Genomic DNA, 115,343 nt, shown 5'->3' on the forward strand with positions numbered 1-115,343 from the left:
AATCACCGACTTGTCGATGGAAGGGAGAATGACGGTGTGCAACATGGCAATCGAATTAGGCGCCAAAGCTGGCCTGATCGCCCCGGATGACACCACCTTTGCCTATTTAAAAGACAAGAAATTTGCCCCGAAAGGCGAGCAATGGCAGCAGGCAATCGCCTATTGGCAAACCTTGCATTCGGACGCCAATGCGCAGTTTGATCGCGTGGTCACCCTCGATGGCAGTCAAATTCACCATCAAGTGACCTGGGGCACCAACCCCGGCCAAGTGGTCAGTGTGCATGATACCGTGCCTGCCCCAGAGACAATGAACGATCCGATTGAACGTCACTCGGCAGAACGCGCATTAAAATATATGGGGCTGACACCCGGTCAAGCCATCAACCAAATCCGTATCGATAAAGTCTTTATTGGCTCTTGCACCAACTCACGGATTGAAGACATGCGTGCGGCCGCTGCGGTTGCCAAAGGGCGACGTGTGGCAGAGGGCGTGCATGCCATGGTGGTGCCAGGCTCAGAGCAAGTGCGGGCACAGGCGGAGCAAGAAGGGCTGGATGTGATTTTCCGCGAAGCGGGCTTTGAATGGCGCTTGCCCGGCTGCTCAATGTGTTTGGCGATGAATAACGATCGCTTGGGCCCCAAAGAGCGCTGCGCCTCCACCAGTAACCGCAACTTTGAAGGGCGTCAAGGCCGTGAAGGCCGCACCCACTTGGTCAGCCCAGCCATGGCCGCAGCGGCGGCGATTGCGGGCCATTTTGTCGACGTTAATCAATTATAAGGAGGCCTTATGTCAGGCATACACACTCATACCGGCATTGTTGCCCCGTTGGATGCGGCGAACGTCGATACCGATGCGATCATTCCCAAGCAGTTTTTGCAAAAGGTCACCCGCACCGGCTTTGGGCAGCACCTGTTTCACGATTGGCGCTTTTTAGACGATGCGGGCCAGCAACCGAACCCCGAGTTCGTGCTTAACCAAGCACGTTACCAAGGCGCGAGCGTCTTGCTCACCCGCGAGAATTTTGGCTGTGGCTCATCCCGCGAGCATGCGCCTTGGGCGCTGGATGATTACGGGTTTAAAGTGATTATCGCCCCCAGTTTTGCCGATATTTTCTATGGCAACTGCATTAATAACCAAATGGTGCCGGTGACCCTTGAAGAAGGCCAAATCGATGCTTTATTTACGTATGTGGCAGAAAATGAAGGCGCGACTGTAACGCTAGATTTGCCCGCCCAAACCATCCGTGCCGGTGAACACTGCTTTGCCTTCCAGATGGATGATTTTCGCCGTCATTGCCTGTTGGAAGGGTTAGATAGCATCGGTCTGACGTTGCAGCACGAAGCCGATATCTCACGCTTTGAAAAACAAATACCAGACTTTTTGGTGTAATACGCCCTCCAAGAACGCCAATAAGCGCGGTGTTACCCGTACTTATTGGCGCTTCAACCCATTTTTCCATCCTCAATGAAACCAACCGCTGACTCGCTTGGTCTAGTCTCAAAGAAGGTTTGATCGCATTAAGGACTGGCAATGCAAAAACATTTTATACTTCTGCTCTGGTTAGTGTTTCCGCTCATCAGCCAAGCCGCGCCCAAAGCGGATTACTGGGCAATGTGGGATGCCCATAACCCTGACAGCCAAGCCACGTTTACCCATCACAGCTGGCAAGTGTTACTCGATAAGTATTTGCAATCTCAGGGGCAGCACACCTTATTTAACTATGCCGCGGTCACGGATAACGACAAAGCAACCCTCGACCATTACATTGACATGCTCACCGCGCGCGACCCACGTACCCTGACCAAAGACGAGCAATACGCGTATTGGGTTAACCTCTATAATGCGGTCACGGTAAAACTGATTATCGCCGAGTACCCGGTCCGTTCCATCACCAAACTCGGTGGGCTATTTAGCTTTGGCCCTTGGGATGATGAAGTGGTTACCGTCGCTGGCGAGCCGCTCACTTTAAACGATATCGAACACCGGATTTTACGCCCGCTTTGGCAAGATCCGCGTACCCACTATGCGGTCAACTGTGCCAGCCTTGGCTGCCCTAATCTTCAGCCACAAGCCTTTCAAGCCAGTGCACTTGATGCACAGCTCGAGCACGCCGCCTATACCTTCATTAACAGTGATAAAGGCGTGAGTCAGCAAGGGGAAAAATGGCAACTTTCCTCAATTTATGAATGGTTTGAAGCTGACTTTGGTGGCGATAAGCAAGGCGTGATCGCTCACATAAACCAGTATCGCGATATTCCATTGCCACAAGAGGCAACATTGGAATACGACTACAACTGGGACCTTAACCAACTCGGCAACTAAAAGGCTTGGTTAACCCTAAGCCAATCAGTACAATACCACCGTACTCATTGGGGAGCCTCACGGCTGAGATTGCGCACTGCGCTAGACCCATCGAACCTGATCCAGCTAACACTGGCGTAGGGATTGAGACTTGATGTTGCCATCAACTTGCCTCAACACCCACGCCCAACTTAGGAGCGTGCTGTGAAAGTTTTTACCTCTGTTCTCACTCTGGTTTCTTTATCGCTATTATCACTCGGCGCCCGCGCCGCGGACCCGCTTACTGTCTATACCTATGACTCCTTTATTGCTGAATGGGGGGCGGGGCCTAAAATTAAAGCGAAATTTGAACAGCAATGCGATTGCCAGCTTGAGTTTGTGTCTCTCGACGATGGGGCCGCCTTACTTAATCGCCTGCGCATTGAAGGAGAAACCACCCAAGCCGATATCGTACTCGGTATGGATACCAACTTAATGAAAGAAGCCGAGCGCAGTGGGATTGTTGCCGAGCACGCGGTCAATACCGAGCGCCTGCAAGTGCCTGGCGGGTGGGATAACAAATACTTTATCCCTTACGATTACGGCTATTTTGCCTTTGTGTATGACACTACTCGTTTGCTCGACCCACCCAAAAGCCTCAAAGCCTTGATTGAGGAGCGCGATGACATCAGTGTGATTTACCAAGATCCGCGCGTATCAACGGTCGGCCAGGGGCTAATGCTTTGGATCCAAAAAGTGTACGGCGATAATAATCAACAAGCATGGCGCGATCTTGCCGATAACACGATCACTGTGACCAAAGGCTGGACCGAAGCTTACAACATGTTCCTCAATAAAGAAGCGGACATGGTGCTCTCTTACACCACCTCGCCGGCTTACCACTTAGTGGCCGATGAAGACGATCGCTTTGCCGCCGCCATGTTTGAAGAGGGGCACTATATGCAAATCGAAGTCGCCGCTAAATCAGCCTATACCGATCAGCCGGAACGTGCGGATGCGTTTTTACAATTTATGCTCAGTGATGCGGCACAGTCGGTGATCCCAACCACTCAGTGGATGTATCCGGTCACCGATGTCAACTTGCCTGATGCCTTCTACACCTTGGACAAACCGCAAGAGAGCTTGCTGTATCAGCCTGATGAAGTGATGGGCAATCGCCAGCAATGGGTGCGTGACTGGCAAACCGCGCTGGTTGAATAGCCAAGATGCTCAACCCTTCTCGAACCTGGCCGGGCAGTATTGCGGCCAGCTTGGTCGTGGCTTTGATTGGCAGCGCACTCTGGGCGTTATTCTCTCACAGCCACGATTTGTCACTTGCCTCCTTATGGCAAGATACCTACTTGCGTCATGTCACCTACTTTAGTTTTAAACAGGCCACGTTATCCGTTGTACTTAGCGTTGGGCTAGCAGTGCCAGTCGCTCATGCGCTGTCTCGCCGACAATTTCCAGCAAAGGCATGGCTGCTGAAGTTATTCGCCATGACCTTGGTGCTGCCGGTCTTGGTAGGAGTATTTGGACTGGTTGCTATCTATGGCCGTAGTGGCTGGATTGCACAAGCTTTCGCGCACTTCGATGCGGCTATGCCGTTTTCTATTTATGGCTTAAGTGGCATTTTACTCGCCCATGTGTTTTTTAATCTCCCTTTTTCCGCCCAATTAATGGTGCAAGCCTTAGAGGGGATCCCAGCCGATCAACGCCGTCTTGCTACCCAGCTAGGGCTCAAAGGCTGGCAACGTTTTAAGCACCTAGAATGGCCGTATCTACGCCAAAGTTTGCCTCATATCGTGGGGCTAGTATTTATGTTGTGCTTTACCAGCTTCGCGACTGTCATGGCACTGGGCGGCGGGCCGAAAGCGACGACCATCGAGCTGGCCATTTACCAAGCCATTCATTTTGATTTCGATTTACAAACGGGTGCTGTCCTCGCGCTGTGGCAAATGCTGCTATGCGGGGCCATCGCATTTACCGTGCAAACCTTGACGCGCCCGCTGCCGAGCACACCCAGTGAAGTGCTGCCGCTGCCTGCGTCTTTGGATAGCCGTGCGGCCAAGTGTTGGGATGGCCTTTGGATTGGCCTCGTTTTGCTACTGGTGTTACCGCCTCTCGGCGTGGTGATTGCACGCGGGCTGAACCCTAGCGCATTAGCGGTGCTCGGCGATAGCGCACTGTGGCAAGCGACTCTGCACTCGCTGTTCATTGCCACGGGCGCAACCACCTTTGCTTTTGTGTTAGCCGTGGCGGTGATCTTAGCCAGTCGGCACTGGCGCTTACATGGACGAAAAAAACAGGCGGACGGCATAGAAACGCTCGGTGCCATCATCCTGGTAGTGCCAAGTATCGTGCTCAGTACCGGGCTTTTTTTGCTGTTTCGCCAGTTTAGTAACGTATTCAGCTTAGCGCTGTGGCTGGTAATGACAGTGAACGCCCTGATGGCGCTGCCTTATCTTATCAAGGTCTTGAGTGCCCCCGCCTTCCAGCTCGCTCAGTCATACCATAACTTGTGCGCCACCTTAGGCGTCAGAGGCATCACGCGTTTACGTCTGATTGAGTGGGACTGTTTACGTGCACCTATTGCGCGCGGTGTCGCGGTGAGTTTTGTGTTATCCATGGGCGATCTCAGTGCCATCTCCTTATTTGGTAGTCAAAACTTTCAAACCCTGCCCCTGTATTTGTTTCGCTTAATGGGCAGTTACCAAATGGAAGCGGGCGCCGCCGCGGCGATGCTGTTACTGCTCACCAGCTTGGGGTGTTATGCCCTACTGACGCGCCTTATCCAATGGAGACACGCATGTTAACGATTTCCGATGTTCAGTATAGTTACCAACAAGATTGGATGACCTTTGATGCCCATATCGCCCCTGGAGAGATTGTGGCCGTGCTCGGGCCCAGCGGGGCAGGCAAAAGCACCTTACTATCACTGATTGCCGGGTTGATTGCCCCTGATAGTGGCGAGATTGCTATTGATGGTAAGCCAGTGACAACAACCCCCGCCCACCAGCGGCCACTGTCTATCTTGTTCCAAGAGCATAATGTCTTTACCCATTTGTCGGTGTTCGACAATATGGCGATTGGCTTATCACCATCACTGAAACTCACCGCTACCCAACGGGAAAACATTGAACAGGCAGCGCAATCGGTCGGCTTAAGCGACTATCTCTCTCGCCTGCCCGGCCAATTGTCAGGCGGGCAACGACAACGTATCGCACTGGGTAGAAGCATCGCACGCAACCAACCTTTATTGCTGCTCGATGAGCCCTTCTCCGCACTCGATCCCGCGCTAAAAAAAGACATGCTGATGCTAGTTAAGCGTACCGCCGAAGCGCAAGGCACTACCGTGGTGATGGTCACCCACCACCCTGAAGATGCTCAAGCCATTGCCTCTCAGTTTCTTTATCTCGATGAGGGAAAAGTATGTCTTCACCGTCCGGTTGAGGCGCTCAACCATCCACCCGCGATGATGCAAAGTTACATGGGCACCGCTGACGATTCGTTCCGGGTGGCATCCCCCTGATAGGCTTCTATACTAAGGAAAACACGGAAGAATCCAAGGAGGCGCCTTGTGGCCGCCAGCAGCATCCAGATCCTCGACTCGATTGTCGACTTTACCGCTAAAACGGAAGTCGATGCGATTACTAAAAGCTTGCTGACCTCAATTACCGAGCTTACCCCAGTGAGTGAAGTGGTGCTGCTTGATTACTGCGCCGATATGCAGCCTGCCTTCACGGTATTAGGCACCAATGACAACAGCGCTTTTCAGCAAGAGAACATCCATCAAATTGACGCGCTGCTTGCAGAATGCCTAGCGACACAAGCGGTGACTCAACACCATACCAATGATCATGTATTGATTGCTGTCCCCATTTATTACGAAAAAGAAGAAGGTGTGAACGGTGTTTTATGCGGCCGGGCCACAGATCTCAGCCAGGAACAACGTGCTCTAGTGGCAGGATTGACGCGTATTTACGAGAACTATCAGCAGATTATCATGGCCAGCGAGCGTGATAGTTTCACCAGCTTATTTAATCGCAAAGTCCTCTCTAAAAAGCTGGATCTTATTTGTGATCGCTTAGCACAAAGCGAGGCGACGTCCGACATTGACCCCGACAGCTCGCTCTCACCTTGGGTGTGTATTTTCGATGTTGATCACTTTAAGCAAATCAATGATAACTTTGGTCATGTATTTGGTGACGAGGTCATCTTGTTATTGGCTTCATTGATGCGCCAGACCTTCTCGTCACAAGACACCTTGTTCCGGTATGGCGGCGATGAATTTGTGGTGCTGTTTCAACCCTGCTCGCGGGCGATGGCAGAGCAAAAAGCCAACACCTTTATTGCTAATGTCAACGCTCGAGATTTTGGTGCCGCTCAGACCGTGACTATTTCCATGGGCGCGACACGGATTGAACGTGGACAACTCAGTACCAGCACCATCTTAGGCAATGCGGATCAAGCGCTCTATCACGCCAAACAAAACGGTCGTAACCAGGTCGCTTTTTATGATGACTTACTGCAATCTGGGGTGATAAAAACCTTTGTCGCCGAGGACGATGTTGAATTGTTTTAGCTCATGGAGAAAGGTGGCGGCCTGATGACCACCACCTGATACCCACTACAAATTTTCTTCGGCAAATTCAGCCAACCGACTACGCACCACGCCATTGAGGTATACGCACGCACTGCCTTCAAAGTTTTTAAACCGCTCGACAATGTAAGTCAGCCCTGATGTCACTGGGGTTAAATACGAAGAATCAATTTGCGCTAAGTTCCCCGAGCACACCAGCTTGGTACCTTCCCCACATCGGGTGATAATGGTTTTAAGCTGAGAGGCAGTCAGGTTTTGGCACTCATCCAAAATGACAAACGCGTTTTGAATCGAACGACCACGCATAAAGTTAATCGATTTAAACTGTAGATTGGCTTTCTCCATGATGTACCGCATCGAGCCATCAGTGCACTCGTCATGCATGTGCAACGCTTCTAGCGTGTCGGTGACGGCCCCAAGCCAAGGCAACATTTTCTCTTCTTCAGTGCCCGGTAAAAAGCCGATCGACTCGCCAATATCTGGTGTATTGCGGGTCACGATAATCTTGTCATACATCCCTTTTTCGACCACTTGTTCAAGGGCCGCTGCCATCGCCAGAATGGTTTTACCACAGCCCGCCGGACCGGTGAGGATCGCCAAGTCAATGCTCGGATCCAGCAACGCATCCATTGCCATGCCTTGGTAGATATTTTTCGGTTTTACATCCCACGCGGCGCGATGCATCAATCGCTCTCGGCTCAGATCTTTAATCACCGCTTTATCGCCATCAATGGCTTGCACTCGCGCAGCAAAATCGTCACTGTCATCCAACAGGTATTGATTAACAAACGGGGTATCGAGGAGCTCTGACGGCAACGTATGTAAGGTCTCTGTGCCATAGGCTTGACTATTGCACTCCCCCACTTTATCCCAAAAGCTACCTTCAAATTGGTGGAAACCCTTGGTCAACAATCGTACATCATCAATCAACTGGTCGGTGCGATAATCCTCCACATGCATCACCCCCGCCCCTTTAGCGCGCAGACGCATATTGATGTCTTTGGTCACCAACACCACTTTACGTGGCGAGCGTTTGGTTTGTAGATATAACACCGCATTGAGTATTCGGTTATCACCCGCTTTATCCGCGAAGGCATGGACCGTTTCTTTGATCTCAAAATCAGCGAGAATCGATACCGTGCCAGTAGCATCCCCTTTGCCAACGGCAATACCCTCGCCAATTTCGTCAGGAGTAGCCTCTTTAAAAATATCTTCCAAGGCGCGGATCGCCACACGCGCATCCCGTGAGACATCACGCTTGCTGTCTTTGATGCGGTCAAGTTCTTCGAGGACAGTCATGGGGATCACGACATCGTGTTCTTGGAAAGAGTAAATCGAGAAAGGCTCGTGGAGGAGAATATTAGTATCAAGTACAAACAGCTTCCGGTCGGCGTCGCCCATAGGCACCTCCTGTGTCGGCAGTTCACTGTCGGTGACAGCGCTTAAAATAAGCGTAGACCTGGCCGTTGGGATGCGCCCAACTTGTTTTACTGCGCCAGCTCACGCTTTTATCTTTGCCGCCCATTAATGACGTTTGTATGTCAGCGTGACCTTTGATGCGATTCGTTGAGTTTCATCGTGACCCTCCTCACAAGTTCGAGTACTATTGGCGGCCAATTTTTTCAGTGCCACACTGAATAGCAGAGTATTTAAACGACGCTGTATTGAATGGCGTCGCGTCTTTCGACAATCGAGTTAATTCAGAGGTTTTCCCCTATGTCATTTGCGCTTGGACAACGTTGGATCAGTGATACGGAACATGATCTTGGACTCGGCACTGTGGTGTCCGTTGATGGCCGTACCGTGACCCTAATGTTTCCTGCTAGTGATGAAACACGGCTGTATGCCAGCCATGATGCGCCCGTGACTCGGGTGATGTTCAATCCCGGCGATGAGGTGGAAAGTCACGAAGGCTGGACCATGACCGTCTCACGCGTTGAGGAAAACGATGGGGTATTAACCTATTACGGCCAGCGTTCCGACACAGGGGAAGATGAGGTCGCACTGCGTGAGATCTTACTCAGCCACCAAATTCGCTTTAACAAGCCGCAAGACAAACTGTTTGCAGGCCAACTCGATCGTATGGACCGTTTTGCCCTGCGTTATCGCGCCCTGACCAACCAATATCAGCAATTGCGCAGCCCGCTACGCGGCTTGACTGGTATGCGTGCTGGCCTGATCCCCCATCAGCTTTATATTGCCCATGAAGTCGGTCGTCGTCATGCACCACGCGTGCTGCTCGCCGACGAAGTGGGGTTGGGGAAAACCATTGAGGCAGGAATGATTATCCACCAGCAGGTGCTGGCTGGCCGTGCGGAACGTGTGCTGATTGTGGTACCCGAAACCCTGCAGCACCAGTGGCTGGTGGAGATGATGCGCCGCTTTAATCTGCATTTCTCCATTTTCGATGAAGAGCGCTGTGTCGAGGCTTTTGCCGACGCCCCCAACCCCTTTGATACCCAACAGTTGGTATTGTGCTCACTCGAGTTTCTGCGCAAAAACCGCCGCCGGGTGGAACAAGTCTGTGATACCCATTGGGATCTACTGGTGGTTGACGAAGCCCATCACTTGACTTGGACGCCGGAGGCACCGAGTCGAGAATATCAAATCGTTGAAAGCATTGCCGAACATACGCCGGGCGTGTTGCTGCTCACCGCCACGCCAGAGCAACTGGGCCAACAAAGCCATTTTGCTCGCTTGCGCCTGCTCGACCCCGACCGTTTCTATGATTACGACGTCTTTGTCGAAGAAGCWCAACAATACGCGCCYGTGGCTGARGCSGTKGAAGCGCTGCTGRRCGATACGCCACTGACCGACGCGGCACAAGCTGGGATACGTCAGCTATTGCAACACGAAGATCTGTCAGCACGTTTAGCCCAAGTGCACAGTGATAACGCAGAAGAGAACGCTCAGGCGCGCCAACAATTGATTGATGATCTTATGGACCGTCACGGCACCGGGCGTGTGTTATTTCGCAATACCCGAGCAGCAATCAGTGGCTTCCCCAGCCGCCACCTGCATATGCACCCACTCGCGCTACCCAGTCAATATCAAACTGCCATGCGAGTCGCTGGCATGATGGGTAGCACCGGCTCAAGCGAACAAAAGGCCGTGCAAAACCTATACCCAGAAGATATCTATCAACAGTTTGAAGGGGATAGCGCGAGCTGGTGGGGCTTTGATCCGCGTATTGACTGGCTGCTGGATTACTTAAAGGCCCATCGCAGCGAGAAGGTGCTGATTATTTGCTCGCGGGCGCAAACCGCACTGACTCTGGAGCAAGCACTGCGTGAGCGCGAAGGCATTCGCGGTACCGTATTCCATGAAGGCATGTCGATTGTCGAGCGTGACAAAGCCGCCGCTTACTTTGCCCAAGAAGAAGGGGGCGCTCAGGTCTTGATCTGCTCGGAAATTGGCTCTGAGGGGCGCAACTTCCAGTTTGCTCATCAGCTGGTAATGTTCGACTTACCGATGAATCCCGACTTACTCGAGCAGCGTATTGGCCGCCTTGACCGTATTGGCCAGACGCAAGATATTGCCATTCATGTCCCGTACCTTGAAGGCACCGCGCAAACCATTTTGGCGCGCTGGTATCACGAAGGCTTGGACGCGTTTGAAGATACTTGCCCCACGGGCCGAGCGGTGTTTGAACAATACGGCGAGACCCTCCTGGCCTTGTTGGCCGCCAACCAACAAGATGATGCGCTGACGACCCTTATTCACGACAGTGCCACCATGAACCAACGGCTAAAAGCGGAAATGGAGCAAGGCCGCGATAAACTGCTAGAAATGCACTCTCACGGTGGGGAAGCCGCCAACCAACTGGCAAACACTATTGCTGAGCAGGATGGTGATACCAACTTAGTCACCTTTACCTTGGGGCTGTTTGATACTATCGGTGTCAATCAAGATGACAAAGGAGAAAATGCCTTGGTGGTCAAACCGTCTGAACACATGATGGTGCCCAGCTACCCAGGGCTGCCTACCGATGGCTGTACCATCACCTTTGACCGCGATACCGCATTGAGTCGCGAAGATGTTCAGTTTGTGTCTTGGGAGCACCCCATTGTTCGCGGCGGCATTGATTTGCTGCTGAGCGAAAACATCGGCACTACCGCGGTATCACTGCTTAAAAACAAGTCACTGCCGGTCGGCACGCTGTTTGTCGAGCTTATCTACACCATTGACGCCCAAGCTCCGAAATCGAGCGGTATCCACCGCTTTTTACCGCAAACACCCGTGCGACTGTTGCTTGATGCCAATGGCAATGATCTGTCCGCCAACGTCGAGTTTGAAAGCTTCCATCGTCAACTGAGCCCTGTTAACCGTCACCTCGGCAGTAAAATGGTCAACTCAGTACAAAGCCAGATCCACAAACTGATTGAGAGCAGTGAGCCACTGGCAGAAAAAGCCCTCGGTGAGATCCAAACCCGGGCGCTCCAAGAAATGGAAACCGAGCTCCAACAAGCCTTAGCGCGTTTAGAGGCGCTGAAAACGGTCAATCCGAATATTCGTGATGATGAGCTAGACGCATTACGCGAGCAGATAAGCACCTTGTCGCACCATATTCAGCACGCACAAATTGAACTCGATGCGCTGCGCCTTGTTGTGGTTAGCCACCAATAAACCAAAGTGAGACGGGGCCCGGCGGCCCCGATAAACCCTATGGCAATGACTGAATACCATCCACCGACAGATCCTTGGTTAGACATCCTCTATCAAGATGCGGATCTGGTGGTGATCAACAAACCCAGTGGTCTGCTGGCCAACCCTGGTCGCAATCCCGAGCATTACGACAGCGCATGGTCGCGCGTGAAAGCCGCGTTTCCCTCCGCCGAGCTGGTTCACCGCTTAGACATGTCCACCTCAGGGGTGATGGCCTTTGCCGCCCATAAAGAAGCAGAGCGCAACCTTAAAGCGCAGTTTCGCGACCGCGTCCCTACCAAACTCTATTATGCGGAAGTGTGGGGACAACCCGACAGCCATGACGGCATCATTGACTTGCCGCTGATTTGTGACTGGCCCAACCGCCCGCGTCAGAAAGTGTGCTTTGAACATGGCAAGCCATCACAAACCCACTACCGTTGCTTGCAAGCCTCACCATCTACCTGCTTGATGGCCCTGTACCCGTTGACGGGACGCTCGCACCAACTGCGCGTGCATATGCAGTCTATAGGGCACAGCATTGTCGGCGATGAATTTTATGCCTGCCCGGATGCGCTCGCCTATACCCATCGACTGCACCTCCATGCTGCCGAACTCAGCCTGCTGCATCCGGCCACCGGTGAAACGCTCCATTTTCAGGCTCCCTGTGATTTTTACTCCACGATGCCCGACAACCGCTTGGCCAATGAGTATCAATTGGCCGTACCACTTGCGAGCACAACGACGGATTCACAGGCCAGCTAGCTGAAACCATTGCACAACATCGCGATATCTCGCACCCTAGAGCCATGGATTGAGACTCGGAGATCAACATGGCTCAGCACGACCCCGTCAATATCGTCTTTCTCGACCGCAACACTATCCCAGCGCATATTGTCCTGCCCACGCCCCAGCATCCACATCACTGGCAAGCCTACGGTGAAACGCAACCCAGCGATGTGATCGCGCGCTTACAAGACGCTGATGTCGCCATTACCAACAAAGTGGTGATCGATGAAACGGTGCTTACCGCCTGCCCGAAACTCAAACTGATTGCAGTGGCCGCAACAGGGGTAAACAATGTCGACTTGGCGGCCTGCCAAGCGCATGGTGTACAAGTATGCAATGTGCAAGGCTATGCCACTCAGTCGGTGCCTGAGCATGTCATTGCCATGATTTTTGCCCTCAAGCGCCAGCTCCTCGGCTATCACCAAGATGTCCAAAATGGCGAATGGCAAAAGCAAGGACAGTTCTGCTTTTTCACCCACCCTATTGGCAGTGTGGCCGGCAGTACATTGGGGATCATTGGAAAAGGTGCATTGGGCGAGGCCGTCGCACAACTTGCGCGCGCAGTAGGAATGAAGGTGGTTTTCGCCGAGCACCGTGGTGCACAGGCATGCCGACCTGGTTATCTGCCTTTCGAACACGTGCTATGCCAAGCAGATGTGCTCTCCTTACATTGCCCACTCACCGATAACACCCATCATCTTATCGACCAAGACACGCTGGCGTTGATGCCAGAGCATGCCATATTGATCAACACCGGACGTGGCGGCTTAGTCAACGAGACCGCGCTGCTACACGCGCTAGAAACGGGTCAAATTGGCGGTGCTGGATTGGATGTACTGAGTGAAGAGCCGGCACCTAACACTCACCCGCTGATCGCCGCATCATTGCCTAACCTGCTGGTCACCCCTCATATCGCATGGGGCGCAGATGAAGCGGTTAACCGTCTCGCCAACCAACTGGTGGATAACATTGATGGCTTTTTAAGCGGATCGCCGCAACATACACTGGTTGACTAACGCACAAGCCCGCTACATATCGCGGGCTTTTTTCACCACATCGTAGGCTTTTTGGATCTCTTGCGCCTTTTCTTTGGCAAGCTCCATCATTTCTGGCGGCAAGCCTTTTGCCATCAATTTATCGGGATGATGCTCATTCATCAGCTTACGGTAGGCTTTTTTCACCTCCTGAGAGGAAGCCGACGCATCAACACCCAGCACATCATAGGCATCATCAATCTCACTTTGCCGTGGTGGTGCGCCCGGCCCATCGGTTTGATGCTGCCAGCCGCCTTGATAACCTTGGCTAAAGCGAAACGCGGCTTCTTGCATCCGTAACCGTTGCTCCAGTTGCTGCGGCGAAAAACCCAGTTTCTCAGCAATCACATAGAGTAGTTCGCGCTCTTTAGGATGTAGCTCGCCGTCAGCAAACGCCGCTTGTATTTGCATTTCCAGAAAGACACGCGACAAATCACGCTGCCCTTGGCTCAAAGCACGAATGCCGTTGAGGGTTTCATCCAGCGGAAAATCACTGTCTTTCCCCTCACGGAATGCCTGCTGAGCCAACTGCCTGGCTTCACCTTGCAGCTGCATTCTGTCCATAAATAAGCTGGCGAGACGAATTTCATCCTGTGTCACCTGCCCTTTGGCTTTGGCGATATGTCCCATCACGGCAAAGGTACCGTGAAAAAAAACACGTTGTGCTTGTGGGCCTTGGGCACCAAAACCGCCGAAACGCGCGCGCTGTTTCGCTTTATCAAACTGATGACCCAAGAAAAGGCCAAGAAGAAAACCGATTGGGCCTCCCAACAATGTGCCGAGAATTGCACCAATTACCTTGCCATTTAGTCGCATGCCATGGTCTCATTGCTAGTTTCACACCCTGAACATTTACAGGTGATGCCGGGCGTAAATTGATTTATGATAATCGCATTTTGCAGCCAAAGCATACTGATGCGTTGCCTTCGTGTACACCACGCAATCAGATAAAACAGGAATGTCTTCTTCAATGTCACCGACTGCACGTAGCTTTTTAGCCACCATGATTAGCCTGGCGCTTTATGGCCCAGCCCTTGTTTTTGCTAATGCGGAATCATCCAACGAACCTTGTCCTGATAGCGAGGCGCGCTGTATTCCAGCAAGTGAGCAAACCCAAGATGTGAACAATGCGCCTATTCGCGTGGTGGCCGATCGCGCGGAAGCGCAAACCAATGAAAAAGCCATCTACAACGGTAATGTCGAGGTGACCCAAGGTCATCGTAAAATGACGGCAGATACCGCGACCTTGCGCGATCCAGAACGGATCGTCACCGCTCAAGGTGATGTGGTGTTCAATGACGGCCAGATGATGGTGACATCGGACTATTTACAAGCCAATTTAGAAAACGAAGACACCACACTCAATAATGCGCAGTACAAGATGCTGTGTACGCCAGGGCGAGGGGAAGCCAAGCGGGTATTTAAAAACGGTACCACCTTCTATGAGCTGGAAGATGGCACCTATACCACCTGTCCGGACGAAGACAAAAGCTGGCGCTTTTCTGCCTCGAAAATAGAAAAAGAAGACAGTAGCTTATTTGCTGACCTTTATCACCCTCGGTTTGAGGTGATGAATGTGCCGATCTTTTATCTGCCATACCTGCGGGTGCCCGTTGAAGATGGCCGGCTAACGGGCTTTTTATACCCATCAGTCTCTTGGAGTGATCGCGATGGTATCGAGATGGAAACGCCATTTTATTGGAACATCCATCCGCAACTTGACGCCACGATCACGCCCAAATACATGTCGGAACGGGGTGTGCAGCTCAATACTAAGGTGCGTTATTTAACCCCACTCGGCTCAGGCGCTTTGTACTCAGAATATCTGCCTGATGATCAGCGTAACCCAGATCTTGACGCACGCTGGGGCTTTAACTGGACGCACAGCGGCGTACAGGGTCACTGGCGCTACCAAGCCGATTACAGCAAGGTCAGTGACATCACCTACTTCCAAAACATTGACTCGGACGTGGGTAAACGGGAAGACAATACCTTGCTGCAAACCGGTGAAATCAGCTACCGCGGCTTAGATTGGAACAGCACCGTGCGCGTGAGAGATTTCCAACCGCTCACAGAAAATACCAGCGTGTATCGTTTGATGCCGCAAGTCGATTTTAACTACTACGCGCCGCAAGTGCTGCCATGGTTGGATATCAGCGTACCGGCACAATTTAGTGTGTTTGCTAACGACGACCCGAATAAACCCGAAGCAACGCGCACACATCTCGCCCCGACCTTGACCATGCCCTTCACACGCCCTTGGTTTAATGCCACGGCCGAAGCCAGCATGCTCTACACCCATTACGATCAGCGCTTTGACAATGCCATGCCAGATGCCGAGTCGACGGCGACCTTGAGTAAGTCGGTGGAGCGTAAAATCCCAACCGTGCGCTTGCATTCCGGCGTGGTTCTAGAGCGTAACTTTTGGGCGATGGGGGGGCACTTTAGCCAAACGATCGAACCTCAAGTGCAATACTTGTACATCAAAGACGTAGAGCAAGGGGATATTTATAACCCCGTCAACTTCAGTGGTGGTGGCTACGATACCGCACGCTTACAAACCGACTACTATGGTTTGTTCCGCGGCAATCAATTTAGCAGCATTGATTATGTTAACCCGGCTAACCAGCTGACTTACGGGGCGACCACTCGTTTTTACGACGGTGGCTATAAAGAGCGACTCAACCTGTCGTTCGGGCAAATTTATTACTTTGATCAGCCGTCAAACCAAGACGCAGAAACCTTTGACTATTCATCTTGGGCGCTCGAAGGGGAAGCGAATATTGATGACTACCTGTTTTTACGGGCATCAATGCAGTACGACAGCAACCTCAGTGAAATGCAATTTGGTAACGTGATTGCCGAGTATCGCCGCCAACAATTCTACGCGCAAACCAGTTATCGCTATGTGGCCCAAGAATACATTGAGTCTACCTTGCCTAACCGCGATATCAGCGCACTCACCGATGACGGCCTATCCCAAGCCGGTGTGGTCACAGGCTTCCCACTGTGGGGAGGCCTCAGTTTTAAAGGCCAATACTGGCGCGATCTGACTCAAGACGTGATGCTAGAAAATCAGTTTAGCCTGACCTATCGCTCGGATTGTTGGGTGGTCGGCCTGAGCTATAACGAGTACTTACTCTCGCGCTCGGATATTAATACAGACCCAGAATACGACAACAACGTGACCCTCTCGTTTAGCCTATTGGGACTGGGAGCTGACAGTGGCTTTAACTTCAGTACAGACTCGGGTAACGCCTTGGGTTATCGTAATCCTTTTGCCCTGAAGAACTAACCCGCCATATTGTGGTCTGGACTGTTGAACCTATGAAAAGAAGTGGACAAAGCATGAACAAATGGAGTCACGCCCTCATCACTGGCGTTTTAGTGTTGCTGACCCCTTTAACACAAGCCGCGCCGAAAGCACTCGATCGCGTGATTGCGGTCGTCAATGACGGCGTGGTGTTAAAAAGTGATATGACGGCGATGCGTCGTACCGTTACCCTTAATGCCGCCAACAGCGATCGCGAATTGCCGCCGCAAGAGGTGCTTGAAGAGCAGATGCGTGAGCGGCTGATTATTGAGGAGCTACAGCTGCAAGAGGCTAAACGTTTAGGGATTCAGATAGACGACAGCCAATTGCAACAAGCAATTGAAAACATTGCTAAGGAGCAATCGGTTAGCGTACAAGCCCTGCGTGAAAAAATGGCTGAGCAAGGTGTCGCGTGGGCACAATACCGTGAACAAGTGCGTCGTGAGCTCACCATTTCCGAAGCACGTAATGCGCAAGTACGTCGCCGTATTAGTATTTTACCGCAAGAAGTCGAGACGCTCGCTAGCCAACTAAACGAGCAAAAAATGCAAAAAGTGAAATACAAACTTTCGCATATTCAGCTCAAGTTAGACGACGATGCTAGCAAGGCTGAGCGTGAAAGCGTGAAACAGCAAGCTCATCGCTTAGTCGATACTCTACGCCATGACGGGAATGTCGCTGAACTGGCGATGGAATATTCCAAAGGGCCCAAAGCGCTCGACGGCGGTGATTGGGGCTGGTTGCGACGAGAAGAAATGCCCACCATTTTCGCCGACCAAATCACCAATCAAGGTAAAGGGGCGATCATCGGCCCCTTTAGAAGCGGCGTTGGCTTCCATATTCTCAAAATTGACGATGTACAAGGGCTAGAAACGGTCGCGGTCACCGAAGTGAAAGCGCGTCATATCCTGATCAAACCATCGATCGTGCTGAGTGATAAAGGCGCGGAGAAAGAGCTCAACCAACTGACGAACCAAATCCGACGTGGTGAGCAAAGTTTTGCCGATCTCGCCAAGCAGTACAGCGATGATCCTGGCTCGGCAGTCAATGGGGGGGATCTAGGTTGGTCAACCACAGATGCCTATGTGCCTGCCTTCAAAGCCAAAGTCGATGCCCTGCCAGAAGGACAAGTCAGCGAGCCGTTTAAAACCGTACATGGCTGGCATATTGTCGAAGTCACCGATCGTCGTGAAGTGGATAAAACCGATGCGGCAGTGAAAAATCGCGCTTACCGCATGCTGTTCAATAGAAAATTCAACGAAGAAGCGCAGGCTTGGCTGCAAGAGCTACGCGCAGGGGCTTACGTCGAGGTGCTCACCGATGACAGCTGAGCGTATCGCGATTACGCCCGGAGAGCCTGCAGGCATCGGGCCTGATCTTGTCTTGGCCATGGCGCTTCATGCCTGGCCTCATCAGCTTGTCGCCGTCGCCAATAAGCAGATGCTGGCTGAGCGCGCCAAGCAGTTAGGGCTAGCCATCAGCTTACGCGACTACGATCCCCGCACTGAGCCGCAAGCACACAAGGCGGGCGAGCTCATTGTCGCAGAGACGCCGATTGGCGCGCCGGTGACGCCCGGGCAACTGGATGAGGCCAACGGCCGCTATGTACTTGATACCCTCACCCGCGCCGCGGAAGGAAACATGAGCGGCGAGTTTGCCGCGATTGTCACCGGTCCGGTTCATAAAGGGATCATCAACCGTGCTGGGGTCTCTTTTAGTGGCCACACCGAGTTTTTCGCCCAGCACGCCAATGTCAATCAAGTCGTGATGATGCTCGCCACTGAGGGGCTACGCGTCGCCTTGGTCACCACCCATATTCCATTGGCCTATGTCTCCAAGGCCATCACCCGTGAGCGCTTGCACGACGTTATCGGCATTTTGCATCAAGACTTACGCGAAAAGTTTGCCATCACACATCCTCGTATTTATGTGTGCGGCCTGAATCCGCATGCTGGTGAAGGGGGCTGTTTAGGAACAGAAGAAATCGACACCATTGAGCCGGCGCTGGATGATCTGCGCCAACAAGGGATGGATTTAGTCGGTCCTTTACCTGCAGACACGCTTTTCCAGGAAAAATACCTGCAAGATGCAGACGCCGTGCTGGCGATGTATCACGACCAGGGCTTACCTGTGTTAAAATTCAAAGGATTTGGCCGCTCAGTGAATATTACCCTGGGTCTGCCTTTTGTCAGAACATCAGTAGATCATGGTACTGCACTGGATTTAGCGGGTACCGGTACGGCGGATACAGGAAGCCTGCGGACGGCCATCTCCCACGCCATTGAATTAGTAGATAGCAAGCATGAGCGATAAAGTCCATCAAGGCCACCGTGCCAGAAAACGTTTCGGACAAAACTTCCTAAACGACCCATATGTCATCGATGGGATAGTGTCAGCCATTAATCCCCAATCCGGCGAGAATCTAGTTGAGATTGGTCCAGGCCTCGGCGCGCTCACCGAGCCCGTCACAGAGCAAGTTGATCACTTAAACGTGGTTGAGCTTGACCGTGATCTTGCCGCACGCCTACGCAGTCATCCATTTATGGGGCGCAAACTCACGGTCCATGAGGCCGATGCCATGGCGTTTGATTTTGCCGAGCTTGCCAAGCAAGGTCCACTGCGGATTTTTGGTAACCTGCCATACAATGTCTCTACACCGTTAATGTTCCATCTGTTCTCGTTTGCCGATCAAGTGCAAGATATGCACTTTATGTTGCAAAAAGAGGTGGTTAACCGTCTGGCTGCAGGCCCGGGCACCAAAGCATATGGGCGTCTCACTGTGATGGCACAATACTACTGCCAAGTCATCCCTGTATTGGAAGTGCCACCGAGTGCCTTTAAACCCGCACCGAAAGTGGACTCTGCCGTTGTCCGTCTGGTGCCACACAAAACCCTGCCACATCCAGTCACCAATTTGTCATGGTTGGAGCGCGTGTGTCGTGAAGGTTTTAATCAGCGTCGCAAAACCATACGTAACTGTTTTAAATCATTAGTCAGCACGGACACCTTGACCGAGCTCGGTATCGACCCCAGCTTACGTCCTGAGCACATGACTTTGGCGCAGTTCTCCCGCTTAGCTAACTGGTTGGACGCCAATCACTCATCATAAACAGGAGCCTTGATTTGCAAGCCACTGAACAATCGCAATTCGAGATTCACGTCGCGACCCAATACGTGGAAGACCAATCAGAGCCTGACAATGAGCGTTTTGTCTTCTCTTATACAGTCACCATTGAAAACCGCGGCGATGCCCCTGCGCAACTTATGCGCAGAAAATGGCTCATTACCGATGCCAATGGTAAAGAGCTAGAAATAGAAGGAGAAGGCGTTGTCGGCGAGCAACCCAAGATTGCCGCGGGGGAAAAATACACCTACACCAGTGGCACCATCATCGAGACCCCTGTGGGTGTGATGCAAGGTTTTTATACCATGCAAGGTCAAGACGATCAGTCATTTAAAGTCGACATCGCACCGTTTCGTCTCGCGCTGCCAAACATTCTCCACTAACCCCAGCAGGGAGGCATATGGCGACCTATCTTGTCGGGGATATCCATGGCTGTGAGCGCACATTAGATGCGCTTCTCACCCAAGTCGGGTTTTCCCCAGATAAAGACACTTTGTATTCAGTTGGGGATTTGGTCGCACGTGGGCCAGATTCCCTTGGCGTATTACGTTACTTTTATCAGCTCGGTGACGCAGCTCAGGTTGTCTTGGGTAACCATGACTTACATTTACTGGCCGTTGCCCATGGCATAAAACCGGTCAAAGCCAAAGACAACACCCAGCCCATTCTCGATGCGCCAGATAGGGAGCAACTCCTCGGCTGGTTGTCTCAGCAACCGCTTCTGATGGATGTCTCCGCGCCAGACGGTGGCTTTTTACTCACCCATGCCGGGGTTAGCCCGCAATGGGATAAAAAGACAGCGGTCGCCTGTGCACGCGAGGTAGAAGCGATATTGCGCAGTGATGATCAGCGCTGGTTGCTAGAAAACATGTATGCCGACAGCCCCGATCAGTGGGATCCAACACTCACCGGGCTTGACCGCTATCGCTATATCATCAATAGCTTTACCCGCATGCGTTTTTGTTTCCCAGATGGCCGCCTTGATATGCAATGCAAATTGCCGCCCAACCAGGCCGAAGACAGTGGTTTGTTACCTTGGTTTGAGGTGCCGGCGCGCCAGCCGCTTGATCAGTCGGTGGTGTTTGGCCATTGGGCGGCGTTAAATGGCACCATCCAGCCCAAGCTTTATGGGCTAGATACTGGGTGCGTATGGGGCGGTAAGCTCACGCTCCTTCGTTGGGAAGATAAAGCCTGCTTTACGTTAGCGGCAGAAAATAGCGCCACTTAGGCACGATCCCAGACAGTAAAAGTGACGGGGTAGGCGTTTTTTTCATCCACAGGATGGGCGCCGACCTCTGTTTTCACCCATCCTTCTCCCCACTGCGGGAAGCGGGTGTCGCCGTCGACGTCGAGATCGATAAAGGTCAGGTACAAACGGTCAGCACGGGGCAAAAACGCCTGATAAATGGTACCGCCACCAATCACCATGACCTCCTCATACTCGACCACGGTTTCAAGCGCTTGCTCTGGCGAGCTCACCACTGTGACGCCCTCTGGCTGAAAATCAGGGTCGCGGCTGATCACAATGTTCGGTCGTTTGGGCAGCGGACGACCAATCGACTCAAAGGTTTTACGCCCCATCACCACAGGGTGACCAAGGGTGGTGCGTTTAAACCACGCTAAATCCGCCGGCAAATGCCACGGCATTTGGTTATTCTTGCCAATCACTCGATCGTTTGCCATCGCAGCAACTAAACTGATGCGCATTCTAGGTGCCTTTTTCCTTAAATCACTGGTCGGCGACGATAAAACAATAACCCGGGCATCGCAAGACCAATGGCCAATGCCGAGAGAATAAAGCCGGCTGTGGTGAGGTTTTCGATAAGGCTCGCCCATAAAGCAGGGCTATAGCCTTGATTGTTGATGGTTACCAACGCAATCATCGCTTTAAACGCGTAAACGCCGGGGATCATCGGGATAATCGCTGCCACGGTAAACACCTTGGGATGCGCCAAAAAGCGCTGCGACCAGTACACACCTAAAAAGCCAATCGTGGTCGCCCCAGCCAGCGTGGCCCATTCAATCGCGACACCAGACTCCATCAGTAAAAAGCGTAAACCATGCCCCACGGCACCGCCATAAGCACAGTATTTGAGCGCCTTAACCGGTACATTGAACACTAATGCAAACCCCACCGCAGGGATCATGGCAAAAAACATATCTTCCAGTAAGGCGAGCAATAAACTCATAACCATCCCCACGCCCCCACGAGACTCATAGCACCGACAATGCCTAATGCTGTTGCCAAGGTGAGCAAGGATGCCATCGTCCAGCGTGCGATACCCATATCGACAAAGCCTTTGACCATGTCTGATACCGCATTTATCAACGGGTAGCCAGGTACCAACATTAAGACTGATGAGGCCATGATGAGGAAGGGTTCATTGCCCCAATGCATTATGGTCCCCACACTGGATATCAAGGTGGTGACCATGGCGGTGACCGCGAAGGTGAGAAGCGGATTAAATTGACGGTGAGCTATCAATTGGCGTACCCGCATACCGGTGGCAGAGGCGATAAACGTGAGTGCAAACACCACCGCATCACCGCCCGCTAAACGACTAAAGGCCGCACAAGAAAGCCCTATCATCCCCACCACCAGCCAAGGTGGGTAACGAAAGGGCTCAATCCGGCTCAAGCGTTTACGTACCGCCAAGGCGTCGAGGATCCCTTTCTCGGCCAAAATGACCGTGCGCTGGATATCGGTCACCACTTTCATATTAATCCCGCGATCGGGACAACGTCTGGCGGTGGTAATGCAGTGACCTTGACTGAGTGTGGTGACCACTAAGGAGCTCGCCGATAACGCCAGTTCAACGCTATCGAGCCCTAGCGCCCGCCCTAAACGGATGCTCACATCACTGACGAGTTTACTTTCCGCACCATGCTGTAATAGCCGCTGGCCGACTTCAATCACTAGACGCGATATGACCCGTTGCTCTGGTTCGGTTAACCGCTTTCCCACCTCAAAAATCCCTCTTCGTTGCGCTTATCTACTCGCAGTATTCACCACCGCGTCATCTCGGTCTTTGATGCAAATAAAGTTGTGCTCAGATTATCGCCACGTCGGAGATAAAAAAAGCCGCTACAACAGTAACGGCTTTATAAGATTAAGGCTTGTAGATGATCTCGACATCGTAGTCGTCTTCGTTCCAGTCGTCCCAATCATCGTCGTCATCACTTTGATTGAGCTGCTGTTCGTGGTGATCATCCCACTTAAACGCCACTGTCTCATCTTCCGGCTCAACTTCAGGTTTCGGCGCGGGTAGCGCTTCAATCGACGCCATCAGATCGTAAATAAGCGGTTGGACGTTCGCTTTATTAATCGCAGATATCGCATAGTATTTGTCATCCCACGCCAATGCCTCAAGCACGCGGTCAATCTGCGCCTGCGCCTCGTCTTCCGGCATCAAATCCACTTTATTAAACACCAACCAACGCGGTTTATCCGCCAGCTTTTCGCTGTATTGGTTCAGCTCATCAATAATGGTGAACGCGTTATCGACCGGATCGGTACCATCCACGGGCAGCAAGTCAATCATGTGCAATAAGACGCGGCAACGCTCTAGGTGCTTCAAGAAGCGGATGCCCAACCCAGCGCCGTCCGCCGCACCTTCAATCAGGCCTGGAATATCGGCCACCACAAAGCTCTTGTCAGCCGCTACACGGACCACCCCAAGGCTAGGTACCAAGGTGGTAAAAGGATAATCAGCCACTTTCGGTTTCGCCGCGGATACCGCACGAATAAAGGTGGATTTACCCGCATTCGGCAAGCCCAACATCCCCACATCAGCCAACAGCAACAACTCCAAACGCAGCTGACGAACTTCGCCTTTGGTTCCCATGGTTTTTTGTCGTGGGGCGCGGTTGATAGACGACTTAAATCGGGTATTGCCTAAGCCGTGAAACCCGCCTTTGGCCACCATTACCTGCATGCCATGCTCGGTTAAATCGGCAATCACTTCACCGGTATCTTCATCGATGGCGCGCGTGCCCACCGGAACATTCAGCACCAAGTCGTCGCCCCGTTTACCGGTACAGTTGCCACCGCGACCGTTTTCGCCACGAGCCGCAGAATGAAAGCGCTCAAACTGGTAATCGATCAGGGTATTCAGGTTTTCGTCGGCCAGCAGATAGACGTCACCACCATCGCCGCCATCACCGCCATCTGGGCCCCCTTTAGGGACATATTTTTCCCGCCGGAAGCTAACGGTGCCATTGCCCCCGTCTCCGGCATCGACGCGAATAATCGCTTCATCTACAAACTTCATGCTAACTTCTCCGCACCAATCGCTAAAACGCACGTTTATTGCAATTAGTTTTATCCCAGATTAGTGAATGGCGATCTTATCGATCTTAGGATCATTTTTCTGTTTTGACCGCTTTTCTGTGCTGCTCTGATCAGACGCTCACTGACCGGTGATCACCAGACACAATAAAAAGCCCCGCCAAAAGGCAGGGCTTCAAAAATTCGCTTGGCGTTGAAGCTTATTCAGCTTCGATAGTAACGAATTTACGGTTATGACGACCTTTGGTCTCAAATTTCACTTTGCCATCAGACAGAGCGAATAGAGTGTGGTCTTTACCGCAACCTACGTTATTGCCTGCGTGGAATTTAGTACCACGTTGACGAACGATGATGTTACCTGCTAGTACAGACTCACCACCGAAGCGTTTAACACCTAGGCGTTTACTTTCTGAATCGCGGCCGTTTTTAGTAGAACCGCCAGCTTTTTTGTGTGCCATCTCTTCTCTCTCCTACTCTTAAGCGCTGATGCCAGTGATTTTGACTTCAGTGAACCACTGACGGTGGCCCATGTGCTTGCGAGAATGTTTACGACGACGGAACTTAACGATATTCACTTTATCGCCGCGACCGTGAGTAACAACTTCTGCTGTTACTTTTGCACCGCTAACAAAAGGCGCGCCAACTTTAACGTCTTCGCCGTTTGCCACTAGCAATACTTTGTCAAGTTCTACACTTGCGCCAGTTTCAACGTCTAGCTTTTCCAAGCGAATAGTCTGGCCTTCGCTTACTCGGTGTTGCTTACCACCACTTTGGAAAACTGCGTACATGTTTTACTCCGCATTTCCGCACGGCCTGCTGCATTATTGAGCAACAAGGGGTGCGCATATAATTCATCAATAGGGCGCGAATTCTACGGCAGAAATTGATTTGAGGCAAGAGGGGAAAGCAAGAAAATTGGTGAAAAGGTGCTCAGCATTAATTCCCGCACATTTTCCCTGTGTGAGCGCTATCTCGTCGCCTGTCATCTGGTGTACTATGCCAAGCTAAATACCCGCTCTGGTGCCGATACTGACGAAGGTTTCACGCCATTCTGAACGTATTAACATGCAATATTTCGCCTCTTGCTGCTAGTGAGTTGTGATTTATTTCGTTAGCTCGGCAGGCAAGTAACTAGGACAACGCCCGGATATATTCATGGATTTCAAATCAATCCAAGCCTTAATTAGTGACGACATGGCGCAGGTCGATCAAAAGATCCTCGCCCAGCTAAACTCTGATGTCGCGCTAATCAATCAGCTCGGCTTTTACATCGTCAATAGCGGTGGTAAACGACTGCGCCCGATGCTCGCTGTATTAGCGGCGCGTGCGCTTGGTTATCACGGTGACAAACATACCACCGCCGCCGCGTTTATTGAGTTTATTCACACCGCCACCTTGCTCCATGATGACGTGGTCGATGAATCCGATTTGCGTCGCGGTAACGCAACGGCCAATGCCTTGTTTGGTAATGCGGCCAGTGTGTTAGTCGGTGACTACATTTATACCCRCTCGTTTCAAATGATGACCAGCCTGCGCTCGTTACGCATTCTGGATTTAATGAGTGAGGCTACCAATGTGATCGCTGAGGGGGAAGTGCTGCAATTGATGAATTGTAACGACCCTGATACCACAGAAACCAGTTACATGCAGGTGATCTACTCTAAAACGGCGCGCTTGTTTGAATCAGCCACCCAGATTGGCGCGATTCTTAACGAGGCGGACGCGGAGACGGAGAAAGCCCTTCAAGACTATGGCCGTTACCTCGGGACGGCGTTCCAGTTAATTGATGATGTGATTGACTACACCAGCGCTGACGATGAAATGGGTAAGCAAACGGGCGATGATCTCGCCGAAGGCAAACCGACATTGCCTTTGTTGCACGCCATGCAACATGGGTCTGAGGCAGAGTCGGCGATGATCCGTACCGCCATCGAAAAAGGCAATGGCCGCGATAAACTCGAGGCGATTCTGGCCTGTATGGACGCCTGCGGCTCTCTCGCCTATACGCGAAAACGTGCCGAGCAGGAATCAGAAAAAGCGATCCGTGCGCTCGATACGCTGCCAGATACCCCGTATAAACACGCCTTAGTGGCGTTGGCGCATTTAGCAGTTGACCGCAACACCTAGCTCAATATAAGCCCCTAGCCAAAATAAAAAGCGGCGCTGTTGCGCCGCTTCTCTCACCAAAAATGTCGAATTGCCCGCTATTTTGCCGCGAACTCTTCGCCCATTTTAATATCTTTGCGCAACGTTTCTAGCATCTTGTCCATCGCTTGTTGCTCATAGGCACTGATCTCACCGATGCTTAGGATCTCGTCGACCCCTTCTTTGCCTAGACGTACGGGTTGAGCAAAGAAACGGGCATGCTCGCCACTGCCTTCAACGTACGCGCATTCCACCACGTTTTGTTCGCCTTGCAGGGCACGGACCAGCGATAGACCAAAACGGCATGCAGCCTGACCCATCGACAAGGTCGCAGAACCACCACCGGCTTTGGCTTCCACCACTTCGGTGCCAGCGTTTTGAATGCGTGGGGTCAAGGCTTCAACCTCTTCTTGGCTAAACGTCACCCCTTTTACTTGCGACAATAGCGGCAGAATGGTCACGCCCGAGTGGCCACCGATAACAGGAATAGACACTTCACGTGGATCCATGCCTTTCAGCTCACCGATAAAGGCTTCAGAGCGGATCACATCCAGCGTGGTCACGCCAAACAGTTTGTTTTTGTCATACACGCCCTTGGCTTTCAGTACATCCGCGGCAATCGCCACCGTGGTGTTCACTGGGTTAGTGATAATGCCTACGCAGGCTTTTGGACAGACATCGGCGATTTTTTCCGCCAATGACTTAACAATCCCGGCATTTACATTGAACAAGTCAGAGCGATCCATACCCGGCTTACGGGCCACCCCCGCAGAGATTAATACCACATCAGCCCCATCAAGTGCTGGCGTTGGGTCTTCGCCGCTGTAGCCTTTGATGGTGACCGGCGTGGGGATATGACTGAGGTCAACCGCCACACCTGGCGTAACAGGAGCGATATCATACAAGGCCAGGTCGGAACCGGCTGGTAAATTGTTTTTTAGCAGTAGGGCTAGAGCCTGACCAATGCCTCCCGCGGCGCCAATCACAGCAACTTTCATGTCGTTCTCCTTTCGATATTTCTTATAGTCCGGATCCGGTCCGGCTTCTGTTCGGGCACAAATCGCCCATCAATGGTGCGAACTGTTGCTTCATCATATGCCCGCCCCTACCCCCACTCAAGCCTCAGGCGGTGATGATCAGCCTAAGCTCTCATTTTTTCGCTCTCCCTTTCCCCCCACCCTTTCGTTGTCGCGGGGTGTCTGGTCAGCAACAGTGATATTGTCGCCATTTTACACCCTCAGTGATTGCCCCTCGTTGCATGTATATGCAAAATAGCCACTCGTTTGTCATTGCGAGTCTGCCGTCATGCGTAACTCAGAAAAACAAGACCAATTGGTTCGAGCGTTTAAAGCGATCCTCAAAGAAGAAAAGTTCAGTTCTCAGGGTGAGATTGTCGAAGCCCTACGTGCTCAAGGATTTGAGGGCATCAACCAGTCGAAGGTATCACGCATGTTGACCAAGTTCGGCGCTGTGCGTACCCGCAACGCCAAAATGGAAATGGTCTATTGCTTACCGATTGAACTCGGTGTCCCAACCACTGGCAGCGCCTTGCGCGAGCTGGTGATGGAAATTGACTATAATGAGGCTGTGGTGGTGATCCATACGGGGCCAGGGGCGGCGCAACTCATCGCTCGCCTACTTGACTCTCTGGGCAAGGCTGAAGGTATCCTAGGAGCAGTGGCTGGAGACGACACCATCTTTATCACACCCACCCGCGGTACCAGCACAGAAGCCTTATTTGAGGCCGTGTGTGATCTCTTTGAATATCATTATTGATTCCTTTATCAGGCAGCGTGAAGCCGCTGCCTACCTGCCCTGTCTTACTTTTGAGTCGCCACAACGAAAGCAAAAGCGATAACATCGTTTTAATTTTTTGATACCCCTCTGTTACTATCTGCTTTTAGCTGCCACACACTGTTCACGCTTTCGTTAAACGTCAATTATACTGCGAACGTAGCAGTGGGCTGCAGACAGGCGAGTCGCTCATGGAGAGTGACGCAGCCGGGTATGCATTTCTCGGGACACTGTAGCCGCATCAGCGGTGCATATGATAATAAGGACAAACTGCATGACGAAGACACATCAATCGTCTCCTGATGTGCAAGACATGGTGGCGCAAGCAGACACAGGCGCACGATCACCGCATGGACTATCAGGACGTATTCTTTGGCTGGTACCACTTTGCTGGTCCCTTTTTCAGCTTTGGTATGCGTCACCGCTACCTTTTGCGCTCGACTTTGGCGTACTCAATAATACCGAAGCACGTTCGCTCCATTTAGCGTTCGCAATGTTTTTGGCTTATACCGCTTATCCCGCGCGTAAAACCTCACCCCGTGATCGCGTTCCCTTGCTCGATTGGGTTTTTGCACTCGTAGGCAGTTTAGCCGCAGGTTATCTCTTCCTTTTTTACAATCAGCTTGCTGATCGCGCTGGTGCTTACACCTCGTTTGATATCACGGTTGCCGCCATCGGCATGATTCTGATGTTGGAAGCAACACGCCGCGCCCTTGGCCCCCCATTGATGGTGGTGGCTGGTGTCTTCTTACTCTATACCTTTGCCGGCCCCTACATGCCGGACGTCATCGCTCACAAAGGGGCAAGCTTGAACAAAGCCATGTCACACTTGTGGCTGACGACTGAAGGCGTCTTTGGCGTAGCACTGGGGGTGTCCACCTCTTTCGTCTTTCTGTTTGTGCTCTTCGGCGCACTCCTCGACCGTGCCGGCGCCGGTGGCTATTTTATTAAAGTGGCCTTCTCACTATTAGGCCATATGCGCGGCGGTCCTGCGAAAGCCGCGGTCGTGGCCTCTGGCCTCTCAGGCTTGGTCTCGGGCTCATCGATTGCCAACGTCGTCACCACCGGGACTTTCACCATTCCACTGATGAAACGCGTGGGTTTCCCGAGCCATAAAGCCGGGGCGGTGGAAGTTGCCGCGTCGACCAATGGCCAGCTGACTCCGCCGATTATGGGCGCTGCCGCATTCTTGATGGTGGAATACGTGGGGATTTCCTACGTCGAGGTGATTAAAGCCGCGCTACTTCCTGCACTGATCTCTTATATTGCGCTGATTTACATCGTGCACCTAGAGGCCTGTAAAGCCGGTATGGAAGGCTTACCACGCCGCCATACCAGCACGGTATTGCAAAAACTGTTCTCATTCATGACGGTATTTGTCGGCTTGCTGGTGCTCAGCGCTGCGGTTTACTACGGCATTGGTTGGACCAAGGATGTATTTGGCGCCATGGCAACCGTAGTCATCGGTACCCTCACCTTGGTGGCTTATGTACTTTTAGTACGCTACTCCGCCCAGTATAAATCGCAAGCAGCGGAAGACCCCGCGGCGGCCGATTTGTCCGAAGTGCCAGAGCCGGGCCCCACCGTGCGTTCAGGCTTGTACTACCTGCTGCCAATCGGCGTATTGGTATGGTGCTTGACCGTCGAGCGCTTCTCGCCAGGCCTGTCTGCGTTTTGGGCGACTGTGTTTATGATTTTTATCATTCTCACCCAGCGCCCGCTGATTGCCTACTTCAACCAGCGTACCAACTTTAAAGAAGAGATCCGTGACGGGGTGACAGACTTAGCCGAGGCCTTTGTTACTGGTGCGCGCAACATGATCGGTATCGGTGTCGCCACCGCAGCGGCCGGGATCGTGGTGGGTACGGTGACACTCACCGGTATCGGCTTGGTAATGACAGACTTCGTCGAGTTCATCTCCGGCGGTAACATCTTCCTGATGCTGCTGTTCACCGCGGTCATCAGCTTGCTATTAGGGATGGGGCTGCCGACTACCGCCAACTATATCGTGGTCTCCACCCTGATGGCGCCGGTCATTGTTACCTTAGGTGCACAACAAGGGCTGATCATTCCACTGATCGCGGTGCACTTATTTGTGTTCTACTTTGGTATCCTTGCCGATGACACGCCCCCGGTGGGGCTGGCTGCCTTTGCGGCGGCAGCGATCGCTAAATCCGACCCCATCCGCACCGGTGTGCAAGGTTTCACCTACGATATTCGCACCGCCATCCTGCCATTTATGTTTATCTTCAACACTCAGTTGTTGTTGCTCGATCTCGATGGCCCCTTCCACCTGATTTTGACCATTGTGTCGGCGACAATAGCCATGCTGGCTTTCTCTGCCGCGACACAAGGTTGGTGGATGACCAAGAACAAATGGTGGGAAACCGCGCTGCTGTTGTTAATCACCTTCTCCCTCTTCCGCCCAGGGTTTTGGTGGGACGAAGTGTATCCACCGACCACCAGCTTCCCAGGCACAGAGATCACCCGTGTAGCGGAGCAGCTACCAGAAGGAAAGCCGCTGCAGCTTGAAGTGGAAGGGGAAAACTTCTTTGGTGAGCAAGTCTCCAAACACGTGGTTCTGCCCGTGGATCATAGCCTTGAAAGCGGTGAAGCCCGCATTAACGACACAGGCTTAATGCTTCGTGAGGAAGATGACAAGTTGTTGGTGGATATGATCCAGTTTGGCAGTGACGCTGACAAAGCGGGCATCGATTTTGACTGGCAAATCAAAACGGTGACGGTTGATAATGTCCGTCCATGGAAAGAGTGGGTGTTTGTCCCCACCCTCTTGCTATTGGCATTGTTGGGGTGGAATCAACGCCGTCGTATTCGCCAAGCCTAATAACAGGGGGACGTGTGTAACACGTGCCCCTTTCTTTTATAAGCGCAAAGGATATCGCTATGTATAAACATATCTTGGTTCCCGTTGATTTGAACGACGAAAGCTTTGCAGATACCGCAGTGGATCACGCCGTTTGGCTCGCCAGCCAGTCAGGGGCCAAAATACACCTGCTCACTGTACTGCCCGGCATTCACAATTCGATGGTCGCCTCTTACTTCCCTGAAGAAGCTGCCAATAAAATGAAACGCGACATGAAGCGCAACTTACAAGGGTTTGCGGATAAATACGTCCCCAAAAGCGTGGCCTGTCAGGTCTCTGTTGAAGAAGGCAAGCCCTACAAGGGGATCATTAAAACGGCAGAGCGCATCGGCTGCGATCTGATTGTGATGCCAAGCCATAAGCGCTCACGCGTCAATAAAATGATGCTGGGCTCAGTCGCCGCCAAAGTGCTCGAGGGTGCGAGTGTCCATGTGATGGTGTTAAAACCTTAACCATACGGTTCAGGCACGCATCGGCGTGCCTGAACATTTATTACCGCTGGCGTTGATCATAGCCCCAGCGCGGCACCAAGGTTTGTTCTGCCCCCAAGTGGTCCAAAATGCGCGCCACCATAAAGTCCACTAAGTCGTCAATTGACTGAGGCTGATGATAAAAGCCTGGCGCGGCGGGCATAATCGTTACCCCCATCTGCGACAGCTTGTGCATATTCTCTAGGTGCAAGGTCGAAAACGGTGTTTCGCGCACCACCAATAGCAACTGTCCGCGCTCTTTAAGCACCACGTCGGCAGCTCTCTCAATCAGGTTATCGGACAACCCATGCGCAATGGACGATAGCGAGCCTGCCGAGCAGGGACACACCACCATTTGCTTCGGCGCCGCAGACCCAGACGCAACAGGCGAAAACCAATCCTCTTTGCCACACACCACCAGCTTATCGGTGTGGCATTGTAAGTGTTCCACTAACACCTTTTTCGCCGCATCCGGCCCGGCGGGCAACTTCAGCCCATGCTCGGTCGCCAACACCACACGTGCGGCCGACGAAATCAATAAGAAAACCTGATAGTCTTGCGCAAGCAGGCACTCGAGCAAACGTAGGCCGTAGGGCGCACCGGATGCGCCTGTCCACGCCAAGGTTATTCGTTTATCCGCCATAAACCGCCTCCTTACTCGCCAGTGCTGTTAGCAGCTTGTCATGAATGCCGCCAAATCCACCGTTGCTCATCACCAGCACGGTATCGCCTGCTTGGGCTTGCTCGCAAAGCGCAGCGACAAGGGCTTCAATATCGGCATGGATGTGCGTCGGCTGGGTGCAACTGTCCGCCACCGCGTCGAGCGACCAATCCAGCCCTTGCGGTTGGTACAAGAACACCGCGTCCGCACGGGCTAATGACGTTGCCAAGGTGTCTTTATGCACCCCTTGCTTCATGGTATTGGAGCGTGGTTCTAACACCGCCAAAATACGGCCACTGCCTACTTTCGCGCGCACCCCTTCAAGGGTTAATCGAATCGCCGTTGGGTGATGGGCAAAATCGTCATATACAGTGACGCCGGCTTGCTCACCGCGCCACTCAAGCCGACGCTTGGTATTGATAAATCGTTCGAGCGATTGACAAGCAAGGTCCGGGGTTACCCCCACATGGCGGGCCGCTGCTATCGCCATCAAGGCGTTACGCACATTGTGGTCACCGACCAAATCCCAGCTCACCGTCCCCACGAGATCACCGGCAAAGTACACATCAAACTGGCTACCAGCCGGGGCTTTTTTCACACTCTGCCACTGACCATCCGGGCCCGCATAAACACACTCGCTCCAGCATCCCATGGCGAGGGTATCCGTGACATTGGCATCGTCTGACGGAGCGATAATCTGCCCAATCCCTGGCACGGTGCGAATCACATGGTGGAATTGCTTCTGGATCGCCGCCAGATCATCAAAAATATCAGCATGATCGAACTCAAGATTGTTGATCACCAAAGTTTTCGGTTGGTAATGAATAAACTTAGAGCGCTTATCGAAAAACGCACTGTCATATTCATCGGCTTCCACCACGAAAAACGGGCTCTCTCCTAATCGCGCCGACGCGTTAAAGTTACTCGCCACCCCACCAATCAAAAAGCCAGGTTGATAACCACAGTCTTCTAAAATCCACGCCAGCATACTCGCGGTGGTGGTTTTTCCGTGAGTGCCAGATACCGCCAGCACCCAGCGGTCTTGCAGTAAAAAGTCGTGCAGCCATTGCGGGCCAGAGGTATAAGGCAACCCTTGATTGAGGACCGCCTCAACACAAGGGTTGCCTCGACTCATGGCATTGCCAATAACCACTAAGTCAGGTGCAGGCGATAGTTGGGCAGGGTCATAGCCTTCGATAATATCGATTCCCTGAGACTCCAGTAGTGTGCTCATCGGTGGGTAAACATGGCTATCAGAGCCCGTCACCGTGTGCCCAAGTTGTTTTGCCAGCATGGCTGCGCCGCCCATAAAAGTCCCGCAGATGCCTAAAATATGAATATGCATAGCCTTCACTGTATTGTTGATTACCTGCCGTTTGGCGCAGGCGTTTATTATGCCTCGGATTAACGCTTGGGTCTTATCGCTTGCGCGCATCTGACATGGTTTTTATGTCGCGATCACACTTCCCTCGCCTGATTCATTTCTTCAGTACGATTAAAAAGTCACGAAAGCTAGAATAGCGGCGATTCCAAGAGGCAGCCCACTGCCCATGTATCCGATTGCACAAGAAAGACAGTTCATCATCATTAAGGATTGAGAATGCCCGACATTAAGACCCTCGGCGAGTACATTGTTGAGAAGCAACACGCGTTTCCGCATGCTAGCGGCGATTTATCTTCTCTTCTCGCCTCGATTCGTCTGGCCGCCAAAATTGTTAACCGTGAAATCAACAAAGCCGGCTTAGTCGACATTGCCGGCGCGATTGGGACGGAAAACGCACAAGGCGAAGAGCAGCAAAAACTCGACGTCTATGCCAACGAAAAATTTAAAGCCGCGATGGAAGCGCGCGACCAAGTGTGTGGCGTGGCCAGCGAAGAAGAAGATGACGCGGTTATTTTTAGTAAACAGCTTAACCGTAATGCCAAATATGTGGTGTTGATTGACCCACTTGATGGCTCCTCTAACATTGATGTTAACGTCTCTGTTGGCACCATTTTCTCCATTTACCACCGCGTCTCGCCTGTGGGGACACCGCCCACCGAAGAAGATTTTCTCCAGCCCGGTCACCGCCAAGTCGCCGCCGGCTATATCATTTACGGCTCATCGACCATGTTGGTTTACACCACCGGTGATGGTGTGCATGGTTTCACTTATGACCCGTCCCTCGGCCTGTTTTGCCTGTCTCACGAAAACATGACCATTCCTAAAGACGGCAATATCTACTCGATTAACGAWGGGAACTACATCAAGTTCCCGCAAGGCGTCAAAAAATATATCAAATACTGTCAAGAAAACGTCCCACAAGAGAAACGTCCTTACACGTCGCGTTATATTGGCTCCTTGGTCGCTGACTTTCACCGTAACCTGCTAAAGGGCGGCATTTACCTCTACCCCAGCACGCTCGCCTACCCCAATGGCAAACTGCGCTTGCTGTATGAGTGCAACCCGATGGCGTTTATTATCGAGCAAGCCGGCGGCAAAGCAACCGATGGCACCCAGCGAATCATGGACATCGCTCCGAATGAGCTCCATCAGCGCGTCCCATTCTTTGTTGGCTCGAGCAATATGGTCGATAAAGTCGAGGAGTATCTCGACGCTTATCCGGATCATGACGACGAATAAGCGCAAAATAGACGCCTAACGACAGTCTTCCATGATAAAGAGGCGGCCGACACGGTCGCCTCTGTTATTTTCACGCTTGGCGGTTATAATTGGCACACACTTTTTCATTAAACAAAAGGACATCCCATGAGCCTGAACCAGGTCCCTGCGGGCAAAGAGCTGCCTGAAGATATTTATGTGGTGATTGAGATCCCAGCTAACGCCGATCCTATCAAGTATGAAGTCGATAAAGACAGCGGCGCCGTTTTCGTTGACCGTTTCATGGCAACGCCTATGTTCTACCCATGTAACTATGGCTATGTGAACCACACCTTGTCGTTGGACGGTGACCCTGTCGACGTGCTGGTACCCACTCCCTTCCCATTGGTACCAGGCTCAGTGATCCGCTGCCGCCCTGTTGGCGTGCTGAAAATGACCGACGAGTCGGGTGAAGATGCGAAAGTGATCGCCGTACCGCACAGCAAGCTAACCAAAGAGTACGATCACGTGAAAGACGTGAACGACCTACCTGAGCTGCTAAAAGCCCAAATCACGCACTTCTTCGAGCGCTATAAAGAGCTAGAAGCAGGCAAGTGGGTGAAAGTGGATGGCTGGGAAGATGCCCAGGCGGCAAAAGACGAAATCCTGTCATCATTTGAGCGCGCAAAGCAGTAATCCTCCGCGTCAATGACACATAAGCCCGCGAGCCTTCGCGGGCTTTTTTCTATTTGATCTCAAACTGATAGAGCAAATCCACCGCTTGATCCACCCCAGAGACCGCTTCGAGATAAAGGTCTTGCATCAATCGGTAGCGCACCGTAAACACCCCTATCGCATCGAAGATCCCCACACCGTATTTCACCTCTAGATCGGGCAGGATATAACCCGATACTTCTACTTTCTGCTCATCACCCGCGCCAGCGGTATCAAGAGTGAGATCTTCCACACCGAACGCTTGACCGATTTCGCCCACTAGCTTGCCACTTTGCGCTAAGCCTAAGCCAATCAGCATCGAGGTCATATTGGCATCACCGGCGCCGGCATCAAGCGCGCGGCCACGTAACAAATAAGACAGGGCGTTTGCCTGCGAGCCTGCCGGATCCATAAATACATCAGCAACCGGGTCATCGGCGGGCCCCGTTAAACGGATCCCTGCTGTGACATCCCCTTCGATGCGTTCAGGATTTCGAATCGCTTCCACCTGCAAATACGGCTGATCAGCGGGGCCATTGAATAAGATCTCGCCCTTTTTAATCAGCAAGTCTTGACCAAAGGAGCGGTAAGTACCATCAAGCAAGCTCACATTCCCCACAATCAAGGCGCCTTGCTGATTGTTTTTAATATTAAGCTCACCTGCCAAACGCGATTTCAGTCCGAACGCCGCTAATTGCACATCTTGCCCCAGCTCCAGTCGCACATCAGTCTGTAAATTAAAGGGCACAGATTCACTTTGCTCAATATCCTCTGGCACATAGTTCTCTTTCAGCAGGACCGTATCATCCGAGACCGTGATCGCAGACTCGGGCAGATTCTCGACTTCAATCCGCCCCCAAGGCACACGAATATCGCCCCGAATAGTCATATCATGCGGCGTTGCCGATACCGTGAGGTCAGGTGCCACATCCAGCCGCACCATGGGCGGCACGTTGACGCGTAAGGTATCCCCCGCCACGTTTAAGCCAAAGCGCCAGTCGTCCATGCTGGGCCATTGCCCATCGCCGTTAAGTGCCAGCACACCATCCGGCGTCACCAGCTCGCCTTCTACCTTGCCTTGCTTACCATCCACCGTGAGTGCTAACCGCCCATCGTTCACATCGACAGGTGAAGCCAAGCCTTTGACTCGTAACGCGTCAATCGTCAGCCCGCCGTACACATTCGGCAAGGTCAGCGGCCCCTCCATCCGCAAGTTAGCGTTCACTTCACCATTAATATCTGCTTGCTGATCGCTACCCAGCAAAGGTTCGAGTGTCGCGAGTTGAACGTCATTGACCGTCACCTCCCCCAATAAGGCGCGACTTGGCGCCAACAGATCGGTCAAGGTAAAGGCCGAGGCTAGGGTGCCTCCTTCGGACAATGTCAGCGCCATCGCGCCTTGCAATTTATCCTGATGCCAACGCGCATTGAGATTGGCATGCTGCCAGCCAATCACCAGTGGTGTGTCGGCCTGCTGGCGCACATCACCATCCGCGATATCAATCGAGGCTTGCACATCCGGCGAGGCGTCAGGCTGCCAGCGTGCATGAATCGCGGCATTGGCACGTGTATCAAGTTGCCATTCCGGCGGTAAGAAGGCAGCGATTTGCGCGGCTTCAAAGCCTTCAATCTTGGCAACCACCTCCCCTTGCGCGCCGATTGTCGCCGGTTGCGATAAGCACAAAGAGGTCGCTTGCCACTGCCAACAATGCTCGCCAACCTCAGTTTGCATATCGGCGAAACCGAGCGTAATCGGTGCTGCACTTTGCTGCACGATGTCGCCAAGATCTTCCACGCTCACCGATGTATCGAGTAATTTTCCTTGCCAGCCGGTGTCTCGCGACAATGCACCTTCAATGCGCAGCGCGCCAGAAGCTGGAGCACCTTGCCAGCGCAAATCCAGCTGATGGGCGGCTTCATCACCGCGCACGGTTAAATCGAGGTTATCTAAACGCGCGGTTTGATAGCGCCCGCCCAATACCGATACCGTCAGATCACCACCCAAGCGGTCTTTCACGGCAAGATTGCCGTCTACCGTCAGCTGGTTAATGCGCACATCTTGCCAACGCAGCTGCTTAGCATGGAGTGCCAACTTTGCGGTTGGCTGCGCAAACGGCCCGCTCAGTCGTGCATCTCCGCGGATCACACCAGTGAGCATGGGCAAGGATTGCGACAAATCGGCAATATCGACCGAGAGCCCCATTTGCCACTCATCACGCACTTGCCCTTGCGCCGTTACTTGGTTGGGGCCGTGTGACAGCGTCAACCCCGGTGTCGACACGCTCGGCTGACCATCGCCATCACGATCATGCGCATTGAGCGCGCCCGCGACCGCTAGCGGCAGTTTTTGCAACTCGCCATGCACCACCAACGTGGGCACTGACACATCCCAGCCGCCTTGGGCGGTTAAGCGGCCACGGTGGCTGATTGCACCGGTTAAATCTCCCGTCACCTCTGGCCATTGCTGCTGAGGTTGAATGTTGGCAAAGCCTAACTCAGCTTGCCAAAAAGGCACGCTGGACCAATCCACGCTGGCACGGCCAGCCACCTTGCCATCGAGCGTGTTGGCCTCCAGCTGCGAGAGGGTCAGCGCCGTCAGGCTGCCTTGGCCGGTTAAATTCAGCTGGGTGGTCGGAACCTCAGGGCCCTCGATGCCGGTTTGTAAACCGAGCTGATAGTTGGACAAATCCCCATCGGCGTGAAATTGTAGCTCGCGTAATGCCGCGATCGCTTCCCCCGTAAGCGGCCACGTCAATGCCTCGCTATCCAATTGCATCGCAAAAGGTAAGTTCGCCGCCAGCAGGTTTGCCTCTCCTTCCAGCGTCGCTGTCACCGGACCGCGCGCATTCGCGCTTAGCTCAAGCGCGGCCAGGCTTCCTGAAGCCGACAGTGATAAGGCTTGGCCTTGAAGGGGGGCGAGATGAGTGGTCAACTGGGTTTGCAAGGTCAGTGGGTACTCACCTTCGAGTGTAATATCACCCGCAAGGCTTGCCGTGCCTTGGGGGGCGGTCACCGAGAAGCTATCAATGGTTACCGCACTGCCTCGAACGCTGCCCGCCAAGGATAACGCTGAGAGGGTTTGTACTGTGCCCGCTTCAATCCGCGTATCTTGCAGACGAAGCTGCTCCACTTCGATAGCCAGCGGCAGCGCCACCGTGGGTAACTCCAAGCCCGGGTAGTGCCATGGTGTGCTTGCCACCGCGCTATCCGGTTTGCCGACCGCTTGGTCGGTATTTTGTTGAGGCTCGGTGTTGCTCGGCAGACTCACCACCAACTGCTGCCAATCGGCCGGCGATACAGTTAACGTATCACCCACAAAATGCACGCCACCTTGCAGTTGGTGCCAACTCACCGACTGTCCAGCGACCTGAATCGCCACCTCGTTAAAGGCAAAGGCATTGACATGAATAGGCAACGGCGCGTGGATAGCCGACGTGGATACGTCTTCCGACGATGTATCCTCCTCACTCGCGGGCAAATCAATATCGAGCGTGACCCCTTCGACGGCCAATTGGTCAATACAAATCGCAGGCGTCAGTAAGCACTTACCTTCAATAACAAGATTCAGCTGTTTGGCGTTCAGTTGCAGCTGCGCATCCTTATAGCGCACCCCTTGCAGCATAAAGCCGGTCAGCAGGCTGCCTTCGGCCTCATCAACCGACAACGCAGGTAAGGCTTTCTGCGCGCCCCACAGGCCCACTTGCAGACCCACCGGAGTAAAAAGTGCGGCCGCCACCAGCCCCACCAATGAAAAAAGAGCAATTAACGCAATAAACGTTAGCCTGACGAACCAGCGACTCATAACTCAGGCCCCAAGGTAAGGTGTACACGAAAATCATCATCGTCATTATCAAAGCCATGTGCGACATCAAGACGAATCGGGCCGACCGGCGATGACCAGCGAATACCGGTACCGGCCGCACGATTCCACGATAAATGACTGGTCCACGCATCACCGCCATCGGTAAATAACGCCCACCACCAGTTGCCGCCGAGGCGATATTGATACTCTAACGTACCGGTTAACATATAGCGCGCGCCACTGAGCTGACCGCTATCGTCACGCGGGGAAACAGTTTCGTAGGCATAGCCACGAATGCTGTTGTCGCCCCCGGCGAAAAAACGCAACGATGGTGGCGCTTCACTAAATTCTTCAGAAATCAAAGCGCCGCCATCAACGCGTAATAAGCCGCGATGGTTTTTATTGAGACTACGAATCCACGCACTCCGCCCTTGTAATCGCACCAAGCTGATGTCGGACAGCCAAACCGGATCAGCTGCTTCCAATGTAATAGATTGTTTGTCTCCCCAATGCGGCATTAACCCACCGCGAGCGCGGGTGCGAGTGAAATTGATCCCAGGCAGCACCACGCTAACGATGTCTTCATCTTGCCCTTGGGTGTAGTTTTCATATAGCCAGCGCAATGAGACACTGCGTTGCCAGCCGGTATCATACAGCCAATGGCGAGAGACAGAGGTGGACACTTCGAGGCTGGAGGTATCGCGTTGATCGGTATTTTGTAACCCTAACTGCACTTGATAATACTCGCGGGAAACATCCTCCAAGGGGACCTTGTAGGTCGAGGTTAGCGTCTGTTCGGGCTCAGAAATCGCCAGTGATGTGTTGATACTGTGGCCGCGTGAGTTATACCAAGGCTTTCGCCAGTTAAACTTGAACCGCGGACCAATGTCGGTGGAGTACCCAATCCCGGTTTCAAACTTGTTGCGTGCTTCAGGGGTGAGCGTCACCTTGATCGGCACTTCGTTGTCATCGGCTTCTTCCATGTCCGCTTGCACCAAGGCACTGGCGAACCAACCGGTATTCGCGAGAGCTTGGTTAAACTCGCCCAATACCGACACGCGATACGGCTCGCCCGGAGAAAAATCACGTAAAGTGTCGAGACGCTGCAACTGAATTTGCGCACCTTGGTAGCGAATCGCACCAAAGTGATAGCGCTTACCACTGGCAAAGTGAAGCCGAATAAAGGCCTGCTGACGATCAGGGGCAACCTCTAATCGCGTTTGCGTAAAGCGACCATCAAAATATCCTTTTTTCACTGCCAAACTTTGAATCTGGCTTTTTAGCGTCTCGTAATCACTGTGATTGAGCCTCGCGCCCGGCTGAGGCCCTTGGGCGATGAGAGCATGAAAGTCATCATCCATATTAGCTTCGCCATTGAACACCACATCCACTTGTGCCAAGCGAACGGGTTTACCTGGGTCAACCTTGACCTCCAGCGTGGCGTCTTCATCCATTCGCGTGGTGATCTTAGGTTGATAAAAACCCACCGCTTGCAGCGCTTTGCGCACATCTTTTTCGACCCGGGCTATAAATCGGTAGGAGCCATCCCGTTCTTCTGGGGCAATCGCCGCGAGATAGGTCTCGACGTTGTCTTGTGCAATGCCGTCTAGCCCTTCAATATCAATGTCGACATCCGCACGAGCAACGCTAGCCATCAAGCTGATAGCGATCGCGAATAGCGGGAGTAGCCGTATATTCATACAGTGAGATCCATTACCCGGGTGTCGCCCGGCTAAATTGATGATATCTTGCCATATTACGTGTTGAGCGGGGATGGATGCCAGTACCATGTTGATAACAAGGTGCGGGAGCTATGCCTGAACGCCAACCATTAACGCGCAAAGCAGCACGCGTTGCGCTTTTCCATCACAGCAGTCAAAGGATGCCTATGTCGATGCAATCTTCCTTTACCCAACCTGACAATGCGATAGCCGATCGCACCGATCCTATTATTCCAACCGAACCGCACGCGGTATTTAATCAGCCTATCACGGCCACGCCAGCGGCCGGTCAAAAACAGGTTATTTTTGGCATGGGCTGTTTTTGGGGGGCCGAGCGAAAGTGGTGGCAACAGCCAGGGGTAGTCATGACATCAGTCGGATACAGTGGCGGCGTCACCCAGCATCCGCGTTATCAAGACGTGTGCACAGGGCAAACCGGCCATGCCGAAGTCGTTAACGTGATTTTTGACCCGTCAGTGGTGAGTTTAGACACCCTACTTGCAGTGTTCTGGGAAAACCACGATCCGACCCAAGGCATGCGTCAAGGCAATGACGTCGGCCCGCAATATCGTTCCGCAATTTACTATTGCGATCCAGCGGACCAAGCCAGCGTCGAGGCGAGCCTAGCGACCTATCAGGCGGCATTGAGAGAGGCGGGTAAGCCAGATGCGGTGACCACTGAGATCGCACCCGCTGGCGCGTACTATTTCGCGGAAACTGACCACCAGCAGTACTTGCACAAAAATCCGCAAGGCTACTGCGGCTTAGGTGGCACAGGTGTTTGTTTCCCCCCGCAGTAAACCATTGGTGCTCAGCCATTCATCATCAACCATGGCTGAAGGATGAGGCATAAAAAAACACGTCCGGTTGGACGTGTTTTTTCAGTGTGGCGATGTTTATGCGGTAATGGCCATGGCTTTAATTTCTTTATTCACCTCGGTCATTACCGATAACGCTCGTTTGTCACTGTGTCCCGGCGGCAGCAAACGGCCACCATCAAACTCAAACGCGCCTACACCTTCGATATAGAGTCGGCCCTTAAAAAATCGTTTCACATACCGCGCAATCTGGGTTGGTCGATATTGACGAAAGATGCGAAGCATAAGGATCCCTTTCTTTTTTCTCAACAAAGTCTGATTAACAGACCGAAACGGTAACCCGATTCATTCACTGTTCACAGCAAATATGAGCTACCACCATGGAGAGCAGAAGATTATCTAACCATCTCCGCGTACAAAGCTAAGCAAGCAAAGTGCCACCTTGCCAAGGTGACCAACACAGTGTTAGAGGCAACACAACACCAAAAGTTCCCTCGTTTGATCGATGACGAGCCAACGCTTTTTAAGATCACCGGATAAAATTCCGATCTTGCGCACGGATTCACCTTAGATACTTGGCACAAATCACCGTCTGGCGTAACCATAGATAACTTGGCACCTGATGCCAAATAGTGACCACAAACATGGATGATTAATAATGAAAAAAACCACCCTACTTGCTCTCGTCTTTGCGTTATTCTCTGGCACCAGTATGGCGCATACGGTCCAAAATGGTGCACCTTTACCTTCAGCCAAGGTCGCCGAGCATGGCGAATTGACCCTCAATGGCGACGATATCGTCTATCAAGACTGGCAAACCGAGCAATTGCCAGGCAAGGTGCGCGTGATCCAAGCTATCGCCGGACGCAGCAGTGCCAAGGAAATGAACGCGCCGTTAATGGAAGCCATCACAGCCGCGGACTTTGATGACGCTCGCTACCAAACCACCACCATCATTAACCAAGATGATGCCATGTGGGGCACCGGTGGCTTTGTGAAATCATCAGCCGAAGACAGTAAACGCGAGTTTAGTTGGTCTTCTATCGTGCTCGACGAAAACGGCAGTGTTGCCGAAGCGTGGCGCCTAAAAGAAGAAAGCTCGTTAATTGCTGTATTGGATGACAAAGGCTCAGTACGTTTTGTCAAAGAAGGCAAATTAAGTGCCGATGAAGTGAATCAAGTCGTCAGCTTAGTCACCCAACTGGTCAACCAATAACAACCGCGCGCGGGGACAGCCCGCGCTGCCATTCAATACTTGGCGTTGATGATGATAATTGTTATGTTATCACATTACTTATATGGCGCGGAAGTTGGTATGTTTCGGCGATTGATCGTCCATCTGCTGTTTGTTTTGCTGCTCAGCCAAGCTGGGCTGTGGGGGCATCATCACCTCGATACTTTCACTCCAACGCATCACAGTGAGCACTGCAGCGCCTGCCACTTGGTGCCACCCGCCCTCTTAGCTTATGCTGTCACAGCACCTGCGCCCACCTATGTGGTCAACGCAATTATTACCCTTTCTAAGCCACCACGTGCTTACCACATCGCCATCGCCTTTTCGGCGCGCGACCCACCTAGTTGGATAAATACCGCAATCAGTTAACCCATTTATTCACTAGGAGAACCCAATGAAAACCCGTTTTTTACCCAATGTTATCGCCATGGCCATCGCAACCGCGTCCACAGCCACGCTTGCTGACGAAGCCAACTATCAGTCGTTCGATGCCCATGTGCACGGTGAAGTCACCGCAAGCCTTGCCCAAGACGGTGAGCGTGTGCTGATTGAACTGACCGCACCCGGCCATGATGTGGTTGGGTTTGAGCACCACCCGAAAAATGCCGCCGACCAGCAAACACTTGAAGATGCTTATGCACTGCTGCGTGATGGTGGGAAACGCTTCCAGCTAGCCAAAGAGGCAAATTGCCAGCTCGCCGAGGCCAAAGTCACCAGCAGTTTTAGCGACTACGATGAGCATCACGGCCACGATGAGCATCACGGCCACGATGAGCACCATGACCACGACGAGCACCACGGCCACGATGAGCAACATGACCACGACGAGCACCACGGCCACGATGAGCAACATGACCACGACGAGCACCACGGCCACGATGAGCACCACGGCCACGAYGAGCACCACGGCCACGATGAGCACCATGACSACGACGAGCACCACGGCCACGATGAGCACCATGACCACGACGAGCACCACGGCCACGATGAGCATCATGGGCATGATCACGGTAACCACAACACCTTATCAGCAAACTACCAATTCGTTTGCCAAAACCCGCAAGCCTTCACCGAATTGCAAACTGATTGGTTTAGCCTGTTCCCCAACACAGAAACCATCAAAATTCAGGCCTTTACTGATGATAAGGTCTGGGTAGACACCTTGAATCGTGCCAAGTCGCACATCCAGTGGTAGTGAACAAGGAGGCGGGGCGCGTTAAGCGCCCCTGTCAGGCATGATAACCATCGAACAACTGCGTTTTACGTGGCCAGATCAGCCGCAACCGATCTTAGATATCGACACCTTTGCGATCGATGATGGCGAGCATGTATTTTTAAAAGGTCCCAGTGGCAGCGGGAAATCCACCCTGCTGAGCCTGATTGCAGGCATTCATACCCCACAATCGGGAACACTGACGGTCAATCATCAAGCGCTAACCGCACTGAATGATCGTCAACGGGATCAGTTCCGTGCTAACCACATTGGTTATATTTTTCAGCAATTTAATCTGCTGCCCTATTTATCGGTGATTGACAATGTCACCGTCCCGCTGCGCTTTTCTCACACGCGGCGTCAGGCACTCAGCCAGCCTGCACACCAAGAGGCCGCCTATTTACTCGATAAACTTGGTCTTCCCGCGCACTGTTACCATCAGCCAGTCACTGCACTGAGTATCGGCCAGCAACAGCGGGTCGCAGCGGCTCGCGCATTAATTGGGGCACCAGCATTGATTATCGCTGACGAGCCCACCTCTGCGCTCGACGCAGACACCCGAAATACCTTTATTCAATTACTTCAAGACCGATGCCGTGAAGCTAATAGCAGCTTATTGTTTGTCAGCCATGACAGCCAATTGGCGCCCTTGTTTGACCGCGATGTCTCGCTTCCCGCGCTTAATCGCGCCATACACCGCGAGGAGGCCAACCAATGATTTCACTACTAGGATTGGCAGGGCAAAGCCTCAAGAATCGCCGCGCCACCGCCCTGCTCTCTTTGCTGACTGTCACCATCGCCGTGGTGCTCTTACTCGGGGTGGAGAAGGTGCGCACCCAAGCTAAGGCCAGCTTTGCCAACACCATCTCCAATACCGATTTAATTGTCGGTGCCCGCTCCGGTCCCATTAATTTACTGCTCTACTCGGTGTTTCGTATTGGTAACGCCACCAACAATATCGGCTGGGACAGTTACCAGCGCCTTCGTGAGCACTCGGATGTGAATTGGACCATTCCCATTTCACTGGGCGATTCTCATCGCGGCTTTCGCGTGGTCGGCACCACCAATGATTACTTTGCTCATTATCAATATGGTCAAAAACAACCACTCGCCTTTCGCCAAGGCGGCCCGTTTTCCGGCTTATTTGATACCGTGATTGGCGCCCAAGTGGCGAAAGAGCTGGGATACAAGATGGGCGATAGTCTGATCATTGCCCATGGACTGGCCGACAAAGGCTTTAATCAGCATGACAATTTACCCTTTACGGTCACCGGGATCTTAGCGCCCACTGGCACCCCCGTCGACCGCAGTGTGCATGTGTCGCTTGAAGCCATCGAAGCGATTCATGTCGGCTGGGAAAGTGGCGCGCGACTCGGCCAAGGTCTCACCCAAGCGCAAGCGCAGCAACGCGAGCTACAACCGGAGCAGCTGACCGCAGTGATGGTGGGACTAAACAGCAAAATCAAAACCTTTGCCGTCCAGCGCTGGGTTAATACCTATCCACGCGAGCCACTCACCGCGATTATGCCCGGTATTGCCTTGCATGAACTCTGGGGTATGATGCGGGTTGGCGAGCAAGCACTGCTGGTGATCTCCGGATTTGTCGCCGTCGCCGGGCTTTTGGGCATGCTTTCAAGCCTACTTACCAGCCTGAATGAACGTCGGCGAGAAATGGCAATTTTACGTGCGATGGGCGCGCGTCCTTTGCATATTATTTTGCTTCTGGTCAGTGAGGCAGTCGCGATCACCGTCGCAGGGATCGTCTTTGGTGTGCTCCTGCTTTATGGCGGGCTGGCGCTGGCGCAGCCTTATATCCTCAGTGAGTTTGGCTTGTTCTTGCCACTCGACTGGCCGTCTTCTTATGAGCTATCACTGATGGCAGGTGTGTTAATCGCCGGTTTTATCGTGGGCTTGATCCCGGCCTGGCGGGCCTATCGACAGGCGCTCGCCGATGGCATGACAATTAAGGTGTAACAGATGAAAAAACGGATAACGCTCGGTCTTATCGCTTTACTCAGTGGCCTGTTAAGCTCACTGGCGTGGGCAAGCAGTGAGCCACTCACGCTAGATTGGATTGATTTGGTCCCCGAGCACGAACGCGCCCAATTTGATAGCCGCGGGATGCCGGAAATCAGCCACGACAGTGAGAATCCACAAAGTCTTGTTGGCTCAGTTCGCCCGGAGCTCAACAACAGCCAGGTCAAAATCCCTGGCTTTGTGATCCCTCTAGAAGGCGACGATAAAGTGGTGACGGAATTCCTATTGGTGCCCTTTCTTGGTGCCTGTATCCATGTCCCACCACCGCCACCTAATCAGATTGTTTATGTAAAGTTTGCCGGCGGCGCGCCGATTCAACAACTATGGGATGTGGTGTATGTCGAGGGCACGCTGAAAACCGAGCATGTCAGTCATGACTTGGCAGAAGTGGGATATGTGCTACAAGGCACCGAATTAACTGACTACGACGACGGATAAGTCCCTATCAATCAGTGAGCCCGATCGGCGCACCCGATGTTGTCAGACAATATAATGAGACAAGATCGCCAGTGCGCCAATATACACGGCAATCAACAGCAGATTGATGGGGTTGAGTTTTTGCTTGCGCACACGCATCCCTACACTTGATTGTTAACACTCACAATGTTAACAAATTTAATCTTTAATTAACATATTTGCCAGCATTAAATTTTGCTGACAATCAGTGTGAGACTCGCATGGCAGAGCAAGACAAACCCGTGGTCGTCGACGCCCATCCCGACAAACGGCAACATCAAGATCACAGTTACAAAGAAGACGCGGATCTGCGTGGCAGTAAAGGACGACTGAAAGCGATTGCCAGTGAGTACCACGTGGATGCGCGCCTGCAGGAGGTTGAGCAGGAAGATCTCGCTCACCGCAGTGCCAACCGCCAGCGTCATGTGATGCAAAAGCAGCAGGCCAATCTCGAAGCCATCATCGCTCTGACCTACGACCAGTGTCATAGCGAAACCGCTCAGACCCCAGACCCAGATTGGCTAGTGCGTTTTTTCGATTTAGCACGCAATATTCACGGCCATGCGATGCAGCAGTTGTGGGCGAAGATTCTCAAACAAGAAATGCTCCGCCCCGGCAGCACCTCAATTAAAGCACTGACCATTCTCGAGACCATGACCCAGCGCGAAGCGCAAGCACTGCAACGCGCCTGTGCATTGTCCAGCACCTTTGGTCAAGACAGCACCAAAAAGCTAGTCACCGGTTTTCGCCGCCGCCAAGGCTTGGTGCAACTGCTGCGCCCAGAGCCGCCTCATAAACTCTCGCTGGGTCACTATCAATTGTCTTACACCGACTTAATGCTGTTGATGGACTTGGGGCTGATCCTGCGCACTGAGCTCGAATCCGGCGTGATTGAAATGCAGCCAGCGATGCCGTTTAAACTGCAAGACACCCAATACATGCTCACCCCATTACACAAAGGGATGCGTCTTTATTATTACCGCTTTAGCCCTACCGGCCATGAGCTCGCAAAACTGGTCGGTAAACGCGTGCATCCCGATTACCACCACGCCATTTGTGAGTTGCTCGCCGAAGGCTTTGAGATGCATAGCGATGTGGGTGATACGGTCAACACCCACGCTTAATCCGACGTGCGTAGCACCCCGCGCTCACGCAGTACGCGAAGGCAGGTCGCCACATGCTCAGCGACGCTGTGATCGCCGGTCAAATGGACCGCCGGCGTTTGCGGTGGCTCATAGTCTGACGATATGCCAGTAAACGCAGGGATCTCGCCGGCACGCGCTTTTTTGTACAGCCCTTTTGGATCGCGCTGCTCACACACTGCCAGCGGCGTATCGACAAAGACTTCAATAAACCGCCCCTCTGGCAAACGCTCGCGCACCATCTCTCGCTCCGCACGAAACGGTGAGATAAAAGCACTCAAGACAATAAGACCCGCATCGGTCATTAACTTGGCCACTTCACCAATCCGGCGAATATTCTCACGCCTGTCTTGATCGGAAAACCCCAGATCGCGACATAAGCCATGACGAATATTATCGCCATCCAGCAAATAGGTATGGTGCCCTTCGGCCACCAAGGCCGCCTCTAGCGCGCCCGCGATGGTCGATTTGCCCGAGCCAGACAAGCCGGTAAACCAAAGCACCACGGGTTGCTGCTGTTTTTGTTCGCTGCGCTGGGCTTGATCAACATGATGCTGATGCCAAATCACGTTGGGATCGGTTGGCGCAGATACAGTGTCAGTCATGAAAGTCTCCGCAATTTCGTTGGCCACGCCATGATTAAGAGGCCACCGGCGTTAAAGGAAAAACAATCGGTAACAGGGTGAGCACCACCGCGGAATACACCACAGATAATGGCAGTCCCAGACGCAAATAATCACGCAGCTGGTAATTGCCCACGCTGTATACCAATAAATTGGTTTGATACCCGTAAGGGGAAATAAAACTGGCACTGGCGCCAAACAGCACCGCCATCACAAAGGGCATAGGATCCACCCCATACCCTAGCGCCAAGCTATAGCCTAGCGGGAAAGCTAGCGCCGCCGCGGCATTGTTAGTAATAAGCTCGGTCAGCAACAAAGTCAGCAAGTACACCGCCACCAGCGCGCCTATCGCGCCACCTGCGGCAAATGTCGCCATAAACCAATCACTAAAGCGGGCTGAAAGCCCTGACGCCAACATCAGCTGTGCCAACGTGAGCGCCGCGCCAACAATCACCACCACTTCAACCGGAAATCGGCGTTGTAAATCGTGCAAGGAGATAATGCCGGTGACCAGCAACACCACCAAATAAGCGGCTAAGCCATTAAGCAGTGGCATCGGGGTCAGCAAGGCAGCGCCGATCACCGCCACAAATCCCGCCAATACCGCAACGCTTTTACGCTCGGAAAGACGGGTACTGGCTTCCAAGCCATTAAAGAGCACGAATTCACGCCGCAACGCTTGGCTGTCTTGGCGAAAGGTTTTGCCCGGCACCAACACCAGCGTATCGCCGGCATGCAAAGGAATATTGCCCAGTCCCCCGTCGAGTTTTTCATGGCCGCGTCGAATGGCGACCACCACGGCATCAAAGGTCTCGCGAAAACGGGCGGCTTTGAGGGTTTTGCCACAAATACTGGCGCTGTGGCTCACCACCACCTCAATCAAATTTTGCCCATCAATGTGATGCTGGCCGAACAAGGTCAGGCCCGGGATCTCTTGTAACGTCGCGACACTTTCTACATCGCCAGCAAACTGCAACTTGTCACCGGCCAATAACGGCGTATCCGGACACACAGGCGCAATGACGCCGTCTTGACGATGAATTTCGGCCAAGTACAAACGGCGTAGTGCCCGCAAGCCATTGTCTGCCACACTGCGACCGCATAAGGGTGAGTCGGCGGCCAACCGTGCTTCAAGCACATACGGCAAGCTCTCTTCTTGTTCACCATCCTGGCGTGGCAACCGGTAGCTGAACGGAATTAACACCAACAGCCCCGCCACCAGTGCCGCGGCACCGATGAACGTTGGGGTGAAAAAGCCCAAACTGGGTAAACCCGCCCGCTCAACAAAGCTGTTCACAATGAGATTGGTGGACGTGCCAATCAGCGTCAGGGTGCCGCCGAGAATGGCGCTGTATGACAATGGGATCAAAAGCTGCGAGGGCGAGTGACGTCGGTTACGCTTGATCGCGCCAATCATCGACACCACCACCGCTGTGTTATTGACCAGCGCCGATAGCAGCGCGCTCGATATGCCTAATTTGGCAATCACGGTGGGTAGCGCGCCGTGCGACGCCTGTCGGGCGACCCAGCTGGTCAGATGGGTTTTCTCCAACGCACAAGAAACCAAAATCAGCAATACCAAGGTCAGCAGTGATGGCGCGGTAAAGTTCGCCGTCAGCGCTTCAACCGAGGTGAGCCCGGTTTGGAACGCCACAAACGCGGCCCCCGCAAACAAGAGTACAGGCTTTATGCGGGTGAGCACCAAGCCGGCGACAATCGCCACCAGCAAGGTGAGTACCGTGGTTTCCTGCCAACTCATCGTTTATCCCAGTTGACGCAGATCCCGCGCTTGCCAATGCGGAAAGTGCTTGCGGATCAGCTGGTTTAACTCAAGCTCAAACGCTGAGAACGACGAGGTGGTTTGCGGCTGCGTCTCCGCCACATGACGGATCATGCCCGCGCCGACCGTCACATTGGTGAGGCGATCAATCAGGATAAAGCCACCGGTATTCGGGCTATCGTGATAGGTATCCAGCGGCACCGCTTCGCTCAGGGTCAAGGTGCAACGACCAATGCCATTGAGCGGCAAGGTGTCTGCGTCATGGGTGTTAAGCGTATTAACATCGACCCCATAGGACAGCGACTCAACCTGCGCCGAGGTTTTCTTGCTGGCCAACTTAATCTCGTATTCGCGCCCCGGAGCCAGTGGGGTTTGCGTCATCCACACTACGTCGGCGTCAAATCGTTGCCCCACCGCCACGTCATCGTCCGCTCGCACCAAGAGATCGCCACGCGAAATATCAATTTCTCTATCCAAAGTGAGGGTAACCGCCTGACCGCTAAAGGCAAATTCACGATCACCGTCAAAGGTGACGATGCGCGCGACCTTCGCGGTAAGCCCAGAGGGGAGTACCTTAACCTCATCGCCCACATGCAACTCGCCACTGGCAAGGGTGCCCGCGTAACCGCGAAAGTTCAGATCTGGTCGATTGACATACTGCACCGGAAAACGGAATGCGCCCGTCCCGCGCGATTTTTCAATGTCGATGGCTTCTAGCTGGCTGAGCAGCGGCTCGCCTTGATACCACGCCATCGCGTCACTGGCATTGACCACATTGTCGCCTTCCAGTGCCGACAAGGGCACCATAGACACCGACAAGCCGGGGTTGAGCTGATCGGCAAACGCCAAATATTGCTCTTGGATTTCATTAAATCGGGCTTGGCTATATTCCACCAAATCCATCTTGTTCACCGCTACCACAAAATGCTGAATACCCAGTAAGTTAGCGATGTATGAATGGCGGCGGGTCTGATCTAAGATGCCGTGACGCGCGTCGATTAAGATCACCGCCACATCACAGGTCGACGCGCCGGTAGCCATATTACGGGTGTACTGCTCATGGCCGGGGGTATCGGCAATGATAAACTTACGTTTGGAGGTGGAGAAATACCGGTACGCCACATCAATGGTGATCCCCTGCTCACGCTCGGCTTGCAGGCCGTCTACCAGTAGCGCCAGATCGGGTTTCTCGCCCGTTGTGCCGACACGCTGGCTATCGGCATGGACCGCAGCCAGCTGATCTTCATAGATCTGCTGCGAGTCGTGCAGCAAACGGCCAATCAAGGTCGATTTACCGTCATCGACCGAGCCACAGGTCAGAAAGCGCAATAAACTTTTGTGTTGGTGCTGTTGCAAGTAACCCTCAATACCCAGATCGGCCACCTGTTGTTGAATTGCTGGATTCATGACTGCTCCTTAGAAATAACCCTGACGCTTCTTGCGCTCCATGGACCCGGACTGATCGTGGTCGATCGCCCGCCCTTGACGCTCACTCGAGGTAGCGACCAACATCTCTTCGATGATCTCTGGCAAGGTATTGGCGTGTGACTCGACTGCCCCGGTCAATGGGTAGCAGCCCAGGGTGCGAAAACGCACCGATTTATGGGTCACGGTTTCGTCGGGCCCAATCGGCATCCGCGCATCATCCACCATGTACAAGGTGCCATCACGCTCTACCACTGGGCGCTCGGCTGCTAAATAAAGCGGAACAATGTCGATATTTTCTAGATAGATGTATTGCCAGATATCGAGCTCAGTCCAGTTAGAGAGCGGAAACACGCGAATGCTCTCGCCCGGGTTCACTTGACCGTTATAGTTGCGCCACAGCTCTGGCCGTTGGTTCTTCGGATCCCAGCGATGGTTCTTATCACGGAACGAATAGACACGCTCTTTGGCGCGGGATTTTTCTTCGTCCCGACGCGCGCCGCCAAATGCCGCATCAAACTTATGCTGATCCAGCGCCTGCTTTAGCGCTTGGGTTTTCATGATATCGGTGTGCTTGTCGGATCCGTGATCAAAAGGATTGATCCCCTGAGCCATCCCTTCTGGGTTTTTGTGCACAATCAGATCTAGCCCGAGCTCCTTGGCAGTACGATCGCGAAAGGCAATCATGTCGCGAAACTTCCAGTCGGTATCGACATGCAGCAGCGGAAACGGGATCTTCCCGGGGTAAAAAGCTTTGCGCGCCAAATGCAGCATCACTGATGAGTCTTTGCCAATCGAATACAGCATCACGGGGTTATCAAACTCCGCCGCGACTTCCCGCAGTATATGAATGCTCTCGGCTTCTAACTGCTGGAGGTGAGTGAGTGTTTTTGCATCCATCCTAACTATCCTTTAAGCGAAGTTAACCACAGCGGTGGGGGCTTGCGTGGGGTCGGCATCGCTTACCGCGCGCCCCTCGCCAAACCATGTCAGCTGACCGGCGAGTGCCGCCACTTCGCCCACCACGATAAGCGCGGGCGACGCAGCTTGCTCCGCCAGCGACGGTAAGTTGTTGAGTTGACCGGTAAAGACTTTCTGCTCCGGACGCGTGCCGTTTTCAATCACCGCCACAGGGGTGTCCGGCGATCGGCCGTGAGCCATCAGTTGGCTTTGAATATGGGCCGACTTCATCAATCCCATATAAATCACCAAGGTCTGACGCGGGCGCGCTAACGTCGCCCACTCCAAGGTGTCTTGTTCTTTTTTCAAATGACCGGTAATAAACAGTGCGGTCTGGGCATGATCGCGATGGGTGAGCGGAATACCGGCATAGGCCGTCGCCCCCGCCGCTGCAGTGATCCCGGGCACCACTTGAAACGAGACACCGGCGTTGGCAAGGGTTTGTAATTCCTCACCACCACGGCCAAACATGAAAGGATCGCCCCCTTTTAAGCGCACTACCCGCTTTCCGGCTCGAGCATGCTCGACCAACAGGCGATTGATGTCGTCTTGGCTCACACTGTGGTAGCTCGCCCGTTTGCCCACACAGATCAGCTCTGCATCTCGGCGGCACAGCTCCATAATCGGTTCAGCCACCAAGTAGTCGTAAAGCACCACATCGGCTTGCTGCATCAATTGCAACGCGCGCAAGGTCAATAGCCCAGGATCCCCCGGCCCGGCACCAATCAACGCCACTTCGCCTTGGGTGGTGATTTGTCCACTAAGCTGTTCCAGCGCTTGCTCGGCTTGCTGGTGTTTGCCCGCCGCGACTAAATCGGCAAACCGCCCACTAAAAGCGGCCTCCCAGAATTTGCGCCGGCCCGTTAAGGTCGGAATACGCGCTTTCAGTTTGTCGCGAAACGCACCCGCCATTGCCGCCATCTTGCCGATATGTTGCGGCACCAGGGTTTCAATTTTTTCTCGTAACATCCGCGCCAATACTGGCGCTTTGCCGCCCGATGAGATGGCAATAATGATGGGGGAGCGATCAACCAAAGAAGGGACAATAAAGCTGCACTTAGGGGTATCATCAACGACATTGACCAAGATATTGCGGCTGTCAGCAGCGGTGGAGACCAGCTCATTGACGAGGGCGTTGTCAGTCGCCGCAATCGCCAGTATCTTTCCATCCAGATGCTCGGGACGAAACGCCTCGCGCAAGACGGTCAATTTCCCTTGCGCTTGCGCCTCCGCAATTTCACGGTCGACGTCAGGGGCAACCACAGTGACGGCCGCGCCCACCTTAAGCAACATGCGCGTTTTGCGCCATGCGACTTCACCGCCCCCTACCACGAGGCAAGGACGGTTTTTGAGCTGAGCAAAGAGGGGGAGATAATCCATGATCGCGCATTCCCTTGATGACAATACCGCCACTATATCGCCCCACATCTATTACCTGAAATTCTATAAATTCATTTTTTATTCTTTTTTGTGATTAAAAGATCTGAAGTGCCTTTGCCTGAAAGGATTAACGATGACTGAGATCGCAAAGCGTGCAAGATATCGGTGTTGAGCGACAGCCGAAGATAATAAGCCGATCAATCGCACAGCTTTCTAGGTATGAGAAACGGCATAAYTCATCTGCCTGATAACTAACGCACATTTTTCACTGGAGACTTTGTTATGCGTTTGATGCCATCTGCTGTCGCCACTGCTGTAGTAGCCGGCTTATTTGCCGCCTCTGGCAGTGCCTTTGCCGACACCATTAACCTACGTGTGATTGAAACCACCGACATTCACACCAACGTGATGGATTATGACTACTACAAAAACAAACCGTCACAAAAAATCGGCTTGGTTCGCGCCGCCACTGTGGTTAAGCAAGCGCGTGATGAAGCACAAAACGCACTATTGGTGGATAACGGTGACCTGATTCAAGGCAGCCCGATGGGCGACTACATGGCCAGCAAAGGCATTAAACCCGGTGAAGTACATCCGGTATATAAAGCGATGAACTTGCTCAATTATGAAGTGGGTAACATCGGTAACCATGAATTCAACTACGGTCTAGCATTCTTAAAAGAGTCGATTAACGACGCCAACTTCCCGTATATCAACGCCAACGTGTTCGATGCAGAGACTGGCGAGCATTACTTTGACCCGTATTTGATTAAAGAATACCAACTCAAAGATGAAGACGGTGACAGCCATACCATCAAAGTCGGCTACATCGGCTTTGTGCCACCGCAGATCATGACTTGGGATAAAGCCAACCTTGAAGGCAAAGTGATCGCCAAAGACATTAAACAAACCGCTGAAAAGCTCGTCCCAGAGATGAAAGCCAAGGGTGCAGACGTGGTGGTGGCAATCCCACACTCTGGGATCTCCCAAGCGCCGTATAAAGCGATGGCTGAAGATTCCGTGTATTACCTCACCGATGTCGACGGCATTGATGCCATTGCCTTTGGTCACTCACACGCGGTGTTCCCCGGCGAGGACTTTGCCAATATTCCCGGCGCGGATATCGAAAAAGGCACCATCAATGGCGTGGCCAGTGTGATGGCTGGCCGCTGGGGCAGCCACGTCGGGGTGATTGATCTCGCCCTCGAGCAAGTGGACGGTCAATGGCAAGTCACTGATAGCAACGCGCATGCGCGACCCATTTTTGACCGCGCCAACAATAAGGCATTGGTTGAAGCCGATAAGGCTATGCTTGATGCGGTAGAAGCCGATCATAAAGCCACACAAGATTTTGTGAATCAACCAATCGGCAAAGCCAATGATGTGATGTACTCTTATTTGGCATTGCTACAAGATGACCCAACCGTACAAATCGTCAATCTCGCTCAACAAGATTATGTCGAGCGCATGATCCAAGGCGACCCAGATTTGGCCGACCTTCCGGTTGTCTCTGCCGCTGCGCCCTTTAAGGCCGGTGGACGCAAAAACGATCCGAGCAACTTTACCGAAGTGGAAGCCGGTCAACTGACCTTCCGCAACGCCGCCGATCTTTACCTATATCCGAATACCTTGGTGGCGCTGAAAGTCTCTGGCGCCGAACTCACCCAATGGCTGGAGTGCAGCGCCGGCCAGTTTAATCAAATCGATCCAAACGCAGCGCAGCCGCAATCGCTGATCAACTGGGACGGTTTCCGCACCTATAACTTTGACGTGATTGATGGGGTGGAATACCAAATTGATGTCACCCAGCCCGCGCGTTACGACGGCGATTGTAATGAAGTGAACCCAGAGGCATCACGGATCGTCAATCTCACCTATCAAGGCAAGCCGGTTGATCCTGAGCAAACCTTCTTGGTGGCGACCAATAACTACCGTGCGTATGGCGCGAAGTTCCCGGGCACCGGCAGCGATCATATTGCCTTTGCCGCGCCGGATGAAAACCGCACCGTGGTCGCCAACTACATCAGTCGCGTGAGTGAAGAGGAAGGTGAGGTGACCGTTAGCGCTGACAATAACTGGTCGATTGCCCCGATTAAGGGAGATGCCGTGGTGAGCTTTGAAACCTCCCCGAGTGAGCAAGCGGCGCAGTTTATTGAGCAAAAAGGCCGCTGGTCGATGACGCGAGAAGGAAAAGATGAGGTCGGCTTTGCCGTTTATCATGTTGATTTAGGCCAACCTCGCCAGTAATTAACACAGAAAGATAAATAGCCTTTGAATACCGCAGCCTGTCTGCGGTATTTTTTATGTTCAATCAAGAGGAAATGACATGGAATGGCAACAGGCAACCTTTGACGCGCTGGATACGCGCACTTTATTCACACTGATGAAATTGCGTGTCGATGTGTTTGTGGTTGAACAAGCCTGCGCCTATCCAGAGCTGGACACGCACGATACGGCGCCAGACACCGTGCATTTAATGGGCTGGCTGAACGGAGAGCTCGCCGCCTATGCCCGTATTCTCGCCCCCGGGGCAAGTTACCCAGGGAGCAGTATTGGTCGCGTGATCATTGCACCCACTCATCGCAATGGGCAATGGGGCCATCAGCTGATCCGCCAAGCCATTCAAGTATGCCAACAGCAATGGCCCGCGCAAAACATTGAAATAGGCGCTCAAGCACACCTACAGCGCTTTTACCAAAAGCACGATTTTGTCGCGTTTTCCGACGTTTACTTAGAAGACGGTATCCCACATATCGATATGCGCTTATCAGTCAGTGAGACGTCTGCCGTTTAAGCAAAAAAATCCCGCTCAAAGAGCGGGATTCATTGTCATGAAGCGTGCGCGATCGTTTCGCGATTATTTTGTCAGGCGGAAACGCTGCATAGTGCTTTGCAGTGATTGCGCCAATTGGCTCAATTCGCTACAGGCTTGCGCAGTTTGATCGGCGCCACCCGCCACTTCTTGTGCTGAATCATTGATGCGCTCGATATTGCGACTGAGCTCATCCGCCACTGAGTCTTGCTCACCACAGGCACTAGCGATCTGCATGCCCATATCAGCAATGTTCTCAACCGAGGTTTCAATCCCACGCACCAATTGCTGCGCCTGATCGCCCTGCTCCACACATTGCTCAATGCTTTCACAGCTTTGGGTGGTGGCGTTGCGCGCTTGGGTTGCAAACTGCTGCAGTTTCTCAATGATAGTGGTGATTTCACCGGTCGAATCTTGCGTCCGGCCCGCGAGGGTACGCACTTCATCGGCAACCACCGCAAAGCCACGGCCCGACTCTCCGGCACGTGCCGCTTCAATCGCTGCGTTCAAGGCCAACAAGTTGGTTTGCTCAGCGATATCACGAATCACATCCACCACCATGTTGATTTGTTTCGACTGCTGATCCAATTCATTCACAGTATCGCCGGTTTGACGCATGTCCTCGGCAACTTTACGAATCGAGGCCACCATACCGTCAATGTCTTGTGCGCCCATGCGCGACTGTTCACTCGCTTCATTGGCCGCGGTGGATGAGCTCTCGGTGTTCTGCGCCACATCCGCCACGGTGGCTTTCATTTGCGCCATCGCGGTCGCCACTTGCGACACTTCGTGTTGCTGATTTTGCATCCCCGTCGAGGTTTGGCTCGATACCGCACTCACTTCTTCGACCGCACTGCTCAATTGAGTGACCGCGGCAATCACTTCTTCAATCAAGCTACGCAAGCTATCTTGCATGGCGATACTGGAGTCGGCCAATTTACCCATTTCATCATTACCAATCTGGCTACGATCCAACTGGTAAGTCAGGTCGCCCTTGGCAATCGCAGACGATTGCTCCATCACCAAGCGTAGCGGATTGATAATCGCGCGGGTGAAGATAATCGCGACCACAATCATAAAGGCGATCACCGCAAGCAGTACCCCGATAATGGTCATGCTCACCGTCGACACTTGATTCAGCATGGAGGTGCGGTTTTTACCGATAAAGCCCTGCATCAGTTCAGACATTTCCGTTAAAGACTGATCCAACTGCCCGAAGGTGCCGAACGAATTCGACAGGATTTTTTGTGCCGCGGTCAGTTGCCCTGCTTCGACTCTATCAGGAAAGGCACTGAGCTCTTGATTGTATTGGTCCCAATTATTCTGAATACGGCTGAAAATCGCTTTTTCATCATCGTACCAAAGCGTCTCTTCGTAGGCATCAAGCGCGCGGCTATAATCGCGCTTCATGACATCGATTTCACCCAAGATTTCACGTCGTTCTGCCGGATCACTAAAGGTGAGAACCGCATACTGATCCTGACGAATACGTATCATCTCTTCGTTGAGTCGCTCGATCTCAAGCACTGCGGGGAGGGTATCGTCCGTAAAGTTCAGCATATTATCGCGCATGCCGCTGACTTGGGTATAGATATAAAACCCAAAGATCACCACAGCGATACCAATCAGGGAAAAAGCCGCCATAAACTTTTTACCAATAGATAGATTTTTCAACATGGAAAAGCGAGTCCTCAACAAATTAGTGATTAGCGTGTTAATGCCTAGACATCCATGTTGAGGCGGGCTTGCGTGTCTGTCCTACACAGCGGCACGAATACTAGCACAAAAAATAACCAAAGTGTGATGAAAGACTCATTATTTTTGCAAAAAGTCTGTCATACAATGATGGCTGATTGTGTAAGCATTCTTGCCCTGAACAGCAACTTATCCCTTTTCCGCCCCAATGGTGTAGCGTATTCGGCTCTATTGACCGATTTATAAAAAGTAGATCAAAAATCGTCCGGCAGCGACTTTAATCACACATCGAGTAGAAAAAAGACAGAACAAGGCTGAGATAAAGAGAGGTTGACTACCGAAAGCACCCTGTTACCAGTGCTTTCGGTTGGGCTCGTGGCGTCAAAAGACTAGCGTTGGCGAGCAAAACCGCCATCAGACAAACGGAAATAGAGTACCGATTGCCCTTTCTCGGTTTCGATTTGCAGAATATCTAACGCACCACTCTGTGTACGTTTAAAGCGGATCCACTGTCCTGGCTGGATGCGACTAATCGGCTTTCCCTCACCTTCAATATTGGCAATCGCATACAGATCGGTTAACGCTAGATCGTAGCGACGAAAGACTTTGGCCAGCGTGTCACCGCGCTCAATTTGATGGCTCACCCAAGGGCTATTTTCTTTTTTTTCAGCTTGTTGAGTCGCAGGCTCAGCAGTTGACGCCGCGACTGACGAATCACTTTGCGACGCTGACGATACATTCGCCCCTGTATTCAGGGCGACGGGTTGACGAGTTTGGGGCGAGGGGGCTTTGGGCGAGGGACTAGGAAGCACAGCCAACACCAATACAGTCGGGATAAGCACCATCAATAGGCGTCGGTGTAAAGCCGGTAGGCGTTGCCAACCCTGCTTTAGCCCCGTCAAACCATGTAGGCTTTTTACGCTAGGACGGTTTTCCCATCCCGCTGTGAGTTTCTCTCGCCATCCAGCACGCAGTTTGTTCCAGTATGAACGCATTGCTGTTAACTTCATTGCCACTCCGCGCATGTTTTGTTGTTTTGTCCTCATCTTGGACGCCTTATTGGCACAAAAGTTTACCCACGAAACCATCACCTGTTATCCTTTCACACTTTATTGACGCAAAAAAGAGAGACGTTATGTCTGACGTACAACTGGAAACTGTCGAGCAGAAGGCGAGCTATGGCATCGGCCTACAAATGGGCCAACAGCTTGCCGGTAGCGGCCTAGAAGGCTTACATGTTGATGCCATTGCAAAAGGCATCAGCACCGCGCTGGCTGGCGAAATGCCAGAGATTGAAATTGACGACATCAATAACGCATTGCGTGAGCTTCACACAAAAGCGGAAGAAGTTCGTCAAGAGGCTGCAAAAGCACAAGCAGCAGAAGGCGATGCCTTCTTGGCAGACAATGCCAAGCGCGAAGGCGTCACCGTGACAGATTCAGGTTTGCAGTACGAAGTACTGGTACAAGGTGACGGTGAAATTCCAACCAGCGATAAGCAGGTGCGTGTTCACTACCATGGTCAATTGATTGACGGCAGTGTATTTGATAGCTCAGTCACACGTGGTGAGCCGGTTGAATTCCCGGTGACTGGCGTGATTAAAGGTTGGATTGAAGCCCTGCAAATGATGCCAGTTGGCTCTAAGTGGAAGTTGTATGTGCCACAAGATCTCGCCTATGGCGAGCGTGGTGCGGGCGCAGCCATTCCTCCGTTTGCTGCCCTTGTCTTTGAAGTTGAGCTACTCGACATCCTGTAATCGCTGACTGAATACAAGCGCCAAATCAGGAATGAAAAAAGCGATGCCTCGGCATCGCTTTTTGTCTTTTCATCCAGCGTTATTGCACGTATTCACGTGGGTTCACCGCACCCCACCAGCTATAGATTTCTGGGAAAATCACATCCGCATTGGTCTCATACTCTACCGCACCAATGGTTTTATCCCCTTGCTGACCGAATAGCACCACCTCATCGTTGGGGGCCACTTGATCCGCAATATCAGTAATATCAACCATAATAGTGTTCATTGACGCAACGCCGACAACAGGCACGCGATGCCCCTGAATGAGCACATCAGCATCATTACCCATTTTACGGGGGAAACCATCCGAATAGCCGACCGGTAAATTGGCCAGAATAGAATCGCGCTCCAAGGTATAAGTGCTGTCATAACCAACCGTGCTGCCCGCGGGTAAATGATGCACAGAAGCCACCTTGGTCTTAAAGCTCATGATGGGCGGAAACTCTCGGTTGGTTGGCTGATCGCCATACAGCGCCCCACCAGGGCGAACCATATCAAAATGACCCTCTGGCACGTTTAAAGTGACAAACGAGTTCGCGGCATGCAGCAAGACATCTTCACGCTTCAAGTCTGCCTGTTCAATCAACCACTCACTGTTGGTTTTAAATTGTCCTAACTTGCTGCGCACATAATCGGCTTCGTAGTTAGGAAAGTGCGTCATGATACCGACCACGTTAAAACGCGGGTCAGTGGCAATATCCAACGCGACTTGCTTACCCGCTTCCTCGTTCATCTCGATGCCATTGCGGCCCATTCCACCAGCATTAAACGCCATATGGACTGGAATGGTAATATCATGTTTCTCGGCAAGCTGACGCATTTGTTCGGCTTGCTCTGCCGAGCCAATCAGCTCTTGCATATTCAATGCTAATGCGCTCTCCATTTCCTGTAAGGTCGCGGTGCGCACACGCATGATCTCGCCGGTAAAGCCGCCTTCACGCAAGGTCCGCGCTTCTTCATTGCTAGCAATGCCAACACAATCAATGCCACTGGCAATCACAGTGGGTAAAAGACCAGCAATACCATTGCCATAGGCATCGGCTTTCATTACCACACAAATCTTGGTGCCTTCGCTGACTTTCTGTTGCACACGTTGAATATTGTCGCCAAAGGTGGAGGTGCTCACTTCTAGCCAGCCGTTGCCATGCCCCATATAACGATTGCCGGTATCAGGCGTCGACGGCGTAGGCGAGGAGTAATCCATGACGGCGGGCGCCCCAAGGGCAACGACACCGGCGACGGCAAGCGCCACTAAAGAGAATTTTTTGTTCATAAGCTTCACTGTTGGTCACATAAATGGAGCATCCGTGACGTGTTAAATAAAAGCTGACCGCTTTTATTTATGCCTCCTGGCAATGCGCGCTGTTTATATCACAGAACACTTCACGGCTGACGAGTCACTCAATAAAAAAGATAGACAAGTTCCGCGTGTTTGAACAAAAAAAACGCCACCCTAGGGTGACGTTTGAGAGAAGCGTTGTCGCAGACAAGACTCAACACGCTATATGCCAGCGCCATCATTCAAGTCATCTTCGTGCAATCCACATTCGCGTTTTAAGCCAAAAAAGCGTGTTTGTTCATCTCGCATACCTGGCTCCAAGCGCTGGGTGGTATGCACATCCCCTACCGACACATAGCCTTGGTCTCGCAAGGGATGATACGGCAAATCATGCTCGCGCAAGTAGTCGTCCACCGCTTGGTTCGACCAATCAATCACGGGCAAGAACTTAAATACTCCATGCTGGACACTGAGTATCGGCAGATTGGCGCGAGAGTCTGATTGACCCCGGCGCAATCCCGACAACCAGGTGCCGGCGTTTAGCTCTCGCAACGCGCGCTTCATCGGCTCGACTTTGTTGATGTGATTGTATTGGGTGATCCCCTCCACCCCTTGCTCCCACAGTTGGCCATAACGCGCTTCCTGCCAAGCGGGGCTAAGTGCGGCGCGATACACCCGTAAGTCCAAATCCAACCTTGTGGTTAAGATATCGATAAACCTATAGGTCTCTGCAAACAAGTAACCCGTGTCGGTTAAAATCACTGGAATATCCGACTTCACCTGGCTGACCAAATGCAGCATCAATGCCGCTTGCACCCCAAAGCTCGACGAGAGGACAAACTGCCCTTCAAGGTGCTCTAACGCCCAGGCGACACGCTCAGATGCCGAGAGTGCCTCCAAGGTGGCATTCACCTCCGCCAATGCCAAGGCTTGCTGACTTTTATTCATCGCGGCAATGTCAGCCAAGGCTAACGTCGCGTTAGGTTGAACGGTTTCAGGCATAAAAATCCCTCTTAGATACATGCACGGGGGCAATCACCTCGCGGCGGATCAAGAAATCACCAAAGTGCTCACCCGCTTCGCGCTCTGTCGCCCAGCGACCAATCAACTGATCCAATTCTTCAAGGATCTGACGATCGGTGATGTTCTCTTTGTACATTTTGGGGATCCGGGTACCTTCCCAATTCCCACCTAAATGCAAGTTATAACGACCCGGCGCTTTACCCACCAACCCCACTTCTGCCAACATGGCGCGGCCACAGCCGTTCGGGCAACCGGTTACACGCAGTACAATCGGATCATCTTGCACCTGATGTTTTTGCTGAATTTTCTCCACTTCCGTGACAAAGTCCGGCAAGAAGCGTTCGGCTTCAGCCATCGCCAGTGGACACGTTGGGAAGGAGACACACGCCATCGAGTTGGTGCGCTGCACACTGTGTTCGTCATCAATTAAACGGTAACGGCGCGCTAACGCCTCAATCTCGTCTTTTTGCGCTTCCGGGATCCCCGCGATGATCAGGTTTTGATTCGCGGTCATGCGGAAATCGCCCTGATGAACTTTAGCTATCTCCGCCATGCCGGTTTTGAGTGGTTTTTCTGGCGTATCACGCAAACGACCATTTTCGATAAACAGGGCGAGGTGGTATTTACCGTCAATGCCTTTGGTCCAGCCTAAGCGATCGCCGCGTCCGGTAAAGGTATACGGGCGGCTTGGCGCAAAACTCACACCGGCGCGCTTTTCCACCTCCGCTTTGAACACATCCGCACCAACGCGATCAAGTGTGTACTTGGTTTTCGCATTTTTACGGTTTGAGCGGTTTCCCCAATCACGTTGGGTGGTGACCACGGCTTCCGCGATCTTCAGTGTATGCTCAAGCGGAATAAAGCCAAAGTCATCCGCGCGACGCGGGTAGGTGTTGGTATCACCATGGGTCATCGCCAGCCCACCACCAACGAGGACGTTAAAGCCGACAAGCTGTCCTTGCTCGGCGATGGCGACAAAGTTGAGATCGTTGGCGTGCACATCCACGTCGTTTTGTGGCGGGATCACCACCGTGGTTTTGAACTTACGTGGCAGATAACGCTCACCCAAAATCGGCTCTTTGTCTTGGCTGCCTTCGACTTTTTCACCGTCGAGCCAAATCTCTGCGTAAGCGCGGGTTTTAGGCAGCAAGTGCTCGCTTATCCGCTTTGCCCAATCATAAGCTTGCTGATGGAGCTCTGACTCCACCGGGTTGGACGTACACAATACGTTGCGGTTCACATCCCCAGCGGTGGCAATCGAGTCAATGCCATACTCATTCAAGGTCTGGTGCATGAGCTTGATGTTAGGCTTAAGGACACCATGAAATTGAAAGGTTTGTCTGGTGGTCAGGCGAATACTGCCATAGAGCGAGCTTTCACGGGCAAACTTATCAATCGCCAGCCATTGCTGGGGCGTAATGATCCCGCCCGGCATCCGCGCACGCAACATCACATTGTGCAAAGGCTCCAGTTTTTGTTTTTGTCGCTCGGCACGGATATCGCGATCATCTTGCTGATACATACCATGGAAGCGGATCAGCTGGAAATTATCATCCGTGAATCCGCCAGTGATCGGATCATCCAAGTCTTGATCAATGGTGCCACGCAAGTAATCACTTTGCTCTTTCAAACGCTCGTTATCAGCTAGTGGGCCCAGTGTATCGCCCGCAAATTTCTGCTCACTCATTAGTACACATCCCTTTGATAGCGCTTATCTTTGCGCAATTCATTAATAAAGGCTTCCGCTTGCTCACGGCTTTGCTGGCCCTGTGTTTGGGCTATCTCGATTAAGGCTTCATGAACATCTTTCGCCATTTGATTGGCATCACCACACACATAGATGTAAGCGCCGTTCGATAGCCATTGCCATACCGCCTCAGCACGCGCGAGTAACCGGTGCTGGACATAGATTTTCTCAGCCTGATCGCGGCTAAAGGCCACATCCATCCGCGTCAGCAGGCCAGATTTAAGGTATTGCTGCCATTCAACCTGATAAAGAAAGTCGTCGGTAAAGGTGCGATCGCCAAAGAACAGCCAGTTATCACCCTTTGCCTCTCGTTGCTCTCGCTCTTGCAAGAAAGCACGAAATGGCGCAATGCCAGTACCGGGGCCAATCATAATAATGGGGGTGTCATCGCTGGTTGGCAGCTTGAAGTTATCATTGTGCTCAATAAACACTTTGACCGTCTCGGCTGCCTCAGCGCGGTGGGCGAGAAAGCTCGATGCACCACCTTGGCGTGATTCTCCGCTCTCATGCTGATAATCCACCAGCCCGACGGTAAGGTGCACTTCGTCCTCCACTTCCGCTTGGCTAGAGGCGATCGAGTACAAACGCGGCGTGAGCCGACGCAATATCGATTGAAATTGCTCGACATTCAGGTTGATGTCCGCCAGTGCCAGCACATCAATCAGTTGAGTGCGATTAGCAAACTCGCGCAATGCGGCTTTGTCTTCCGTCAATGCGGTAAGTGTATCGCTCTCAGATAACGCTGCCAGCGCACTGACCTGCTGTGGGTTAGAGGCGGTGATCTCATAGTGGGCAATTAGCGCGTCTCGCAACGAGAGGTTATCACCGTCGATATCGACGGTTTCATCGCCACGCAGACCCACCTTGGCGACGATGCTGTCCACCAGTTCGGGATCATTTTGATACCACACCCCCAAAGCATCGCCTGGCTGATATTCAATGCCGGATTCATCCAGATCCAGCTCAACATGATAAACCGCTTTATCTGAGCCTCGTCCGGTAATGCGCTGGCAGGTGAGTAGCTCAGCGGTATAAGGCGACTGTTTGGTGTATTTTGCTTGCGCAGTGGCTTGATGAAGCGGCACTACCTGCGCATCACCACTGGCCTTAAATTGTTGCTTCACCTCGGCTAAGGTTTGCTCTCGCCAAGCACTGGCCGTGGCTTCATAATCCACATCGCAATCAAGGCGGGCGACCATCGGCTTAGCGCCAAGCTTTTGCAAAAAGGCATCAAAGTCTTTCCCCGTCTGGCAGAAGTACTCATAACTCGAGTCTCCCAAGCTCAAGACGGCATAATGAAGATGATCCAGTTTGGGGGCTTTTTTCGATTGCAAAAATTCATGTAACTCAATGGCGTTATCGGGCGGCTCGCCTTCACCATTGGTGGAAGCAACAATCACAAGATGGGTTTCTTTGCCCAGTTGCTTGCCTTTGTAGTTATCTGCTGCAACCAATTTGGCCGGGATCCCAGCCGCTTCCGCTTCCTGATGCAGCGCCTCCGCCACGCCTTTAGCATTGCCGGTTTGTGACGCATACAAAATGGTTAGGGTATGGTTGGGGGCAGAACTGGCTTGTGGCATAGCATTGGGTGCCGCCGCTTCACCAGCAGGTGTTTGGCTTAACCCCCAAAAATAACCACTGATCCAGGCCAGTTGCTGCGGTGACAACTCCGCCACTGCTTGTTGCAACTGGCCTATCTGCTGATCATTGAGCGGGCTGGTTAACCCGGAGAGATCCTTGAGTAACATGGTGACGACATTCCTTGCTAACATTGCGTGAATGCTAGCGTACCCTCACCAATTAATAACAATAAAGAATAGATGTGAATGTTTTATAACTTTTTGTAAGGTAGGTGCGCAGCGGTGTGTCATTGAGCGGGAACATAACGTTAGTCAGCAATACGAACTTGCTGAAAACCAATCTCAAGCGCATTCAACGTCGCTTGGTCAATATCGGTAAAGCATTGTTCAATCCCTTCAGCATTGGTAAGCGCCATTAAACCACCACCGGTGTGGCGGCACTCAACAACCCACCCCTCGCTATCTAACGAAGGCTCAACAACCGCCTCAATCAAAAGCTGCTGACGGTATAAAGCACGTAGCTGTTCGGCTGTCATGATGCTTTGCCCACTGAATTGGATCACTTATTGAGTTTAGTCTCAGATAAGCAAAGCTGCCATGCAGGAGGCTTGATGAGCAGAGGCGATGTTGTCACCGCCTCCGCATTGAGGTGGTCTCTATTAAAAGAAACCCAATGGATCAATGTCGTAGCTAACGAGTAAGTTCTTCGTTTGTTGATAGTGACCCAGCATCATTTTGTGTGTCTCTCGCCCGATCCCTGATTTTTTGTAGCCGCCAAAGGCGGCATGCGCCGGATAAAGGTGATAGCAGTTTGTCCAGACCCGCCCTGCTTCAATCGCACGTCCAACACGATAGGCGCGGTTCATATCACGGGTCCAAAGCCCTGCACCCAACCCGTACTCGGTGTGGTTGGCAATCGCTAAAGCTTCCGCCTCATCTTTAAAGGTGGTCACCCCAATCACCGGCCCAAAGATCTCTTCTTGGAACACCCGCATATTATTATGGCCCTCCAGTAGGGTCGGCTGCACATAATAGCCGCCGCCCAAATCCTGGTGACTACCGCCAATTAATACCTTCGCGCCCTCTTCTTGCCCGACCTTCAAATAGCTCATGATCTTATCAAACTGTTCGTCTGATGCTTGCGCCCCGACCTGGGTCTCGGTGTCGAGCGGGTTACCCTGTTTTATCGTGCCTGCGCGCTCAATCACGCGTGCGATAAAGTCGTCATAGATACTTTCCTGGATCAGCGCGCGCGACGGACAGGTGCACACTTCGCCTTGGTTGAAAAAGCCAAGCAACAGGCCTTCTACCGCTTTATTGATATATGCTTCTTCTTGCTGCATCACATCTTCAAAATAGATGTTGGGGGATTTACCGCCCAGCTCAACGGTTGAAGGAATGAGGTTTTCTGCCGCGCAACGTAGAATGTGATGACCCACTGGCGTAGAGCCTGTGAACGCCAGTTTGGCAATCCGAGACGACGTCGCAAGCGCTTGGCCCGCCTCTGCGCCATAACCATTGACCACGTTAACCACACCAGCAGGCAGCAGATCGCCAATCAACTCCATCAATAGCAAGATGGTCGTCGGGGTTTGCTCGGCCGGCTTGAGTACCACGCAGTTGCCCGCCGCCAAGGCCGGCGCAAGCTTCCATGACGCCATCAGTAAGGGGAAGTTCCACGGAATGATCTGCCCCACAACACCTAAAGGCTCGTAAATATGATACGCCACTGTACCCGCATCCAGCTCCGCCGCAGTACCTTCTTGGGCGCGAATACAACCGGCAAAGTAACGGAAATGATCGGCGCAGAGAGGAATATCCGCCGCCAAGGTTTCACGTACCGCTTTACCGTTTTCCCAGGTTTCCGCCACGGCGAGCATTTCGAGGTTCGCTTCAATCCGATCCGCTATTTTTAACAAAATATTGGCCCGATCAGTGACAGAGGTTTTGCCCCATGCGTCTTTCGCGCGATGCGCCGCATCCAGTGCCAGATCCACATCGTCGCTACTTGAGCGCGGCACTTCAGCAAGGGTTTCGCCAGTGCACGGTGACGTATTGGCAAAATACTGCCCTTTCACCGGCGGCACCCATTCACCACCGATAAAGTTTTGATAACGCGACTTAAAGCTAACCACTGACCCATCTGTTCCTGGTTTTGCGTAGATCATACTCTTTCCTTATTCCGTGTTTGAGTAGATGGCGGAGCACGTACTGCTCTCTCCTTGCCGTTATTGCTCAAAAAGCGTGGCAGAGATTTTATTGGCTGGGTATTAGGCGAAAGTCGCAGTGAGACATGGGCAACAGAAGCGAATAGGCAGAATCTTCAGGTATAAAAAAACCGCGCATGTGCGCGGTTTTTTACTCGTTGCCTTGACGCTCAACCGATTAAAAGTCGAGTTCTGCACCGACAAAGAAGCCAGTCACATCAAGCTCTCCGTCATTATTGTCAAAGTAGTCGAAGTCATGGTCGATCATGCGATAACCGCCTCGCACGTTCAAATCAGCGGCCACTAAACCTAACTGATATTGCAAGCCCGCTTCGGCATCCAAGGTGCTGGTGCCATCAAACTCGCCTTTGCTCACGGTGGCAAATACAAATAAAGGCGTGCCGACTAGACCTACACGTGCATCGGCATAAATGTTCGGTTGCCACTCGTCAAAGCTTTGCCCTTGAAACTTGCCAGATTGGAAACGCTGCATATTAATGCCCGCATCGACCGACACGAGATCGTTATCGAGAAACTCGTAATAGGCAACAAAGTCGATTTGGTCAAAATCAACATCAGGGTTATCCACGCTCACCGAGGTTTGGCGGATTTTCGCATTGGGGATCAATGGTAACGGATGCTCAATCGCCGCGTAATAAGAGCCAGCAGTGCTCGCATCATCGGCTTCTACATTATTGACGTCAGCATCCATAAACCAGGCATCCGCCCCTACTTTACCGCCTGCCAAGGTATCAGCCTGAGCGGGCATGGCCAAAAACGCAGTGAGCGCTGCGGCGGCAAGCGTCATTGAAGTGGTTTTCATGAAACTCTCCACATTGTCGATTAAAAAAGGTCGTCACGCGGAGGCGGCAAAGCCATGCCTTGTCGCCGATTGCTTAGAATGATAGCAAGCTTTGTGCCGAGGTGAAGAGAAAAACCCGCAACGGCGTGTGTTTGCTGTGTCGACGCGCAAATTTTGTGCGCTTAACGGCGACGGAATCGTGCCCAGCGCTTTTCGTTGATAATCACTTCAGGCTCACCTTTGCGGCTGCGACGCTGGCGTTTAACAAGCCACACAACCAAGGCGATCACCAACAGCCATGGTAGTAGCTTAAGCAGCGTACCTATCATCCCGGCCAACATCATCACGGCAAAGCCGGCCAGCATGGCCAGCACCATGCCCATGATGCTTACGCCTGTCATAAACAATACAACAGCAAAGCCAATCAGAAAGAGTATTTCGATCATTGCGATCTCCTTGTCTTGATAGCGAGACAGACTTTGCAGGTTTCAGGCCAATTTGTCACTCTATATTTTCTCATTAATTCAATGGATTACAGCGTTGCCTTCAGGTCTCCATGAAGGTGCGGTTATATTTTCACCAATAATTGGTGCTTTTCACCGGTTCAGGCATCAAGCCATTGCTCAGGGATATGGCTCATTGCGGTGGTCAGTACCTCAACACCCGCACCCGGCTTGTGCGCATTCTCGCTGATATAGCGGCGCCATTGCCGCGCGCCTGGCATATTTTGGAACAGACCTAACATATGGCGGCTAATATGGTTGAGTTGCGCCCCTTGAGTGAGCTGCTGTTCAATGTATGGGAACATCGCCTCGACTGCTTGGCGACGTGTAATGCGAGGGGTTGTCTTGCCAAATAAACGCTGATCGACCTCGGCCAACATAAACGGGCTCTGATAAGCTTGGCGGCCGACCATCACGCCATCAAGATGCGCTAGGTGCTGTTCCGCTTCCTCAAGGCTTTTCACCCCGCCATTGATGGCAAGTGTGAGGTGCGGAAAATCTTTTTTAAGCTGATAAACACGCGGGTAATCCAGCGGCGGGATCTCCCGATTTTCTTTAGGACTCAGCCCTTTTAGCCACGCCTTACGTGCATGCACGGTAAACATATCACAACCACTCTTTTCACTGACGGTACCCACAAAGTCAGTCAAAAATTCGTAGCTGTCTTGCTCATCAATACCAATGCGGGTTTTCACCGTAATAGGCACATCGGTCACTTCGCGCATGGCAGCCACACTCTGCGCCACCAGCTCAGGCTCGGCCATTAAGCACGCCCCAAAACGCCCGTTTTGCACCCGATCCGACGGGCAACCAACGTTGAGGTTAATTTCATCATAACCACGCTCAGCCGCCAGCTTGGCGCATGTTGCCAAGTCCGCCGGATCCGATCCCCCCAGCTGCAACGCCACCGGATGCTCCTGTTCGTTGTAGGCAAGGTAATCGGCCTTACCATGAATGATCGCGCCTGTGGTGACCATCTCAGTAAACAGCAAAGTGTGTTCTGATAGTAAGCGATGAAAATACCGGCAGTGGCGATCGGTCCAATCGAGCATGGGCGCTACAGAGAAACGCTGCATCACCGTTTTAGGCGTCACATCAGGGCTGGCGGCGGTTTTGCTGGGGTTAGTCATGGTCTCGAATCTCTGCAATTACGTTGAACGACGGTCATTTTCGACAGGCGGACGCGGATTATACACATTGCACCGGTAAGATTTAAGCAGAACAGGTGAACGTGAAGGGTTTGAAATAGAAACGGGTGAGAATACGAACGCGGCTATAATGACCTAAAGTAGATGGCGACCCTTTTCTCCTAGCGCTGCTGCGAAAGCCGAAAGTATTTTTCTGCCACTAAGTAGCTGATCACCGCCTCTTTTTGTCGGTCGCGAAATTGGTTTACCCATTGATGAGCATTGTTGATGATCGCTTGTGCTTCATGCGGATGGGTGAGGTAGTAGTCGATGACTGCCTCTAGGTTGGAAAAATCGGCGTTGACCTCGGCATAGTGGACTCCAGGGATTAATTGGCCCTCCATAAACCAAGTTTCATATTCCATTGGGGGTGACAAGCAAAGCGAGTTAGAGGACATGATCCATTTTAAGTTGGTGGCAACGTCTTTCCCTTCCACACTGAGAATAAACTTATGCTGTAGCTGCGCTTGCGGTGTCAGCGGGGCTTTTCGATAGGCTTGGTCAGTATCATTCGCGGGGCGTGTATCCCCGACATCAATAGTTGGATGCGTGTAAAAGCGCTGAAGAAGCTGGCGGCGCTTGTGATTGAAGCAGCGCCCACGCCATACCGCGCTATCGCGTTTTTGCCCAAACGGCACGGGATCATTAATAAATTGGAAGTGACGCACCGCGTTGAGCTTGAGCAGGACGGCATTTTGATTGTCGCCATGAATCGGTCGGCTTTTCACGAATGCTGGCGTGGGCGGCGGTTGTGTCACATCGCCGCCTAAGTAATGCAGAAACCAACCATTTGGGAACCAGCGCATTACCCGCAATATATCGAGAAAATATACCGAGCCTTGATCTTGTCTCACACGGCCCGTCTGATGATCGCAATATTGCTCAGACAAACAAAATGGCGCATTCAAACGGTTATAGTAGCTGACGCGCTGGTCGATATCGGATTGATGTTGCTGATAAGTGGGGAAAAGTTTCCTGCGCATCCAAGTGCGATACCAATCATTAGGGATCGCATTGAGTGCCAAGTTATAACTATAGTAGCGGAGTTTATTCACGGCCTTGCTCCGTCAATCCATATGCAGGAAAGCCTAGTTGAGCAAGATGACGAGGGTATGAAATGGGCGAGAGAGCCGAACGAGGTGCTCTCTCGCGACAAGACTTATTCGATGGTGAATTTGCCTTTCATCACAGTCCAGTGGCCTGGGAATGAGCAGAAATAGGTTAAGTCTTTGCCTTGCAAACCTTCGGTTGAGAAGGTGATGGTGGTGCTTTCACCGCCGCCAATCAGCTTAGTGTGTGCCAAGATGCGATCGTCGCCTTGTGGCAGATAGTCGTTATCTGCGCCGGCACCGGCGCCTTTCATGGCGATATCTTGCAGGTTAGACGTTTCCGACAGCACCCAGTTGTGGCCCATAGAGGTCACAGGCATTGAGCCTTGATGCTCCAGCGTTAACGTGACTTCGCTGCAGCTTGCTGGTACGGACAACGATGACTGGTCGTAGGCCATTTTATCGCCGGTGGTGACAGTTAACTCACACTCATTGGCAGCCGCTTGCGTTGAAACAGACGCGAACGCCAGGGCGGCGAGGGCTAACAGTTTTTTCATCGGTACATACTCCTATTATGGATGTAAAGGTATGTTTTTAATGCCTGTGGCACGCTGTCATCATACTGACATGACAGCGCAAAACAGTTAGCCGATTCAAAAATCGACTGATTGGTTTTTATTTTTACTTCTATCATTACTGTAGGGTAACTGATCGCGATCAAGTGATATTGGACTACCTATTTACACTTGTGGCAAAGCGCATAGGATGACGATAGGTGGGGTGCGATGTTATACAGCTATGGTAATATAACTGACTGACTGTTAGCACTTTGAGGCGCTATGACCAACACCACTGGGTTACTGCACCGCGCACAGCAGCTTTGCGAGCAACGCGGCGTGCGATTAACGCCGCAGCGGACGCGCGTTTACGAGATTATCGCCAACTATTCACGTGCGATCACCGCCTATGAGCTGCTAGACGAGCTGCGTGAAACAGAGCCACAAGCCAAACCACCAACGGTTTATCGTGCGCTAGACTTTCTGTTAGCGCAGGGGTTTGTGCATAAGGTGGAGTCAACCAATAGCTATATCGCTTGTTGTCATCTTGGCCACCAGGGGCACTGCTCCCAACTGCTCATCTGTGATCAATGCGGCACCGTGGAAGAGTGTCACACTGAGGAGCTTTCTGAGGCGTTGCGTGAAAAGGCGCAAACAATGGGGTTTGAGGTCCAACATCACGTGATTGAAACCCATGGTACCTGCGCACAATGCCTAGCTCACTAATACTGAATTGATTAGGACGGACATTCTTTATGGAAGCACAATTCGTCAACCCGTTTCTTACTTCACTGATCAATGTGCTACAGACGATGGCACAGCTGGAAATCCAGCCAGAGAAGCCTCACTTGAAAAAGTCAGAGATCGCCAAAGGGGACGTTTCTGGGTTAATTGGCATGGTCGGCCCACAGACTAAGGGCTCCTTTTCCGTCACCTTTGATGAAGATATGGCGCTTGAAATCATGCAGCGTATGCTTGGAGAGCGGTCCGAGTCGATTGATGAAGAAGTGACGGATATGGTCGGTGAGATCACCAATATGGTGACAGGTGGTGCGAAGCGTATTTTGTCAGAAAAGGGCTTCGAATTTGAGATGGCGACCCCTGTGGTCGTATCCGGCAAAGGCCATACCATCAACCACAAAAGTGATGGGCCTGTGATCATCATGCCATTTAAATCCCCGCACGGCACTGCCTTTATTGAGATCTGCTTCGATCACTAAACGGACATACGTCGCAAGCGATCAAGCGCTGAGCCAAAGGCGATAGCTCACTAGGCGGCCTCCAATGATTGGCCCCAAAAATATAAAAACGCCGCGATAACCATCGCGGCGTTTGACTTTCTCAATCACGGTTCCGCTCAGCTTAGGCTTGGCGCCACTGCTTAAACGCGTTGATCAGGCCATTGGTTGAGCTATCGTGGCTTTCGACCTGCTGCGCATCACCGAGCTCAGGCAGAATGTTACTCGCCAGCTGTTTACCGAGCTCAACACCCCACTGATCAAAGCTGAAGATATTCCAAATCACCCCTTGGGTGAAAATCTTGTGCTCATACATGGCAATCAGCGCGCCGAGTGTATAAGGGGTAATTTTCTCCACCAAAATCGAGTTGGTTGGACGGTTGCCTTCAAACACTTTAAATGGCGCAATCGCAGCCACTTCTTCAGCTGATTTGCCCGCTTGCGTCAACTCAGCTTCGACTTGCTCACGGCTCTTACCAAAGGCTAGCGCTTCCGTCTGGGCGAAGAAGTTCGCCATCAATTTGGCGTGATGGTCGCCAATCGCATTATGACTGTGCACTGGAGCAATGAAGTCGCATGGGATCAACTTGGTGCCTTGGTGGATCAGCTGGTAGAAAGCGTGCTGACCATTCGTGCCTGGCTCGCCCCAGATGATAGGCCCTGTTTGGTAGTCAACCGGGCGACCATTGCGGTCGACATACTTACCGTTTGATTCCATATTGCCTTGCTGGAAGTAAGCCGCAAAACGGTGCATGTATTGGTCATACGGTAAAATAGCTTCTGATTCCGCCCCGTGAAAGTTGTTGTACCAAAGACCAATCAGTGCCAACAAAACCGGCATGTTCTGTGCCATCGGCGCGGTTTTGAAGTGATTGTCCATTTGGTGCGCACCATCAAGCAGCGCGACAAAGTTGTCGTAACCTACACCCAAGCAGATAGACAGACCAATCGCCGACCATAGTGAGTAGCGGCCGCCAACCCAATCCCAGAACTCGAACATGTTGGCGGTATCAATACCAAAATTCGCCACGGCATCGGCATTGGTTGATAGCGCGGCAAAATGCTTCGCCACCTGGGTCTCATCCCCTGCTGCATTCATAAACCAGTCTCGCGCCGTGTGTGCGTTGGTCATGGTTTCTTGGGTGGTAAAGGTTTTTGACGCCACCAAGAACAAGGTGGTTTCCGGGTTAAGATCTTTTAACGTCTCAGCCATATGGGTGCCGTCGACATTAGAGACAAAGTGCAGGTTAAGGTGATTCTTATACGGCGCCAACGCTTCAGTGACCATATAAGGACCCAAGTCTGATCCGCCGATACCAATATTCACCACATCGGTGATCGCTTTACCGGTATAACCTTTCCATTCGCCACTGATCACGCGCTCGGAAAAAGACTGCATCTGCGTCAGTACCGCATTAACCTTAGGCATCACATCTTCGCCGTCAACCATCACAGGCGTGTTGCTACGATTACGTAGTGCTGTGTGGAGAACCGCGCGATCTTCTGTACGGTTGATTTTCTCACCGCTAAACATTGACTCAATCGCTTCAGCTACCCCGGTTTCGTCGGCGAGTGCCAATAACTTGGTCAGCGTTTCTTCGCTGATCAAGTTTTTGGAATAATCCAACAGAATGCTGTCTTCGAATTGCGTTGAGAAGTGGGCAAATCGCTCTGGGTTATCAGCAAACAGATCAGCCAGTGTGTAGTCCTGCGCTTCTTCAAAATGGGCGGTCAGTGATTGCCACGCCACGGTCTGAGTGGGATTCGTTGTCTTTAGCATCATGTCATCCAAATCGCGTTGTGAGTGCTGCTGTGGGTATCACAGCAGGCAAGGATCCTGTATAACGTCAGCACCACCACGCTGTACGCAGCGGTCATTGGTGTAATATTACATAATCATGGCTCGATTCTCACATCTAATCGCTGTGAGTAGGTTGCGATCAATCATAGAATAGTTGGATCGCCTGTGAGCCAACAGCATACGATAAAGATCACAACAAGGATTGCTTATGTGGTATCAAACTGAGATTCGTCTGCGTGCTCGGCCGCGCGGGTTTCACCTGATCACCGACGAGATCGTGCACGCGCTACCCATGTTGGGCGACATGGATGTAGGTATGGTGCAAGTGTTTATCAAGCACACCTCGGCGAGCTTAACCCTCAATGAAAACGCCGACCCGACCGTGCGCCAAGATATGGAGGCGCACTTTAATCACTCAGTACCTGAGCGAGCGCCTTATTATCGCCACACCTACGAAGGGGACGATGACATGCCAGCGCATATCAAAGCGTCATTGTTAGGCGCAAGCGTCACGGTGCCCATCAGCCAAGGTCGGCTGAATTTAGGCACGTGGCAAGGGATTTATCTGGGCGAGCATCGCGATGAGGGCGGCATGCGTACCTTGGTAGTGACCCTGCAAGGCGCACCACAAGCCAACGTCTAGTCTCGCTGGCCAGCATGCGTTTCGATAAGGGGGCGGGGCCTAACCCGCCGCCCGCCGCTCAGAGGTGGTGGTCAGGTATTGGCGCGGCACTCGGCCGGTCACTTGGCACACGAGCTCATAGCCGATGGTATCGACCAAGCGGGCAATGCGCTCGACGGGAAGCTCGGGCCCCCATAACACCGCCTCATCCCCCACTTTGTCAGTGGCATCTGGCCCTAAATCGACCGTGATCATATCCATCGATACCCGCCCAGCAAGTGGCACTTCGCGGCCATTCAACCAAACAGGGGTGCCATCGGGCGCCAGTCGTGGGTAGCCATCGCCATAACCGATGGCTATCACACCAATCAGCGTATCGCGCTCGCTACGCCAGCGCGCGCCATACCCTACCGGCTCACCGGCTTTTAGCTTGCGAACGGCCATCACCCTTGAGGTTAAGCGCATCGCCGGTTTTAAGCCCAGCTGTTCACCCGTCAGTTCAATCCGCGACGAAATACCATATAGGCAAATGCCGGGTCGCACCCAATCAAAGTGACTTTGCGGCCAAAACAAGGTTCCCGACGACGCCGCCAGTGAGCGTTCACCCGGCAGTCCTTCTGTCACCTGTGTGAAGGTGTCTACTTGCGCTTGCGTAATGGGGTTATCCATTTCATCGGCACAACCAAAATGACTGAGAAAGCCGATGTCAGGCGCCACATTGTCACACGCTGTCAGGGCAGAGAGCGCGTCTGGTACTTGGTCCGGCTCGAAACCTAAGCGATGCATCCCTGAGTCGACCTTTAACCACACGGGTAACGGCTCACTCAGTGCCGCGTTAGTCAGCATGGTGACTTGCTCATCACAGTGCACCGTGGCGGTCAGTTGGTGTTCAACCAATAGCGGCAGCTCGTCGGCTTCATAAAAACCTTCCAACAAAACAATAGGCAAGCGTATACCGGCCTGTCGTAACGTCAGTGCTTCTTCAATCCGTGCCACCCCAAAAGCATCGCTATAAGGCGCAAGTGTGGAGGCCACTGAGACCAAACCATGGCCGTAACCATCCGATTTAACCACTGTCATCACTTTGCTATTGGGCGCTTGGCGACGCATCACCTGGATGTTGTGTATCATCGCCTCCGGATCGATAACGGCTTTGGCCGCATTCGTCATGATAAAAGGATTACTCGTCATCAAACGCCGGCCCTGCATAATTATCAAATCGCGAATACTGCCCTTGGAAAGTCAGTCGTACTGAGCCAATCGGGCCGTTACGCTGTTTACCAATCAGGATTTCTGCAATCCCTTTCATCGCACTTTCCGGGTTATAGACTTCGTCGCGGTAAATAAACATGATCAAGTCAGCATCCTGCTCAATGGCACCCGATTCACGCAAATCCGAGTTAACCGGGCGTTTGTCGGCCCGTTGCTCCAACGAACGGTTAAGCTGTGATAGCGCCACCACAGGCACATTCAGCTCTTTCGCGAGCGCTTTGAGGGAGCGGGAGATCTCGGCAATCTCAAGAGTTCGATTCTCTTGCAAGCCAGGAACACGCATTAGCTGCAGATAGTCGACCATGATCATGCTCACCCCACCATGCTCACGGGCAACACGGCGCGCGCGTGAACGCACATCCGTCGGCGTCAGGCCGGAGCTGTCATCGATGTACATGTTCTTTTTCTGCATTAAGATCCCCATCGATGACGAGATACGCGCCCAGTCTTCATCATCAAGCTGACCGGTACGGATCTTGGTTTGGTCAACCCGTGAGAGCGAGGCCAACATACGCATCATCAGCTGTTCAGCTGGCATCTCGAGCGAGAAAATGAGTACCGGCTTTTCTTGATCCATCGCCGCGTTTTCACACAGGTTCATCGCAAAGGTGGTTTTACCCATTGAAGGACGAGCCGCCACGATCACAAGATCAGAAGGCTGCAAACCTGCCGTTTTCTTGTTCAGATCAGTAAAGCCGGTCGATACGCCCGTGACCCCATCTTGTGGGGTTTTGAAAAGCTCTTCGATACGCTCAAGGGTTTTACTGAGCACCGAGTCGATATGTTGCGGCCCTTCGGTCTCACTGGTTCGTGACTCAGCAATCGCAAACACCTTGCTCTCCGCCATATCGAGCAGATCTTCTGACGTGCGTCCTTGGGTGTCATAGCCGGCATCCGCAATTTCATTGGCTACCCCGATCAGGTTACGAACCATGGCTCGTTCGCGGACAATATCCGCATAAGCGACAATATTCGCCGCACTTGGCGTATTTTTAGCCAACTCAGCCAGATAAGCAAAGCCGCCTACATCATCCAAATGACCCGTTTTTTCTAAGTGTTCAGATAAGGTGATTAAGTCAAGCGGCTTGCCTTCATCAAGCAAAGACTTGGTGGACTCATAAATCAATCGGTGCGGACGACTATAAAAGTCATGGCCGACCACTTTTTCCGCAACCGCGTCCCAACGTTCGTTATCCAACATCAAACCACCCAACACAGACTGCTCGGCTTCGATAGAGTGTGGGGGCACTTTGAGGTTAGCGACTTGCTGATCTTTTGCGGGTTTACGATTGTCTGCCATAAAAACTCACCTATTGCTACTGGGGGTCATTATACCCGCTGTCCTCGCAGGACGCTGCCCCATACAGCATTTTTTTCCAAACGCTGAATAAGTCCCCGAGATTTTAACTTAAATTTGACCGCCTAGGAGGCCAGGACACCTAGGATAAGGCGCGATATTGTCAACAGGTGATTCACGATGAAAGTGCCGTCCCTCTTCCTTGTGATGTCCACATTATATATCCCTTTTAGCCACGCCACGGAGACCACGTCATCCCCTTGGCAAAGTGATTTGTCGTTAGGACTGCAACAGTTAAGCGGCAATGCCGATTCACAAACAGTCAACGGGGAAGTGAATGGCCAATATGATGGCGAACAAACACGTTATCAAGCCAGCGCGAGCGTGCTACAAGTGGAAAAAGATGGCGAGGAAGATAAACGTAAAACAGAATTAGAAGCCCAAGCAAACCGTGGTATTAGCGCGCGCAGCTATGTCTTACTGAACGCTACCTATGTCGCTGACCGCTACGGTCCCTATTACGATGACTTTATGTTGGCCACAGGGCTTGGCCACCAATGGTGGCAAAGTGACACCTTCCAACTCAGCACGGAAGTGGGGCCAGGGTATCGCTACCAGCGTCCCAATCTTGATGAAATCGACGATGACGATCTCATCATGCCTTACTCGGTTCGCGAGCCGGTGATTCGTGCACAGGCTAAAGGAGAGTGGCAACTGGTCGACAGTGTCAGCTTAGAGGGGAGAAGCATTGTAATCTCGGGCGCCAGTAATACCAGCGTGGAAGCTGCCGTCACTCTGGCTTCTACCATTACCGAAAAGCTTTCGATAAAAATAACCAGCAAACACAACTATATGACGGATGTGCCACCAGGATTGAAGCACCACGACAGCGTGCTAACCGTCGGCCTCCGCTATCAGTGGCTATAAAAAAACCAGCCCGAGGGCTGGCTTTTTATCAACGTTTTGATGCGCGATTAAGCAGCAACAACGTTTACTTTTACGGTTGCGAACACGTCATAGTGCAGCTGTACGCTGATTTCGTACTCACCAGTGTGACGCAATGCGCCCTCTGGTAGACGCACTTCGTTTTTCGCAATTTCAACGCCTGCTGCAGTCACAGCATCAGCGATGTCACGGGTACCGATAGAACCAAATAGTTTACCTTCATCACCCGCTTTAGACGCGATTTCAACCGCTTCTAGTGCTTCAACTTTTTCTGCACGCGCTTGAGCGGCTGCCAGTTGCTCAGCAACTTTCGCTTCTAGCTCAGCACGACGTGCTTCAAAGTGTTCGATGTTGGCTTTGGTTGCCATAACTGCTTTACCCTGAGGGATAAGGAAATTACGCGCATAACCAGATTTAACAGTTACCTGATCACCTAGGCCACCCAGGTTACCGATTTTATCAAGTAGAATAACTTGCATTCTTCAATCCTCTCTAACTTGGACAGTTCCGATTACTGATGCTTGTCAGTGTACGGCAGCAGGGCCAGGTAACGAGCGCGCTTAATAGCACGAGCCAGTTGACGCTGATACTTAGCACGAGTACCAGTGATACGGCTAGGTACGATTTTACCTGATTCGGTAATGTAATTTTTTAGAGTCGCTACATCTTTGTAGTCGATCTCTGTAACGCCTTCTGCAGTGAAACGGCAGAATTTACGACGACGGAAGAAACGTGCCATGGGCTTATCTCCTGATCTAAATGTCTATGATGTTGTCGGCATGCAATACCCATTTACCCTCGCCTTGTCGGCTGGTTTGGTAGGCGAGAAACCCGCTTACCTTGATATGGCTGCCTAAAACTAAATTTTGCGTTTGTTGTGTTGACACTTGCCCACTGGCTACCACAGATAAGCGACAAAACACTTGTCGAGGTAGGTCAGCTTCAACCTGCGTGGAACGGTGCTCTAACACAAAGTGACAGTGCGGAATTCCTGCAGGACTTTGGCGACGGACCGGACCTTTACTGATAACACCAGCAAGCTCCAACCGATTGGTCATCACAGCAATTACTCAGCTGCGTTTTCGCCTTCAGCTTGCGCTTCAGCTTTTGCTTCTGGTTTCGCTTCTGGGCGCTCTTCACGCTTAGCGGTACGCTCTTCTTTAGCCTTCATCATGACAGATGGCTCAGTGATAGCGTCTTTGGTACGCATGATCATGTTACGGATCACCGCGTCGTTGAAGCGGAACATGCTTTCCAGCTCGTCAATCACAGCCTGCTCAGCTTCTACGTTCATCAGAACATAGTGTGCTTTGTGCAGCTTGTTGATTGGGTAAGCCAGTTGACGACGGCCCCAGTCTTCTAGACGGTGGATTTGACCGCCTGCATCTTTGATAGACGCAGTGTAACGCTCGATCATGCCAGCAACTTGCTCGCTTTGATCAGGGTGCACCATGAATACGATTTCGTAATGACGCATTGAGTTGCTCCTTACGGATTAATCAGCTTCCACAATTGGCTCGGTCGTCCAGCGGAAGCAAGGAACGAAAAGTAAAAGACCGAGAATCAGGCGCGAGATATTACAGAATTGCAGCGGCATAAGCAAACAGATTTTCTCTTTATCCGCTTTTCTTTCTGTCACCGTGTCACCACAACGTCAAAAGGCCCTCGCTGCGTTACTTATCGGAACACGCGCCTTATCCTCCCCCTTTACAACATAGAATGTGCGCACCACTTAATTCGCTCAAAACAACAACCTACTGATAACATTCTCCGTGACATAGACCGAAAAAGCATGACAAATCGCAAAAAAATCAAGAAATCAAGCCTGCAAACTGTCAAGTTTGTTTAATTTTCAACCGACATCACGCTATTAATGCGCTTCTTTTTTATCGATAATTAATTTCTGAACCCGCGCTCAAATTATTACACCTTCGCCTCCATTTCTTGGCATTCATTGCCCAATATAACCACTTTGTTGCCTAGACTTGACCTGAAAGTCGGTTTTTTAGTGCAAAAAGCGTAGGGAAGGACGCATCAATCGCTAACTGTATTGATGAAATTCGCTTCAAAAATTTTGGGAGCAAAATATGAAACTGATGACGCCATCACGTGCCGTCGCGCTAGGTTTGGCGGGGCTCGCGTTAACTAGCCCCAGCGTGCATGCTGCGGTTGATTGCCAGCCTCTGCCCGATTGGCAGAATGGCAATACCTACACCAAAGGGAATCAAGTCAAAGCGGACAATACCGCCTATGAGGCAAGGTGGTGGACGCAAGCCGATCCTGCCACTCAGTCTGGCGAGTGGAAAGCATGGAAAATCCTCGGCCAGTGCGCGGGCAGCGTTAACCAAGCCCCTACCGCAACCTTAACCGTGTCACCGTCTGGACCCGTTGAGGTTGGCGACACACTCACCTTCACCCTCGCCGGGGCCGATACGGATGGCACAGTGACCTCATTCGTACTCTCACAAGGCGACACTGTCTTATATGAAGGTGCAGAAGCGACCACCATTGACTGGCAAGCCGAACAAACGGGGCGCTTTACGTTTAGTCTCACCGTGACCGACGACAAAGGCGCGACCGATACCCAAACATTGCAACAGGTAGTGGGGGATGACCAAACCGGCGGCGATGAGTATGCCTGTCGTCCGGCTGGTTTATACACCACCCCAGATGTCGACGTGCCATATTGTTCGGTGTATGACGAGAACGGCCTTGAAGACATGGGCGCCGATCACCCTCGCCGTGTTATCGGCTATTTCACCAGCTGGCGAAACGGTGCCAACGGCCAGCCCGCTTATTTAGTCAGCGATATTCCTTGGGAAAAGATTACCCACATTAACTACGCCTTTGCTCACGTCAACGCGGACAACCAATTGTCTATCGGCGATCCCAATGCACCCGATAATCCAGCGACCCAGATGACCTGGCCGGGCGTGGCCGGCGCAGAGATGGATCCAACCCTGCCGTACAAAGGCCACTTTAACTTGCTCAACAAGTATAAAAAGCAGCACCCCGACGTGAAAACGCTGATCTCCGTGGGTGGCTGGGCCGAAACTGGGGGCTACTTCGGTGAAAACGGCGAGCGTATCGACAGTGGCGGTTTCTACACCATGACCACCAATGCCGATGGCAGCGTCAACCAAGCAGGCATTAAGGCTTTCACCGACAGTGCCGTCGCCTTCTTGCGCCAGTATGGCTTTGATGGTCTAGACATTGATTATGAATACCCATCGTCAATGAAAGACTCGGGGCATCCGGACGATTTCGAGTACTCTAACCCACGTCGGGCGCACTTGAATAAATCCTACCAAGTGCTGATGAAATCGCTACGTGAAGCGCTCGATAAAGCCAGTGCACAAGATGGCAAGCACTATATGCTGACCATCGCCGCACCGTCATCGGGTTACTTATTGCGCGGGATGGAAACTTTCCAAACCACCCAATACTTAGATTACGTCAACATCATGAGCTATGACCTACATGGGGCATGGAATGATCATGTTGGCCATCAAGCGCCACTGTATGACACCGGCGAAGACTCAGAGCTTAAACAGTGGAATGTCTACCAAACGCCTGAATTTGAGGGGATTGGTTATTTAAATACCGACTGGGCAGCAACCTATTTTATGGGCGGTATGTCACCCGGCCGTATCAATATCGGTATCCCGTATTACACCCGCGGCTTTAAAGACGTACAAGGCGGCGATAAAGGCCTTTGGGGACGCGCACCACTGCCAAACCAAAGCGAGTGCCCAGCCGGCACCGGTGTCGGTGAGAAAAACAAATGCGGCAACGGTGCAGTTGGGATAGATAACCTTTGGCATGATGTGGACGAGCTCGGCAACGAAGTGCCTGCTGGCTCTAATCCTTTGTGGCATGTGAAAAACCTGCTCGACGGCAAACTACCGGCCTATGCCGCGAAGTACGGGCTCGACCCTGAACAAGATCCTAGCGATCGCCTCACCGGTAGCTATCAAGCTTATTACGATGATATCGCCAAAGCGCCATGGGTTTGGAACGAGGAAAAAGGCGTATTCCTGTCGATGGAAGACGAAACCTCGATGGCCGAAAAAGTCGACTACGTGATCAATAAAGGTCTAGGCGGGGTGATGTTCTGGGAGCTGGCGGGGGATTATCGCTATGATGATCAGCGTCAAGCCTACTTTATGGGCGATACCCTGACTTCGCTGGCGTACCAAACCTTTAACCAAGCTGGCAGCGACTACTCACTGCAACGTGGCGATGCCAACTTCCAAGTGCCAAGCGAGCAAGTGGATGTCACCTTTGACGCGCTGAACTTCCCAGTGGGCGATGACAACTATCCTATTCGCCCCACGTTCCGCTTTACCAACCACTCGGATCTGGACTTATCGGGCGCCACCATCAGCTTTGATGTGCCCGTGTCTACCTCGGCCATTTTTAAATCTGACTGGAACGCTCAGAAAAAGCTACGCATGGAAGTGGTCCGTGATAGCAGCAACGCCAGTGGCAACAACATCGGCGGGTTTGATGCCACGCACCATCGCTTTGCCATCACCCTGATTAACGAATGGGGCGGCATTGAGCAAAGCTTTAAGCCCGGTGAAACCTTGGATGCTCAGGTGATGTATTACATGCCGATCACCAACCCGACCAATATCACCATCGAAAAAGATGGCCAGCGTTATGCGGTGAAGCAGGAGTATCCAAGCCTTCCGCCTGCGCTACCCGGTAGCACCAGCCAAAGTGGCGGAGAGTCTCAGTGTCCCGGCGTCGATGTTGCCAGCCTGAGTACCTACCCTAACTGGCCTAACGGGGGCAACCATGCCAGCGGTGGCGACCAACTTATCTACCAAGAGGCGGTATGGGAAGCCAAGTGGTGGACCCAAGCGGCACCCGGTGGTCAAGCTTGGCGCCAAGTCTGCAGCCTCTAATCCATTTCTGGTCTTGAATGCGGGGGCTGCGTGCCCCCGTTAAGGAGTCGTTATGTTCAAGTCTTCGTTCACACAGTTTTCCTGCCGTACCGCCGTGGCCCTTGCGTTGGTCGCAAGCAGTTCACAGGTGATGGCACATGGCTATTTAGACAGCCCCAAAGCGCGCCAAGCGATTTGCCATGAGCAAGGGGGCTACTGGTGGCCTTCAGATGGGTCACGTATTCCCAATGCCGCCTGTCGCGCTGCGTTCTTAGAGTCGGGGCACTACCCGTTTGTACAACACCACGAATCAGCGCAATTGGTGGCGGATTATCGCAATATGGATGCGGTGAAAGCGGCCGTTACCGATGGCAACTTATGTGGTGCCGGCGATCCCAATAAAGCCGGGATCAGTTTGCCCTCACCGGATTGGCAACGCACCGAGGTCACCCCAGATGGCAACGGCCAAATTGATGTACGCTTTCGCGCCACCACGCCTCATAACCCAAGCTTTTGGGAAATTTATCTCACCAAGCCAGATTACAACGGCGCGACCGATGCGCTGACGTGGGATGATCTCGAGAAGATCGACACCTTTGGCGACCTGCCCATTGTGATCGGCGATGACGGAAACCGTTATTACGAGATGACCGTGACCCTGCCCGCCGATCGTCAAGGTGACGCCATTCTCTATAGCCGTTGGCAACGCATTGATCCGGCCGGTGAAGGCTTCTACAACTGTGCCGACATCACCATCACCCCCAGTCAGACAGCGCCAGCCCAATGGCACGAGCTGGGCTACTTTGTCCCACATCCACAAATGGCAGCTTTGGGCGATCGCGTGCGTGCCCGCTTGCACAACCGCCAAGGCCAAGAAGTGGTAGATGTCACACTCACTCTGACGGACCAAAATGTGGCGGATTGGCCACACGCGCTGGCCAGCCTTATCGAACAACAAGCTAACGAGCCCTTACGTATCGGGGTGATGCGCAACGATGAGATCCAGTTTAATGCCGATGACGTGGTGCAAAACCAAGTCTTTAGCCATCACGATAGCTATAGCTTCAACCTGTCGGTGATCCCGGCTACCGACGAACCCACCAGCGACCTGCCCGCGTGGCGCGCTTCTGAGGTCTATGTGGCCAAGGATCGCGTGCGCTACGGCGATAACATCTACCAAGCAAAATGGTGGACACGAAACGAGCAACCCGGCGCTGCCCTTGTTTGGCAACGCGTGACACAATAAGGAGCAAACATGAAGCCAATGACCCTACTCTCTCTGGCGATTGCTGGGGCACTGGGTGCCAGCCACGCCGTGGCGGCCCCCTCAACCCCAAGTTTGGACTGGAAGCCACAAAACTATTCTTTTGTTGAAGTCGACGAATATGGCCGCGGATCGTACAAAGATCTGGTGCAACGCGTGGACGAAGTCCAAATTGAAATTAAATGGAATGCCTGGTCCGGTGATGGCGGTGATAGCTACAAGGTGTACTTTGACGATCAAGTCGTTAATCAAGGCACCTTACCGGCAGGAACCAAATCTGGCGTTGTCACTTTCCCCTATGACAAAGGAGGCCGCCACCAGCTTAAACTCGCCTTGTGTGAAGGTGGCGTGGATGGCCAGTGTGCGACCAGTGCCGCCAAACCCATCGTGATCGCAGACACCGACGGCGTGCACCTTGACCCACTGCCGATGAATGTAGACCCGAACAACAATGACTACCCCAAACAGCCTGATACCGTGGTGGGGGCATACTTTGTCGAATGGGGCATTTATGGTCGTAACTTCGATGTCAGTCAGGTGCCCGCGGGGAATCTCACCCACATCTTATATGGCTTTATCCCCATTTGTGGCCCCAATGAGTCATTGGGCGACATCGAAAATGGCAACAGCTTGCGCGCACTAGAGCTCGCCTGCCAAGGCTCACAAGACTATGAAGTGGTGATCCACGATCCTTGGGCTGCGGTTCAGAAAAAACTGCCCGGCACACCAGCTAAAGATCCGATTGGTGGCACTTATGCGCAAATGATGGCGCTCAAGCAGCGCTACCCGGATCTGAAAATTCTCCCATCTGTGGGCGGCTGGACCCTATCAGACCCCTTCTATGATTTCACCGACAAAGCCAACCGTGACGTCTTTGTTGCCTCGATGAAAGAGTTCCTACAAACCTGGAAGTTCTATGATGGGGTCGACATTGACTGGGAATACCCAGGCGGTGGCGGTGCCAATCCAGATTTAGGCAATCCAGATAAAGACAGCCAAGCCTACGCGGCCTTAATGCGTGAGCTGCGCGCGATGTTGGATGAGCTCGAAGCCGATACCGGCCGTGAGTACCAACTCACCTCGGCCGTCGGTGCTGGTTATGACAAAATCGCCAACGTCGATTACAGCGCCAGCGCGCCGTACATGGATTATATCTTTGCCATGACCTACGACTTTTTCGGCGCATGGAATAATGTCACCGGTCACCAAACCGCCATTTACTGCGGCAGCCATATGAGCGCCGATGAATGTGATGGTACTGGCGTCGATGATAACGGCGAGCCCCGCAAAGGCCCTGCCTACACGCTCGATAATGGCGTGCAATTACTGCTAGAAAGCGGCGTACCACCGGAAAAAATGGTGATTGGCACCGCGATGTACGGCCGTGGCTGGGAAGGCGTTTTCCCTGCCAATGCGACCGATCCTAGCAACCCGATGACCGCACCCGGAAATGGCCCGATCAAAGGCAGCACCGCAGACGGTATTTGGGAAGCCGGTGTGATTGACTACAAAGGCATCGTCAAATCAATGCTCGGCAGTGCTGGGAACGGCATCAATGGTTTTCAACCCGGCTATGATGAGCAAGCCGAAGCGGCTTATGTTTGGAACCCAGACAACGGTAAGCTCGTCACTTATGACAACCAGCGCTCGGTCAAAGCCAAAGGCCAGTATGTACGTAATCATAACTTTGCCGGTTTGTTTGCTTGGGAAATCGATGCCGACAATGGCGATATCCTCAATGCGATGCACGAGGGATTAGCACAGGATGGTCAACCACCCGTCAATAATGCTCCTACCGTCACCCTTGCGCAGCAAAGCTATACGCTGGCGCCCGGAGCGTCGTTAACCATTGCTGCCAATGGGCGCGATCGGGATGGCGATGCCCTGACCTATCGCTGGCAAGGCGATGCGGCGTTGGCTCTGACCAATAGCGACACGGATTCGGTCACAGTGACCGCTCCCGATGTGAGTACCAGCACCGACTATTCCCTGTCGGTGACGGTGTCAGACGGCCAAGCCAATGCCGAGGCCAGCGCCATCATTAAGGTGGTGGTACCGGGTGAAAACCAAGCTCCTACCGTGGCACCTATCGCCCCTGTTAGCCTGAAAAGCGGTGAGCAAACCAGCGTGACGATTGAGGCAAACGACCCAGATGGCGATACACTCAGCTACACCTACCGTGCATCCGGCGATCTGGCCGTTTCTGGCACCGGTGATCAGGTGACGCTGACCGCGCCCACCGTGACAGAAAATCGCGACTATGTGGTCACGGTCGAGGTCAGCGATGGCGACAACACCACGCAAGCGCAATTCACGGTAACCGTGACGCCGGCCAGTGGCTTACCAACGTGGGATGAAAACACTGTGTATGTGGGCGGCGATCGTGTCCTGTATCAAGGGGTTGAGTATCGCGCCAAGTGGTGGACCAAAGACCAGCGCCCAGACCAAGGCGGCCCATGGGAGCGCGTCGGGGATAGCCAAGCCAACCAAAGCAGTGAATGGCAAGCGACCGTCGCTTATTCCGGTGGCACTGAAGTTGAATATAACAACCAACGCTACCAAGCCAAGTGGTGGACGCAAGGCGACAAGCCGGGCAGCGCCGCAGTCTGGCAATTACTGTAACGAGCTGCTTTTCCTACCAAATAAAAAACGCCCCAAGCTGGGGCGTTTTTCTTCAACGGTGGACAAGAGACAAGGCACTTAACGACGCTGACGCACCGCTTCATACAAGCAGACGCCGGTCGCCACGGACACGTTCAAGCTCGACACGCTACCCGCCATCGGGATCCGGATCAGCTCATCACAGGTTTCACGCGTCAAACGGCGCATGCCATCTCCTTCTGCGCCCATCACTAAGGCGAGCGGCCCCACCAATTTGGTGTCGTAAACATCATGATCGGCTTCACCCGCGGTGCCCACAAACCACACGCCCTGCTCTTTGAGCGCACGCATGGTTCGCGCTAAGTTGGTCACGCGCACCAAAGGCACCACTTCAGCGGCGCCACAGGCCACTTTTCGCGCCGTGGCATTGAGCTGAGCGGACTTGTCTTTCGGGACAATCACCGCACTGACTCCCGCCGCATCCGCGGTACGTAAGCACGCCCCCAAATTGTGCGGGTCGGTGACACCATCAAGAACCAGCAACAAAGGGTTCTCGGTATTGGCGAGGATCGCCTCCAAGTCATTTTCGTTGTACTGACGGCCCGCTTTGACACGTGCCACTATCCCTTGGTGCGACGCACCTTGGGTTTTGTCGTCTAAGGCCTTGCGACCCACTTGTTGGATGCTGACCCCCAACATCGCAATCTCATTTAGCACAGGTACCAGACGTTCATCCTGGCGCCCTTTTAACACCATCACTTCGATAAAGCGGGAAGGGTCGGTCGCTAAAATCGCTTTAACGGCATGAATACCGTAAATTACTTCATTACTCATGATTTACTTCTTTTTCTGACCCGCTTTGGCTTTTTGTTTCTTCGCCTTTTTCTTACGCGCTTTTTCCGCAGGCGATTTCACTTTACGCTTTTTGCCGTTTTTATCTGCAGGCGCCTTGTCTTCTTCAACACTTGGCACCGCACCACGTTTAAGCTGTTGGCGAACCGAGGTTCGCTCACGACGGGCTTGCGGGTCTTTATTCGACTCCGCTCGGCCTTTTTTACGTTTGTCACGAGCCGTTTTACCCGGGCGACGAGCTTTGCGTTCAGAGCCTACCAGCTCAAAGTCGATTTGTCGCTCATCCAAGTTCACCGCCAAGACTTTCACGGTTACCTGATCGCCGAGTCGGAACACACGGCCAGACCCTTCGCCCACCAGGCGTTGCCCTACCATATCAAAGCGATAGTAATCATTGTCGAGGTTGGAAATATGGACTAAACCATCGATATGTAGCTCATTAAGGCGGACAAAGAAACCAAAGCCAGTGACATTAGCAATCACGCCTTCCAGCTCATCGCCAACGTGATCTTGCATGTACTCACATTTGAGCCAGTCCGATACATCTCGGGTGGCATCATCGGCACGTCGCTCTGTTTTCGAGCATTGCTCACCCAGCACATCCATATCATCAAACGAGTAGTGATAGCCGCCAGTGGGTGTCCAACGATCTTGGTTTTTACCCGCTTGTTTGGCAATCAGGTATTTAAGCGCTCGGTGGAGAAGCAAATCCGGATAACGACGAATAGGCGAGGTAAAGTGCGCGTATTGCTTGAGCGCCAAACCAAAGTGGCCTTGGTTATCCGCTTGATACACCGCTTGCTTCATCGAGCGGAGCAGCATGGTTTGAATCAGTTCACTGTCAGCACGACCATGCACCACATGCATCAGCGCCGCGTAATCTTTCGGCGTCGGCTCAAGGCCGCCGCTGAGACTCAAGCCTAACTCGCCTAAGAAATCTTTAAAGCCGCTGAGGCGCTCTTCGCCCGGCGCTTCGTGGACACGATAAAGCGCCGGCTCTTTGTGTTTTTCCACAAAACGGGCAGACGCGACGTTGGCCAGGATCATACACTCTTCGATGATCTTGTGTGCATCATTACGCTCCACCGGCACAATGCGGTCGATTTTACGCTGTGCGTTGAAAATAAACTGGGTTTCCACCGTCTCGAATTCAATCGCCCCGCGTTGCTGACGTGCATCGCTCAGCACCTTATACATATCGTGTAAGGTTTCTAAGTGCGGGACCAGAGAACGGTAGCGCTCACGCAGCTCCTCGTCGCCTTCCAAGATATGGGACACCTTGGTATAGGTCAGACGCGCGTGGGAGTTCATCACCGCTTCGTAATGTTTGTAACCAGATAACGCCCCTGATTCTGAAATCGTCATCTCACACACCATACACAGGCGGTCGACTTGCGGATTCAGCGAGCATAAGCCATTAGAAAGCACTTCCGGCAACATCGGCACGACTTGGTTAGGGAAATACACCGAGTTGCCGCGGTTTTGCGCTTCTTTATCCAGCGCCGAGTCAGGACGCACATAGTAACTGACATCGGCAATCGCCACCCACAAGCGCCAGCCGCCAGAGCGTTTACGCTCACAATACACCGCATCATCAAAGTCGCGGGCATCTTCACCATCGATGGTCACCAGTGGTAAATCACGCAGATCGACACGCCCCTCTTTGGCTTTTTCTGGCACCTCTTCACTCAAGTTGTTGACTTGCTTGAGCACGGCATCCGGCCATTGATGGGGAATATCATGGGTGCGCAGTGCAATCTCGATTTCCATGCCCGGCGCCATGTTCTCGCCCAGCACTTCGACAATCTTACCGACAGGATTGGTTTGGCGGGTTGGCCGCTGCATGATCTCGACCACCACCACATTGCCCATACGCGCACCTTGGGTTTGTTCCTTGTCGATCACAATATCTTGACCAAGACGGCTATCATCGGGCACCACAAAGCCCATACCGTCTTCCACAAAGTAACGACCTACAATCTGGCCTTGGCGCGCTTCGAGCACGCGAACCACACGGGCTTCTTTGCGCCCACGCTTATCGGTACCAACACCTTGGGCTAAAATCACATCACCATGCATCACGCTCCGCATTTGATGATGCGGCAGCATCCAATCATCGTGGTTGCCTTTGCCTTCTGGACGCAGAAAGCCAAAACCGTCACGATGACCAATCACGGTCCCTTTGACCAAGTCCAACCGCTCGGGTAAGGCATAGCATTGGCGACGGGTGAACACCAATTGTCCATCACGCTCCATGGCGCGCAGGCGTCGACGTAGCCCTTCATACTGCTCATCACCAGCTAGGCCCAGATGTGAAAACAGATTATCGCGGCTCACTGGTGCCTTGAAGCTGCGGATAACTTCCAGCAAATGCTCGCGGCTGGGGACCGGATTCTCGTATTTCTCCGCTTCGCGTGCCTGATGAGGATCGGCTGCGAGGCTGCTCGGGGTATTATTTGTCGAACCTGTGTCTTGCGACATAGACCTTTTCCTATTGGCGTATGTTGATTTCATTATATCTGTAAACTGTCGCTATTGCGCCGCGATGATCGCAGTTTGACGTTTTGTTTCAGCGCCTTGCTTGCAGGCAACGAGAGGAGCATGGCGCATTGGCCATATCAAATCAGATTGGGAACAGATGTGTATAGAGAGTGTAACGGATTTTGCGCGCAAAGTCGCCTACTGACAAGACCGACGGCTACCAGTAGCTGGTGCGCCGTTTAGCACGGGCGATAATGTTTTGCGGCATCCGCGCCTCAAGTGCTGAACGTAACTGTGCGATACGATTACGGGTGCGAGAATCCGCGGTGATGGTTTGATATAACCAGCGGTAAGCGTCTTCATAATCAAGCGGCGAACCGACATCGTCCACCAGCAACTCTGCCAGCTGGATCCGGGCACGCGTATCCCCCAACGAGGCAGCTTCACGTAAATAAGGGATCGCACGGTGCTGATCTTGCTGCACCAGTGTGCCATTGGCGTAGTAACGGCCAATTTGCTCCAATGCGGCGGGTAGCCCTTGCTGAGCCGCTTGCTTCATGTAGTAAACACCGAGATCCGCGTCTTGCTCAACACACACCCCCCACGCCAGCATATCGCCATATAAAAATTCATAGGCAGGGGAGCCCACACGGGTGGCACGGGCTTCAATATCTTGTACGAGCTGGCATTCGTCTTGTTTGACGCGCTCAAGGTGAGAGTTGGTTTCAAACAGCGTGATAAGCTCACTTTCTTCGTATAAAGGCACAGCCGCCCCGACGTCCGCATGGGCCGTTGCTGTCGTCAGCGTCGCTGTCGTCAAAGAAAGTGAAAAAATCAGCGTTCGAAACTTCATGCCTACTCGCTATTCAACCAAGAAACCCAACAGCAACGCGCACGCTCGCCGTGTGCTTTTTTGTATCGGCACCTTGCATACTGACTTTAGCAAAGGCGGCAAGTTTTTTCCGCTTTCACGCGATTTGGCTTCCAACGCCACGCCAAAATATGAAAAAAGCCAGCGATCAACGCTGGCTTTTGGTATCGAACCGTCTTACGTGCTTAACTATTAAAAGGATGCACTTTGATAATGGTTTCGTTACGGTCTGGACCGGTCGAGACCACATCGATAGGCACACCAGTCAGCTCTTCGATACGCTTGATGTAGTTCAGTGCAGCTTGTGGGAGCTCATCCAGAGACTTCACCCCAAAGGTGTTTTCACTCCACCCCGGCATGCTTTCATAGATAGGCTCGATGTTCTCATACGCGTCAGCTGCTAGTGGAGACACCTCAACGGTTGAACCGTCTGCCATCTTGTAACCGGTACAGATTTTGATTTCTTCCAAGCCGTCCATCACGTCAAGCTTGGTTAAACAGAAGCCTGATACCGAGTTAATCTGTACCGCACGACGCATGGCCACCGCATCAAACCAACCACAACGACGCTTACGGCCAGTGGTGGCACCGAATTCAGCGCCCTTGGTACCAAGGTGCATGCCAATCTCATCATCCAGCTCAGTCGGGAATGGGCCTGCCCCTACACGGGTGCAGTAAGCTTTAGCAATCCCCAATACATAGCCAAGATGACGAGGACCAAAGCCTGAGCCCGCTGCAACACCGCCGGCGGTGGTGTTTGAGGAGGTCACATACGGATAGGTGCCGTGGTCGATATCAAGCAAAGTGCCTTGCGCGCCTTCAAACATGATTTTGTCACCACGCTTGCGGGCATCATCCAGCTCTTGAGTCACGTCCATCACCATGCCGGTGAGGATGTCCGCTTGCTCCATGACTTTCGCCAAGGTCTCTTCGTAGCTTACTGGCTCGGTTTTGTAGAAATGCTCAAGCTGGAAGTTATGGAACTCCATCACTTCTTTAAGCTTTTCAGCAAAGGCTTCTTTGTCGAACAAATCGCCAACGCGTAGGCCACGACGGGCGACCTTGTCTTCGTACGCAGGACCAATACCACGGCCTGTGGTACCGATAGCTTTCTTACCGCGTGCTTGCTCACGTGCTGCGTCAAGCGCAATGTGATAAGGCAGGATCAGTGGACACGCTTCTGACAGGAATAGGCGCTCACGCACAGGCACGCCACGTGCTTCCAGCTCACCCATTTCTTTCAGCAAGGCGTCCGGGGACAGCACCACACCATTGCCGATAATGCATTTAACGTTGTTGCGGAGGATACCAGAAGGAATCAAGTGTAGGACGGTCTTTTCACCGTCAATGACAAGAGTATGACCTGCGTTGTGACCGCCTTGGTAGCGAACCACGTATTTTGCATCTTCAGTCAAAAGATCAACGATCTTTCCCTTACCTTCGTCACCCCATTGGGTGCCGAGAACGACTACGTTATTACCCATCTTCTTCGATATGCAGCTAGTTAAAAATGGATTCTAGCACCTTAAAAACTCGGTTGCAGTCATTTTTTAACCGTATTGACATTTTCACTTGTCTGCTCGGTGCCAGGTGGCTGAATGCTAGGTTAAAAGCTGGTAAGCCAGCACACTCCCAATCACCACTAAGCAGCCACCAATACGCCGCAACTGGGTGTCAGATTGTTCACCTAAAGCCATGACCATTTGTCGCCACTGTTTCGGCAGTAACATCGGCCCTAACCCCTCAACCACTAATACCAGCGCTAGCGCGCCCCACAAGCTAGTCATTCTTACCTCCTACGTCGAAAATAGGGGATGACGACATAAAAAAAGACAAGGCCAGAGCCTTGTCTTTTATGCGTCGCTACCCATCTAACGATTTACTTTTCTATCGCTTCAGGTTGCTTCATGTATTTGAAGAAATCACTCTTCGGATCCACGACGAGCATATCGCTCTTGCTGTTAAAGCTCTTACGATACGCTTGTAGCGAGCGAACAAAGCTATAGAACTCAGGCTCTTTTTTGAAAGCGCTGGCAAATAGCTTCGCCACTTCTGCGTCAGCTTCACCACGAGTGATCCGCGCTTGACGTTCTGCTTTGGACAAAATCGTCGCCACTTCGAGCTCCGCTTGCGCACGAATGATTTCCGCTTGCTCGCGACCCTGTGCGCGATGGCGACGGGCGACAGCCTCACGCTCAGCACGCATACGCGCATAAATCGACTCACTGATTTCACTCGGTAGGTTGATACGCTTGATACGCAAGTCAATCAACTCAATCCCTAAATCACGCGAACCCTCGCTGGCCGCCCGCTCAAGGACACTTTTCATCACTTGATCACGTTTTTCAGACACAATCTCTTTGATGGTCTTGTTACCAATTTCGGCACGCAGGCCATCGGCAACACGACGTTGCAACAGAGATTCAGCCGTCAATTTATTACCGCCCCCTGTGGACAGATAGTACTGGCCAAAGTCTTTAATACGCCATTTGACGTAAGAGTCGATAATAACGTCTTTTTTCTCCGCGGTAACAAAGCGGTCAGCGCGATCATCCATGGTTTGAATACGCGCATCCAAGGTCTTAACGCGATCAAATAACGGCAGTTTGAAGTGCAGACCGGGCTGGTAGATTTTCGCCACGTCGTTATCCGCTTTAAGCACACGTCCAAAACGGATCACAATGCTACGCTCACCTTCACTCACCACGAAGATCGACATCAAAAAGACCACTGCCGCTAGGACGACAACTGGGATCATCATCTTACGCATGCTTAGTATCTCCCTTCTCGTGATGAACCAGAACGCGGCGCCGACTCTTGCTGTTGAGGCTGAGAGCTTTGCTCAAGCTCAATACCATATTGGCTGCTCGACGTTTCTTTACGCTGGTTAGCGCCAACGGCTGCGCCTCCCATTAGCTTATCCAGTGGGAGATACATGAGGTTGCTGTTTCCGCTTTGCGAATCCACCATCACCTTACTCGTATTGCTGTACACTTCTTCCATGGTCTGAATGTATAGCCGGTTACGCGTCACACGAGGTGCATCACGATACTCAGGCAAGAGTTTCTCAAATTGAGAGACTTCACCCTCTGCTTCGTTAACGGTACGCTCTTTGTAACCCAATGCCGCTTTTTTCAGCGTTTCAGCACGACCCGTTGCTTTCGGCAACACATCATTACGATACGCTTCGGCTTCACGGATAAAGCGGGCCTCATCCTCTCGCGCTGCAATCGCATCATCAAAGGCGTCTTTGACCTGCTCCGGTGGGCGCGCATACTGGAAGTTGACATCCACCACCAACAAGCCCATATCGTACTTGTCGATGATTTCGTTCAGCTCAACCTGAGTGCGCTCACGCACTTCTTGACGGCCACGAGTGATGATGTCATCCATCAAAGAGTCACCGACGACCGCACGCAATGCTGAATCGGTTGCTTGACGCAAGCTGTCATCTGCATTGGTCACGCTATAAAGATATTGCTGTGGATCCATCACGCGGTACTGAACGTCCATCTCCACGTTGACGACGTTTTCATCTTTGGTCAGCATCAGGCCAGAGCTATTGAGCGAACGAATCGACTCTACATCCACCGTGCTGACCGTATCCACAAAGGTTGGCTTCCAGTTCAGGCCCGGTTGAACGATACGATCATACTGACCAAACCGCAGCACCACACCACGCTGGGCTTCTCCAATGGTATAGAACCCGGAAATACCCCAGACAATGATACCTATCAGCGCGAGAACGCCTAGCCCTGCCATACCACCGCCGAACGATGGTCCTTTACCTTTTCGGCCACCTAAGCCGCCCAATTTGCGGCTTAGTTTGTTAAACAATTCATCAAGATCCGGTGGCCCTTGATTACGGCCTCCACGATTCCCCCAGGGGTCTTTGTCGGGACCGCCATTGTTTCCTGGCTCATTCCACGCCATTCGCGCACTCCATCAAATTGATCTGACGATAATTTTTTACTCTAGCAGCCTAATCACTGACGATAAAGTCGCCGAGTTGGTTGCCTTCTCTTTTTTCTAACCGATACCAGTCCGTTTGCGGCAGCCTGACATCGACGAGTAGATGCCCATCATCTTGGTACTCTTCACTGATAACGCATCGCATCTGGTGAAATTTACTTTGCATTCGCCCAGCCATACTTGGTGGCAGCCGTAATTGATGCCGCACCATGGTGCCAGATAAACGCTCGGTAAGGGCTTCAAATATGAGCGCGATACCTTGACCAGACAACGCTGACACCCATACTGCTTTCGGAACGCCCTCTTCGTCCCGTTCAATACGAGGCTCAGCCTGATCCAGACTATCTATTTTGTTCATAATGATAAGATGAGGCACATCCGCCGCATCGATTTCATCCAACACACTGTTGACCGCTTCAATGTTGTCACCAAAGCGTTCATCACTGGCATCGACCACGTGTAGTAGCAAGCTCGCTTCTTGCGTTTCTTGAAGCGTTGCTTTAAATGCCGCGACTAAGTCATGCGGTAAGTGACGAATAAAGCCGACGGTATCCGCCAATATCGCGGTACCCACGTCGTCCACTTCAATACGGCGCAATGTCGGATCCAAGGTGGCAAACAGCTGATCGGCCGAATATACCCCCGCTTCGGTGATCCGATTAAACAAGGTCGATTTGCCCGCATTGGTATACCCGACCAATGACACAGTCGGCACTTCCGCCCGCGCGCGCGCACGTCGCCCTTGCTCACGCTGCTTCGCAACCTTATCCAGTCGCTTTAAAATCGCTTTCACCCGATCACGCACTAAGCGACGGTCTGTTTCTAACTGTGTTTCACCCGGGCCACGCAAGCCAATCCCGCCTTTTTGACGCTCAAGGTGAGTCCAGCCTCGCACAAGCCGGGTAGATAAGTGGCGTAACTGAGCCAGCTCAACTTGCAACTTACCCTCATGGGTACGCGCACGCTGGGCAAAAATATCGAGGATCAATCCGGTTCGGTCTAACACTCGGCATTTAAATCGCTGCTCTAGGTTGCGCTCTTGGGCCGCGGATAAAGTGTGATTAAAAATCACAATGTCCGCGCCGACTTGTTGCACAGTATCTGCTATTTCTTGGGCTTTTCCCTCGCCAACAAAATATTTGGGATGAGGGGACTGACGGCTGCCGACAACAACTTGCAAGGCATCGACACCCGAGGATGACACCAGCATTTGAAATTCGCTGAGATCATCCCACTCGCCATCATGGGTAAAGTTTATATGAACGAGTACAGCCTGTTCACCGGCCTCGTAACGGTCAAACAAGCGATAGACTCCTTAGCAATAGAATGCTTTATTCCTCAGGTTTTTCTTGCTGACGTTCGCCCTGTGGACGCTCACCAGCCCCTTGATTATTGTTGTGGTGGCTCACAGCACGTGCCGGCACAACGGTTGAAATCGCGTGCTTGTACACCATTTGATTAACCGTATTTTTTAGCAGGATCACGAACTGATCAAACGATTCGATTTGGCCTTGCAACTTAATACCATTTACTAGGTAAATGGAAACAGGAATGCGCTCACGACGTAACGCGTTCAGGAATGGGTCTTGTAATGATTGCCCCTTAGCCATTATTTCTTTTCCTTATTTGTTTGTAATTGTAGTCAATTGTCGCGGTTAAGCAGCGTCCTTGTCAGTGACAGTATACATCAAGTTTCCGTCCCTGCCGTCAACGCTTTTGTCACCGTTTGTAAAGACAGCGACGGCGTGTCGCTATCAAGCCACGTCACATTATCCCAGCCTCTTAGCCAGGTTATTTGACGCTTGGCTAACTGGCGCGTCGCGCAAATCCCACGGTAAACGGCTTCATCATGGGTGCAACGTCCGGCCAAATAGTCCCACATCTGACGGTACCCGACACAACGAATCGATGGCAGATCGACATGCAGATCATCACGTTCGTATAATGTGCGTACCTCTTTTTCAAACCCCGCGTCGATCATTTTATCGAAACGAAGCTCGATGCGGCGATGCAATTCGCCTCGATCCTGAGGCGCTATTGCAAATTGGTGTACCTGATACGGCAAAGGTTCACCTTTTTTTTCTGTTAATGCTGTTAGGGTCTGCCCACTGATCCGATAGACTTCTAACGCCCGCATGATTCTTTGCGGATCGTTAGGGTGGATCCGAGCGCCCGACACGGGATCAACCTCGCATAACTGAGCATGTAATGCTTCCCAACCATGCTGTTGCGCCTCGTTTTCTAACCCCTCACGGATATCAGGATCCGCACTCGGCAACGGCGATAGCCCTTCTAACAATGCTTTAAAATACAGCATGGTGCCTCCCACCAACAGTGGGATCTTACCATCGGCGACAATCGTCGCCATTTCTGTGAGCGCATCTTCACGAAAATCTGCCGCCGAGTAGGCTTGAGACGGATCACGAATGTCGATCAAACGATGCGGCGCTTGCGCTAATTCCTCCGCTGTCGGCTTGGCGGTGCCAATATCCATCCCGCGATAAATCAGTGCCGAGTCGACACTAATGATTTCTACCGGCAAGGTCTGGCGCAGCGCAATGGCCAGATCCGTTTTCCCGGACGCGGTCGGTCCCATCAAAAAAATCGCTTTAGGCAGCGGATTAGTCATGCTGTAGTGCTTCTATCACTGAGGTCAGGTCGATGCGTTTAAAGTAGCGCTGGCGGCCCTTTTCTAACGCGTCCCCCTGCCAATATTGTTCAACGTCCGATACGGTTTGTACCGCTTGCGCAAGGCTGACTGGATCCGATGCTACTGTCAACTGCTTTGCCAGCCAACAGCACATACTCGCGCTGTGATCCATGTGGGATTGCTCAGGATCTAATTGCGCTAAAAACGCCAATAACGCAGGGATAAAAGCCTGTAAGTTATGCTGTCTTAGTGGCTGACAGACTGACATCACCATTAATTGCTGCCCTTTAGGGCGAATATGAATACCAAACTGCCCAAGTAACGCCTGATACTGGATCACGCGCTGACACTCTTCTGCAGAGGCAGATAACCGTTGTGGGATCAATAGAGGTTGCGTGACTAGCCCCTCACCCAGAGCGGGTTGTAGCGCGCCTTGATGGCGCCAGCATTCTAACCGGTGATGATCGGCCAGCCATAATCTCTCACCCCATGCCATCAGCACATAGTGCTGCTCAACCACCGAAAGCACCTTCCCTAATCCAGGCTGACCCGTGCTCGTGGTTGTTGAGACGGTATCAAGAGCTGCCGGGACGCTGTCGAATGGCGACAAATTCGTCGCACGCGTTAGCGTGGCACCACCTAGGTCAGTCCCGGCATCCGGTTGGGGGGTCATCAATGCTTGATACGCTTGCGTCGCTTGCTTTGAGGGTGAACGAGAAGGAGCATCCGCTCTCCCCGGCCAGTCTGAACCGTGAGAAGGTCGGCCACGCGTTGAGCCGTCATCGGCGTGGTGCTTATACGCTGTATCACGCGACCAGGAAGCCGCTGATGCCCCGTCTTCCTGCCGTTTACCAGGGTAATCAGGGAACGCGTCAACCGCTTGTTGGTAAGGGTTGGGGTTGGCGGTCGCAGAGGCACGCGGCTGATAAGTGACCGCTTCTCTCACTTCGCCCGTCTCAGGGTTCACACTGTGGTCTTCAGGTAACGACGCTTGTTGTAAGCCGTCATAAATGGCTTGATAGATAAAATCATGCACCAAGCGCGCCTGATGAAAACGGACTTCATGTTTCGCTGGGTGCACATTGACATCCACTTGATGCGGATCGACATCAATATACAGTACGAAAGCGGCGTACTGATCCCTTGCAAGGCTTTGTTCATAACCTTGGCGAATCGCGTGATTAATCAGCTTATCTTTCATCATGCGCTGATTAACAAAGCAATGCTGCATATCATTTTGCTGACGAGCACCTTCTGGTGTGCAAATCCAGCCTGTCAGTGCCATGTCGTGATGATGCAGGTCAATCCGCAACGCATGCTCAACAAACTTTTGCCCACAAATCGCCTTCACGCGGCGTAATGGATCGCCGTTTTCTGGCACACGTCGATACTGGCGCACTTGGGTACCGTTATGGCGCAGGTTGATGGTGATATCAAACCGGCTCAATGCAATGCGCCGCAGTAACTCATCAATGTGGCCAAACTCGGTTTTCTCAGTGCGTAAAAATTTGCGCCGCGCTGGGGTGTTAAAGAATAAGTCCACCACCTCAACGGTACAGCCAACCGGGTGGGCGGCGGGCTTTACATTCACCGCCATCTCTCGCCCCTCAGCAAACGCCGACCATGCTTCTTGCTGGTCAGCAGGGCGCGAGGTGATAGTAAGACGTGATACCGAGCTTACACTCGCTAGCGCCTCACCGCGAAATCCGAGGCTCATGATCGCCTCAAGATCATCCAAGCTGTGGATCTTAGACGTGGCGTGTCGACTGAGGGCAAGTTGCAGATCCGCTTTGCTGATCCCACACCCATTATCACGCACGCGGATCAGCTTGCTTCCCCCTTTTTCAATATCCACATCAATACGGGTCGCTCCCGCATCAATGCTGTTTTCGACCAGCTCTTTCACCACCGAGGCGGGACGTTCGACCACCTCCCCAGCAGCAATCTGGTTAGCAAGGCGCGCGGGTAAAATCTCAATCGCCATATCAGCTTCCTGGGATGATCAAGGTTTGCCCAACCGCCAGCGTATCAGAGTGTAATTCATTGGCGCGACGGAGGCTCTCAATGGTCACTCCGTAATTGCTGGCAATTTTGCCAAGGTATTCACCGCGTTTGACTTTGTGTTTGACCGCTGGCGATGTCGCACCCGGCACGCTTAGCTTTTGCCCCACCCAGAGCGTGTCAGACTTCAAGTTATTCGCGCGGCGCAGCGTCGCCACCGAGACCTGATAATGCTCGGCAATTTTGCCAAGAAACTCTCCGCGACTCACGGTGTGCGTCAGCGTACGCGTTGACGTCGTTTTGCTGGTCTTGCCTGCTAATTTAGCGACATCAACATTAGGGATCGATAACACTTGGCCAACCCGCAAGGTATTGGAGGTTAATCCATTCGCCGATTTTATCGCGGCGACGGAACTCTTATATTTTTTGGCAATGACCGACAGTGACTGGCCGGCACTGACTTTGTGTTTTACCCCGTTTTTGCGCGCAGCAAACAAGGTGCCATCCGGCGGGAAGCGCTCAAAATAATTGCGAATACCATGATAGACCGCATCCGCGAGCCGGCGCTGATGATCCCGCTGAAATAGCAGGCGTTCTTCTTGTGGATTAGAGATAAAGCCAACTTCGACGAGCAAAGACGGTATGTCTGGTGACTTTAATACCGCGAGGCTGGCGTGCTCTGGACTCGATTTATGTAATTTGGTGACTTTGCCGAGCTCCTTTAGGACGCGTTTCGCAACATTAAAGCCTTCCTTTTGCGAGTTACTAAACTGCAAGTCCAATACCGCACGACTTAAGTATTCGTCCTCATTATTCTGTGCCAGCAAAGAGCCCCCACCCAACAAGTTAGATTGCTCTTCATGTTTTTCTATCCAACGACCAATTTCACTGTTCGCACGGCGACGAGAAAGGACCCATACCGATGCGCCACGAGGTTGTGGTTTATGGAAACCATCTGCGTGCACCGAGACCAATAAGTGGGCTTTGTGTTGACGCGCAATTTCAGACCGACGGTTCAAATCGACAAAGTAATCCCCCGTCCGCGTTAAAACCGCACGCATGCCAGGAACAGCGTTAATGCGTGCCGCCGTTTGCTTAGCGATAGAGAGCGTGACATATTTTTCAAATTTACGGCTAGGCCCCACCGCACCGGGATCATTACCGCCATGCCCGGCATCGATTGCCACCACGATATCCTCGGTGCCAAAAGGCAATGCAGCCACCGTCTCACGTCGCTTCTTTTCAGCAACAGACAACGCGGGTTTATTTTTATCTACTTTCTTAGGATGGGGTAAATCAACCACCAGCCGGTGGCCATATTCTCCCCCGGGGGCGAGCGAGAAGATATGCGGCTTGGCACCGTCTTTTAACTCAAAAACTAACCGATACGTCGATGCCTCGGGCGGACTGCTCTTACGGATTTTACGCAAGATATCACTGCCTTTGACCGGCTTAGGTAAGCGCGTAGCCAGCTGGCTCTGCTTTAAATCAACCACCAGCCGATCGGGACGTGACAGTGAGAAATAGCTAAAATCCGGTTTATCTTCAAGATCTACCACCACCCGTGTCTCATTGGGGGCGGGCCATACCCGAATATTTTCAATCTTATTGGCCCAACTTGTTGCACTCAACAAACTGGCGATCATCAAGATGCAAAGCCGCTGCCACATCATGCTAGTCTTCCCATTCTAGACGGTCGATAATTGCGATCCCAACGCGGGTATTCGCGTCAATAACCAGCTCACGCTGCTCACCGTCATAGCGCAGAGTAATGTCTAGATCGGCGCGCGGTAACCAGCCTTGGCCTTTTTCCGGCCATTCAATCAAGCAAAGCGCCTGATCATTAAAATAATCACGGATCCCCATAAACTCCAGCTCTTCCGGATCGCCCAACCGATAAAGGTCAAAATGGTATATGTGCCAGGGTGGCAATAGGTAAGGTTCCACGAGCGTATAGGTGGGGCTTTTCACATTCCCGGTATGTCCCATTGCTTGCACAAAACCGCGGCAGAAGGTGGTTTTGCCGGCGCCAAGATCACCGTGCAAGTAACAAGTGGTATTTTGCGTACATGCACGCGCCAACGCGGCACCAAACGCCACAGTGCGATCGGCATCAGTCAATGAGGTGGTAAAAGTCTGGGTCATACTACAAAGGGATCTCATCTTTATATGGGTATTCGTCGCACCTTGCATGGCTACCGCCACCCGTGCGCTAATCTACTAATTGTTGCAAATAGGGGAATAGATCGCTGGCCAATAACCCCCGTTCACCTGCCTCGGCCGCCTTATCACCCGCTTTGCCATGAAGATAGCACCCCAGAGCCGCGGCAGGAAATAAGTCTACGCCTTGCGCCAGAAGACTGCCTATGACACCCGACAGCACATCGCCCATTCCCCCAGACGCCATGCCAGGGTTACCGACATTAGCAACAGCATAATTTGTGCCATCATATACGATTGTTCCCGCTCCTTTAAGTACGGCAACGCCACCATAACGCGTGTGTATCGCTTTGACGGCAGCAAAGCGGTCAAGTTCCACTTCTTTGGTTTCACAACCTAATAAGCGCGCGGCCTCACCGGGATGTGGGGTGAGGATCCAGTCATCGCGATGTTGTGGCTGCCGCGCTAACTTATTGAGGCCATCCGCATCAATCACCTTGGGCGTCCGGGCACTCATGGCGATCGTCCACAACGCATCCGACCACGCACTCTGACCGAGTCCCGGGCCAATGACCAAATGTGTTGCCCATGCCAACGTCTCACTGAGTGATTGGCCGGGCTCCCACCCTTGCGTCATCAGTTCTGGCTGACGTGTTACCAGCATCAGGGTATGCGCTTTTTGCGTCACAACTTTGACAAGCCCGGCACCGGTTCTTAACGCCGCTTGCGCTGACAAGGCCACTGCGCCCGCCATGCCCTGATCGCCCCCTAAACATAGGACGCGACCGAATTGTCCCTTGTGTGCGCTACGCGAGCGTTTAGGTAAATGCGGCTCGACCCAGTCATCACGAACAAGGTAACCCGCAGGGGTGGACTGACGCGAGAATGCTGTCGCGACATTCAGGCCTGCAAACATTAACTCACCGCGATGGGCAACCGCTTGGCCGGTGAGCAATCCTTGCTTTAACGCAATCAAGGTGACGGTCACATCGGCGTCAATAGCCACGCCTTTCACACAGCCACTATTGGCACAAAGCCCAGAGGGAATATCTACCGCAACCACAGGTACCGCCGCGAGGTTGATGGCGCTGATCGCCTGAGCAAACTCCCCCTCCACGGCACGCGATAATCCGGTACCCAAGATAGCATCGACCACCACATCGAACTGGCTGATCGTTGGTGGGTGTTCAACATAGCTACCACCACAATCTTGCCACTCTTGCCAAGCGGTCGCCGCATCACCCTCCAGTTTGCTTGGTGTCACTAGCGACCACACGGTAACGCTTAACCCCGAGGATTTGGCAAGCCGCGCAATCACATAACCATCACCCGCATTATTACCGGCACCACATACGATTAATAGTCGAGCCGCATTGGGATAATGTTGATTGATACAGTCAAACACTGACTGCCCAGCACGTAGCATTAGCTGATACATGGGAATCGACAGTGCACGCGCGACCGCTTGCTCGCCTTCACGAACTTGCTCTGCGCGATAGAAACTCTGTGGTAAACTTGTCGCCATTAAGTGCCTCCATTGATTGTACTGCACCACCCAAGGCCTCAGGATCTACCGCTATGTCGCAACCCAAGCCCGATGCATCCATTGATTTCGACCAACTTGCCCAACGTATCAAGCAATGGGGGCAAGCGCTAGGCTTCCAGCAGGTGGGGATCACGGATGTTGATCTCAAGCAACATGAAGCGCAATTACAGCGCTGGCTCGACAACGGGTATCACGGTGAGATGGCGTGGATGGCCAGACATGGGATGATGCGTGCGCGACCGGACGAACTGGTGCCAGGCACAGTGCGCGTGATCAGTGTGCGGATGAACTACTTGCCGCCTAACGCGGGCTTTGCCCAAACACTGGCCAATCCTGATTTAGGATATGTGAGTCGTTACTCGCTGGGACGTGACTACCATAAACTGATTCGGAATCGACTCAAAAAGCTGGGCCAACAGATTGAGGCTGAAGTGGGCCCATACGGATATCGTCCTTTTGTCGACTCTGCACCTGTTTTAGAGCGCCCGCTCGCGGAGAAAGCCGGCTTAGGTTGGACAGGCAAACACTCCCTGATCCTCAATGATGAAACCGGATCCTGGTTCTTTCTCGGTGAGTTATTGGTGGATCTTCCTTTACCCGTCGACACCCCTGTCGAGAATCAGTGCGGTAAATGTGTTGCCTGCATGACCAGTTGTCCCACTCAAGCAATCGTCGCAGAAGGCGTGGTCGACGCGCGCCGCTGCATTTCCTACCTGACTATCGAATATGATGGCGTGATCCCCTTAGAATTTCGCCATGCCATCGGTAACCGTATCTATGGTTGCGATGACTGCCAGCTGGTTTGTCCGTTTAACCGTGAGGCCGAGATCACCTTAGAGGCTGATTTTCATTGTCGCCCCAGCCTCGAACAACAGCCACTCACCACGCTGTTCAACTGGGATGAGGAAACCTTCTTATCACTCACACAGGGGTCGGCGATACGTCGCATCGGGATCCAAAAATGGCGGCGCAACCTAGCGATTGCCATGGGCAATGCCCCCTTCAATCAAGCGATCATCGATAGTCTCAAGGCGCGGCTCGGTGAGGACAAGCTGGTTGACGAACATATTCACTGGGCACTCAGCGAACAAGAGAAAAAACGACAGCGTATTGATGTCAAACCATTACCCACAGGGACGCGTCGTCTCGTGCGCATTATAGAAAAAGGATTGCCTCGTGACGCTTAATCGGGGCTTACAAGCGGAAAGATGACGCTATTCACATAATGTGGAAAACCGTCACGCAATGCGCATTTATGGTGCGCTTTTTGATAGTTAAACACATTGATGGTGCATTAAGCGAGCAAGATCACGTAAGTGAATAACACTGTGGAAAAGCGTTAGCTAACCTGAAAGAAAACCATGTATTTTTCTTATTTTACAAGCATTTAAGGTATGTTTGCGTTTATTTCACATGTGCAACATAGATACCGTGCCTGATGATAAGATAACCAGCACCGTACACAGCAACAAATCCATTAACTGGTTTATCCACAACGCTTTCTCTGTGGATAAGTCTGTGCAGTATTGGTAAAAACCGCGCCACCGTGCGCTTTCAGAGAAAGCATAAACAGATGGGATTTGTGTAAGAAATGATGCTTCACAGCATTAAAGATGGCGCTATCTTAAACGCCACACTGGTGGTTAACCAAGTGATTGGAGCGACACACGGGGTTCGAACCCGTGACCTCAACCTTGGCAAGGTTGCGCTCTACCAGCTGAGCTAGTGTCGCTTATTCCGAATTGTTGTTTGGAGCGACATACGAGGTTCGAACTCGTGACCTCAACCTTGGCAAGGTTGCGCTCTACCAGCTGAGCTAATGTCGCATTGCTGATGCATTACATCGCATTTTAATTTGGAGCGACACACGAGGTTCGAACTCGTGACCTCAACCTTGGCAAGGTTGCGCTCTACCAGCTGAGCTAGTGTCGCTTAGATCGACCTGATCAACATCAGATCGATATTAATTTGGAGCGACATACGAGGTTCGAACTCGTGACCTCAACCTTGGCAAGGTTGCGCTCTACCAGCTGAGCTAATGTCGCTTTCAACAGACGATTCACGTCGTTAGGGCTGCGAATTATACGAAGAAAAAACCGGGTTGCAAGTGCTGGTGAGCAATTTTTTGGTTTTTTCTTTTAATCGCTCAAAAGAGCATCAGATCGATGACTGACCCATCAGATCGTTAAGATCCTCTCTCGATAGAAGCGTAATTCTGCAATTGATTCTCGGATGTCGTCAAGCGCTAAATGGGTTCCCTGTTTAGAGAAATCATTCAACACCTCAGGTTGCCATCGACGTACCAGCTCTTTTAACGTACTTACATCCACCGTACGGTAATGAAAATAGCGCTCGAGCGCTGGCATGTGGCGATAGAGGAAGCGTCGATCTTGCCCCACACTATTACCGCAAATCGGTGACGCGCCAGACGGCACCCATTGCGATAAGAAAGCGATGGTCTGCTCAATGGCGGTTTGCTCGTCAATATCACTCTGTTGTACGCGCGCCACTAAGCCAGACTGGCTATGGGTACGCGTGCACCAATCATCCATTTTGTCGAGCTCGCTTTGCGGTTGATGTACCGCCAGGACGGGCCCCTCAGCCAGAATATTCAACTGTGCATCGGTGACAATTGTCGCGATCTCAATGATCTTATGTGTATCCGGATCCAGCCCCGTCATTTCCAGATCAATCCAGATTAAATTGTTTTCACTGAACGCCATTGAACTTGCCTTTTTTATCGATAAACCATGTATCATACTGTGCTTGATATGAAAGCCAACTTAACCGATAAGAGTCAACGTGGCAAAAAAGAAAAAACTGACGAAGGGTCAACTGCGACGGGTAAGATCCAACCAACAACGCCGGATCAAAGAGAAAGATACCGATCTGCAATGGGAAGATGCCGCACTGGAATCCGCGCGGGAAGGGCGGGTTATCACGCGGTTTGGACAACATGCTGATATCGAAGATCCCGACACAGGTAAGATACACAGATGCAATATTCGTCGCACTGTCCATAGTCTGGTCACTGGCGACCGTGTAGTATGGCGACCCGGTAAAGAAGCGCTCGATGGCTTTACTGGCGTTGTGGAGGCGGTGCATGAACGTGACTCCGTGCTCACTCGTCCCGATTATTACGATGGGGTCAAGCCCGTCGCGGCGAACATTGATCAGGTGGTGATCGTGGCCGCTATTTTGCCCGAGCTGTCGCTCAACATTATCGACCGCTACCTTATTGCCTGTGAAGCACTGGATATCGCGCCCCTGATTGTGATCAACAAAGTCGATTTGTTGGATGAAGAAGGCCATGAGATGGTCGATGATCTGCTCGATATCTATCGAGATATTGGTTATCCCCTCGTGATGGTCAGTGCGGACTCGGGCGAAGGCATGTCAGCGTTGATGACACACCTAGACCAGCATGTGAGCGTCTTTGTTGGGCAGTCCGGCGTAGGGAAGTCCAGTTTGGTCAATACCCTACTCCCCGATGTGCACGCGCATACGCATCAGGTATCGGAAAATTCAGGGCTTGGTCAACATACCACCACCGCCGCACGCTTGTATCATTTTGATCAAGGCGGCGATCTGATTGACTCCCCCGGCGTCCGTGAGTTTGGCTTATGGCATTTAGAACCGGAACAAATTGCTCATGGCTTTGTCGAATTTCGTGATTATTTAGGTGGCTGTAAGTTCCGCGATTGCAAACATGGCGATGATCCTGGTTGCCTACTGCGACAAGCGGTCGAAGACGGACACATTAGTGTCGAACGTTTTGATAGCTACCATCGCATCATTGAGAGCATGAAAGAAGCCAAAGACAACCGTCAGTTCTCGCGGAATAAGCAACACTGAGCGATTGTCACTTTACTGACAGATTCGCTACACTGCGCGCCAGTAAAAGGCACGTCACTGACATCAACAACCCGATAATTGGTTAGGACTACACTGTGCGAGACGATTTGAAAGTCGGCCTACAATACCTTACGCCGAAACACGCGTTGACCCGATTGATGGGGAAACTTGCTAACTTGAAAGCGGGTTGGTTCACCACCGCTGTGATCAAATGGTTTATCAAGCAATATCACGTGGATATGAGCGAAGCAAAAGTGAGCGATCCCAGCCACTATCGCACCTTTAATGATTTTTTCGTTCGCGAGCTGAAGCCGGCGCTGCGCCCCATCGATGGCGACGAGGCAACGCTGGTCTTTCCGGCTGACGCCTGTGTCAGTCAAGCAGGCGCGATTGAACAGGGCCGCCTGATTCAAGCCAAAGGCCATAGCTTCTCTCTGACCGAGTTAGTGGGCGGAGATGACACGCTTGCGGCGCAATTTGACCAAGGCGAATTCGCCACCTTGTACCTTTCTCCTCGCGACTATCACCGCGTTCACATGCCGTGTGACGGTGTGTTGCGAGAGATGATTTATATTCCTGGCGATTTGTTTTCAGTGAACCCACTGACGGCAGAAAACGTGCCAAACCTCTTTGCGCGGAATGAGCGCGTCGTGTGCGTCTTTGATACCGCGTTTGGCCCCATGGCACAAATATTGGTCGGCGCCACCATTGTTGGCAGTATCGAAACCACGTGGGCCGGGACGGTGACCCCGCCAACCGGTGGCAGTATTCGTCGTTGGCAATATCCAACCGACGGTGAGCAGGCGATGCACTTTGCTCAAGGAGAGGAAATGGGCCGATTCAAACTGGGCTCTACCGTGATTAACCTCTTCCCGAAAGGGGCGGTACGCTTTGATGACGCCGTCTTACCTGGTGAGCCGACACAATTGGGGCAAGCTTACGCACACCGCCAGCACTAACGTCCCGCTAAAAACCTGAGAAAAATGTGAAATATGGGGCATTTATGCCCCTTTTTTGTGTCGAAATTCGGATATTTTTCCCGTTAATCCAAGATAAAGCGCCGTATGATACGGATATTCCATTACTGATAATAAGGCGCACGCGACTCTTCGCGTCTAAGGCGGAACGCGCTCGCCCATCCATGACGAAGGAGCGTATTTGTGGTTAATGCTCGTTTTATCAAATTGCTGGTCGCCCTCGGCTTACCGCTGTTACTACTGTTAGTCCCTACCGATTGGTTACCCATTGCTAACCTCACTATCATTCAGCACCGTTTGTTAGCGATATTTCTGATGGCGGCCTTGCTGTGGGTCCTTGAGCCTGTGCCGGTGTTTTCAACCTCTTTGCTGATCATTACCCTGCAGTTGGTGATGATATCCGATAAAGGCTTACACTGGTTTCGCGGTATCACACTGCATCATCCTCGCGGAGACTTAATTCCTTATACCGACATTCTCAGCGCCTTTTCATCCCCTATCATTATTCTGTTTATGGGCGGGTTTTCACTGGCTATTGCCGCATCAAAATATGAACTCGACATCAATTTGGCACGTGTGCTGTTGAGGCCGTTTGGTCACCACCCTAAATTTATCATGCTTGGCCTGATGCTGATTACCGCAGTATTTTCGATGTTTATGTCAAACACTGCCACCACGGTGATGATGCTGGCCCTATTAACGCCAATTATCGCGGTGTTACCCAAAGGTGATCCTTTGGTCAAGGCACTCGTGCTTTGTATTCCCGTGGCAGCGAATACCGGTGGCATTGCCACACCTATCGGCACACCACCTAACGCTATTGCCTTACAGTATTTAACGGGGGAGTATAAAGTCTCTTTTCTGGGTTGGATGCAGATGGGCCTGCCTTTCGTGATCGTTCAGCTCACCTTCGCCTGGTGGCTATTACAACGGCTCTTTCAGAGTCAACAAACCCGCGTGAACCTCGCTTTAGAAGGCCGTTTTTTACAAAGCTGGCAGGCTTACACTGTCTATATCACCTTCGCCCTCACGATCGTGCTGTGGCTCACCACCAGTTTGCATGGCATGAATACTTATGTGGTGGCGGTGATCCCACTGGCGATTTTTACCCTCACTGGCATTATTGGTAAGCCAGAGCTCAAACAAATCAACTGGGATGTATTGTGGCTGGTCGCTGGCGGGATTGCCATGGGGATCGCGCTCGACCAAACCGGCCTAGCCGCGGCGCTCGCTCATGCGGTCGATTACAGCCTGCTTACCGCCATGACGGTGCTGGTTACCTTGTCGATTATCTGCTGGCTGATGGCGAACTTTATGTCCAACACAGCCACCGCTAACCTCTTAATGCCGATAGCTGCGGCCATCGCGACCTCCATGCCCGCACTGGCAAGCATTGGCGGTATGCAGGGGCTATTGATTGTGGTCGCCTTTTCCGCTTCCTTGGGGATGATACTGCCGGTCTCGACGCCACCCAACTCCCTAGCATATTCAACCGGATTTATCAGCAGTCAAGATTTGGTCAAAGTCGGTATCATCTTAGGCATAAGTGGCTTAGGCCTAGTTTATACCGCTGTCCTCTTACTCACATGACAATCGTTTAACGATTGAGACACAAAACGATAGATTCGCCCCAGAACGAGAAAATTGATATTTTTCATCCGCTAAAAATGGGATAACACTGATGATGTGAGTAAGACAGCCAGCTGAGCTTTGAGGATAAATCCACTTTTTGCAAAATTCTTTATCCCTCATTGACTCAAGCTTTCTACAATTAAGCAGATACTCAATAAGAAAGTGTCATCAAAACGTGGTAGTACGAGGGATCTTTAATGAAATTCACCATCAAGACCAAAATATTGCTTGCTGTTGCTTTGGTCGTTGCCTTAGTCAGTGCAGTACAGGCATGGTTTTCCGTTAACCAACTGGAACAAGAGACGCAGCAAAACGTCACTGAGCAAATGCGCGATGTCGGTCTTTCCACCAGCAACTTTATCGAAGAGTGGCTAGATATCCGCAGTGACATGCTAGTCGCCAATGTGCCACTGATTGCGACCCAGCAGAATGTCGATCGTGAATTATTGCTGACCAAGCGCCAGGGTAACTTTCTCACCGTTTACGCCGGCTTTGCAGACGGCTCGATTGCTTATGGTGACAAAACAGAAAGCTGGCCGGCCAATTATGACCCGCGGACTCGACCTTGGTACAAACAAGCCAACGCCGCCAATGAGCTCATTATCACACCGCCTTATGTCGATGCCAATGGTGCCGGGATGGTGATCAGTTTTGCCAAATCGTTCAATCAACGCTTTGAGGGCGTTATCGCGGCGGATCTCTCCGTTGACGCCATTGTGCAAGAAGTGCTCAACGTGCGGTTACCCAACCAAGGTTTCGCCTTTTTGGTGGACGGGAATAACAATGTCGTCGCTTATCGGGATACCGCGCTCAGTACCAAAGCGCTCACCGAGGTTGACGATGAGCTCACCCCCGCTTTTATCCAAAAGGCCCGTAACAGTGACGCACTCGCGAGTATTACCTTTGACGGTGACGGAAGAGAAAAGCTGCTCGCCGTGACGCCCGTTGAAGGCGCTGACTGGAGCCTTGGCGTGGTACAAGACAAAAAGTTGGCGTTTGCGTCTGTCTCAGAGCAGATTGTGTCCACCTTAGTCACGTCAGTGATTCTCTTTGTGATCATTGCATTGATTGCCGGCGCCCTTATCCACCGGATGTTAGCCCCCCTGACCCAACTGACACAGGCAGTGAGCTCGCTGTCAAAAGGCAGTGGGGATCTGACTCAGCGCCTTGATATTGTCCGTAAAGATGAAATCGGTGAGCTAGCCGGGCACGTCAATGCGTTCCTTGAGCAGTTACAAGCGATGATAGGCCGCAGCGTCACCCAGAGTGTCACCTTATCGGATCGCGCAGACCAATGTCGCAATCTTGCTCACCAGTCCAGTAGCTTGGTGGGGCAGCAACAAGGCGATGTCGATCAAATTGCTACCGCCATCCATGAGATGTCGACCACCGCCAACGAAGTTGCGAGTAACGCTGAACAAACCGCTCGCTCTGCCCAAGAAGCGGAGAGCTCTTGCCGTGATGGATTAGAGGTGGTGGAGAGCAACCGTGATGCCATTACCCAACTGGCGGAGCAAGTGGAGCAAGCGACGGATGTGATTCGAGAGTTGGATACCAATTCACAAAGCATCAACCAAATCATCTCCACCATTCAGGATATTGCTGAACAAACCAACCTGCTCGCGCTTAACGCCGCCATTGAGGCCGCCCGAGCCGGCGAACAAGGTCGTGGCTTTGCTGTCGTCGCCGATGAAGTGCGTGTATTGAGTCAGCGTACTCATGACTCCACGGAAGAGATCCGTAACATGATTGAAACGCTACAAAACACCACTCAACGCGCGGTGGATGGCATGACCCAAAGTAATGATATGGCGACCTCAAGTGTCGAGCGCGCGGCCTCAGCGAGCGAGAAACTCAACGAAATCACCCGTGCAATTGGCGACATTTCTGAGATGGCGGCACAAATTGCCAGCGCAGCTGAAGAGCAACGTGCGGTGACCGAGGATATCAACCGCAATACCCAAGCGGTGCGTGACCTATCGTTAGAGATCCACCAAAAATCCAATGAAACGGGCGAGCAAGGTGAGCAAATGGCGCAAGATGCGCAAGAAATGCACAACGACCTCTCCAAGTTCAAAGTATAACCTGAGCCACTGCAGTCTGCCTGCCTGGGTAGGCAGACTGTCACTGGCAGTAAGATCACAGATTCATCCATCTTCTCGCGCTTTGCCGCTGTTGTGACCGCATTTTGTCTTATCGATCCAACTTTAGTGCAAACGTTGCGTATACACTTGTGACACTTTTCAAGCAGATGGAAATGTGTCTATGCCCAAGCCAACCATTAAGCTAAAAATCATTGTGGCGATTGCCTTTATCGTGGCCTTGGTCAGTGCGGTACTTGCCAGCATTTCTGTGCGTCAACTCCAAAGCGAGACGACCAGCAGTATCACCAAGCAAATGCATGATGTCGGGGATGCCACCGTCCAGTTTATCGATAGCTGGCTGAGTACGCGCGCCGATATGCTATTGGCAAACGAATCACTGATCGCCAATAAGGCTAATGTGGATCGCGAGCTTCTTGTCACCAAGCGAGCGGGGCATTTTCTCTCCGTATATGCCGGCTTTGAAGATGGCCGTATCGCCTACGGTGATAAAAGCGAAGATTGGCCCGCCGACTATGATCCGCGCACTCGCCCTTGGTATCAAAGCGCCAGTGACGCCAATGGCTTAATCATTACCGAGCCCTATCAAGATTTCGACGGCAGTTTGGTGGTCAGTCTCGCCAAGGCCTTCAATGGCCAATATCAAGGCGTGCTGGCTGCCGACGTCACCGTCACCGATATTGTCGAGCAAGTGTTAAATTTGAAACTCAGTAATGGCTTTGCCTTTCTCGTCGATGGTGACAACCGCTTAGTGGCGTATCGCGACACAGATCTCAGTCGCCAACCCCTCACTGAGCTGGATGAAGAGCTCACCCCGACATTTATGGCCAATGCAAGCGCACAACGCCAACTCACCACCTTTGAGCTCAATGGCAAAGAAAAGCTACTCGCGGCTATCGAAGTACCTAATACCGATTGGACCTTGGGTATCGTTGAAGACAAGACGCAAGCCTATGCCTCAGTATCAGAGCAAATTACCTTTGTGCTGATCGCCTCAGTGATTTTGTTTATCGTGATTGCCTTTGTCGCCGGCGCGTTAATCAAACAACTGCTAAAGCCATTAGGCGAGCTGACAGGGGCCGTGCGCACGCTCTCTGCAGGTGAAGGCGATCTGACGCAAAGGATCAACATCGCCCGCCAAGATGAAATTGGCGAATTGGCTGAATACGTCAATGCCTTCCTCGCTCAGCTCCAGCAAATGGTGGGTAAAGCAGTGAACCAAAGCATGACGTTGTCAGAAAGTGCTGAGGAGTGCCGAACCCACGCCCTGCAATCCAGTCAGCTGGTTGATAAGCAGCAAAATGATGTTGATCAGATCGCGACTGCGATCCACGAAATGTCGACCACAGCCAACGAGGTCGCCAGTCACGCCGAAGATACGGCCTCATCGGCGCAACAAGCGGAGCAGTCATGCCAAGAAGGGTTGAGCGTGGTCGGCGATAACCGCAATGCCATCACTCAGTTGGCCGAGCAAGTGGAGCGAGCCACTAATGTGATCCGCGAGCTGGATGAAAATGCACAGAGCATTAACCAAATCATCGCGACGATTCAAGGGGTGGCAGAACAAACCAACTTGCTTGCCCTAAACGCGGCGATTGAGGCAGCGCGGGCAGGCGATCAAGGGCGCGGTTTTGCGGTGGTCGCCGATGAAGTGCGCGTGCTCAGCCAGCGTACCCATGACTCCACCGAAGAAATTCGCAACATGATTGAGACGCTGCAGCACACCACGCAGCGCGCGGTCGATGATATGACTCAGAGTAACGAGATGGCCACCTCCAGTGTGGATCGCGCCGAAGCGGCCAGTGAGCGCCTGAATCAAATCACCAGCGCCATTGGTACTATCTCAGAAATGGCGATTCAAATTGCCAGCGCCGCCGAGGAGCAGCGCGCGGTCACTGACGATATCAATCGCAATACCCAAGCGGTGAAAGATCTATCTTATGAGATCCACCAGCAAGCCAGTGCTACCGGTGATCAGGGAGAAAGCATGGCGCAAGCCGCGCGGGATATGCATCAAGATCTGTCAAAATTTAAAGTCTAGGTGAATGCCCTTTCAGACGCCGCCGCAAGGCGGCGTTTTTCTTATGGCGCTACGCGCGTGAGACAGGAAACGCGGTCACCGCATCAATGTGATCACAACCGAGCGCGAGCATCACA

101 protein-coding genes, 4 tRNA genes, 2 pseudogenes and 1 riboswitch (2 of these 108 cut by a window edge) are annotated in these 115,343 nt (G+C 52.3%); of the genes and pseudogenes, 48 read left to right on the top strand and 59 right to left on the bottom strand.

The features are described from left to right. The 7 genes from leuC to BZG23_RS05490 all read left to right on the top strand — a co-directional run. Nucleotides 1-778, top strand: partial view of a 3-isopropylmalate dehydratase large subunit gene (leuC, locus tag BZG23_RS05460; RefSeq protein ID WP_077606378.1) — the 3' portion only. 644 nt of this gene lie to the left of the window's left edge; 778 of the gene's 1,422 nt are visible here — the last part of the coding sequence; its start codon lies off the left edge, out of view; its stop codon occupies nucleotides 776-778. A 9-nt stretch (nucleotides 779-787) separates the two neighbouring features. Beyond that, on the top strand, nucleotides 788-1,390 hold the full coding sequence (gene leuD / locus BZG23_RS05465) for a 3-isopropylmalate dehydratase small subunit (RefSeq protein ID WP_077606379.1): 603 nt from the start codon (nucleotides 788-790) through the stop codon (nucleotides 1,388-1,390). Nucleotides 1,391-1,531: 141 nt separating this feature from the next. Then, nucleotides 1,532-2,323, top strand: a complete 792-nt coding sequence (locus BZG23_RS05470) for a DUF547 domain-containing protein (RefSeq protein ID WP_077606380.1) — start codon at nucleotides 1,532-1,534, stop codon at nucleotides 2,321-2,323. A 38-nt stretch (nucleotides 2,324-2,361) separates the two neighbouring features. After that, a riboswitch (TPP riboswitch) is annotated at nucleotides 2,362-2,463 on the top strand. A 43-nt stretch (nucleotides 2,464-2,506) separates the two neighbouring features. Then, nucleotides 2,507-3,502: a thiamine ABC transporter substrate binding subunit gene (gene thiB, locus BZG23_RS05475; protein WP_077606381.1), complete on the top strand. Its 996-nt coding sequence runs from the start codon at nucleotides 2,507-2,509 to the stop codon at nucleotides 3,500-3,502. 5 nt (nucleotides 3,503-3,507) lie between these two features. Continuing rightward, the gene (gene thiP, locus BZG23_RS05480; RefSeq protein ID WP_077606382.1) at nucleotides 3,508-5,097 is read left to right on the top strand and encodes a thiamine/thiamine pyrophosphate ABC transporter permease; all 1,590 of its coding nucleotides are present in this window, start codon (nucleotides 3,508-3,510) and stop codon (nucleotides 5,095-5,097) included. Then, entirely contained in the window at nucleotides 5,091-5,813 is a 723-nt protein-coding gene (thiQ, locus tag BZG23_RS05485; RefSeq protein WP_077606383.1) for a thiamine ABC transporter ATP-binding protein, read from the top strand. Before thiP ends, thiQ begins: the two co-directional genes overlap by 7 nt. A 48-nt stretch (nucleotides 5,814-5,861) precedes the next feature. Beyond that, nucleotides 5,862-6,866 (top strand): GGDEF domain-containing protein, encoded by a 1,005-nt coding sequence (locus BZG23_RS05490; protein ID WP_077606384.1) that lies wholly within the window; start codon nucleotides 5,862-5,864, stop codon nucleotides 6,864-6,866. Between the two features lie 45 nt (nucleotides 6,867-6,911). Here the strand turns inward: BZG23_RS05490 and BZG23_RS05495 are convergent, their stop codons facing one another. After that, nucleotides 6,912-8,285: a PhoH family protein gene (locus tag BZG23_RS05495; RefSeq protein ID WP_046074270.1), complete on the bottom strand. Its 1,374-nt coding sequence runs from the start codon at nucleotides 8,283-8,285 to the stop codon at nucleotides 6,912-6,914. A 315-nt stretch (nucleotides 8,286-8,600) separates the two neighbouring features. Here BZG23_RS05495 and rapA point away from each other — a divergent pair, with 315 nt between their 5' ends. The 3 genes from rapA (at nucleotide 8,601) to BZG23_RS05510 (ending at nucleotide 13,333) form a co-directional block, all read left to right on the top strand. After that, nucleotides 8,601-11,510, top strand: a complete 2,910-nt coding sequence (gene rapA, locus BZG23_RS05500) for an RNA polymerase-associated protein RapA (protein WP_077606385.1) — start codon at nucleotides 8,601-8,603, stop codon at nucleotides 11,508-11,510. A gap of 39 nt (nucleotides 11,511-11,549) precedes the next feature. Then, nucleotides 11,550-12,293, top strand: a complete 744-nt coding sequence (rluA, locus tag BZG23_RS05505; protein WP_077606386.1) for a bifunctional tRNA pseudouridine(32) synthase/23S rRNA pseudouridine(746) synthase RluA — start codon at nucleotides 11,550-11,552, stop codon at nucleotides 12,291-12,293. Between the two features lie 68 nt (nucleotides 12,294-12,361). Continuing rightward, on the top strand, nucleotides 12,362-13,333 hold the full coding sequence (locus BZG23_RS05510; protein ID WP_077606387.1) for a D-2-hydroxyacid dehydrogenase: 972 nt from the start codon (nucleotides 12,362-12,364) through the stop codon (nucleotides 13,331-13,333). A 12-nt stretch (nucleotides 13,334-13,345) separates the two neighbouring features. Here BZG23_RS05510 and djlA read toward each other — a convergent pair whose 3' ends face one another. Then, a complete protein-coding gene (gene djlA / locus BZG23_RS05515; RefSeq protein WP_046074274.1) occupies nucleotides 13,346-14,167 on the bottom strand; it encodes a co-chaperone DjlA in 822 nt (273 codons plus the stop codon). Between the two features lie 154 nt (nucleotides 14,168-14,321). Between djlA and lptD the strand changes: the two genes are divergently transcribed. The 6 genes from lptD to apaH are packed head-to-tail and all read left to right on the top strand — an operon-like array spanning nucleotide 14,322 to nucleotide 21,016. Next, on the top strand, nucleotides 14,322-16,646 hold the full coding sequence (gene lptD, locus BZG23_RS05520) for an LPS assembly protein LptD (RefSeq protein ID WP_077606388.1): 2,325 nt from the start codon (nucleotides 14,322-14,324) through the stop codon (nucleotides 16,644-16,646). 53 nt (nucleotides 16,647-16,699) lie between these two features. After that, complete coding sequence (gene surA, locus BZG23_RS05525) at nucleotides 16,700-17,995, top strand: peptidylprolyl isomerase SurA (RefSeq protein WP_046074276.1); 1,296 nt, start codon at nucleotides 16,700-16,702, stop codon at nucleotides 17,993-17,995. Further along, a complete protein-coding gene (pdxA, locus tag BZG23_RS05530) occupies nucleotides 17,985-18,977 on the top strand; it encodes a 4-hydroxythreonine-4-phosphate dehydrogenase PdxA (protein ID WP_046074277.1) in 993 nt (330 codons plus the stop codon). The genes surA and pdxA overlap by 11 nt, the downstream gene beginning before the upstream one ends. Further along, the gene (gene rsmA / locus BZG23_RS05535) at nucleotides 18,967-19,773 is read left to right on the top strand and encodes a 16S rRNA (adenine(1518)-N(6)/adenine(1519)-N(6))-dimethyltransferase RsmA (protein ID WP_077606389.1); all 807 of its coding nucleotides are present in this window, start codon (nucleotides 18,967-18,969) and stop codon (nucleotides 19,771-19,773) included. The genes pdxA and rsmA overlap by 11 nt, the downstream gene beginning before the upstream one ends. Nucleotides 19,774-19,787: 14 nt before the next feature. Then, entirely contained in the window at nucleotides 19,788-20,171 is a 384-nt protein-coding gene (gene apaG / locus BZG23_RS05540; RefSeq protein ID WP_046074279.1) for a Co2+/Mg2+ efflux protein ApaG, read from the top strand. 17 nt (nucleotides 20,172-20,188) lie between these two features. Next, the gene (gene apaH / locus BZG23_RS05545) at nucleotides 20,189-21,016 is read left to right on the top strand and encodes a bis(5'-nucleosyl)-tetraphosphatase (symmetrical) ApaH (protein ID WP_046074280.1); all 828 of its coding nucleotides are present in this window, start codon (nucleotides 20,189-20,191) and stop codon (nucleotides 21,014-21,016) included. On the opposite strand, the gene folA is transcribed toward apaH, so the two are convergent. The 6 genes from folA to rplU all read right to left on the bottom strand — a co-directional run bounded on the left by folA (nucleotide 21,013) and on the right by rplU (nucleotide 24,864). Continuing rightward, entirely contained in the window at nucleotides 21,013-21,495 is a 483-nt protein-coding gene (folA, locus tag BZG23_RS05550; RefSeq protein ID WP_046074281.1) for a type 3 dihydrofolate reductase, read from the bottom strand. The genes apaH and folA overlap by 4 nt on opposite strands. A gap of 17 nt (nucleotides 21,496-21,512) precedes the next feature. After that, the gene (locus BZG23_RS05555) at nucleotides 21,513-21,977 is read right to left on the bottom strand and encodes a threonine/serine exporter family protein (RefSeq protein ID WP_046074282.1); all 465 of its coding nucleotides are present in this window, start codon (nucleotides 21,975-21,977) and stop codon (nucleotides 21,513-21,515) included. Next, a complete protein-coding gene (locus BZG23_RS05560) occupies nucleotides 21,974-22,753 on the bottom strand; it encodes a threonine/serine ThrE exporter family protein (RefSeq protein ID WP_077606390.1) in 780 nt (259 codons plus the stop codon). The genes BZG23_RS05555 and BZG23_RS05560 overlap by 4 nt, the downstream gene beginning before the upstream one ends. Nucleotides 22,754-22,898: 145 nt before the next feature. After that, on the bottom strand, nucleotides 22,899-24,059 hold the full coding sequence (gene cgtA / locus BZG23_RS05565) for an Obg family GTPase CgtA (protein WP_046074284.1): 1,161 nt from the start codon (nucleotides 24,057-24,059) through the stop codon (nucleotides 22,899-22,901). A gap of 217 nt (nucleotides 24,060-24,276) precedes the next feature. After that, the gene (gene rpmA / locus BZG23_RS05570; RefSeq protein ID WP_046074285.1) at nucleotides 24,277-24,534 is read right to left on the bottom strand and encodes a 50S ribosomal protein L27; all 258 of its coding nucleotides are present in this window, start codon (nucleotides 24,532-24,534) and stop codon (nucleotides 24,277-24,279) included. 18 nt (nucleotides 24,535-24,552) lie between these two features. Then, nucleotides 24,553-24,864, bottom strand: coding sequence for a 50S ribosomal protein L21 (rplU, locus tag BZG23_RS05575; RefSeq protein WP_046074286.1), 312 nt, complete (start codon nucleotides 24,862-24,864; stop codon nucleotides 24,553-24,555). Nucleotides 24,865-25,231: 367 nt separating this feature from the next. On the opposite strand from rplU, the gene ispB reads away from it, so the two are divergent. Next, nucleotides 25,232-26,203 (top strand): octaprenyl diphosphate synthase, encoded by a 972-nt coding sequence (gene ispB / locus BZG23_RS05580; protein WP_077606391.1) that lies wholly within the window; start codon nucleotides 25,232-25,234, stop codon nucleotides 26,201-26,203. 77 nt (nucleotides 26,204-26,280) lie between these two features. On the opposite strand, the gene mdh is transcribed toward ispB, so the two are convergent. After that, entirely contained in the window at nucleotides 26,281-27,219 is a 939-nt protein-coding gene (gene mdh / locus BZG23_RS05585) for a malate dehydrogenase (protein WP_077606392.1), read from the bottom strand. Nucleotides 27,220-27,526: 307 nt separating this feature from the next. Between mdh and argR the strand changes: the two genes are divergently transcribed. The 3 genes from argR (at nucleotide 27,527) to BZG23_RS05600 (ending at nucleotide 31,351) form a co-directional block, all read left to right on the top strand. Continuing rightward, the gene (argR, locus tag BZG23_RS05590) at nucleotides 27,527-27,997 is read left to right on the top strand and encodes a transcriptional regulator ArgR (protein WP_046074289.1); all 471 of its coding nucleotides are present in this window, start codon (nucleotides 27,527-27,529) and stop codon (nucleotides 27,995-27,997) included. Between the two features lie 292 nt (nucleotides 27,998-28,289). Beyond that, nucleotides 28,290-30,860, top strand: a complete 2,571-nt coding sequence (locus tag BZG23_RS05595) for a TRAP transporter permease (protein ID WP_077578806.1) — start codon at nucleotides 28,290-28,292, stop codon at nucleotides 30,858-30,860. A 59-nt stretch (nucleotides 30,861-30,919) separates the two neighbouring features. Further along, nucleotides 30,920-31,351: a universal stress protein gene (locus tag BZG23_RS05600; RefSeq protein ID WP_046074291.1), complete on the top strand. Its 432-nt coding sequence runs from the start codon at nucleotides 30,920-30,922 to the stop codon at nucleotides 31,349-31,351. Nucleotides 31,352-31,391: 40 nt separating this feature from the next. On the opposite strand, the gene BZG23_RS05605 is transcribed toward BZG23_RS05600, so the two are convergent. Together BZG23_RS05605 and mpl are read right to left on the bottom strand one after the other, a co-directional pair. Next, a complete protein-coding gene (locus tag BZG23_RS05605) occupies nucleotides 31,392-32,012 on the bottom strand; it encodes a flavin prenyltransferase UbiX (RefSeq protein ID WP_046074292.1) in 621 nt (206 codons plus the stop codon). Beyond that, nucleotides 32,002-33,375 carry a UDP-N-acetylmuramate:L-alanyl-gamma-D-glutamyl-meso-diaminopimelate ligase gene (mpl, locus tag BZG23_RS05610; protein ID WP_077578807.1) on the bottom strand — a complete coding sequence of 458 codons (1,374 nt, stop codon included), beginning with the start codon at nucleotides 33,373-33,375 and terminating at the stop codon, nucleotides 32,002-32,004. Before mpl ends, BZG23_RS05605 begins: the two co-directional genes overlap by 11 nt. Before the next feature lie 255 nt (nucleotides 33,376-33,630). Between mpl and fbp the strand changes: the two genes are divergently transcribed. After that, nucleotides 33,631-34,653 (top strand): class 1 fructose-bisphosphatase, encoded by a 1,023-nt coding sequence (gene fbp, locus BZG23_RS05615; RefSeq protein WP_077606393.1) that lies wholly within the window; start codon nucleotides 33,631-33,633, stop codon nucleotides 34,651-34,653. Between the two features lie 126 nt (nucleotides 34,654-34,779). Continuing rightward, nucleotides 34,780-35,307, top strand: a complete 528-nt coding sequence (ppa, locus tag BZG23_RS05620; RefSeq protein WP_046074295.1) for an inorganic diphosphatase — start codon at nucleotides 34,780-34,782, stop codon at nucleotides 35,305-35,307. 49 nt (nucleotides 35,308-35,356) lie between these two features. Here the strand turns inward: ppa and tamB are convergent, their stop codons facing one another. Together tamB and tamA are read right to left on the bottom strand one after the other, a co-directional pair. Beyond that, on the bottom strand, nucleotides 35,357-39,127 hold the full coding sequence (gene tamB / locus BZG23_RS05625; protein ID WP_077606394.1) for an autotransporter assembly complex protein TamB: 3,771 nt from the start codon (nucleotides 39,125-39,127) through the stop codon (nucleotides 35,357-35,359). Beyond that, nucleotides 39,124-40,827, bottom strand: a complete 1,704-nt coding sequence (gene tamA / locus BZG23_RS05630; RefSeq protein ID WP_241837186.1) for an autotransporter assembly complex protein TamA — start codon at nucleotides 40,825-40,827, stop codon at nucleotides 39,124-39,126. Before tamA ends, tamB begins: the two co-directional genes overlap by 4 nt. A gap of 188 nt (nucleotides 40,828-41,015) precedes the next feature. On the opposite strand from tamA, the gene msrA reads away from it, so the two are divergent. Further along, nucleotides 41,016-41,648: a peptide-methionine (S)-S-oxide reductase MsrA gene (msrA, locus tag BZG23_RS05635; protein ID WP_369795695.1), complete on the top strand. Its 633-nt coding sequence runs from the start codon at nucleotides 41,016-41,018 to the stop codon at nucleotides 41,646-41,648. 96 nt (nucleotides 41,649-41,744) lie between these two features. Here msrA and BZG23_RS05640 read toward each other — a convergent pair whose 3' ends face one another. Further along, the gene (locus BZG23_RS05640) at nucleotides 41,745-41,951 is read right to left on the bottom strand and encodes a DUF1107 domain-containing protein (RefSeq protein WP_025673598.1); all 207 of its coding nucleotides are present in this window, start codon (nucleotides 41,949-41,951) and stop codon (nucleotides 41,745-41,747) included. Nucleotides 41,952-42,324: 373 nt separating this feature from the next. Between BZG23_RS05640 and BZG23_RS05645 the strand changes: the two genes are divergently transcribed. The 7 genes from BZG23_RS05645 to BZG23_RS05675 all read left to right on the top strand — a co-directional run bounded on the left by BZG23_RS05645 (nucleotide 42,325) and on the right by BZG23_RS05675 (nucleotide 47,730). Further along, nucleotides 42,325-42,882 carry a YtfJ family protein gene (locus BZG23_RS05645; RefSeq protein ID WP_077578809.1) on the top strand — a complete coding sequence of 186 codons (558 nt, stop codon included), beginning with the start codon at nucleotides 42,325-42,327 and terminating at the stop codon, nucleotides 42,880-42,882. 63 nt (nucleotides 42,883-42,945) lie between these two features. Further along, nucleotides 42,946-43,269, top strand: coding sequence for a hypothetical protein (locus tag BZG23_RS05650; RefSeq protein WP_046074299.1), 324 nt, complete (start codon nucleotides 42,946-42,948; stop codon nucleotides 43,267-43,269). 25 nt (nucleotides 43,270-43,294) lie between these two features. Then, nucleotides 43,295-44,095, top strand: a complete 801-nt coding sequence (gene zrgA / locus BZG23_RS05655) for a zinc uptake protein ZrgA (protein ID WP_108743704.1) — start codon at nucleotides 43,295-43,297, stop codon at nucleotides 44,093-44,095. A gap of 40 nt (nucleotides 44,096-44,135) precedes the next feature. After that, nucleotides 44,136-44,831 (top strand): ABC transporter ATP-binding protein, encoded by a 696-nt coding sequence (locus tag BZG23_RS05660; RefSeq protein WP_046074301.1) that lies wholly within the window; start codon nucleotides 44,136-44,138, stop codon nucleotides 44,829-44,831. After that, on the top strand, nucleotides 44,828-46,087 hold the full coding sequence (locus tag BZG23_RS05665) for an ABC transporter permease (RefSeq protein ID WP_077606395.1): 1,260 nt from the start codon (nucleotides 44,828-44,830) through the stop codon (nucleotides 46,085-46,087). The genes BZG23_RS05660 and BZG23_RS05665 overlap by 4 nt, the downstream gene beginning before the upstream one ends. Nucleotides 46,088-46,090: 3 nt before the next feature. After that, on the top strand, nucleotides 46,091-46,588 hold the full coding sequence (locus BZG23_RS05670) for a DUF3299 domain-containing protein (RefSeq protein WP_077606396.1): 498 nt from the start codon (nucleotides 46,091-46,093) through the stop codon (nucleotides 46,586-46,588). A 239-nt stretch (nucleotides 46,589-46,827) separates the two neighbouring features. Then, a complete protein-coding gene (locus BZG23_RS05675) occupies nucleotides 46,828-47,730 on the top strand; it encodes a TIGR03899 family protein (protein ID WP_046074304.1) in 903 nt (300 codons plus the stop codon). Here the strand turns inward: BZG23_RS05675 and cysC are convergent. Genes cysC through cysG form a run of 5 tightly spaced genes read right to left on the bottom strand, consistent with a single transcriptional unit; the run spans nucleotide 47,727 to nucleotide 53,916 of the window. Then, entirely contained in the window at nucleotides 47,727-48,353 is a 627-nt protein-coding gene (gene cysC, locus BZG23_RS05680; protein WP_077606397.1) for an adenylyl-sulfate kinase, read from the bottom strand. The genes BZG23_RS05675 and cysC overlap by 4 nt on opposite strands. 34 nt (nucleotides 48,354-48,387) lie before the next feature. Further along, a complete protein-coding gene (locus BZG23_RS05685) occupies nucleotides 48,388-50,130 on the bottom strand; it encodes an SLC13 family permease (protein WP_077606398.1) in 1,743 nt (580 codons plus the stop codon). 3 nt (nucleotides 50,131-50,133) lie between these two features. Further along, nucleotides 50,134-51,558 (bottom strand): sulfate adenylyltransferase subunit CysN, encoded by a 1,425-nt coding sequence (cysN, locus tag BZG23_RS05690; protein ID WP_077606399.1) that lies wholly within the window; start codon nucleotides 51,556-51,558, stop codon nucleotides 50,134-50,136. 9 nt (nucleotides 51,559-51,567) lie between these two features. Then, nucleotides 51,568-52,476 carry a sulfate adenylyltransferase subunit CysD gene (gene cysD / locus BZG23_RS05695; RefSeq protein ID WP_046074308.1) on the bottom strand — a complete coding sequence of 303 codons (909 nt, stop codon included), beginning with the start codon at nucleotides 52,474-52,476 and terminating at the stop codon, nucleotides 51,568-51,570. Nucleotides 52,477-52,488: 12 nt separating this feature from the next. Then, complete coding sequence (cysG, locus tag BZG23_RS05700; protein ID WP_077606400.1) at nucleotides 52,489-53,916, bottom strand: siroheme synthase CysG; 1,428 nt, start codon at nucleotides 53,914-53,916, stop codon at nucleotides 52,489-52,491. 291 nt (nucleotides 53,917-54,207) lie between these two features. On the opposite strand from cysG, the gene cpdB reads away from it, so the two are divergent. Both cpdB and BZG23_RS05710 read left to right on the top strand, forming a co-directional pair. Further along, nucleotides 54,208-56,163, top strand: a complete 1,956-nt coding sequence (gene cpdB, locus BZG23_RS05705) for a 2',3'-cyclic-nucleotide 2'-phosphodiesterase (protein WP_443216275.1) — start codon at nucleotides 54,208-54,210, stop codon at nucleotides 56,161-56,163. A gap of 79 nt (nucleotides 56,164-56,242) precedes the next feature. After that, entirely contained in the window at nucleotides 56,243-56,710 is a 468-nt protein-coding gene (locus BZG23_RS05710; RefSeq protein ID WP_046074311.1) for a GNAT family N-acetyltransferase, read from the top strand. A gap of 63 nt (nucleotides 56,711-56,773) precedes the next feature. Here the strand turns inward: BZG23_RS05710 and BZG23_RS05715 are convergent, their stop codons facing one another. Both BZG23_RS05715 and BZG23_RS05720 read right to left on the bottom strand, forming a co-directional pair. Further along, the gene (locus tag BZG23_RS05715) at nucleotides 56,774-58,405 is read right to left on the bottom strand and encodes a methyl-accepting chemotaxis protein (RefSeq protein ID WP_077606402.1); all 1,632 of its coding nucleotides are present in this window, start codon (nucleotides 58,403-58,405) and stop codon (nucleotides 56,774-56,776) included. Between the two features lie 407 nt (nucleotides 58,406-58,812). Further along, nucleotides 58,813-59,433, bottom strand: a complete 621-nt coding sequence (locus BZG23_RS05720) for a LysM-like peptidoglycan-binding domain-containing protein (protein ID WP_198532116.1) — start codon at nucleotides 59,431-59,433, stop codon at nucleotides 58,813-58,815. A gap of 125 nt (nucleotides 59,434-59,558) precedes the next feature. On the opposite strand from BZG23_RS05720, the gene BZG23_RS05725 reads away from it, so the two are divergent. Then, the gene (locus BZG23_RS05725; protein WP_077606404.1) at nucleotides 59,559-60,179 is read left to right on the top strand and encodes an FKBP-type peptidyl-prolyl cis-trans isomerase; all 621 of its coding nucleotides are present in this window, start codon (nucleotides 59,559-59,561) and stop codon (nucleotides 60,177-60,179) included. Between the two features lie 79 nt (nucleotides 60,180-60,258). Here BZG23_RS05725 and alr (BZG23_RS05730) read toward each other — a convergent pair whose 3' ends face one another. The 11 genes from alr (BZG23_RS05730) to azu form a co-directional block, all read right to left on the bottom strand. Next, nucleotides 60,259-61,494 carry an alanine racemase gene (alr, locus tag BZG23_RS05730; protein WP_077606405.1) on the bottom strand — a complete coding sequence of 412 codons (1,236 nt, stop codon included), beginning with the start codon at nucleotides 61,492-61,494 and terminating at the stop codon, nucleotides 60,259-60,261. Nucleotides 61,495-61,722: 228 nt separating this feature from the next. Continuing rightward, nucleotides 61,723-62,502 carry a phosphoadenylyl-sulfate reductase gene (locus BZG23_RS05735; RefSeq protein WP_077606406.1) on the bottom strand — a complete coding sequence of 260 codons (780 nt, stop codon included), beginning with the start codon at nucleotides 62,500-62,502 and terminating at the stop codon, nucleotides 61,723-61,725. After that, complete coding sequence (gene cysI / locus BZG23_RS05740) at nucleotides 62,495-64,210, bottom strand: assimilatory sulfite reductase (NADPH) hemoprotein subunit (protein WP_077606407.1); 1,716 nt, start codon at nucleotides 64,208-64,210, stop codon at nucleotides 62,495-62,497. Before cysI ends, BZG23_RS05735 begins: the two co-directional genes overlap by 8 nt. Further along, complete coding sequence (locus BZG23_RS05745; protein WP_077606408.1) at nucleotides 64,210-66,018, bottom strand: assimilatory sulfite reductase (NADPH) flavoprotein subunit; 1,809 nt, start codon at nucleotides 66,016-66,018, stop codon at nucleotides 64,210-64,212. Before BZG23_RS05745 ends, cysI begins: the two co-directional genes overlap by 1 nt. Nucleotides 66,019-66,158: 140 nt before the next feature. Next, the gene (locus BZG23_RS05750) at nucleotides 66,159-66,386 is read right to left on the bottom strand and encodes a hypothetical protein (RefSeq protein ID WP_046074318.1); all 228 of its coding nucleotides are present in this window, start codon (nucleotides 66,384-66,386) and stop codon (nucleotides 66,159-66,161) included. 123 nt (nucleotides 66,387-66,509) lie between these two features. Beyond that, nucleotides 66,510-68,018 (bottom strand): acetaldehyde dehydrogenase ExaC, encoded by a 1,509-nt coding sequence (exaC, locus tag BZG23_RS05755; protein ID WP_077606409.1) that lies wholly within the window; start codon nucleotides 68,016-68,018, stop codon nucleotides 66,510-66,512. A 217-nt stretch (nucleotides 68,019-68,235) separates the two neighbouring features. Then, entirely contained in the window at nucleotides 68,236-68,880 is a 645-nt protein-coding gene (locus BZG23_RS05760) for a TIGR04219 family outer membrane beta-barrel protein (RefSeq protein ID WP_046074319.1), read from the bottom strand. A gap of 161 nt (nucleotides 68,881-69,041) precedes the next feature. Further along, entirely contained in the window at nucleotides 69,042-69,305 is a 264-nt protein-coding gene (gene pspG / locus BZG23_RS05765) for an envelope stress response protein PspG (RefSeq protein ID WP_046074320.1), read from the bottom strand. Nucleotides 69,306-69,463: 158 nt separating this feature from the next. Continuing rightward, nucleotides 69,464-70,492 (bottom strand): tRNA dihydrouridine(20/20a) synthase DusA, encoded by a 1,029-nt coding sequence (gene dusA, locus BZG23_RS05770; protein ID WP_077606410.1) that lies wholly within the window; start codon nucleotides 70,490-70,492, stop codon nucleotides 69,464-69,466. A gap of 179 nt (nucleotides 70,493-70,671) precedes the next feature. Continuing rightward, entirely contained in the window at nucleotides 70,672-71,604 is a 933-nt protein-coding gene (locus tag BZG23_RS05775; RefSeq protein WP_077606411.1) for a glycosyl transferase family 90, read from the bottom strand. 104 nt (nucleotides 71,605-71,708) lie between these two features. Continuing rightward, a complete protein-coding gene (gene azu, locus BZG23_RS05780; protein WP_046074360.1) occupies nucleotides 71,709-72,155 on the bottom strand; it encodes an azurin in 447 nt (148 codons plus the stop codon). Between the two features lie 282 nt (nucleotides 72,156-72,437). Here azu and zur point away from each other — a divergent pair, with 282 nt between their 5' ends. Together zur and BZG23_RS05790 are read left to right on the top strand one after the other, a co-directional pair. Beyond that, nucleotides 72,438-72,881 (top strand): zinc uptake transcriptional repressor Zur, encoded by a 444-nt coding sequence (zur, locus tag BZG23_RS05785; protein ID WP_046074361.1) that lies wholly within the window; start codon nucleotides 72,438-72,440, stop codon nucleotides 72,879-72,881. Between the two features lie 29 nt (nucleotides 72,882-72,910). Continuing rightward, entirely contained in the window at nucleotides 72,911-73,375 is a 465-nt protein-coding gene (locus tag BZG23_RS05790) for a chemotaxis protein CheX (RefSeq protein WP_046074362.1), read from the top strand. Nucleotides 73,376-73,517: 142 nt separating this feature from the next. Here the strand turns inward: BZG23_RS05790 and pgi are convergent, their stop codons facing one another. Further along, nucleotides 73,518-75,173, bottom strand: coding sequence for a glucose-6-phosphate isomerase (gene pgi / locus BZG23_RS05795; RefSeq protein WP_077606412.1), 1,656 nt, complete (start codon nucleotides 75,171-75,173; stop codon nucleotides 73,518-73,520). A gap of 229 nt (nucleotides 75,174-75,402) precedes the next feature. On the opposite strand from pgi, the gene BZG23_RS05800 reads away from it, so the two are divergent. Beyond that, nucleotides 75,403-75,837 carry a secondary thiamine-phosphate synthase enzyme YjbQ gene (locus BZG23_RS05800; protein ID WP_046074364.1) on the top strand — a complete coding sequence of 145 codons (435 nt, stop codon included), beginning with the start codon at nucleotides 75,403-75,405 and terminating at the stop codon, nucleotides 75,835-75,837. 39 nt (nucleotides 75,838-75,876) lie between these two features. Here BZG23_RS05800 and alr (BZG23_RS05805) read toward each other — a convergent pair whose 3' ends face one another. Beyond that, nucleotides 75,877-77,007 carry an alanine racemase gene (gene alr, locus BZG23_RS05805; RefSeq protein WP_046074365.1) on the bottom strand — a complete coding sequence of 377 codons (1,131 nt, stop codon included), beginning with the start codon at nucleotides 77,005-77,007 and terminating at the stop codon, nucleotides 75,877-75,879. Next, nucleotides 76,997-78,388: a replicative DNA helicase gene (locus BZG23_RS05810; RefSeq protein ID WP_077578833.1), complete on the bottom strand. Its 1,392-nt coding sequence runs from the start codon at nucleotides 78,386-78,388 to the stop codon at nucleotides 76,997-76,999. Before BZG23_RS05810 ends, alr (BZG23_RS05805) begins: the two co-directional genes overlap by 11 nt. Before the next feature lie 177 nt (nucleotides 78,389-78,565). Here BZG23_RS05810 and BZG23_RS05815 point away from each other — a divergent pair, with 177 nt between their 5' ends. Next, nucleotides 78,566-79,312, top strand: a complete 747-nt coding sequence (locus tag BZG23_RS05815) for a DUF481 domain-containing protein (RefSeq protein ID WP_077578834.1) — start codon at nucleotides 78,566-78,568, stop codon at nucleotides 79,310-79,312. A gap of 47 nt (nucleotides 79,313-79,359) precedes the next feature. Here BZG23_RS05815 and rplI read toward each other — a convergent pair whose 3' ends face one another. Genes rplI through rpsF form a run of 4 tightly spaced genes read right to left on the bottom strand, consistent with a single transcriptional unit; the run spans nucleotide 79,360 to nucleotide 80,807 of the window. Beyond that, nucleotides 79,360-79,809, bottom strand: coding sequence for a 50S ribosomal protein L9 (gene rplI / locus BZG23_RS05820; RefSeq protein WP_046074368.1), 450 nt, complete (start codon nucleotides 79,807-79,809; stop codon nucleotides 79,360-79,362). 32 nt (nucleotides 79,810-79,841) lie between these two features. After that, on the bottom strand, nucleotides 79,842-80,069 hold the full coding sequence (rpsR, locus tag BZG23_RS05825; protein ID WP_021023493.1) for a 30S ribosomal protein S18: 228 nt from the start codon (nucleotides 80,067-80,069) through the stop codon (nucleotides 79,842-79,844). A 16-nt stretch (nucleotides 80,070-80,085) separates the two neighbouring features. Further along, on the bottom strand, nucleotides 80,086-80,388 hold the full coding sequence (gene priB / locus BZG23_RS05830; RefSeq protein ID WP_046074369.1) for a primosomal replication protein N: 303 nt from the start codon (nucleotides 80,386-80,388) through the stop codon (nucleotides 80,086-80,088). Nucleotides 80,389-80,396: 8 nt separating this feature from the next. Beyond that, complete coding sequence (gene rpsF, locus BZG23_RS05835; RefSeq protein ID WP_046074370.1) at nucleotides 80,397-80,807, bottom strand: 30S ribosomal protein S6; 411 nt, start codon at nucleotides 80,805-80,807, stop codon at nucleotides 80,397-80,399. A 610-nt stretch (nucleotides 80,808-81,417) separates the two neighbouring features. Here rpsF and BZG23_RS05840 point away from each other — a divergent pair. The 5 genes and pseudogenes from BZG23_RS05840 to BZG23_RS16920 all read left to right on the top strand — a co-directional run bounded on the left by BZG23_RS05840 (nucleotide 81,418) and on the right by BZG23_RS16920 (nucleotide 88,108). Continuing rightward, on the top strand, nucleotides 81,418-84,243 hold the full coding sequence (locus tag BZG23_RS05840; RefSeq protein WP_077606413.1) for a glycosyl hydrolase family 18 protein: 2,826 nt from the start codon (nucleotides 81,418-81,420) through the stop codon (nucleotides 84,241-84,243). Nucleotides 84,244-84,295: 52 nt separating this feature from the next. Continuing rightward, on the top strand, nucleotides 84,296-85,468 hold the full coding sequence (locus BZG23_RS05845) for a lytic polysaccharide monooxygenase (RefSeq protein ID WP_077606414.1): 1,173 nt from the start codon (nucleotides 84,296-84,298) through the stop codon (nucleotides 85,466-85,468). A gap of 18 nt (nucleotides 85,469-85,486) precedes the next feature. Further along, nucleotides 85,487-87,466 (top strand): annotated as a pseudogene (locus BZG23_RS05850) (glycosyl hydrolase family 18 protein); the annotation flags it as partial. A 96-nt stretch (nucleotides 87,467-87,562) separates the two neighbouring features. Next, nucleotides 87,563-87,799, top strand: a pseudogene (locus BZG23_RS16915) (Ig-like domain-containing protein); the annotation flags it as partial. Between the two features lie 9 nt (nucleotides 87,800-87,808). Beyond that, nucleotides 87,809-88,108, top strand: coding sequence for a carbohydrate-binding protein (locus tag BZG23_RS16920; protein ID WP_443216276.1), 300 nt, complete (start codon nucleotides 87,809-87,811; stop codon nucleotides 88,106-88,108). A gap of 78 nt (nucleotides 88,109-88,186) precedes the next feature. Here the strand turns inward: BZG23_RS16920 and rlmB are convergent, their stop codons facing one another. From rlmB to BZG23_RS05925, 14 genes are all read right to left on the bottom strand, one after another. After that, a complete protein-coding gene (gene rlmB, locus BZG23_RS05855) occupies nucleotides 88,187-88,921 on the bottom strand; it encodes a 23S rRNA (guanosine(2251)-2'-O)-methyltransferase RlmB (RefSeq protein ID WP_077606416.1) in 735 nt (244 codons plus the stop codon). 3 nt (nucleotides 88,922-88,924) lie between these two features. After that, a complete protein-coding gene (rnr, locus tag BZG23_RS05860; RefSeq protein ID WP_046074373.1) occupies nucleotides 88,925-91,420 on the bottom strand; it encodes a ribonuclease R in 2,496 nt (831 codons plus the stop codon). Nucleotides 91,421-91,637: 217 nt separating this feature from the next. Next, nucleotides 91,638-92,273, bottom strand: coding sequence for a flagellar protein MotX (gene motX / locus BZG23_RS05865; RefSeq protein ID WP_046074374.1), 636 nt, complete (start codon nucleotides 92,271-92,273; stop codon nucleotides 91,638-91,640). Nucleotides 92,274-92,476: 203 nt separating this feature from the next. Beyond that, nucleotides 92,477-93,775, bottom strand: coding sequence for an adenylosuccinate synthase (locus BZG23_RS05875; RefSeq protein ID WP_046074376.1), 1,299 nt, complete (start codon nucleotides 93,773-93,775; stop codon nucleotides 92,477-92,479). A gap of 117 nt (nucleotides 93,776-93,892) precedes the next feature. Beyond that, the gene (locus BZG23_RS05880) at nucleotides 93,893-94,078 is read right to left on the bottom strand and encodes a DUF2065 domain-containing protein (RefSeq protein ID WP_046074377.1); all 186 of its coding nucleotides are present in this window, start codon (nucleotides 94,076-94,078) and stop codon (nucleotides 93,893-93,895) included. Between the two features lie 92 nt (nucleotides 94,079-94,170). After that, nucleotides 94,171-95,061, bottom strand: coding sequence for a protease modulator HflC (gene hflC / locus BZG23_RS05885; protein ID WP_046074378.1), 891 nt, complete (start codon nucleotides 95,059-95,061; stop codon nucleotides 94,171-94,173). Nucleotides 95,062-95,063: 2 nt separating this feature from the next. Next, nucleotides 95,064-96,224 (bottom strand): FtsH protease activity modulator HflK, encoded by a 1,161-nt coding sequence (gene hflK, locus BZG23_RS05890; RefSeq protein ID WP_077606418.1) that lies wholly within the window; start codon nucleotides 96,222-96,224, stop codon nucleotides 95,064-95,066. A 49-nt stretch (nucleotides 96,225-96,273) separates the two neighbouring features. Continuing rightward, nucleotides 96,274-97,566, bottom strand: coding sequence for a ribosome rescue GTPase HflX (gene hflX / locus BZG23_RS05895; protein WP_046074380.1), 1,293 nt, complete (start codon nucleotides 97,564-97,566; stop codon nucleotides 96,274-96,276). A gap of 28 nt (nucleotides 97,567-97,594) precedes the next feature. Next, nucleotides 97,595-97,873, bottom strand: coding sequence for an RNA chaperone Hfq (gene hfq / locus BZG23_RS05900; protein WP_046074381.1), 279 nt, complete (start codon nucleotides 97,871-97,873; stop codon nucleotides 97,595-97,597). 77 nt (nucleotides 97,874-97,950) lie between these two features. Beyond that, nucleotides 97,951-98,892, bottom strand: coding sequence for a tRNA (adenosine(37)-N6)-dimethylallyltransferase MiaA (gene miaA / locus BZG23_RS05905; protein WP_046074382.1), 942 nt, complete (start codon nucleotides 98,890-98,892; stop codon nucleotides 97,951-97,953). Further along, nucleotides 98,885-100,897, bottom strand: a complete 2,013-nt coding sequence (mutL, locus tag BZG23_RS05910; protein WP_077606419.1) for a DNA mismatch repair endonuclease MutL — start codon at nucleotides 100,895-100,897, stop codon at nucleotides 98,885-98,887. Before mutL ends, miaA begins: the two co-directional genes overlap by 8 nt. 1 nt (nucleotide 100,898) lies before the next feature. Beyond that, complete coding sequence (locus BZG23_RS05915; protein WP_077606420.1) at nucleotides 100,899-102,587, bottom strand: LysM peptidoglycan-binding domain-containing protein; 1,689 nt, start codon at nucleotides 102,585-102,587, stop codon at nucleotides 100,899-100,901. Nucleotide 102,588: 1 nt separating this feature from the next. Then, complete coding sequence (tsaE, locus tag BZG23_RS05920) at nucleotides 102,589-103,059, bottom strand: tRNA (adenosine(37)-N6)-threonylcarbamoyltransferase complex ATPase subunit type 1 TsaE (RefSeq protein ID WP_046074385.1); 471 nt, start codon at nucleotides 103,057-103,059, stop codon at nucleotides 102,589-102,591. 67 nt (nucleotides 103,060-103,126) lie between these two features. Further along, a complete protein-coding gene (locus BZG23_RS05925; RefSeq protein WP_077606421.1) occupies nucleotides 103,127-104,599 on the bottom strand; it encodes a bifunctional ADP-dependent NAD(P)H-hydrate dehydratase/NAD(P)H-hydrate epimerase in 1,473 nt (490 codons plus the stop codon). 80 nt (nucleotides 104,600-104,679) lie between these two features. Between BZG23_RS05925 and queG the strand changes: the two genes are divergently transcribed. Then, complete coding sequence (queG, locus tag BZG23_RS05930; protein ID WP_158010030.1) at nucleotides 104,680-105,807, top strand: tRNA epoxyqueuosine(34) reductase QueG; 1,128 nt, start codon at nucleotides 104,680-104,682, stop codon at nucleotides 105,805-105,807. A gap of 469 nt (nucleotides 105,808-106,276) precedes the next feature. Here the strand turns inward: queG and BZG23_RS05935 are convergent. The 5 genes from BZG23_RS05935 to orn all read right to left on the bottom strand — a co-directional run bounded on the left by BZG23_RS05935 (nucleotide 106,277) and on the right by orn (nucleotide 107,343). After that, nucleotides 106,277-106,352, bottom strand: a tRNA-Gly gene (locus BZG23_RS05935). 18 nt (nucleotides 106,353-106,370) lie between these two features. Then, nucleotides 106,371-106,446 (bottom strand) — tRNA-Gly (locus tag BZG23_RS05940). Nucleotides 106,447-106,476: 30 nt separating this feature from the next. Beyond that, nucleotides 106,477-106,552, bottom strand: a tRNA-Gly gene (locus BZG23_RS05945). Between the two features lie 37 nt (nucleotides 106,553-106,589). After that, nucleotides 106,590-106,665, bottom strand: a tRNA-Gly gene (locus BZG23_RS05950). A 132-nt stretch (nucleotides 106,666-106,797) separates the two neighbouring features. Further along, nucleotides 106,798-107,343, bottom strand: coding sequence for an oligoribonuclease (gene orn / locus BZG23_RS05955; protein WP_046074388.1), 546 nt, complete (start codon nucleotides 107,341-107,343; stop codon nucleotides 106,798-106,800). Between the two features lie 79 nt (nucleotides 107,344-107,422). Between orn and rsgA the strand changes: the two genes are divergently transcribed. The 5 genes from rsgA to BZG23_RS05980 all read left to right on the top strand — a co-directional run bounded on the left by rsgA (nucleotide 107,423) and on the right by BZG23_RS05980 (nucleotide 115,227). Then, on the top strand, nucleotides 107,423-108,475 hold the full coding sequence (gene rsgA / locus BZG23_RS05960) for a small ribosomal subunit biogenesis GTPase RsgA (protein ID WP_077606422.1): 1,053 nt from the start codon (nucleotides 107,423-107,425) through the stop codon (nucleotides 108,473-108,475). A 158-nt stretch (nucleotides 108,476-108,633) separates the two neighbouring features. Further along, nucleotides 108,634-109,434: an archaetidylserine decarboxylase gene (gene asd / locus BZG23_RS05965; protein WP_152799775.1), complete on the top strand. Its 801-nt coding sequence runs from the start codon at nucleotides 108,634-108,636 to the stop codon at nucleotides 109,432-109,434. 201 nt (nucleotides 109,435-109,635) lie between these two features. Next, nucleotides 109,636-111,042 (top strand): SLC13 family permease, encoded by a 1,407-nt coding sequence (locus BZG23_RS05970; protein ID WP_046074391.1) that lies wholly within the window; start codon nucleotides 109,636-109,638, stop codon nucleotides 111,040-111,042. Nucleotides 111,043-111,281: 239 nt separating this feature from the next. Beyond that, entirely contained in the window at nucleotides 111,282-113,168 is a 1,887-nt protein-coding gene (locus BZG23_RS05975) for a methyl-accepting chemotaxis protein (protein ID WP_077606423.1), read from the top strand. 181 nt (nucleotides 113,169-113,349) lie between these two features. After that, nucleotides 113,350-115,227: a methyl-accepting chemotaxis protein gene (locus BZG23_RS05980; RefSeq protein ID WP_046074393.1), complete on the top strand. Its 1,878-nt coding sequence runs from the start codon at nucleotides 113,350-113,352 to the stop codon at nucleotides 115,225-115,227. Between the two features lie 49 nt (nucleotides 115,228-115,276). Here BZG23_RS05980 and epmA read toward each other — a convergent pair whose 3' ends face one another. Further along, nucleotides 115,277-115,343, bottom strand: the 3' portion of a protein-coding gene (epmA, locus tag BZG23_RS05985; protein WP_077606424.1) for an elongation factor P--(R)-beta-lysine ligase. The gene runs 911 nt beyond the window's last position; the window shows 67 of its 978 coding nt (coding positions 912-978); its start codon lies off the right edge, out of view; its stop codon occupies nucleotides 115,277-115,279.

The organism is Salinivibrio sp. ML290, assembly GCF_001995695.1.
GTDB classification, from domain to species: domain Bacteria; phylum Pseudomonadota; class Gammaproteobacteria; order Enterobacterales; family Vibrionaceae; genus Salinivibrio; species Salinivibrio siamensis.

Bases quoted from the DNA above. Each gene is read 5' to 3' on its own strand.
- BZG23_RS05660 (WP_046074301.1), top strand. From the start codon at position 44,136: ATGATAACCATCGAACAACTGCGTTTTACGTGGCCAGATCAGCCGCAA.
- BZG23_RS05845 (WP_077606414.1), top strand. From the start codon at position 84,296: ATGTTCAAGTCTTCGTTCACACAGTTTTCCTGCCGTACCGCCGTGGCC.
- BZG23_RS05925 (WP_077606421.1), bottom strand. From the start codon at position 104,599: ATGGCGACAAGTTTACCACAGAGTTTCTATCGCGCAGAGCAAGTTCGT.
- BZG23_RS05675 (WP_046074304.1), top strand. From the start codon at position 46,828: ATGGCAGAGCAAGACAAACCCGTGGTCGTCGACGCCCATCCCGACAAA.
- rpmA (WP_046074285.1), bottom strand. From the start codon at position 24,534: ATGGCACACAAAAAAGCTGGCGGTTCTACTAAAAACGGCCGCGATTCA.
- folA (WP_046074281.1), bottom strand. From the start codon at position 21,495: ATGCGCATCAGTTTAGTTGCTGCGATGGCAAACGATCGAGTGATTGGC.
- pdxA (WP_046074277.1), top strand. From the start codon at position 17,985: ATGACAGCTGAGCGTATCGCGATTACGCCCGGAGAGCCTGCAGGCATC.
- orn (WP_046074388.1), bottom strand. From the start codon at position 107,343: ATGGCGTTCAGTGAAAACAATTTAATCTGGATTGATCTGGAAATGACG.
- miaA (WP_046074382.1), bottom strand. From the start codon at position 98,892: ATGACTAATCCGCTGCCTAAAGCGATTTTTTTGATGGGACCGACCGCG.
- tamB (WP_077606394.1), bottom strand. From the start codon at position 39,127: ATGAGTCGCTGGTTCGTCAGGCTAACGTTTATTGCGTTAATTGCTCTT.
- BZG23_RS05750 (WP_046074318.1), bottom strand. From the start codon at position 66,386: ATGACAGCCGAACAGCTACGTGCTTTATACCGTCAGCAGCTTTTGATT.
- priB (WP_046074369.1), bottom strand. From the start codon at position 80,388: ATGACCAATCGGTTGGAGCTTGCTGGTGTTATCAGTAAAGGTCCGGTC.
- apaH (WP_046074280.1), top strand. From the start codon at position 20,189: ATGGCGACCTATCTTGTCGGGGATATCCATGGCTGTGAGCGCACATTA.
- asd (WP_152799775.1), top strand. From the start codon at position 108,634: ATGGGGAAACTTGCTAACTTGAAAGCGGGTTGGTTCACCACCGCTGTG.
- thiQ (WP_077606383.1), top strand. From the start codon at position 5,091: ATGTTAACGATTTCCGATGTTCAGTATAGTTACCAACAAGATTGGATG.
- BZG23_RS05510 (WP_077606387.1), top strand. From the start codon at position 12,362: ATGGCTCAGCACGACCCCGTCAATATCGTCTTTCTCGACCGCAACACT.
- BZG23_RS05650 (WP_046074299.1), top strand. From the start codon at position 42,946: ATGTTATCACATTACTTATATGGCGCGGAAGTTGGTATGTTTCGGCGA.
- azu (WP_046074360.1), bottom strand. From the start codon at position 72,155: ATGAAAAAACTGTTAGCCCTCGCCGCCCTGGCGTTCGCGTCTGTTTCA.
- BZG23_RS05980 (WP_046074393.1), top strand. From the start codon at position 113,350: ATGCCCAAGCCAACCATTAAGCTAAAAATCATTGTGGCGATTGCCTTT.
- cgtA (WP_046074284.1), bottom strand. From the start codon at position 24,059: ATGAAGTTTGTAGATGAAGCGATTATTCGCGTCGATGCCGGAGACGGG.
- cysI (WP_077606407.1), bottom strand. From the start codon at position 64,210: ATGAGTGAGCAGAAATTTGCGGGCGATACACTGGGCCCACTAGCTGAT.
- alr (WP_046074365.1), bottom strand. From the start codon at position 77,007: ATGACGAGTAATCCTTTTATCATGACGAATGCGGCCAAAGCCGTTATC.
- mpl (WP_077578807.1), bottom strand. From the start codon at position 33,375: ATGCATATTCATATTTTAGGCATCTGCGGGACTTTTATGGGCGGCGCA.
- BZG23_RS05915 (WP_077606420.1), bottom strand. From the start codon at position 102,587: ATGATGTGGCAGCGGCTTTGCATCTTGATGATCGCCAGTTTGTTGAGT.
- hflK (WP_077606418.1), bottom strand. From the start codon at position 96,224: ATGGCGTGGAATGAGCCAGGAAACAATGGCGGTCCCGACAAAGACCCC.
- tamA (WP_241837186.1), bottom strand. From the start codon at position 40,827: ATGAATATACGGCTACTCCCGCTATTCGCGATCGCTATCAGCTTGATG.
- BZG23_RS05605 (WP_046074292.1), bottom strand. From the start codon at position 32,012: ATGGCGGATAAACGAATAACCTTGGCGTGGACAGGCGCATCCGGTGCG.
- rlmB (WP_077606416.1), bottom strand. From the start codon at position 88,921: ATGAGTAATGAAGTAATTTACGGTATTCATGCCGTTAAAGCGATTTTA.
- rsmA (WP_077606389.1), top strand. From the start codon at position 18,967: ATGAGCGATAAAGTCCATCAAGGCCACCGTGCCAGAAAACGTTTCGGA.
- BZG23_RS05555 (WP_046074282.1), bottom strand. From the start codon at position 21,977: ATGAGTTTATTGCTCGCCTTACTGGAAGATATGTTTTTTGCCATGATC.
- BZG23_RS05710 (WP_046074311.1), top strand. From the start codon at position 56,243: ATGGAATGGCAACAGGCAACCTTTGACGCGCTGGATACGCGCACTTTA.
- BZG23_RS05975 (WP_077606423.1), top strand. From the start codon at position 111,282: ATGAAATTCACCATCAAGACCAAAATATTGCTTGCTGTTGCTTTGGTC.
- cysC (WP_077606397.1), bottom strand. From the start codon at position 48,353: ATGACTGACACTGTATCTGCGCCAACCGATCCCAACGTGATTTGGCAT.
- tsaE (WP_046074385.1), bottom strand. From the start codon at position 103,059: ATGACCCAGACTTTTACCACCTCATTGACTGATGCCGATCGCACTGTG.
- rluA (WP_077606386.1), top strand. From the start codon at position 11,550: ATGGCAATGACTGAATACCATCCACCGACAGATCCTTGGTTAGACATC.
- BZG23_RS05665 (WP_077606395.1), top strand. From the start codon at position 44,828: ATGATTTCACTACTAGGATTGGCAGGGCAAAGCCTCAAGAATCGCCGC.
- cysD (WP_046074308.1), bottom strand. From the start codon at position 52,476: ATGGATGCAAAAACACTCACTCACCTCCAGCAGTTAGAAGCCGAGAGC.
- BZG23_RS05470 (WP_077606380.1), top strand. From the start codon at position 1,532: ATGCAAAAACATTTTATACTTCTGCTCTGGTTAGTGTTTCCGCTCATC.
- BZG23_RS05725 (WP_077606404.1), top strand. From the start codon at position 59,559: ATGTCTGACGTACAACTGGAAACTGTCGAGCAGAAGGCGAGCTATGGC.
- ppa (WP_046074295.1), top strand. From the start codon at position 34,780: ATGAGCCTGAACCAGGTCCCTGCGGGCAAAGAGCTGCCTGAAGATATT.
- BZG23_RS05745 (WP_077606408.1), bottom strand. From the start codon at position 66,018: ATGTTACTCAAGGATCTCTCCGGGTTAACCAGCCCGCTCAATGATCAG.
- BZG23_RS05800 (WP_046074364.1), top strand. From the start codon at position 75,403: ATGTGGTATCAAACTGAGATTCGTCTGCGTGCTCGGCCGCGCGGGTTT.
- BZG23_RS05880 (WP_046074377.1), bottom strand. From the start codon at position 94,078: ATGACTAGCTTGTGGGGCGCGCTAGCGCTGGTATTAGTGGTTGAGGGG.
- BZG23_RS05640 (WP_025673598.1), bottom strand. From the start codon at position 41,951: ATGCTTCGCATCTTTCGTCAATATCGACCAACCCAGATTGCGCGGTAT.
- BZG23_RS05720 (WP_198532116.1), bottom strand. From the start codon at position 59,433: ATGAAGTTAACAGCAATGCGTTCATACTGGAACAAACTGCGTGCTGGA.
- pspG (WP_046074320.1), bottom strand. From the start codon at position 69,305: ATGATCGAAATACTCTTTCTGATTGGCTTTGCTGTTGTATTGTTTATG.
- BZG23_RS05810 (WP_077578833.1), bottom strand. From the start codon at position 78,388: ATGGCAGACAATCGTAAACCCGCAAAAGATCAGCAAGTCGCTAACCTC.
- msrA (WP_369795695.1), top strand. From the start codon at position 41,016: ATGTCGATGCAATCTTCCTTTACCCAACCTGACAATGCGATAGCCGAT.
- hfq (WP_046074381.1), bottom strand. From the start codon at position 97,873: ATGGCTAAGGGGCAATCATTACAAGACCCATTCCTGAACGCGTTACGT.
- BZG23_RS05715 (WP_077606402.1), bottom strand. From the start codon at position 58,405: ATGTTGAAAAATCTATCTATTGGTAAAAAGTTTATGGCGGCTTTTTCC.
- dusA (WP_077606410.1), bottom strand. From the start codon at position 70,492: ATGACTAACCCCAGCAAAACCGCCGCCAGCCCTGATGTGACGCCTAAA.
- exaC (WP_077606409.1), bottom strand. From the start codon at position 68,018: ATGATCTACGCAAAACCAGGAACAGATGGGTCAGTGGTTAGCTTTAAG.
- argR (WP_046074289.1), top strand. From the start codon at position 27,527: ATGCGTAACTCAGAAAAACAAGACCAATTGGTTCGAGCGTTTAAAGCG.
- mutL (WP_077606419.1), bottom strand. From the start codon at position 100,897: ATGGCGATTGAGATTTTACCCGCGCGCCTTGCTAACCAGATTGCTGCT.
- djlA (WP_046074274.1), bottom strand. From the start codon at position 14,167: ATGCGACTAAATGGCAAGGTAATTGGTGCAATTCTCGGCACATTGTTG.
- BZG23_RS05495 (WP_046074270.1), bottom strand. From the start codon at position 8,285: ATGGGCGACGCCGACCGGAAGCTGTTTGTACTTGATACTAATATTCTC.
- thiP (WP_077606382.1), top strand. From the start codon at position 3,508: ATGCTCAACCCTTCTCGAACCTGGCCGGGCAGTATTGCGGCCAGCTTG.
- BZG23_RS05670 (WP_077606396.1), top strand. From the start codon at position 46,091: ATGAAAAAACGGATAACGCTCGGTCTTATCGCTTTACTCAGTGGCCTG.
- rnr (WP_046074373.1), bottom strand. From the start codon at position 91,420: ATGTCGCAAGACACAGGTTCGACAAATAATACCCCGAGCAGCCTCGCA.
- rpsR (WP_021023493.1), bottom strand. From the start codon at position 80,069: ATGGCACGTTTCTTCCGTCGTCGTAAATTCTGCCGTTTCACTGCAGAA.
- lptD (WP_077606388.1), top strand. From the start codon at position 14,322: ATGTCACCGACTGCACGTAGCTTTTTAGCCACCATGATTAGCCTGGCG.
- cysG (WP_077606400.1), bottom strand. From the start codon at position 53,916: ATGGATTATCTCCCCCTCTTTGCTCAGCTCAAAAACCGTCCTTGCCTC.
- alr (WP_077606405.1), bottom strand. From the start codon at position 61,494: ATGAACAAAAAATTCTCTTTAGTGGCGCTTGCCGTCGCCGGTGTCGTT.
- rplU (WP_046074286.1), bottom strand. From the start codon at position 24,864: ATGTACGCAGTTTTCCAAAGTGGTGGTAAGCAACACCGAGTAAGCGAA.
- motX (WP_046074374.1), bottom strand. From the start codon at position 92,273: ATGAAGTTTCGAACGCTGATTTTTTCACTTTCTTTGACGACAGCGACG.
- pgi (WP_077606412.1), bottom strand. From the start codon at position 75,173: ATGCTAAAGACAACGAATCCCACTCAGACCGTGGCGTGGCAATCACTG.
- BZG23_RS05685 (WP_077606398.1), bottom strand. From the start codon at position 50,130: ATGAGTTGGCAGGAAACCACGGTACTCACCTTGCTGGTGGCGATTGTC.
- BZG23_RS05645 (WP_077578809.1), top strand. From the start codon at position 42,325: ATGAAAAAAACCACCCTACTTGCTCTCGTCTTTGCGTTATTCTCTGGC.
- leuD (WP_077606379.1), top strand. From the start codon at position 788: ATGTCAGGCATACACACTCATACCGGCATTGTTGCCCCGTTGGATGCG.
- mdh (WP_077606392.1), bottom strand. From the start codon at position 27,219: ATGAAAGTTGCTGTGATTGGCGCCGCGGGAGGCATTGGTCAGGCTCTA.
- BZG23_RS05840 (WP_077606413.1), top strand. From the start codon at position 81,418: ATGAAACTGATGACGCCATCACGTGCCGTCGCGCTAGGTTTGGCGGGG.
- hflC (WP_046074378.1), bottom strand. From the start codon at position 95,061: ATGCGTAAGATGATGATCCCAGTTGTCGTCCTAGCGGCAGTGGTCTTT.
- BZG23_RS05760 (WP_046074319.1), bottom strand. From the start codon at position 68,880: ATGAAAACCACTTCAATGACGCTTGCCGCCGCAGCGCTCACTGCGTTT.
- rplI (WP_046074368.1), bottom strand. From the start codon at position 79,809: ATGCAAGTTATTCTACTTGATAAAATCGGTAACCTGGGTGGCCTAGGT.
- BZG23_RS05600 (WP_046074291.1), top strand. From the start codon at position 30,920: ATGTATAAACATATCTTGGTTCCCGTTGATTTGAACGACGAAAGCTTT.
- cpdB (WP_443216275.1), top strand. From the start codon at position 54,208: ATGCCATCTGCTGTCGCCACTGCTGTAGTAGCCGGCTTATTTGCCGCC.
- cysN (WP_077606399.1), bottom strand. From the start codon at position 51,558: ATGAATCCAGCAATTCAACAACAGGTGGCCGATCTGGGTATTGAGGGT.
- rpsF (WP_046074370.1), bottom strand. From the start codon at position 80,807: ATGCGTCATTACGAAATCGTATTCATGGTGCACCCTGATCAAAGCGAG.
- BZG23_RS05735 (WP_077606406.1), bottom strand. From the start codon at position 62,502: ATGCCTGAAACCGTTCAACCTAACGCGACGTTAGCCTTGGCTGACATT.
- zur (WP_046074361.1), top strand. From the start codon at position 72,438: ATGACCAACACCACTGGGTTACTGCACCGCGCACAGCAGCTTTGCGAG.
- surA (WP_046074276.1), top strand. From the start codon at position 16,700: ATGAACAAATGGAGTCACGCCCTCATCACTGGCGTTTTAGTGTTGCTG.
- BZG23_RS05815 (WP_077578834.1), top strand. From the start codon at position 78,566: ATGAAAGTGCCGTCCCTCTTCCTTGTGATGTCCACATTATATATCCCT.
- BZG23_RS05595 (WP_077578806.1), top strand. From the start codon at position 28,290: ATGACGAAGACACATCAATCGTCTCCTGATGTGCAAGACATGGTGGCG.
- BZG23_RS05875 (WP_046074376.1), bottom strand. From the start codon at position 93,775: ATGGGTAATAACGTAGTCGTTCTCGGCACCCAATGGGGTGACGAAGGT.
- BZG23_RS05790 (WP_046074362.1), top strand. From the start codon at position 72,911: ATGGAAGCACAATTCGTCAACCCGTTTCTTACTTCACTGATCAATGTG.